The following is a 94,382-nucleotide window of genomic DNA, read 5'->3' as shown; positions in this document are numbered from 1 at the left end:
GACGAAGTTGAAGTAACCGAAATCATGGTTGCTGTTGGCGACACTGTTGAAGAAGAGCAATCTATCTTAAACGTTGAAGGCGACAAAGCGGCTATGGAAGTGCCTGCACCGTTTGCAGGTACTGTAAAAGAAATTAAAGTAGCTACTGGCGATACAGTTAAAACGGGTTCTTTAGTATTTGTTTTTGAAGTTGCTGGTTCAAGCGCTCCTGTATCAGATGAACCTAAGCAAGAGTCTGCACCAGCAGCGCAAGCTGAAAGTTCTGCATCAAGTACAAAAGATGTAAACGTACCAGATATTGGCGACGACGAAGTTGAAGTAACCGAAATCATGGTTGCTGTTGGCGACACTGTTGAAGAAGAGCAATCTATCTTAAACGTTGAAGGCGACAAAGCGGCTATGGAAGTACCTGCACCATTTGCAGGTACTGTAAAAGAAATTAAAGTAGCTACTGGCGATAAAGTTAAAACAGGCTCACTTATTTTTGTTTTTGAAGTGACCGGCAGTGCACCAGCAAAAGCATCTGCGCCTGCTGAGCAAAAGCCAGCGGCTGCACCTGCAAAAACCGAGTCGGTACCAGCACAAGCTGCACCTGCGGCTAAAGCTAACAATGAAAGCTTTGAAAACAACAGCGCGTATGCACATGCATCGCCAGTTGTTCGTCGTTTAGCTCGTGAGTTTGGTATTAACTTAGCTAATGTAAAAGGCACGGGTCGTAAAAACCGTGTGGTTAAAGAAGACGTGCAAAACTATGTTAAAAACTTAGTTAAGCAAGTTGAGTCTGGTCAGGTTTCAGCATCAGCAGGTAACGCCGGTGGTAGTGAGCTGGGCTTAATTCCTTGGCCTAAAGTAGATTTTGCTAAGTTTGGCGAAATTGAAGAGAAAAAATTATCTCGCATCCAAAAGTTATCGGGTAAAAACTTACACCGTAACTGGGTACAAATCCCACATGTTACACAGTTTGACGAAGCGGATATCACAAGTCTTGAAGCGTTCCGTAAAGAACAGAACGTGTTAAGCGAGAAGAAGAAGCTGGGCGTTAAAATTACACCACTTGTGTTTGTGATGAAAGCCGCAGCTAAAGTACTTGCAGAGTTCCCAACGTTTAACTCGTCGCTATCTGAAGATGGCGAAAGCTTGATACTTAAAAAATATATTAATATAGGTGTGGCAGTAGATACGCCTAATGGCTTAGTTGTTCCTGTGTTTAAAGACGTGGACAAAAAAGGCATTATTGAGTTATCTCGCGAGCTAATGGACGTGTCTAAAAAAGCGCGTGAAGGCAAGTTAACTGCATCAGACATGCAAGGCGGCTGTTTTACTATTTCAAGCCTTGGTGGAATTGGCGGTACGGCATTTACGCCGATTGTTAACGCACCAGAGGTAGCTATTTTAGGTGTATCTAAATCTGAGATTAAGCCTAAGTGGAACGGTAAAGAGTTTGAGCCTAAGTTAATGGTTCCGTTATCTATGTCGTACGATCACCGAGTGATTGATGGCGCACTAGCAGCACGTTGTACAGCAACACTTGCAAGCTACATGAGCGATATACGTCAATTAGTGATGTAACACCAATTTTATTAAAAAGGCGATCATTCTAGCGAATTAAATAGCACGTTAACGGCGTCAGAAGTTACTCATATAGGAAAAACTATACAGCGTAATTTCTACCTTGTTATAGCACTATTTTCTTGTCGCGATAATTGCTGGCTAATTTAATTCAATTGATGTTTGTAAGAAAAACAAAATCAAATCCCAGCCAGTTGTTTTTAGCTGGGATTTTTACTATATGCAATGATACAATCTTTGCACTATTTGTGAATTGCTCTGATTTTCTGCCCATGCAGAAACATGGCAGTTAAATTTTAGGGCAGTGTCCCGTTCAAACAATTAAGGTAATAGCATGAGCAACGAATTAAAAACTCAAGTTGTTGTACTAGGCGGTGGCCCGGGTGGTTACTCTGCAGCTTTCCGTGCTGCTGACTTGGGCTTAGAAGTTACACTAGTAGAATCTCGTGAAACATTAGGTGGTGTATGTCTTAATGTTGGTTGTATTCCTTCAAAAGCACTTTTACACGTAGCTAAAGTAATTGATGACGCAGCTGAAATGTCATCTCATGGTGTTACTTTTGGCGCACCACAAATTGACTTAGACAAAATCCGCTCTTGGAAAGAGTCTGTTGTTGGTCAGCTTACGGGCGGCTTAGACGGCATGGCTAAAATGCGTAAAGTTAAAGTTGTACCAGGTTATGGTAAATTTACAGGTAGCAACACGTTAGCTGTTGAAGGTGCTGACGGCACAACAACTATTACATTCGACAATGCGATTATTGCCGCAGGTTCAAAACCAGTTAACTTACCATTTATCCCAGAAGATGATCGTGTAATTGACTCAACTGGCGCATTAGAGCTTAAAGATATACCTGAAAAACTACTTGTTTTAGGTGGTGGTATTATCGGTCTTGAAATGGGTACTGTTTACCGCGCGTTAGGTTCTGCTATTGATGTTGTAGAATTTGCTGATCAATTAGTTCCTGCAGCTGATAAAGACATCATCAAAATTTACCAAAAATACGTAAGCGATAAATTTAACGTTATGCTTTCAACTAAGGTTGTGGGTGTTGAAGCGAAAGATGATGGTTTATACGTTACATTTGAAGGCAAAAACGCGCCAGCTGAGCCAGTACGTTACGATAAAGTGCTTGTTGCTGTAGGTCGTACGCCTAACGGTAACTTACTTGATGCTGAAAAAGCAGGCGTAAATGTAGATGAGCGTGGCTTTATTAACGTTGATAAACAGTTGCGTACTAATGTAAGCAACATTTTTGCAATTGGTGACTTAGTTGGCCAACCAATGCTTGCGCATAAAGCGGTTCACGAAGGTCATGTTGCTGCTGAGGTTATCTCTGGTCAGAAGCATTTCTTTGACCCTAAATGTATTCCTTCAATTGCCTACACTGACCCAGAAATTGCATGGGTAGGTGTTACTGAGAAAGAAGCTAAAGAGCAAGGTTTAAGCATTGAAACTGCGGTATTCCCGTGGGCTGCATCAGGCCGTGCAATTGCATCTTCTCGTACTGAAGGTTCTACTAAGCTTATTTTTGATAAAGAAAGCGGTCGTATAATCGGTGGTGCCATGATTGGTATTAACGCGGGCGAAATGCTTGGCGAAATCGGTTTAGGTATTGAAATGGGGGCAGATGGTGAAGATTTAGCGCTTACTATTCATGCTCACCCAACATTGAACGAGTCAATTGGCCTTGCAGCTGAAATTTTTGAAGGTTCAATCACTGATTTACCAAATAAAAAAGCAGTTAAAAAGAAGAAGTAATTTTTTTTAACTAACACCGCTTTTTTAAAACCCAAGCTACGGCTTGGGTTTTTTGTTTTTATAACTGTTAATTTTAAAAATAAGCAAAGCTTGCTTTGATAAAGTGCCATTTTATTTTGAGCTGATAGCTGATAGCTGATAGCTGATAGCTGATAGCTGATAGCTGATAGCTGATAGCTGATAGCTGATATCTATTCATCATGTTTTTAGCTACAATACGCGCCGAACAATTTATAGGTAATTAATCACTGTGACTCACTCATCTCATAATTCAGTACTGGTATTACGCGCTCAGCAAATTAGTGAATCTCGTCGCGAATTTAATGCCCGTGGCGCTAAGTTAGCACGTTGTGAGCAATGCTTAATTGCAAAGCATTACTGTATTTGTGAAGGTGTAGAGAAAGCGCAATGCAATGCTGCAGTGTGTTTATTGATGTACCATAACGAAAGTTTTAAACCTTCGAATACTGGGCGTTTAATTGCCGAGATTATACCTGATAACCATGCTTTTAAATGGGATAGAACTAACCCCGATGATGCGCTAATAGCGCTCATTAATGATGAGCAATATCAGCCAATGGTTATTTTTCCTGCTGAAGATGTAGAAGCGGGGCGGGCAATTACACAAGTAAATATTGAGCCTGGTAAAAGGCCGCTGTTTATCTTTTTGGATGGCACATGGCGTGAAGCGAAAAAAATGATTCGCAAAAGCCCATATCTAGATAACTTGCCCGTATTGTCTATTACAGCTGATAAGTTATCAGACTACCGTTTACGTGTTGCGCCGCATGCGCATCAGTTAGGTACAGCTGAGGTAGGTATTTTAGTGCTAGCACTCGCTGGTGAAATAGAGGCCGCTGAAAAGCTTGAAGATCACTTTATAAAGTTTCGAGATGCGTATCTTATGGGAAAACGAAATAAAGGCAGACCGGAGTCTATTTAATACCGATTGCATTGGCTATGAGTATTAAATTTTAGGCAAAGAAAAGCGCGCTCTATTTCTAGGCGCGCTTGCGGAATCTTCTAATTTTTTGCATCCTGCAATTGAACTTAATCAACTCCAATTTTTACTGTTCCATGTTTATTGCTATATTACTTTTTAGTTCTATGCAATGTAAGCCAATCCGGGCTTGTATCCTTTATTCCTAAACGTCCTGTTGTGGTAAAATCTATTACCAAATCCTTCATTTGCACTTCCTAGTGCTTCCATGTTGTTATCAATCCATTGTGTTGCCTGTTAATGAGGCCTGTCCTTTTTATTCCTTCAACATCCTGTTAAGCAACGTTCCAATGTTACACTCCTTTATGCATCTTCCTGATGCTGTCCTTTTATTAACAATCCATTGCGATGCTCATCCTGAGCCTGTCCTAACTCCGTGTTGTCATTTATAACCAGTCACTGGTTTATCGAGTAATTAATCCTTGTCCTTTTACTCGTTAAGCGTCATTGCTTAATTGATGGGTTAAGTATAGGTGAATGGCTTAACTAAAGTAGGACAAAAACACGATACAGTTTATGTATTATTATTGTTAAATGCTATAAAGGTTAACTTTATCAATGGTTTAAATTGTTTTTGGTAGGTTTTTAATCGGCGTTTTACTTATAAGCTGGCACACCCGTGAGATATCTCTTACAAGGTATTTCTGTTTTGGACGTTTTTTTAGTATTTATGGCTATTTAGGGTGTGCACTTTTTAACTGTTCACGGTAGAATTATTGATAATAATTACTATTTAGGTGGAATAATGAAGAAAACACTCGCTATCGCTTTAGGGTTTATCGCATCGGCGCCAGCCTTTGCAAATGATGTTGTTAATATTTACTCTTTTCGCCAACCTTTTTTAATACAACCTATTTTAGACGATTTTACAAAGCAAACCGGTATTAAAACAAATGTTGTGTTTGCTAAAAAAGGATTAATTGAGCGTGTAAAACGTGAAGGTAAACATAGTAAAGCCGATTTAGTTTTAACGTCTAATTTTAGTGCACTTATTCAATTGGAAGATTTAAATTTAACTCAAACAATTAATAGCACTCACGTTGATAGTAACGTACCTTCTGCCTTTCGTGATGGTGATGGACAATGGGTCGCGTTAACAAAACGCGTGCGAAATGTATATTCATCAAAAGATCGTTTGGGCGCATTACCAAAACTAACTTACGAAGAACTGGCTGATCCAAAATATAAAGGGCAAATTTGCACTCGTTCAGGTAAACATCCGTATAACTTAGGGTTGGTTGCTTCAATGATTGCGCATCACGGTGAAGCGCAAACTAAAACATGGCTTGAAGGCGTTAAGGCTAATTTAGCACGTAAACCACAAGGCAATGACCGTGCTCAAGTTAAAGCCGTTAAAGAGGGGCTATGTAATCTTGCGTTAGGCAATAGTTACTATTTAGGTAAAATGTTGCAAGACGAAGAACAAAAAACATGGGCAGAGGCAGTGCACATTAATTTCCCTAATCAAATTGATCGTGGTTCACATATCAATGTATCGGGGGCTGTTATTACTAAATATGCTAAAAACCCTGAAAATGCCTTGAAACTCATAGAGTATATGACCGACAATAAAGCGCAAAATATGTATGCATCGCTTAATATGGAATACCCAGTTAAGCCTGGTGTTCAATTATCCAGTTTGGTTGCATCTTGGGGCAGCTTTAAAGAAGATAGCTTGCCACTTGATGAGATCAGTAAATATCGTCCGTTAGCGCTTAAGTTAATTGATGAGGTGAAGTTCGATCTTTAATGACTTATAAATTTAAGCTGTCTAAATGGCAGCTATTCGCGTGGTCGACAGGCTTGGTTTTGTCGGCCCCGTTGTTCTTCCTCTTATTTGAATCGCTACAAGGCAACTCCGAGGTTTTTACTCACCTTTGGGATACGGTGCTTTGGGATTACATTGCTAATACTGTACTACTTATTTTAGGGGTGTGTGTACTCAGTAGTGTTATCGCTTTGCCACTTGGTTGGCTAACCGCTTACTGTAACTTCCCAGGTAAAAAACACTTTGAATGGGCGCTCATGCTGCCTCTTGCCATGCCTACTTACATTATTGCCTACGTGTATACCGATTTACTAGATTATGCTGGGCCCGTGCAAATTACTCTAAGGGAGTGGTTTGGCTGGCAGTCACCCAGTGATTACTGGTTTTTTGATATTCGCACTTTGCCTGGTGCAATAGTCATGATTGCTTTGGTACTTTACCCCTATTTATTTTTAATTTTTAAAACAGCTTTGAGAGAGCAGTCTTTTAAATTGGTACAGGCAAGCCAATTAATGGGACTTTCTCCTACCAAAAGTTTTTTTAAAGTGAGCCTTGTATTGTCTCGAGGCTCTATTGTTGCGGCCCTTGCGCTGATCAGTATGGAAACAATGGCTGACTTTGCAACCGTTAGTTATTTCGCTGTTAGCACGCTAACAACGGCGGTTTACGACACATGGTTTGGGTATTACTCATTGACTGCCGCTGCAAAAATATCAGGTGTTATGTTGTTATTGCTATTTTTAGCGCTTATGGCAGAGCGCTTTAGTCGTCGTAATCAAGCCGTGTTTGAGCGTCAATCGGGTGTAAATAGCGAGGCACTTTATATTTTAAAGGGTAAGTCGGCTTGGTTAGCGACTGCATTTTGTAGTGTGGTTTTACTTGTGTCTTTTGTGATCCCCATTGCGGTACTACTTAATTACGCGATTACCTATTTTGAAAAAGCGTGGAATGCTGAGTTTTTCAATTATGCATGGCAAAGCCTAAAAGTGGCAGGTGTTGTAAGTCTAATAACAATTGCATTGGGTGTATTTGTTGTTTTTTATCAACGCATAGCATCACACTCGTACCCACTTATTCCTGGGCGACTAGCGAGTACAGGTTATGCGCTACCTGGTACTGTGCTTGCCATTGCTGTGTTATTACCTCTTACCGTGTTAGAAAATGGCATTAATGCAGCATTAGAGTCATACAATTTAGACATAGGTCTACTGCTAACAGGCAGTGTGCTTACTATAGTGATTGCTTATGTCGTTCGGTTTTATGCGATTGCTCACGGTGCAATAGAATCGAGTTTTGTGCGTATTAGTCCATCGCTTGATATGGCAAGCCAGTCTATGGGTAAAAGCCAAGGCCAAACCTTGCGCTTAGTCCATCTACCTTTATTAAGACGAGGCTTACTGACCGCTGCGTTATTAGTGTTTATTGAATGCATGAAAGAGCTGCCCGCAGCTTTACTCCTAAGGCCATTTAATTTTGAAAGCCTAGCAACACATGTTTTCCAGTATGTAAGTGATGAGCAGTTAGAGCTGGCTTCTATATCTGCTTTGTTTATTGTTATTGTTGGATTTATCCCTTTGTATTTTATTAATCGTTCTATGGAGCAACACAGTTAAATGAGTAGTTTAATTTTGCAAGGTGTAAGCTATCACTATAACGGTACAAAGGTGATCGAAGACTTAGATTTAACGGTGGGTAAAGACGAGATTGTGTGTTTACTTGGTGCAAGTGGCTGCGGCAAAACCACCACACTAAAAGCCATTGCAGGTTTAGTTGAGGCTAAGCAAGGAAGTGTATTTATTGATGGTAAACTTGTCAGTGATGAATCAACATTTATTGCACCAGAGCACCGAAATATAGGTATGATGTTTCAAGATTACGCGTTGTTTCCTCATTTAAGCGTAGCAAATAACATTGCGTTTGGGTTGGGTAAAATGAGCCAATCCGAAAAACAACAACGTGTAGATGAAATGCTTCAGTTAGTGCATTTGTCAGGCTGTGCCGATAGGTTTCCTCACCAGCTTTCTGGTGGGCAGCAGCAACGTGTTGCAATTGCCCGTGCATTGGCTTATAAACCAAGTTTACTACTTCTTGACGAGCCCTTTTCTAATATAGATACTCAAGTTAGGTTTGAGTTAATTGCTGATATTCGCCGCATTATTAAGGCGCAACAAGTTTCAGCGGTATTTGTTACCCATTCCAAAGAAGAGGCGTTTGCTTTTTCAGACACGCTTGCCATTATGCATCGTGGAAAAGTTGCCCAACAAGGCACGCCAGAGCAGCTTTTTGCTGCGCCTAGGTCAAAGGTGGTTGCAGAGTTTCTTGGTCAAGGCATATACTTACCCGCACAAGCATTAACGGCAACTGAATATAAAACACCTTTTGGTACTGTTGAGTCTGATACGCAAGCAAGCCACAATTCATGTAGTGGTGAGTTATATGTGCGACCTCATCAAATTGAACTGGTGAAAGAGTGTCAAAGTGACAAACTCAGTAAACGGGCTACAATATTAAGTCGTCGCTTTATTGGTTCTGCTCATATTTATAAAGTTGTCATAGCCGAGCAAACGCTTGAAGTTGCAGCGCAATATGGCCAATCATTTGAAATCAATGAGCAGGTTATAATAAAAATAAAACCCCACACAGTGAACTTTTTTGAATCGTAATCAAATGTTATTTACTGTGTTTATATCTGTAAAACTGAGGAATAACAATGGCGCAAGCGCAATCTGGGATTTGTGCTGAAGCAAACCTACATGGTTTGCATTTATTTTTTAATGTGTTTGATGGTCAAGACGAATCATTGCGCGCTAAACTAAAGCAAGTAAGCGCTATTGAAGAAGAGTTTAACGATCAGTTTTCAGAGTCAATGTTGTCATGTGTTGTTGCCATTGGTGCCCAATATTGGCCTCATATCCTTCCTGAATATATTCCTAGTGAGCTGCAAAGCTTTCCCAATATAAATCATTCAGATCACCAAATGAGTGTCCAACCGTGTGACTTGTTTGTGCAGGTGCGTTCCGATAGAGAAGATGTAAATCACTTATTTGCACTGCAAGTTTTAAAGCTTTTTGCACCTGATGTAGAGCTGGTGGAGCAAATTCGTAACTTTCGCTTTTTAGATGGCCGAGACTTTAACGGCTTTATTTATGGTGGCGATATGCCACATGGTAGAAAAAAACGAGCAACCGCGTTAATTAATAAACCAGGGTGTTTTGAAGATCAGGGAAGTTATATTCATGTTCAACGCTACAAACACGACTTAACTGTTTGGCAGCATTTATCGCTCAGTGAACAAGAACAAATAATGGGCCGTACACGCCTAGATAACACGTTAATAACCCCTGCGTTAAATACGAGCCATGCCACGCGCAGTGAATTAAAAGATGAAGAAGGGCAACCCCTTTTGTTGAATCAAAGTATGCCTTATGGTGATGTTTATGAACAAGGGATGTTATGCATAAGCTGCGCAAGCACTGGGACTGCATTTGAGGCTGTATTGAATAGCCGTTTAGGTGAGGGGGAGTGTTACGACCACTGGCTTGATTTTACTCAAGCCGATATGGGGTCAGCTTTTTTTGCCCCCTCAGTTGGGTTTTTAAAGCAAATTTAAACCGTATCAAACAAAATACGTACACGTTCAAGTGTTACGTCTATTTCAGAAATTTTTGCTGGAGCAATAAATATAGTATCGTCTCCGGCAATAGTACCGAGTACACCATCGGCCTTTCCTAACGAGTCAAGTAAGCGGGCAATAAGCTGCGCAGCACCTGGGCTTGTGCGAATAATGATCATCATTTCATTATGCATAATATCAATTACTAACTGGCGTAATGGGCTTTTAGCTGTAGGCACTCCCATTTCAGCGGGGAGGCAGTAAACCATTTCTTGCTTAGCATTACGGGTACGCACAGCGCCAAACTTACTTAACATGCGTGACACTTTACTCTGGCTTATATTATCAAAGCCTTGCTCTTTGAGAGCATCAACTATTTCGCCCTGAGAGCCAAAGTTTTCTTCTTTTAAAAGAGACTTAAACGCTTTTACCAATGCTTCTTGTTTATCTTGAGGTTGCATAGTCTTTATTCATTATTGTTATTTATGCTGTAAATACTACACAAAAATGAATAATTATGCAGCAGTTGTTTAGTCAACTTGACAGTTTGATGCGATAAACCACCAAAGTTTACAACTATGGTCGAAAATATCGCAAAATAGGCCCGATAAATTTGTTTTTAGGCGCTAATTTCATTATCTTAAGGGCCACAAGTATTTCCTACCTCAAATGACGGAGAATTCCAATGAAAGTTGCTGTATTAGGTGCTGCAGGCGGTATCGGTCAAGCATTGTCTTTACTATTAAAAACAGGCTTACCGGCTGGTTCTGAATTATCACTTTACGATGTTGCACCAGTTGTACCAGGTGTTGCTGTTGACCTATCACACATCCCAACTGATGTTAAAGTAGCAGGTTTTGGCGCAGACGATTTAAACAAAGCGCTTGAAGGTGCTGACATTGTTTTAATCCCAGCGGGTATGCCACGTAAACCAGGTATGGATCGTGCAGATTTATTTAATGTAAATGCCGGTATCATCAAAACACTAGCTGAAGGCATTGTTGCTAGCTGTCCTAAAGCACTTGTGGGTATTATTACTAACCCAGTAAACGGCACCGTACCTATTGTTGCTGAAGTGTTTAAAAAAGCAGGCACATACGATGCAAGCCGTGTATTTGGTATTACTACGCTTGACGTCATTCGTTCAGAAGCATTTGTTGCTGAACTTAAAGGTGTAGACGTTGCTACAGTTAAAGTACCTGTAATTGGTGGTCACTCTGGCACAACTATTCTTCCTCTTCTTTCTCAAGTTGAAGGTGTTACTTTCACTGAAGACGAAGTTGCTGCGCTTACTCCACGTATCCAAAATGCAGGTACTGAAGTAGTAAATGCTAAAGCCGGTGGTGGTTCAGCTACATTATCAATGGGTGCTGCTGCAGCACGTTTTTGTATGTCTTTAGTTAAAGGCCTACAAGGTGAAGAAGTTGTAGACTACGCATATGTTGCTGTTGAAGATGGTGATGCAGAGTATTTTGCACACCCAGTACGCTTAGGTAAAAACGGCGTTGAAGAAATTCTTTCTTACGGCGAACTTAGCGCTTTTGAAGAAAAAGCGAAAAACGACATGCTTGAGACTCTGAAAAAAGACATCAAAGAAGGTGTTGATTTCATGGCGTAATAGCCAAATTGAGCATTAAAAAAGCCTGCATTTGCAGGCTTTTTTGTTGATCTAAATTTATTTACATCGAGCCACTAAATATTAATGGTCACGGTCCACTGCTATGCGGGCTAAGCTGACTAATGCGTGTTTGTAATCAGATTCAGGTAAAAAGTTTAGGCAAGCAATTGCTTTATCAGCTTCTAATTCGGCTTTTTTCATTGTGAACTCTAAAGCATTGGTATGCTTTAACGCATCTAATATAGCCTCTAAATTGTCCATTCCGTTACTGTGCTCAATGGCGTCTCGGATAAGCTGTTTTTGCTCACTGTTACCATGTTGCATCGCATATATGAGCGGTAGGGTAGGTTTTCCCTCGGCTAAATCATCACCAATATTTTTACCTAGCTGGTCTGCATCGGCATTATAATCCAGCACATCGTCAACAAGTTGAAATGCCGTGCCTAGGTGCATGCCATACAAGTTTAACGCATTGAGAGTGGCTTCATCATTGTCGGTAATAATGGCTGCAAGCCCAGTTGCAGCTTCAAACAACTTAGCTGTTTTAGAGTAAATAACTTGCATATAGCTGGCTTCGGTTGTGTCTGGATCGTTGCAATTCATAAGTTGCAGCACTTCACCTTCAGCAATAATATTGGTTGCATCAGCAAGTATTTGCATAATTTGCATTTTGCCCAAACCGACCATCAACTGAAATGAGCGCGTGTAGATAAAGTCGCCAACTAATACGCTTGCAGCATTACCAAATTCAGCGTTAGCTGTAGGCGTGCCTCGGCGCAAATTTGACTCGTCAACAACGTCGTCGTGTAATAAGGTCGCGGTGTGAATAAACTCAACAATGGTCGCAAGCGTAATGTGGTCTTTACCTGTATATCCTAGCGCTTTGGCTGCTAGAATAGCTAACATAGGGCGAACGCGTTTGCCGCCGCTGTTAACTATGTATAAACCAAGTTGGTTTACTAACGCCACATCTGAGCGCATTTGCGCATGTATAAGTTGATTGACGTCATTCATATCGCTTTCTATTAACGCCTGGATAGCTTTTATATCCATTGATCTCCGAGCCAATTTTTATGTGTGAACGGCGCAGATTGTACAACAAAAAACGCACTAGCTCGATATTTTGTGACGATTGATTTAAAAAACCCACTTAAAGTGCTTAATAAGTGCTTAATTTAATAACAAGTCTGTTTAATTATTGGGCAGTAAAAGTGATTTTTGAGTTTGTAGAATGAACTGCACAGGTTGCATTTTGCTCAGTAGGATTATTTTTACAAAGAGTTAAAAAGCGCTTGGCAAAAGGCTTAATTAATATAAAATAGAGAAAATATTGAATTGCTCTCAAAGCAGCTACTTTTTATTCATTTTAATTACAAAATAGGCTTGCTAGTTATTTCGCGTTAGCGTAAACTTCGCGCCCTATCGAAGAATATTTTAGTTGCACCGATTTGAGGGTGCACAGACGGAGTTAATTATGTACGCGGTTTTCCAAAGTGGTGGTAAACAGCATCGTGTGACTGAAGGTCAAACGATTCGTCTTGAAAAATTAGACGTTGAAACTGGTGCGGCAGTTGAATTTGATTCAGTGCTTTTAGTTGCTGATGGTGAGAAGATCGAGATCGGTGTACCGTTCGTAAACGGTGGTAAGATAACAGCTGAGGTTGTTTCACATGGTCGCGGTGAGAAGATTAAGGTTGTTAAATTTAGACGCCGTAAGCATTCTCGTAAGCAAATGGGCCACCGTCAATGGTTCACAGAAGTTAAAATCACTGGCATTAGCGCTTAATTAGAGGTACTTAGAAATGGCACATAAAAAAGCAGCTGGTAGTACTCGTAACGGTCGCGATTCAGAAAGCAAACGCCTAGGTGTTAAGCGTTTTGGTGGCGAATCAGTTCTAGCGGGTAGCATCATTGTTCGTCAGCGTGGAACACGTTTCCACCCTGGTACAAACGTAGGTATAGGTAAAGACCACACTATCTTCGCAAAAGCAGATGGTAAAGTTCAGTTTGAACAAAAAGGTCCTTTAAACCGTAAATACGTAACTATCGTAACTGAGTAATCAGTCAGGTAGTTAAAAAACCCCGCCTTTGCGGGGTTTTTTGTTTTGAGAAAAAAATATATACCAAAGCCAAGCCTGCAATCGGCTTGGCTTCGGTATATAATGTATAAATTAGCAAGCCAATCCCTAAAGTGAGTAATCATGAAGTTTGTAGATGAAGTAGAAATTCGCGCAGAGGCCGGAGACGGCGGAAGCGGTATCGTGTCTTTCCGACGTGAAAAATATGTCCCAGATGGTGGGCCTGACGGCGGTGACGGTGGAGACGGTGGTAGTGTTTATCTACAGGCTGATGAAAACTTAAATACCCTTATTGATTATCAGTTTGAGCGCTTTCACAGAGCTGAGCGCGGTACAAACGGGCGTAGCCGTAATTGTACAGGAAAAAAAGCAGATGATTTATTTGTAATGGTGCCAGTGGGTACGCGTATTACCGATGTTGATACGCAAGAAGGGCTTGGGGATTTGACTCAACATGGTCAACGAATTTTGGTTGCAAAAGGTGGTTTCCACGGCTTGGGGAATGCACGTTTTAAATCAAGTACTAACCGAGCGCCTCGTCAAAAAACATTAGGTACCCCCGGTGAAGTACGTAACTTAAAACTAGAGCTACTACTATTAGCCGATGTGGGCTTATTAGGTTTACCAAATGCAGGTAAATCAACGTTTATCCGCAGCGTGTCAGCAGCAAGGCCAAAAGTAGCCGATTACCCATTTACAACACTTATTCCTAATTTAGGTGTGGTGCGCCCTGAAGCTAACAAGTCATTTGTAATAGCTGATATACCAGGGTTAATTGAAGGTGCATCTGATGGTGCTGGTTTAGGTATTCGTTTCTTAAAGCATTTAGAGCGCTGTCGTGTGTTATTGCACATCATTGACGTAATGCCTGTGGATGGATCAAATCCAGTCGATAATGCGTTTGCAATTATAAACGAACTGCATCAATACAGTCCTAAGCTTGCAGAAAAGCCGCGTTGGTTAGTATTTAATAAAATAGACTTATTGCCTGAAGATGAAGCACAAGCATTATGCGATGCGATTGCACAAGAGCTAGGTGAGTCTGAAAATATCTATAAAATTTCAGCTATTAACAAGCTGCATACTCAACCGCTTATACACGACATTATGACATTGCTTGACAGCATGCCTAAAGAGAAGTTTGAGCAAGTTGAAGATGAAGAAATAGAATTTAAATGGGATACCTACCATCAAAAAGCCACCAAAGGCGACGATGATGATTGGGATGACTGGGATGAAGATGATTACGATGTAGAAGTAGTTTACGAACGTTAATTTTCATTAAATATAAAAAGGAGCAGTGGCTCTTTTTTTGTTTTTTAATAGTAAAGTATTAGGTGTTTAATGTGATTATTTCAATGATTGCCGCCATGGCAAATAACCGTGTTATTGGTCTTGATAATAAAATGCCGTGGCATTTACCTGCAGATCTCCAACATTTTAAAGCCGTTACTACAGGCAAGCCTGTGATCATGGGCCGTAAAACTTTTGAGTCTATTGGCCGTCCTTTACCTGGTAGACGCAATATTATTATAACGCGCAACAATGAATATAAGGCCGAGGGTATTGAAACGGTAACAAGCCCAGAGGCCGCGCTGAGCTTGGTTTGTGATGTTGATGAAGTGATGATTATTGGTGGTGGAAATGTTTATCAGCAGTTTTTAACACAAGCTGAGCGCTTATATTTAACCTTTATTGACCTCGATGTTGAAGGCGATACACAGTTCCCTGATTACCAAGCTATTGCAAATTGGGAAGTGAAAGAAGAGCAATCTAAACAGCCAGACGAAAAAAATAAACATAGTTATACATTCGTAACTTTATATAAATACTGCTAACATTATTGCGTAAGGTTAACTAGGTTGGTACAATATTAACCAGTTAATGTAGGAATAAAGTACCAAACAAGGGTCAACAATGTTTAAATTATCAAAGTTAGTTGTTATTGCTGCTATTGCTGCAGGTTCACTTTCGTACACAGCTCCTGTAAAGGCTGATGATCAACTAGCAATATCTATTTGCGAGTATATCGCAGCAGATGATAAAAACCGTTTACGTAGCAAGTTAAAAAGCTCTCGTGTAAAAATTCGTAACATATATGATTCTATTCAATGTAACGGTAATAACTTATTGCGTCATGCTGTTGCCAGCAATGCAGTAAATGCAGGTGAGTATATTGTTAAAAACTTATCTAAAAGTTCATTGTCAGACGGTGCCGACATAGCCTGGGCTGAAGGCAATCACGCAGGTTCTGCGCTTATTCCTGTAATTAAAGACCGTGCTGGTTTGTAATTATTAGTAATTTAAAAAAAGCCGCGATTATCGCGGCTTTTTTGTTGCTGGAAAAATAATTGACTATTTAGAGGCCGATATTACTGAGTAATATCGGCCTCTATCTGTCTGAGTACTCTGATCAGCTTTTATCATGTTTATTTATGAATGTCTCAGTTCACTCACTTATAAATGCTTCACCTTCAATCATCCATTTAGCTGCAGGCTGACCTTTTAGGTAATGATCGAAGTACTGCATCATACGGACTGAAAAATCGACCTGATTAGGAAACTTTTTCAAGTGATGTGGTTCGCCTTCGTACTGTAAAAAGGTCGCATCTTTGCCTGCACGACGAAGTGCTAAATAATACTGTACGCCTTCGTGCCAAGGCACCGCATCGTCTTTGTCACCAAACATAATTAAGATTGGCGTATTTACTTTATCAGCAAAAAATACGGGTGAGTTTTCAATATACAACTCTGGCGCCTCAAATAAGTTTTTACCTATGCGGCTTTGCCCTGTTTCGTACTGAAACTGGCGAGCAAGGCCTGACTTTAAGCGTATGCCACTGTATGCGCTGGTCATGTTAGATACCGGCGCGCCTGATACAACCGCTTTAAACATATCTGTTTGGGTGATCATAAATGCACTTTGGTACCCGGCCCATGAGTGACCTTGCAAGCCAATTTTGTTTGGATCGGCAATACCTAGATCTATTAACTTTTGGGTAGCGTTGATCATGGTTTGCGTTGACGATTTGCCCGGGTGACCTATTTCAAAACGAATATCGGGTAAAAAGATGGCGTAGCCATTTGATGTAAACATTGGGAAATTAGGGCGATGATTTAACTCCATTTTAGGAAAATCAAACATACGCTGGCTCATGTAACGATAAAAATAAACGACAACAGGCACTTTATCGCCTTTTTTGTAACCGTCAGGTTTTATTAAAACACCTTGCAAGTCTTCACCATCAAAGCCTTTGTAGCTAATCAGTTCAGGTTTTTCACCCCAAGCAAAATTTGCGGTTTGAGGGTTCAAATCAGTTACTTTTTGTGTGCTTAAAAAGCTTAAGTCGGTTTGATATAAATCTGGGAACTGATGATAAGTCTGTTCTGTAAATAGGTATTTATCTGCTTTCTTGGCTTTTTTAACAATATCAAAACGTTTATCACCACTGAGTACTTTAGTGATGGTCGTGTTTTCTAAATCAAGCTTAGCCACTTCGCTTTGCTTTGTTTGAAGGTTAACAGCAGTAACTAGCAGTGTTTCATCTTGTTTAAAGCCTACCTGGTTTCTATCAAGCTTAATGACGCGATACTGTGTATTAGTCTGCTTTCCATTTGTTAAGCGTTTAGCTTGCTTGGTGTTTACATTAAACGCCCAAATATCATATTTGCTATAAGCAAGTACTTGGCTGCTATCGCTCATCCAGCCTGCAAAACCATAGCCTGGTTGATCTGATGGGTAATCGTGTTTGTCGTCGGCAAAGATTGCTTTTAGGGCTTGTGTAACCGGAGTAACCTTATTGTTAGCTAATTCTTTTAGTTGTATTTGGTTGTCGGCAAAGTAAGCCGCAAATAAGCCATTAGGAGAAAGAGAAGGTCTAAAAGGGCTGTTAGTCACAATAGGAGTTTGCTTGCCTGTATTGATGTTTACGGCGTAGTAATCTGCAAAAAAGCCGCCATACATTATTTTTTCTAAATAGGGAGTGTTTGACGAGCCCAGCAAGGAAGTATCGCGCTCTGTATTAAGAGCAACACTCGGCATTGCAGGGGTACTCAGTTGAACTACTTCTTGTGAATTTACATGATATACGGCTTCGTAGTGACGGTGCTTATTAACCGCGTTCCATTGTTGTTTCTCGCGTGGTTTTATCTCTGGGTCTTTGTTATGCCAAATATCCAAGCCTTTTTGCTCGCGAATGGTCTCAATGTCATAGAGTGAGGTTTCATCTACGAATTCTTTTGCTTTTACTTTCGCTGCAAGTTTTGGTCGGTTTTCAAAGTATAAGCGTTTGCCGTTTTCTGACCAGCTTAGTTTTGCAGTTTTGCCTATAGTCCACTCTTTGTTTGAAGATTCAATAGTTAAAAGTGTTTCGTTTTTCCATAATTGTAGTGAGTGGTTTCGTCGGCGAGTATCTTCGTTTACATAATTACCCAATGTAAATGCCACGGTTGTTTCGATTGGGTGCCACGCTATTTTATTCGCAACAACACCGGGTTCATCAATTAGCACTTCACTTTTAAAAGATGTTAGTGAGATTAGCTTTATTTGGTTGTCGTTACCATCAGGGTAACTTTGGCTTAGCAAAAGCTGATCATTAGTAGCACTTATACTGTAACTAAAAACGTTATCAATAGTTTCACTTTGTTGGTTTTTTAAATTAATAATAACGAGCGGGTAAACCTTGTCTTTTTTGTCAGGTGAAATGGCGCTGCTGTCTTCCTCTTCACTCTCATCCTTGGTTTTTTTTTCTTCATTATCAGTTTTATCTGCTTTTATATCTGAGCGATAAGCAAGCCATACCCCATCGTTTGATAATGCGTAGTCTTTTACATTTTCAAAACTTTTTTGCTCACCTGTTTCAGTATTCACTAGCACTAAGTTATTTTTAAGCGTGTTTTTTTTCTTGGTGGTTTCTTTTTCGAGTAATGTGGGTACTTGCGTAAAAGCAACCCAGTTAGCCGCTTTGTTTATAAGCGGCTTTGTACCTCGTTCAACTTCACTTATTAAGCTGTTATTTGTTAAAGAGTATACTTGCCCTGTCGCATTGCCGCGATATGGCGTAGCACTCAAAGATAAAATACGACCATCTTCAGACAGCTGTGTGCCTTTGGCTGATTTGAAGTTAAATACGTCTGTAAATTCTAATGCATCTTTTGCACTAGGCGCGGTGCTGACTAAGCTAGTAATAAATGCGCTACTGAGTAGGGTGAGCTTTGTTTTCATTATTGAGTCTCGTTTTTTAACATTATTTGATTGTAACGAGTTTGGCTAATATTTCGACCAGATAGGATAAAAAGGCAGGTAGCGACGATAAGTAACAGGTATAAACAATAAAACGACCATTTGGTCGTTTTATTTAGATTAAACTTGGCAATTTAAATGAGTTTAAAGCCAGATTTTTTGTAGCTCAGGCCATTGTTTTTCAAACTGAACACTGGGCTTCGTCTTAAAGTCACTGCGAACAAATTGATTCATTTTTCCTTCAACGTAAGCAAGTAAAAAGTTAGCTAGTGTAAGTTCATCACTTTGAAAGTTTTTACCTTCACGAAGTTTTCGTTCTCTGAGGACTTGCTTAAGTTGAGTTTCTAATTTTTCAAAAAAGCTTTGTACGCGTTCACGTAAGCGCTCTTGCTCACCTTGTAGTGCATCACCTGTTAGAATACGAGTAATACCTGGGTTTTTTTCGGCGAACGTTAAAAGCAAGAGTAGAATATTATAAATGCGAGTTTGGCTTTCTTTTTCGTTTTCTAAAATGAGGTTGATGCGCGATAAAAGAGTATCTTCAATAAACTCAATCAAGCCTTCAAACATGCGCGCTTTGCTAGGGAAGTGACGATAAAGTGCCGCTTCAGATACGCCTACCTCTGCAGCTAATTTTGCTGTGGTGATACGCTGGCCCGGGCTTGTTTCTAACATTTGTGCGAGTGCTTGTAGTATTTGCTCTTTGCGATTACTTCTTTTTGTCGCAGGCATGAACATTCCTTTTTTATTAGTTATTTTTAGCTAGCGCTAATCATTTTTTGTTCAAATGAAAGACGTATGTTAATGTTTTATTCAGTTTGTTTCCAGCCTTTTTATAGATGTTTAGCCAGCTGTTCGATCACTTTTAGGGCAATTTCCGTTTTGCTATTTACAGCCAATTCTAACTGTTCATTTTGCCAATATAGGGTAAGCGCGTTTTGGTCAGAATTAAAGCCCAAGCCACTTAGCGATACGTCGTTTGCACAAATCATATCGAGGTTTTTATTGACTAGCTTACCTTTTGCATAGCTTTCTACGTTTTGCGTTTCGGCGGCAAATCCAACAGTGTATGGGCGGTTATGTTTAATATTAGCAACGGCGGCAATAACATCAGGGTTTTTTACCAAGGTGAGTGTTAGTTCGTCGCCTTGTTTTTTCATTTTTTGAGTCGCTACTTCTGCGGCTCTGTAATCTGCAACAGCTGCACAGCCTATAAACGCATCTGACTGTGGTGCATAGATTAGTGCTTCATTTAATAATTGCTCTGCACTTTCTATATTTATCAGGTTTACGCCAGTAGGGGCTTTAATAGTTACAGGGCCTGAAATTAAATTAACGTTAGCACCGAGTAGTAACGCCGCTTCTGCAAGTGCGTAACCCATTTTTCCAGAGCTATGGTTTGATATAAACCTAACAGGATCAAGAGGCTCACGGGTTGGGCCTGCCGTTATAGTAATTGTTTTACCGGTTAAAATTTGAGGAGGTTGCTTTTCAACACACAGCGCTACTAACTCATGTGGTTCAAGCATACGTCCTGCACCTACATCTCCGCAGGCTTGCTCTCCTTTACCCGGGCCCCAAATAAGTACGTTACGTGCTTTTAAGGTGGTTAGGTTTGCTTGCGTTGCTGCATGTGCATACATTTGCTGGTTCATGGCTGGGGCTACGGCAACTTTTGCTGGGGTCGCAAGTAGTAGGGTAGTCAGTAAATCGTCTGCAATACCAGATGCCATTTTAGCAATAATATTACACGTTGCAGGAGCAACTAAAATAAGGTCAGCCCATTTGGCAAACTCAATGTGTCCCATTGCAGCTTCGGCCGCAGGGTCGAGCAATGAATCCGATGCTATTTCGCCGCTAACGGCTTGCATTGTGAGTGGTGTAATAAAATGCTTAGCCGATTCGGTCATAACAACCTTTACTTCACAACCATGGTCTTTTAATCGTCTTACAAGCTCAGCGCATTTATAAGCTGCAATTCCACCGCTAATACCCAATACAATTTTTTTGTTTGTTAACGTCATCATGGTTGTCTATCAATCTTATTAAATATTGCGCCTAAAATAACAAATCTTTTACGGTTCAGCTAAGTTTTTAATTTAAAATTGCAGGCTAAATTTTAATTTTGCATTACATTTATAAGACAGCTTGTTACTCAAGGATGAAAAATGCAATTGACCTCTCTGCCTAATTCTTTGCGCCCGCGTGAAAAGCTCATTGAAAAAGGCGCTAAAGCGCTAAGTGATGCAGAACTTCTCGCCATATTTTTACGTACAGGGCTCCCGGGAATGAATGTGATTGAGTTAGCTCAACACTTACTGAACGAAAATAAAACCTTACATAACTTGTTTAATGCCAGTATGGATGAGTTTTGTTCACAAAAAGGGTTGGGAACGGCAAAGTACGTTCAATTACAAGCGGTGCTTGAATTAAGCCAGCGTTATATGCAGGAGCGCTGCCAACGCGATGCCGTGTTTAACTCCCCCAACTCAGTATATGATTATTTGACGATTCAAATGCGTGGGCTACAGCAGGAAGTGTTTATGGTGCTTTATCTTGATAGCCAAAACCGCTTAGTAAAAGATGAAATTCTTTTTTACGGCACAATTAATGCTGCTAGTGTGTACCCTCGTGAGGTGGTTAAAGCTGCACTGAAAAATAATGCCGCGGCCGTTATTTTTGCCCATAATCACCCAAGTGGGATTGCAGAGCCTAGCCAAGCCGATAAACTTATTACTAATAAATTACAGCAAGCACTGCAATTAGTAGACATAAACGTACTTGACCATATCATTGTGGGAGGTGAAACATGCGTTTCGTTTGCCGAGCGAGGCCTTATTTAACTCTCTTTAATATAGAAATGTGCTAAAAATGAGCGGTTTAATGCATTTTAGCAAATTAGTTTAATTTAAATGCAGTTTTTACTTTCCCTAAGGGCATTCGATCTTTATAATTGGCCGCTATCAAATTTACATATGAGCTGGTTGGATAGATCAGTATTTGATCTTTGCCTGTAAAAGCTGTATAAAGAGCGCCCTTCGATTTATCTAGGGCAGAAATACACGGCCTTAGATTAAATTAAGCTCGAGCGAAGTTATTGGAGATATATAGACATGTCTAAAGTATGTCAAGTTACAGGTAAGCGTCCAGCGGTTGGTAATCACCGTTCACACGCGAGAAACGCGACTAGACGTCGTTTCCTACCTAACCTACAAACACACCGTTTTTGGGTTGAAAGTGAAAAACGTTTTGTAACATTACGCACTACTACTAAAGGTATGCGTATTATTGATAAAAAAGGCATCGACACGGTTCTTACTGAAATCCGTGCTCGCGGCGTTAAAGTTTAAGGATCTGAATCATGCGCGATAAAATCCGTTTAGTTTCAACTGCCGGTACTGGTTTTTTCTACACTACTGACAAAAACAAACGTAACATGCCTGAGAAGATGGAAATCAAAAAGTTTGATCCAAAGATTCGTAAACATGTTGTTTTTAAAGAAGCTAAAATTAAATAATTTTAGTTCTTTTAGAATATAAAAACCCAGCTTAGGCTGGGTTTTTTGTTTTCTGGTGGTGAGTTAGCAATATATTTGAACTAGTACTTATATCAAACCAGCCACAGTACCAATCAATTTAAAAAGCTAAACCTGACGCTAATACCAATCAGCAATAATACTTAATCATTTTGCGGGGCTAAACGTGTCGCTACCTGCGTTAACCCCCTTCATTTAGAATAACTAAATAGCAATTTTTTGCCTAGCTATCAACACGCTTTTCCATCCTCAAAATAGGTCACCTAATTAAGCGAGTAAGCATTAAACCCAAATAAGCTGAAACCTTCTTACTCATAAAAAAGGCCAAACAGTCAGTTTGGCCTTTGCTATCCTAAAGATTATGAATTTACTATTATGGTTGGTATTGTCCGCTAATAGTTAAACCAGAAAAGGTTCTGTAAGCATTTACACTTAAATGCCATGTACCGGCTTGCGGGTTATTGAAGGTACATGTTTCAGCATTACCGTTTTTATATGGACGACAATCGTAGCTAGACGATGTTGGTTGACTACCAAACTTCACAAATAAATCAGCATCCCCCGTGCCACCAGAGCTGGTTACAGTAAATGTAGACATGCCCGCAGGTACATCTAGCGTGTAGTGTTTCCACTGACCAGCACTTGCACTTACATCACTCACAGTACCGCCACCTGCTTCAGGTGTGCCTGAACCGCCACCAGAAGATGCACCTGTAATATTACCGACTAAACTAACACCTGAATAAGCAGAGTAACCACGAAGCATTACATGGTATGTGCCTGCTGTTGGATTATCGATAGAACACTCTTCGCTGTTGCCGCCTTTGTAAGGACGACAGTCGTAGCTTGATGTCGTTGGTTGGCTTCCAGCACGAACGTATAGATCGGCATCACCTGTGCCACCGCTCATTGTAAACGTAACATTCGTTGCTCCGCTTGGTACGGTCATTGTGTAAAAGTCTTGTGCGTTAGCACCACCGCTTAACCCTGTTTTAGCTTCGCCATCAACAAGTTCACTATCACCTGTTGTAGGTGGTGTTGTGCCGCCACTTGCTGCGGCAACAGCAGCTGCTGCATCAACAATACCTGTACCACAGTTGTTACATGTTGCAGGGAATGAGCGTGTAGACGATTTTAAAATACTCTCTATTTCATCAGGTGTAGCATTTGGCTTTGCTTGCTTGATAAGTGCAGCTACACCCGCTACGTGCGGAGCCGCCATAGATGTACCTTGAGAGAATGAGTAGCTATCAGTCGATGGAGAAGACGATCCTGAGTTATACGTAGACAGAACACCTTCAGAGTCGTTAGCGAAGCTTTGCGCGCCACCTGGTGCTGCAACATCAATATTGCTACCGTAGTTTGAGTAATAAGCACGGCCACCATTTCGGCCAACAGATGCCACATTAACTACACCACTACAGTTACCTGGGTTGTAGTTAGCTGAGTTATCGTTGTCGTTACCTGCTGCAATAACAACAACAGCGCCATTGCTGCGAGCTGTATTGATTGCATTTTGTGTTGTAGAACTACAAGAGCCGCTGCCACCTAAGCTCATGTTAATAACATCAGCTGGATTAGGGTTTCCAGGGATGCCCGATACGTTACCGCCAGATGCCCAAATAATGCCGTCAGCAATATCAGATGTTAAACCACCACATTTACCAAGTACACGCACTGGAACTACTTTCGCATCATAAGCAACACCGGCTACGCCTTCACCATTATTTGTAACGGCCGCAACAGTACCTGCAACGTGAGTACCATGCCAGCTAGAACCTTGCGCACCATTATTACCACATTCACCGGCTGCTACTGCATCGCCCGGATCACGTGCATCGCTATCACGTCCGCCGCCATCATTAGCAACTGACAGGTTAGAAATCATATCGTAGCCTGGCAAAATATTAGCGTTTAAATCGGCATGAGGGCGGTAACCTGTATCAAGAACAGCCACTACTACACCACTACCTGTTGCGGTGTCCCAAGCCGTTGGTAAGTTTAGACCGCCAGCTTGCTCATAGTAGTGCCACTGGTCGCCATAGCGCGGATCGTTAGGTGTCGCAAAAGGTTTTAACATTTGGTCAACTTCAATGTACTCAACGTTGCCTGAATCAACCATTTCTTGCATAAACTCTTGCGCTTCTGCTGCGCTAAGCTTTTTATCAGCTCGCATAACGTGGTGGTTATTGAGTGCCATTGCGCGAATGTATTTTGCTTTAACCTTTCCTTTTTTAGAAGCAAAGTTTTTAACAAAGTTTTTTGCACGCGCTTTCATGTTTACAGGGCTTTCATCTGCAGTTGAATAACTCAGTGCGTCAAAATTGTTATTTTTATATTTAATGATGAATTGCGTTTCAAAGCCACTTTGATTTTGAAGTTTAGCCGTTGTATCTGCCACTGAAGGGCCAATTGCTTGTGCTGGGTTAGCCATGCTTGATGCAGTAGCAAAAAGCGTACTAATGGTAAGTGCTAATGCACACTTATTAAATGTCTTACTTGTTGTCATAATTTTCCCTAGATTTTTTATTAGTTATATCGTGATGGATTGTCACAATGCAGGTACAAAGGTAAATTATGTGTTAACAAAATTAAAATACTAAATCATTATGTCCCTATTTCATTTAGTTATAACGAGGGTTTTAAAGGGGTTTGTCATTGTTTTGTATTTGTCATACAAAACAAAAATGAGATAAAAGCATTGCTTTTTGATTTGTATTTTTAATACTTCTAAAAAGTAAAAAGTATATTTATTGTGTTATTTGTAATAATTAATTCTGTACATTGCTGGCGATTAAATTTTGCTATAATCGAGCAAATTGTTAAGTGAGATGAATAAATGACCCAGGTAGATGTAATTGTAATTGGCGCGGGCGCGGCAGGATTAATGTGTGCGGCGCAAGCCGGATATCGAGGCCGACATGTTACAGTGCTAGACATGGGTAAAAAGCCGGGTCGTAAAATTTTAATCAGTGGTGGCGGGCGCTGTAATTTTACAAACGAAAACGCCGCACCAGAAAACTATTTATGCGGTAATCCACATTTTGTTAAATCATGTTTGAGCCGTTACACACAACATGACTTTATTGAGCTGGTGGACCGCCACGGTTTGGCATACCATCATAAAACGTTAGGCCAGCTGTTTTGCGATAATAGTGCTCAAGATATTGTTAATATACTTCTTACCGAATGCGAGTGGGCGGGTGTAAACATAGCCTTGCGTAGTGAAGTGATTAATGTTCAAAAAACAGAGTCGGGTTACAGCGTTACTACAGAGCAAGAGACTTTGCATTGTGAGTCGTTAGTGGTTGCATCGGGTGGGCTTACTATGCCCAAATTAGGTGCTACACCGATTGGTTATAAAATTGCTGAGCAATTTGGGCTTAACGTATTACCTACTATGGCGGCGCTTGTGCCATTTACCCTTCATCAGCACGACAAAGAGCGCTTTGAAGGGCTATCGGGTATGAGTATTCCGTGCGAAGTCACAAGCGAAGACGGCACCACATTTAAAGAAAATATATTATTTACGCACCGTGGCTTATCTGGTCCTGCAATATTACAAATAAGCTCTTTTTGGCGTGCAGGGCAAGCTGTTACCATTAACCTACTTCCAGAGATAGGTTTAAAACAGCAGCTTGCAGATTGGCGAGAAACGCAATCGCAAAAATCATTAAAAAATAGCCTAGCAACAATACTACCTAAACGTTTTATTGAAATATTACATGAAAGCGCTGCAATACCTGATTGTAATATTAATCAGCTTACTCATAGTCAAATTGACGAGCTTGCTAATTATATCCACGCGTGGCAAATAAAACCTAATGGAACTGAAGGGTATAGGACGGCTGAAGTCACCCTTGGTGGTATAAATACAGATGAACTAAGCTCTAAAACGTTTGAAGCCAAAAAATCAAAAGGCTTGTATTTTATAGGGGAAGTTACCGATGTAACTGGTTGGCTTGGTGGGTATAACTTTCAGTACGCTTGGAGTTGTGGCTTTGCAGCGGGGCAATACGCGTAGTTATTTTATTCATTGTTAAATACAGCGCACTCATATTACACTTACTACTTATGTGGTTAATATGAGTGTTCTGATGTTAAAGCATGTTTTAATTGTTTTTTTGCTTTTTTATATAAGCCAGGGTGTAAAGGCTTCTGAAAATTTAAGTGATCATGAAGTGTTTTGTATGCAATCAGACCAAGACTGCTTAACCTACATTAAATCTCGCCTTTTAAATGCGCAAAAGAACTCCTCTAATTGGTATAAATTGAAAACATACGAATTTGACTATTATTTTGATTATCAAGAATTCGATAACCTTCATAGCGCATTAAGCCCCTTTGTTGACCAAGAAGAATTACCTGGTGCATTTAAAATACAAGTTTATTTTTATTATGCTAAATCACTTAATTACTTAGGTAATAAACAACAAGCAAAAGCCTATGCGGCAAAAGCATTTGCTCAACTTGATGAAATTTATAATGTATTTGGTGATCCTTTAAGGCTTGTAGAGCTGGCTAATTTACAGCACATATTTGGTGATAAAAAAAAGGCTCTTCGTGTATTGCTCGATGCTGAGCAGCGCTATGCAAAAAGTAATGATGTTATTTTTCACTTTGAGTTACACATTAATAAAGGGCATATTTTTTATAACTGGCAACAGTACCCTCAAGCGATAGAAAGTAACTTAAAAGCCTATAACGCTATAAAAAATACAGAGCATGATGCAAAAACGGCAATAGCATTAGGTAATTTAGCGTTTTCTTATTTTAAACATAATGACTTTAATAACGCTGTAAAATATTTCAAAACTGCGTTCAATTACATCGAACCGGATAGCATTTACCACGCAACCTACAGTTTACGTTTAGCGCAATCATATTGGGAGCTGGGTAATAAAACGCAAGCAACTTTGTGGTTAAATAAAATAGATATAGATAATGTCGAACTCTCAAAAAGCCATGCAAAAGTTTATGATGAACTAAAAAGTAAAATCTAAAACTGGTTTGTTCAATCTAGTGTTCGATTTTGGTAATTAAATCTCATTGATAGCAAGGCAAAAATTTAGTAAAAATAATTGTCCTAAATTAGGCGTTTTAAATATTATTTGAGTTATATTTTTCCTCGACTTGATTAAGGCTTACTGCGGGATTGTAGTTTGTGCTTTAAGTTTAAAAATAAAAAAGCCGATACTGCATATGCAATATCGGCTTTTTAGTGTTATTTATTAAAGCTATTAGGCTTTAGCAAACGCATCTTGTAGTGGTGGTACTACTTGCTTTTTACGGCTTAATACACCGTCTAACCATACTTTATCATTTTCTGGTTTTACGCCGTAAGCCTGCTCAACTAGGTTTGCATCGTCAGATACAATCAGCATTTGTGAACCTTCTTTCATGATATCGGTAAGCAGTAAAAATACAGAGTGGCGGTTGCCTTCTGCTTTTAACTTAGCAATATCAGCTTCAAGGTCAGCTTTAATATCGTCAAATACAGCAAGGTCGATTACTTCTAGTTGGCCAATGCCTACTAGGTTACCGTTCATGTTGAAATCTTTAAAGTCACGCATAACTAAGTCACGTGCAGGTGTATCTTCTACTGCAGACTTAACGCGGAACATATCCATGCCTAGTTCTTTAAAGTCTTCAATACCCGCAATTTCAGCAAGTGCTTCAACACATTTAATATCGGCAGTGGTACAGGTAGGTGATTTAAATATTACGGTGTCGCTTAAAATTGCACACATCATAATACCAGCGATGTCTTTAGGGATTTCTACGCTGTAAAAATCGTACATCATTTTAATAATGGTGTTTGAACAACCTACAGGGCGAATCCAACATTCAAGCGGAGTAGATGATGTTAAGTCACCTAATTTATGGTGATCTACCACGCCAACAACACGGGCTTGGTCGATATCATCAGGGGCTTGTGTTTTTTCTGTGTGATCCACAATATACACATCTTCGCCAGCGTAGCTTAGTTTAAGCTCCGGGGCTTCGAAGCCAAATTTACCAAGGATAAATTGAGTTTCTGGTGAAACATCACCAAGACGAGTTGGTATTGCCGGCTCATCAATTTGGTTTTTTAAATAAGCCAGTGCAATTGCACCACAAATAGAATCTGAATCTGGGATTTTATGGCCCACTACATACATAGACATTGACGGAACTCCTTTAAATTTGTCGATATTCTAACAAAGTCTGTGCTCTTTAACATATAGACAGTGCAATTAAGTTTTAGTTACACTTTAAAATATTGAATTTACTAGGTGTATAACTATGCGACTGGGCCGTAAAGGGTGGAACAACGTTATAATCTTCTCGATGTTGATTATGATTTTCTTTTTAAATGGCTGGCATAAGCAGTTTTTAAGTGCTGAAAAAGAGCCTACATTGCAAGCTGTATTACCTGCACAAAGCTTTGTTTTAACACTCAGTTTTGTTGATCAAAAAATTGAGCGTATTGGTACTAGTTGGCGTACAACTGCGATAAAGAAAGACGCACCTGTTTTTTGGTCTGCATCTGAACTTCAATTACAAGAGCTTGTTAACCTTTGGCAAGGTATTCAGCTTTTGGTGGTTAATGAATCGGTGGTGTTTAACCCCAATGCGCCTTTGTTTGTTGCCACATTTGAACTAGCTGGAGAAAGTTTGCCTTGGGTATATTTACTTTACAAAGGAAATAAGCAGTATTACTTGCTAGAAAAAAGTACTCAGCGTGTATTTGCACTTGATATAAATGCGGCAAAGCAGCTGTTTCCTAGTTATGATTTTTCACTAAGTGAGCCTAATTAATGCCTGAATTACCAGAGGTAGAAGTGAGCCGTATGGGGATCACTCCCCATATAAAAAACCAAGTTGTCACTAAGGTTAATATTTATAATGCCAGTATGCGCTGGCCTGTACCTGATGATGTTTACCAGCTAGAAGGGTTAACGGTTACTAGTATTGAGCGCCGTGCAAAATATTTATTACTGCATTGTGAGCTTGGTAGCACTATTTTACATTTAGGTATGTCGGGCAACTTACGGGTTGTAGATAAAAGCGAGCCTTTAAAAAAGCACGACCATGTAGAATTTGTATTTGGTAATAATAAGGCACTGCGCTTAAACGATCCACGCCGCTTTGGCTGCTGCTTGTGGCAAGAGCCAGATCAAGTACATAAGTTGCTTTCAAAGCTTGGGCCAGAGCCACTTACGGATGATTTTTTTGCAAAGCGGGTGTACGAACAGTCGCGCAATAAAAAAGTACCGGTTAAACAGTTTATTATGGATAACGCTGTGGTTGTTGGTGTAGGAAATATTTACGCTAATGAGTCATTGTTTAAAGCAGGGATACATCCAAAACGCGAAGCTGGGAAGGTTTCTCTTAAACGCTATCAAGCACTTATTCCGATAATAAAAGACACGTTAGCGGCCGCTATTACCCAAGGTGGTACAACCCTTAAAGATTTTGCACAAAGTGATGGTAAGCCAGGCTATTTTGCACAAGAGTTATTAGTGTATGGGCGAAAAGGAAAGCCCTGTTTAACGTGTGATAATGAGTTAGAAGAAATAAGGCTGGGGCAGCGTAGTACCGTTTTTTGTTCACATTGCCAAAAGTAACTACCTTTACTTTTTTAATGCTACAAAGAAAACCCCGTTAACACAGTGTGCTAACGGGGTTTTTAATATATTCAAAGCGTTTTATACTTTAAATTCGTCTACCGATAAACGCAGCTCTTCGGCTAGTTTTGCAACTTCAGAACTTGAGATGTTAGTTTGACTTGCGCCTTCAGCTGTTTGTTCTGCAATAGCAACAATAGACTCTAAACGTTCGCTAATTTCTTCAGCCACTTGTTGTTGTTCAAGTGCTGCTGTTGATATTTCTTCACTCACGTCATGGGCTTGTGATACCGCAAAGGTAATTGAATCAAGCGCGGTACTTGCTAGGTCAGTTTGCTCCACACACGATACCGCACGTTGCTTACCTTTAGTCATTGCTGTTACAGCCGCTTCTGCGCCCGTTTGTAGCGATTCAATCATTGATTGGATCTCTTGGGTCGATTCTTGCGTTTTACTTGCCAGTGAGCGTACTTCGTCTGCTACAACGGCAAAGCCTCGGCCGTATTCACCTGCACGGGCGGCTTCGATTGCGGCGTTAAGCGCGAGTAAGTTAGTTTGATCTGCAATACCACGAATAACATCAAGTATGCTGCCAATCGATGCGCTATCTTGATGAAGCTTATTAATAACTTGTGAAGCGTCATCGACTTCGCGCGCAAGTTGCTCGATAGTTGCTTTGTTATTGTTTGAAATACCTTTAACACGTTCAGCTTCTTTATCTGCGTTTTTAATTTCGCTTAATGCTTGCTGTGCACTATTACTTACTGTTTGCGATGTGCTGCTCATTTCAGTCGTTGCTGTTGCTGCTTGCTGCACTTGTGCCTGCTGATTGCTAATAGCTTGGCTTGATTCAGCAGTAATGGCTGAGGTTTCTTCTGATGCAGCTGCTAATTGAGTAGAACGAGAAATAATACCTTTAATTAAGCTGCGTAAGCTGTCTATTAAGGTATTACAGCTTTTTGATAGCTCGCCAAATTCGTCTTTAGCGCTGTCATCTAAGCGTTGAGTCATATCACCACTGGCTACAATATCTAAAATTCTGTTTACTTCGGCAAGTGGTTTTGTAATACGGCTTACGGTTATATATGCAATGGCGATGGCAAGTAAAGTTGCGATAACCATGCCAACCCACGTCCATAAATTTGCTGAGTCTACGTCATTACGAACGCCTTTTTGCAGCTCAAAAGCAACATTACTTGCTTGCGAAACTAACTCGTCAATTTGATTAAGCGCTATTTTTGTTGCGGCTTCTGAATCGGCTAGCTCTTTTTCAGTGAGCGCAATTGAATCAATTAAACGTTTTTTATTCGCGGCTAAACTGTTATTACCTTTTACGTTACTCTCAAGTGCTTCAACATGCTCTTTGAGGTCATTAAACAAGTCGCTATGGCTTTGCTCAATAGCCGGTTTAATTAGCGCAACAGTGCGTGTTACTTCTTCAAGGTAATAGGTTTGCTCGCTTTTAACGATATCTAATGTGGTTAACGTTTTTACTGTTAACATATCGGTACTGTTGGTAACCACCGACATAAAGTTATTTTCTAAATTATTTGCAGCTTGAAAAGCGCGAGGGTGGTCTTGTTCAAACCCCTCTATATCTATTATGTCTAAAACGACTGAGTTAGCGTCTTCAGCACTAAGCTCAATGGCTTCAATTTGTGCAGAGAGTGTTTTATTTAGCGCCAGTTGTTTATTTTTATCTTCGAGTAAGTTTTCGACAATACTTAAAAAGTTTTCATAGGTTTGCTCAACACTTTGGCTGCTTTTGCTTAGTTCAGGATCGTTTTTAACAACGCTCTGAAGCTGTGCATGGAGCTCGTTGAATGATTTTTTTTGTTCGAATACTCTTTTTTTAATGGGTTCAAGTTCACTTGCCGATGAAGTATAAAAACTTGCTTGTGCTGCTTTACTCATTAATATGAATTCAGCTTGTAGCTCTGAACTTTTGTTTAATGCAGGTAATGATAGCTGGTTCACCTGCTGAGTAGAACGGTCTATATTAGCTATTTTAATTAACGAATTGCCGCCAATAATTAAAAGTAATAGCGTGATAAATATAAAACCACCCCAAATACGTTGGCTCACTGTTAGATTCATATGGATTTCCACTCAAAGATACTTTAATTAAAACTTATCGGCTTTTATTCGGATAAGTTAAGTAATTAAAATCAATTACTTTAATTAATTTTAACTATTAGTTTATAAATCTAACAGATGTATTGGAATTTTTCAGGTTATTTAGGTAAAAAGAGTCACTTTTCTATAAATAGATTTTTTGTTTTAAGTTCCATTAACGTCATCCCGTTACCCCATACACAGCCAGTGTCTAAGGCATGAACATGGTTAACCCCTGTTTTACCCTCAAGAGATGCCCAGTGACCAAAAACAATATCATTCTTAAGTATGGCAATGTTAGGGTGCATAAACCAAGGTGTTAACGAATTACTATCTGCTATTGCGCCTTTTGCATTAAGGTCAAGCATATTATTGCGGGTTAGAAAACGCATTCGGGTAAAGTAATTGACTATGTATCTAAATTTTTCATAGTCATTAAGTGTTGTTGACCACGCTTTAGGATGAGGAGAGTACATATGCTCAAAAAAGTTTTTTGCATTCCCTGATTGATAACAACTTTGAGCAAACTGTGCGTGTTGCAATGCCTCTTCAATTGACCAATCAGGATTAAGTCCTGCGTGTGAAATAAAGCAATTATGTGTTTCTAAATATAAAGCGAGTGGTTGGGTTTGTAAAAAAGAGATGTAACGTTTAAGCAAGTTGCTTTTAAATATAGGGGCTAATTTATCTTTTGGGTTAGTCGGCTTATTTAAAAAGTGGCAAGCAATCATGTGTAAGTCATGATTACCCAGTGTGATGGTCATGCTATCTTGATGTTGATAGATGAAATCAATGCAAGCAAGTGAGTCTGGCCCACGGGCAACAATGTCACCAACTAAATATAGGTGATCTTTACTTGGGTTAAATTCAACCCGTTGTAATAAGGTGCTAAATTCTTTAAAGCACCCTTGTAAATCACCTATTGCATAATCGGCCATGTAGCGTTTTTGCTAATGCAAAATATTAGGGCAAGCTAAACGAAACACATTGATAGGTGCTTCAAACTCTGCACCAAACTCGTTGCGTAGCGTGTAGTGGCCTTGCATTGTACCTACTGGAGTGTCTAGGATAGCACCACTGGTGTATTTGTAACTTTCACCTGGGCCAATTGTTGGGGTTTCGCCAACAACGCCTTCGCCTTCAACTTCAACTTCTTTGCCGTTTGCGTCTGTAATTAACCAATAACGGTGCAATAGCTTAGCACTGCATAAGCTATGATTTTTTATTGTTACAGAGTAAGCAAATACGTACTTTTCGATTTCAGGTTGAGATTGACCTTCAACATAAAATGTTTCTACAGACACCTTTACAGGTGACCCAATATTACTGCTCTTTGTCATAAATCCAGTTAGCTATATCGATAAATTGTTGTAGAGACAAGCTTTCAGCACGTAATGTAGCATCAATACCTATGCTTGCCATTTCATCGGCTGTTAGTAAGTTGCCAAGACTGTTTCGTAATGTTTTACGACGTTGATTAAACGCTTCTAAACAGACTGTGTTGAGTATTTTTACGCTTTTGGCTGTACGTTGCTCTGGCTTTTTAGGAATTAAGCGAATAACTGCAGAGTCAACCTTAGGGGCAGGCTTAAAGCACTCTGGTGGCACTTCAATTACAGGCATTGCATTACAGTAGTACTGAGTCATTACACTTAAACGACCAAACGTTTTACTACCAGGGCCTGCAACCATGCGTTTTACAACTTCCTTTTGAAGCATAAAGTGCATGTGCTCAATGTTATCGGCAAACTCAAAAAGATGAAATAACAATGGCGTAGAGATGTTATAAGGTAAGTTACCAAACACTTTTAACTTTTTGTCATCTTTAACTAAGCTTGCAAAGTCGTATTTCATTGCATCGCCTTGATTTACTGTTAATTTTGGCCCTAAAAAAGGGTGTTCAATTAAGCGTTTTGCAAGGTCTTTATCTAGCTCTACAACCGTTAGGTGTCCGCTAAGTTCAGCTACAGGCTCGGTGATTGCACCTAGGCCTGGGCCTATTTCTACTAAATTATCTTCTGGTTTAGGATCGATTGCTGAAACTATTTTATCGATGATCATTTCATTGAATAAAAAGTTTTGTCCAAAACGTTTTCGGGCGCGGTGTCCTAAATGTACTTTATCGGTCATTGATTCTGTGCTTTTTCATGGGCGAGCTTGATTGCTTCGCGGATCGCTAATTCAAAACTTCCAACATCAGCGGTGCCTGTACCAGCTAAATCTAGCGCTGTACCGTGGTCAACTGAAGTGCGAATAAAAGGTAAACCCAACGTGATATTCACCGATTTACCAAATCCTTTGTATTTTAGCACAGGTAAACCCTGATCGTGATACATAGCAAGTACGGCATCGGCTTCAGAAAGGTATTTATCTTGAAATAATGTATCGGCAGGTAGTGGGCCAATTAAATTCATACCCTGGCTTCTTAAAATATCAAGGGTAGGGGTAATTGTATCTATTTCTTCACGACCTAAGTGACCATCTTCACCTGCGTGTGGGTTTAGCCCACAGACTAATATACGCGGCTTTTCAATACCAAACTTGGTACGTAAGTCGTGATCTAAAATAGTGGCAACCTTGGTCAGGCGGTCTTCGGTGATTGCACGAGAAACATAAGCCAGTGGAATATGTGTTGTCACAAGCGCAACACGAAGTCCTTCAGTGGCTAATAACATGACAACATCTGCTGTGTTTGACTGCTGTGCAAAATACTCAGTATGGCCACTGAACGAAATACCGGCTTTATTAATAATGCCTTTATGAACAGGGCCTGTAACTACAGCATCGAATGTGCCATCCATGTTTTTTTCGCTTGCGATACGCAAGGTGTCTAACACGTATTGGCCATTAGCATCGTTAAGTACGCCTAGCTCTACATCATCACCTAAATTGACTTGATGAATATACACACAGCCTTCAGGTGTTGCTTTAGCGGGAGCGTTTTCATCAAACTCAATTAGGTTGATAGGTAAACCTAACAGCTTTGCTCGTTCTTTTAATAGTTTGGCATCAGCAAGCACAACAAGTTGTGCGTCCCATGCTTGCTGAGCAAGCGTAATAAGCAAATCTGGACCAATACCGGCAGGTTCCCCTGGTGTAATTGCTACTCTTAAGGTCATATTTATTCGTCTGTAGGGAAAATTTCAACATGGGCTTGTTCGCGCATTTCTTGCTGCCAGTTGAAGCTTTCTTCTTTAAATTTACGGTTAAATAGCATGCCATGTGCGCGGTTACGTTTAGCTAACTCAGTTTTATCAGCAACACGTTTGTCGAGTAGTTGTACTATATGCCAACCAAACTGGGTTCTAAATGGCTCACTAATCTCGTCTTGCTTGAGCGATAGTAATGTATCTCTAAACGCAGGAACGTAGGTTGTTGGATCAGTCCAGTCGTATTCGCCGCCTTTAAGTGCAGAGCCTGGATCTTCTGAATATTCTTTCGCGAGTTCGCCAAAATCAGCGTTGCCTGCACGCAAGTCTTTAGCAAAACCAGCAAGCATGTTACGTGCTTTTTCTTCGCTTAAAATTATCGAAGGTTCAATAAGTATATGGCGCGAGCGAACCTCAGTTGTTTCTACCACTTGTAGGCCACGCACATCTTGGACTTTAATAATATGAAAACCAGCACCTGAGCGAAGCGGTCCTACAATAGCGTCTTTCTTTTTGCTCTTTACAGCTTCAGCGAAAAGAGAAGGCATTTCGTTTATACCCATCCAACCTAATTGGCCTCCTTCAAGTGCTTTTGAGCCGCTTGATGATGAGATTGCAATGCGTTTAAATTCTTGGCCATCGTTAAGTAATTCAATAACTTTATCAGCACGTGTTTTAGCCGCTGAAATTTCTTCTGCTGTTGCTTCGTTAGGAATATCAATCAGGATGTGGCCAATGTCATACTCTTCAGCACTTTGACCTTGGCTAGCCATAATTTTTAATAAATTATCGACTTCTTGCTCACTGATATAAATACGTCGATCAACATTTGCGCGAGTAACCTGTTGTGTTGTGATCTCTTTACGTATTTCTTCACGGTATGCTTGAAAGCTATCGCCTGATGCTTCAACTGTGCGTCGTAAATCGCTAATTGTGCCGCCTTGCTCTTTTGCTATGTTAGCGAGCGTTTGATCTAATTGGCTATCAGAAATTTGTAACCCCATGCGCTCTGCCATTTGCATCATTAGTGCTTGGCTAACTAAACGCTCCATAGCTTGCACACGTAAAGTTTCGTCTTTAGGTAATTGCTGACCTTGTTCTTTTGCTTGTTTTTTTACACGATCAACAATGGAGTTTACTTCGCTTTGTAAAATAACACCTTGGTTTACAACGCCAACAACTTTGTCTATTTCTACTGGTTCAGCAAATGCACCTTGGCACAGACTGATACTTAAAACGGTTGATACTAATAATTTTTTTAAAGTCATGTTCTATTTACTACTCTTGCTAATAGTATGTTTGTGATACTAGTTATTAAGAAAATACGGTCTACGATAGCCAAAAATACCTTGTTGTAATAGTTTTTGTGCATCATAGCGGCTTTTACTACCCAGTCCTTTTAGTACAAAATTAAAACTAATACCTGAATCAAAGGTGGCTTGTTCTGTACCTATTGACTGATTTAAATCAGTTTCGATCTGGCGGTGACCAGTAATCTGGAACGCCCAACAGCATGATTCATACTGTAATCCACTTAATATTTCGACGCTTCGGTTGTTTTCAAGGTCACGGTGGTAGCTTGCAATAAACTGCCATTCATCACTTATTGGAATACTTGTGAATACACCTGTTTGCTCGATTGTATTTCCTGAGACATCATTTGCATAGCGATGGTTCAATTGCACTAGCTGATTATTATCACCTTTGTAATCTAACGTGGCATTTGATTGGATCATCTGTTTGCTGTCAGTGTTGTATTGTATCCCCGCAGAGAAATACCAACGACGGTGCCAATGTAACATGGTTTGCGCTGCAAATAATGCATTGTAATTTGTATCTGAATTTAAATTTTGCTCGGTTGGCTTGGCATCATCAGATAAATAAAATATTTGTCCGGCACTAAAGTTAAAAATTTCTTCTTGTTTTTTATCAAATAAACGCGTTGTTGCACCCAGCGTAAACTGATTTGCAGCGGCTATTCGATCAACGCCAGAAAAACGCGTATCTCTAAATAAGCCGTAATAGTCGTCTTGTAATTTGGTTGTATCGTATAAACCAATATCAGACTGATCCTTGTTAGGTGTATATAAATACTGAATTTGTGGCTCTAACGTTTGAATACCATCTTCTACAAGGTAGGAAGTATCGCGCTCAAAATTAAGCTGAGAATATAAACGTACTTTTGGCAAAGTACGCGATACGCTTTGCTTAAACTGTGTGCCAGATAGGTCACCTTGTTGGTCGTAGTTTGTTTGTAATAAGCTAACTTCAGATAAAAATGACCATGCGTATTGATCGTAATCAAACCGCGCTTTTGGCTCAATATGAACTCGTGTTGCTTGATCTATGATTGCTGAGCTATTGGTAAAATGGCTCAACTCGCCAGACACGCTAAAATCAAAATGCTCAAATTTCCAAGGTGCTGTTTGTGTAAAGCTAATTTGTGGGATCGCTGTGTACGACTCTAAGTGGTCACCCAGCACCTCAAAGTTTTGTACTTTTATATCGGTCCGCCATGTGTCACCTAAATGGGTCAGTACGCCGGTACGATAAAGTTGAGTGTCAGTTTTACTCGCATAACTTGATTCTAAATCAGTAATGTAGTTATCGTCGCTTACATTGGTAACGTCTACACTTGCTCGCCAGTTTTCATTAAAGTAACTTTTTTGCTGCCAATGGAACATGTAGCGCTCATCAAGCGCTGGTTCTGAGTCATCTTTGTTTAGATATTCTATTCCTATTAGGCCTTCATGTTGCTTGGTTAAGTATCTAAACTCGGTTTGTAACTGTAAACCTTTGTTAGCCATATAACGAGGCGTGATAGTGGCATCTAAGTTAGGTGCAATATTCCAATAGTAAGGAGTAATGGTTTCTAAACCATACTTGTCTGAGCTTGAAATACTAGGCGTGAGTAATCCCGACTTACGGCGCTCGTCTAATGGAAAAGTAAAATAAGGTAAATATAAAACAGGGGTATCTAAAATTCGCAGTATGGCATTGTGAGTTTCGCCCCAGCCTTGTTCGCGAGATAAGTTAATCTCGTCGGCTTCAATTTCCCAAGCTGGCGTTTCTCCCGGACAAGCAGTAAAGCTTGCATTCATCAGTACTAAGCCAGAATCGTTTATAGTGAGCTTTTCAGCACCACCTTTGCCTTGTTGTTCTGTAAGCTTGTAATCAGCACCTAGTAAGCTTATTTCTGAATTATTTAAATCGGCATTTAAACCAGAGCTATTTACGTTACTTACAGCATCGCGATATACAATTGGGCCAGTGGCATTAAGTAAACCACGTTGCTTGTCTATCAATGCAGTTTGTGCGGACAAACTCATATTAACGGTGTTAATATCAACATTGCCGCTAAATTCGGCACTTTGAGTACCAAGGAGTTCTACATCATCAGCTTTAATGTCAACATTACCAAGCTTAATGCCAGGTAGCGGTTGCCAAGCTCTGGTTTGCATTGAAGTGCCACAAAGTTTGTGTGTCAGTTCAGTTTCGGCAAGCGATGGTGCGCTAACTACGCTTAGCATCAAAATGCCCCAGGTTTTGCTCATTTATTGACCCTAATGCTGTGTGTATAAATATAATTTACACATAATAAAGGAAAATAATGGCAAATACAGTAATTGACCTAATTAACTTAGTTAAAAATAGATATCTTATAAAATGACACGCTTTGATAATTTACAACAGTTCATAATGGCCCACTTTGGCAAACAGCCAGATACACTTGAGGCCATAACCGGAGATGCAAGCTTTAGGCGTTATTTTCGCTTAACAATTAATAATCAGCACTTTATTGTAATGGACTCCGATCCACTAAAGGTCAATAACGCACCGTACTTATTTTTGAACCAAGTTTTTACCGACCAAGGCTTTTTGTTACCGCATATTATTAAAAGTGATGAACAACAAGGGTTTTTTATTTTAACTGATTTAGGCAGCACACACTTAGCCGACATGCTTAATGATGCAAATAGAACCGGTTACTACACACAGTTAATAAGTTTATCAGCCAAGTGGGCAAAAACGCCTGAAGCCTCAGATATGTTGGCCTATGGTAAAGACTTTATAGCGCTTGAATTATCGATATTTAGCCAATGGTTAGTAAAAGATTTTATTGCTGAAAACGTTGATAAAAATCAGCTTAAAATGTGGGAGTCGAGCTGCGATCTACTCACTAAAGCCATGCTTGAACAGCCCACAGTAACAGTGCATCGCGACTATCATAGCCGTAATATTATGCACAGCAATTCGCAGTGGGCGATAATAGATTACCAAGACACCGTGCGCGGGCCGCTTTGTTACGATTTAGTTTCGTTATTACGCGATTGCTATTTTAAGCTACCTGATGATGAGCTCGCTCAACTATTAGTATTTGGTTATAACGAATTTAAACGTCAAGGCTTAGTCGCTAACACGTCGTTTGAGCAATTTAAAGTTTGGTTTGACTTAACCGGTTTACAGCGTCATTTAAAAGCCGCTGGTATATTTTGCCGGCTGTATTTACGTGATGGTAAAACAGGTTATTTAGCTAATATTTTGCCCACCCTTGAGTATATTACAGAAATTGCTGCACGTTACCCTGAGCTCAATGCGCTCGGTGATTGGGTTAAAAATACAATAGCGCCAAAAGTGATTAAAAAATTAGAGCAGGTAAGCTTATGAAAGCCATGATTCTAGCTGCAGGACGTGGGCAGCGTATGATGCCGCTCACTCACGCTATGCCTAAGCCTATGCTTAAAGTGCAAAATAAACCATTAATAGAGCACCATGTTAATAATTTGAAGGCCGCAGGTATTACCGACATAGTGATAAATCTTGCATGGCAAGGTGATAAAATTAAAGCGTACTTCAAAGATGGTAGTCAATTTGGTGTAAGTATTGTGTATAGCCAAGAGGTTGAAGGCGGCCTTGAAACCGCAGGGGGAATTATTCAAGCACTTCCCTTATTAGGTGAATCGTTTATTGTGATTAATGGCGATGTATTTACCGATTACGATGTAAGCTCACTTATGCAATTGCATTTGCAGCCAGGAGAGGCGCATTTGGTGCTTATTGAAAATCCACCTCATAATCCTGATGGCGATTTTGCATTGAGTCATTTATCGCCTGAGAGTCCAAAGTATACGTTCTCGGGTATTAGCCGTTATCAGGCTGATTTTTTTAATGGTTTAGAGCCAGGCATTCTTCCACTTGGGCCGTTACTACGAGAAAAACTAAGCAAACACTTAGTGTCAACAGAGCTTTATATTGGTAGTTGGGACGACATAGGCACACCAGCGCGTTTAACGGCATTAAATGAGCGCTTGGCGCAGGCCGACACATAATTAATAGGAGTAGCAGTTTACATGTGGGGAAAAATACTCGGATTTTGTTTTGGCTTTATGTTTGGCAAAATTTTTGGTGCTATTTTAGGTCTATATCTAGGGCATTTATTTGATAAAAGTTTAAAAAATAATTTTGATAAAGCAGGTGGCTTTTCAAGTTTATTTAATGGTGACGATGTTCATCAACGCCAAGCGTTATTTTTTTCCAGCTGCTTTGCAGTGATGGGCCATATTGCAAAGTCTAACGGCCGAGTAAGCGAAGTACATATAAAAGCCGCCAGCTTATTTATGGATGAAATGGGCTTAAAAGGCGAAGAGCGCCGCGAAGCTCAGCATGCGTTTCAGGCGGGTAAGCAAAGTGACTTTTCATTAAAAGAAACCGTTCATGATTTTAAAGAACGTTTTGCTAAGCGTCATGATTTACTGCAATTATTTTTAGAAATACAAATTCAAATGGCGTTTTCTGATGGCATTTTGGCTGAGCAAGAAAAGCAATTACTGAGTGAAGTAAGTAAACAGCTAGGCATTTCTAAAACTCATTTTGCGTTTGTGCTTAAACGCTATCAAGCTGAGTTTAATTTTAGAAAACAGCAACAGCGTTATCAACAGCAGCAAGGGCAAAGTAGCAGTTATAAAGAAGGTTCAGGCCATCATGTGCCACCTAATAACAACATGAATCGTACTCAAGCGCTTGGGCTTTTAGGGCTTAACGAAGGAGCAACAGAGCGAGAAGTAAAAGTAGCTTACCGTAAGTTAATGGCGCAACACCACCCAGATAAATTAGTATCGCAAGGTTTACCAAAGCATATGATGGAATTAGCCGTTAAAAAAAGCCAAGATATTCAAGCGGCCTATGAATATTTAAAAAAGGCGGCGTAAAAAGCCGTCTATTTCTTTTGTTAGCCGAGCATGTTGTTGCGGCTGATCACGAAGCCCAAATAATTGGCGCTGGCGGTAGTCGAATTTAGCGTTTCGGTTAACCCAGCGCTGGCGATTCTTTAGGTTAATTAAAATATCGCGATTGTCGCCGGCGTAATAAATATCTAAAAGGGCAGGCGTAACAAGAGACGTTGTTTGGTTTAGGCTTTTATTGCGTTTTGCATTGGGTAAATAGCTACTTAAACTAATAAACGCATCCACGCGTTCTTGCGGAAAATCTGCATAATATTCAGTCAATACCCCTGCACTGGTGCCTTGGGCAATAATAACAATATTGCTAGGCTCTTCCATCGCTGTTTGGTAAAGGGCTTTGTAGCGCGCCAGTAAATTTAATTTGTAGTTGTCGAGTACTTCATCACTGACGGCTTCAATAGCATCCACATGGTGAGGCGCTTCATTTTTACTTGAAACATTAGGCTGCTCTGATTCACTGTTGGCTTGACTCTCTGTTTCAGTGGCAGTGCTTGGTGCTGTTTCTGCGGCCGTCTCTGCTATTTTACTCGCTTGCCAATCAATATCAGGGGTGGTCATCGCATAGGTGGTGTAGCCTAAATTGTTAAGCTCCTTGCGTAAGTAACTCATTCCTGAATTATTGGTAGGGGTTGATTGCCAGTCGGGGATCAGTAATACAGTCCCTCTAAAATCAGCACTCATGTATTCACTGTGCAAACTTAAAAACTCAGTTTCACCTGCCAATAAGGTTTTCACTTCATCGCTGGGTAGAAGGCGTTTAATATCGCTATTTTCAACACTCGAAAAAGAAGGCGGAGCAATATGTTCAGCGGCAGTTGCAGGCATTACTAAAATGGCCACGCAGCTATATGCCATGTAACACAAAGTCTTTTTAATTAATTGCAAAAACACCATAACACGCTCAGCTAGTGGTCATTAGTTAGGTATCGGCATGTTTAACTAAAAGTTTAACCCTTTGCTAAGTAATTGAGCCCGTTAAAACTCGGGTTCTGCTTCGAAGGTCATTATTTGCTCGGTGACTGGGTGTTTTAGTTGCAACATTTGTGCGTGAAGTTGTAAACGCGGAGCGGCTGCAAGCGCCTCTGTGTGGGCATAGAGTCTGTCACCTAGAATAGGATGGCCAAGGCTTAGCATATGTACACGTAATTGATGTGAACGACCAGTAATAGGAGTGAGCTCTACGCGAGTGGCGCTTTCTTCTCGTTCAAGTATTTTATAGTGAGTGAGCGATGGCTTACCATTTTCATGATCCACCATTTGCTTTGGGCGATTAGGCCAGTCGCAAATAAGTGGCAAGTCAACAGAACCATTGTCTTGTTCAAGTTGCCCAAATACGCGAGCAATATACCGCTTAGCAGTTTCACGTTCTTGAAACTGCATGCTTAAATGCCTATGGGCAGCTTTATTCATAGCAAGGCAAAGTATGCCGGAAGTTGCCATATCAAGGCGGTGAACAATTCGTGCGGTTGGAAACACGCGATTCACTCGGTTAATTAAGCTGTCGGCATGTTTAGGATCTTTACCAGGTACGGTCAATAATTCGCTGGGTTTATTAACAATGAGCAAGTCGTCGTCTTGAAAAAGTATGGTTAAATACGGGTTCATTGGGGGATTGTAATTAACTAACACGGCCGACCTTAATGATTTTGAAGGGCACTATTTTAGGGGAGCAAGGGCAAAGGCTCAAGGAAAACATTGATAGTCTGTACAAAGGCTTCTAATTTATATGCATTTTTTGAATATAAAAAAGCGCGGTATAAATACCGCGCTTTATTAAGCTGTCATTTTTACTAACGACTGACAGCTATAAACTTAAAGCTCAAAAACCCCTAGTGAGAAACAACTATTAAGCGAATTGCATCTAGTTGTAACTGCGCTTTTTCAATGTGCGTAGTCAACTCGCTGCGCTGCTTATCAAAGAAAGTAATTTCTTCTTGGCGAATATTCGGGTTAATTTGTTTAAGGGCTTCTAAACGAGATTGTTCTTCAATTAGCGTGCTTTGCATTTTAGCTAGCGACGCTGCACGAATAACATCGAGTTTTTCTTGTGCCATGTCTTTTGCAGTCGTGATCATTGGGTGAATTGCGCTTTGCAATGCACCTGCCAGTTTACTTGCTGTTTGACGACCGACGGCTGAAAGCTGTTGGTTAAACCCGTCAAATGCGACGTTTTCGCCTAAGTTATTGCTGGCTTTATCAAGTAATATACGAATAGGCGTAGGGGGTAAAAAGCGGCCCACTTGCAATACTTTAGGCGCCATTGCTTCGGCAACAAATATCAACTCAACAAAAAAAGTGCCCGCGGGAAGTTTTTTGTTTTTAAGTAAGGCTACCGATGCGCTACCAAAGTCATCGTCACAAATCATGTCCATTGTGCCTTGTACCATTGGGTGATCCCAACTAATAAAGTGTACATCTTCTTGTGAAAGTGCGGTATCGCGGTCAAATGTAACTGTCATTCCATCATCTTTAAGCGATGGGAATGACGCGTTTAACATGTGTTCAGTAGGCTTTAAAATAATGGTGTTCTCGCCTTTATCCTCTTGGCTTACACCAAAAGTGTCGAACACGTTGATCATGTAACTTGGCAGTTCAAACTGGTTATCGAGTTTTTCTATGTCAGTAACCAGAGAGTCAGCAGCACCTTGGCCAGAAGAATGCAGCTCTAATAAACGATCTCGCCCGCTTTCCATTTTTTTACGTAGCACAGCATTTTGCTGAGCAACTTGTTCAAGCAGTGGATCTAGCTCGTCTTCATCACAGTTATGCGCTGAAATGTATTCAAGTAAATCGTCGCGAAACTCTTTATACAATAATTGCCCTGTAGTTGATGTTGTTTCAAACGCATCAAGGCCTTCGTTGTACCAACGCAGTAATACTTCTTGCGCTGTGTTTTCAAAGTACGGTACGTGAATATTCACATCTTGCGTTTGCCCAATGCGGTCCAAACGGCCAATACGTTGCTCAAGTAAATCAGGGTTTAGCGGTAAATCAAACAACACTAAATGATGCGAAAACTGGAAGTTACGACCTTCAGAGCCAATTTCTGAACACAATAGTATTTGTGCGTTGTCGTATTCGTCGGCAAAAAATGCTGCTGCGCGGTCACGCTCTATAATTGACATACCTTCGTGGAAAACCGAGGCTTTAATTGCTTCGCGTTCACGCAGTATTTGCTCAAGGCTAATGGCGGTTTCGGCTTTTGCACAAATAAGTAAAACTTTTTCATGTTTTAGTGTTTTAAGCGTGTCGATTAACCAATCTACACGTGGGTCAAATAATCCCCAGCTTGCGCTTTCGCCTTCAAACTCTTGAAATATTTTTTCAGGGAAAAGAGCGCGATGTGCACTTAGTTCTGCATTTTGAATACCGCTCATGCTACCAAGTACAGACATGGCCGTTTTGTACTGTTTTGGCAATGCCATAGGGTAAGCATGTAATTTGCGGCTTGGGTAGCCATCAATGCCACTGCGGCTGTTTCTGAATAATATACGGCCAGTACCGTGACGATCGAGCAACATATTAAGTATTTCTTTACGCGCTGGTAAATCGCCTTGCTGCGCTTTTTCAAGAATAACGGTAATGTCGGTTTCTTTTAATAGCTCAATAAGCGTTGCTTTTGCATTATCGTCAAGAGCTTGATCTTGTAATAACTGGTTTGCCGCTTGCGCTACGTCTTTGTAATTTGCTTCTTCTTCTTTAAATACGTCATAGTCGTAAAAGCGGTCTGGGTCGAGTAATTGTAAGCGCGCAAAGTGACTGCTATGGCCTAGCTGATCTGGTGTTGCAGTAAGTAAAATAAGGCCAGGGATATCTTGGCTAAGCTCAGCCATGCGTTGATATTCAGTGCTTGGTTTACCGTTATTAATGCTTAAGTGGTGTGCTTCATCAACAACTAATAGATCCCAATCAGCCAATGTGGCTTGTTCAAACCAGCGTTTTTTCTTGGTTAAAAACTCAAGGCTTGTAAGCACAAGCTGCTCTGTATCAAATACGTTTGGTGAATCGGCAAAGGCTTCGTCGCAACGCTCTTCATCAAAAATAGAAAAACGTAAGTTAAAGCGGCGTAGCATTTCGACTAACCATTGGTGCTGCAGGTTTTCAGGTACAACAATAAGTACGCGGCTTGCGCGGCCACTAATAATTTGCTGATGCAGTATCATGCCTGCTTCAATCGTTTTACCAAGGCCTACTTCATCAGATAAAAGTACGCGTGGTGCGAAACGTTTACCTACTTCTTGGGCAATATAAAGCTGGTGGGGTATAAGATTAGCACGCTGACCAATTAACCCTTTAATAGGCGATTGTTCACGTTCAAATTTATGTTGCCATGTTTGGTAACGCAGTGTGTAACGATCAAAACGATCTACTTGGCCGGCAAATAAACGGTCTTGTGGCTTATTAAACTTTATAAAATGATCTAAAAAAGTTTCTTTTAACTTTGCTTCTTCGCCATTATCAACACGGGTGCCCACGTAACAAAGTAGTTCACCCTGAATTTCAATAGACTCTACTTCTAATTCCCATTCTTCAACGCTTTTGATCACATCGCCTGGATTAAATGCCACACGGGTAACCGGTGCTTCTGCTGTAGAGTAAACACGGTTTTCGCCACTGGCTGGAAATAATATGCTGACCTGTCGGCCTTCAATGGCAACAACCGTGCCTAATCCTAAATCTGACTCTGTATCACTGATCCAACGCTGACCTAAGGAAAAATTCATGTATGTCTCGTCTATGATGAAAAAGGCGGCTATGTTACCTGTAAGCTAACACCACTGCAAGGCGCTATTTAGCTCACTTTTAATTAATTTTATGAGTGTTAATTATAAAGAATAAAACCGCCATTTTTTAACCTATTAAAAAGGTAAATAAAAACTAAATTCAGGTTGTAATAAAACGGACTTTTATGGCAAATAGACTAAACTTTCAATATGCCTTGGCAATTAAGTATTGCAGGTTTTGATTTTTGCCCGTTTTACTTAGTTATTTTGGTATAGCATAAAAATCATAAAACGTAAGGAAAGTGCTATGGAAAAAGCTTCGAACCTTGAAAGTAAAATGTATGTGCTAGACACCAACGTACTCCTCCACGAGCCCCTCGCTTATTTGTCTTTTCAAGAACATAACGTGGTTATCCCAATGACTGTTTTAGAAGAGCTGGATCACATAAAGGATAGAAAACACGATGTAAGCCGCGATGCCCGCGTTGCAATTCGTGGTTTAGATGAGGTACTTAAAAACGCAACCCCTGAACAAATGCTACAAGGCGTTGCTTTGCCAAGTAATAAAAAGGCTAAATCGAGTTCTGCCGGTACGCTCATTATTGTTAATGACCATTTATTTGCAGACTCAATTTCGGGGTTGCCGGGCAATGAAAACGATCATCGGATTATTAATTGTGCGGTATATTTACAAAAGCAGCATAGCGATTCAAAAGTGATATTGGTTACCAAAGACATAAACATGCGTTTAAAAGCAAAAGGCGCAGGACTTAAATATGTAGAGGATTACCGAACTGATCAGCTTATTGATGATATTAGCTTGCTCACTAGCGGTTATAAAAAAATAGAAGGTGATTTTTGGGGACATGTAGGGCAGTGCAACACAGAGCAACATGGGCGAGATACGTTTCATCATGTGCCTAAAAATCTAATACCCGATGTATTTTGTAATGAGTATTTACTTGATGAGGGTAATCACTTTGCGGCTAGGGTAAAGTCGTTTGATGATGAACACATTACTATAAAAGATATTAGTGTTGAGCGGTTAATGCATCATCATGCATGGGGCGTTAAGCCCAAAAATATTTATCAAGGTATGGCGCTGGATGCATTACTTGATACTAGCATTGAATTGGTAATATTAACTGGACCTGCAGGGTGTGGAAAAACATTACTAGCGCTTGCTTGTGCGCTTGAATTGGTTATTGAAAAAGGTATTTACGATAAAGTTATTGTAACTCGAAACACGCCTGAAATTGCAGAATCTATTGGTTTTTTACCTGGCACGGAAGAGGAAAAAATGGCGCCGTGGCTTGCCGCTATTACCGACACGCTTGAGGTACTGCATAAAGGCGACGAGAACCCAATATCTAGCCGAAATTACATTATGGAAAAGGCTAATGTACAGTTTAAGTCGGTTAATTTTATGCGTGGCCGCAGTATTCAAAATGCGGTTGTTATTTTACAACCCCGAATTGAAAATAATTTAAAGTTTTTACCTCTTTGTTTTTCATGGCCTATAGGAAAAGTAAAAAGAATTTTCAAAAAAATTGATTTCTTTAACTACTCTAAGCAGTCCCATAATTGCAAACTTTTACTAAATATTCGAAATTTACGAGAAGAGTACTACACACAGTCTCGCAACAATTTAACTATTTTGGAGGCTGCGTAATGAAAAGCTCTATTGATAATCGAAATCCTCGTGTACTTGATACATCAGCATTGGTCCATGATCCTAAATCGCTTCTTTCCTATCGTGATGATGTATACATTTGTTTAACCGTGTTGGAAGAATTGGACAATCTTAAAGAGAGAACTAATAAATCTGTAAGTGCAGATGCACGGATGTGTATAAGAATGTTGGAAGACATCATAAATGGACATACAGCCGAGGAAATGGAACTAGGTATTCCTTTACCATCTACCGAAACCGCCCAGAGAGGAAAGCTTTTCATCGGAATTGACACTCAATTGGATATGGCTAGGGAGTTAAAGCACGGGATAGGAAGTGACGCTGATAACAGAATAATTAATTATGCTTTATATCTTCAAAAAGAACTCGATAAAGATGTAACAATTGTTAGTCGTGATATTAATATGCGGTTGAAAGCTCGAACAGTTGGAGTTAGGGCTGAGGACGTTGCCGTAGATAATCAAATATCAGATATTGATCTTTTATACACAGGTGTACAAGCTTTTGAAGGAGATCTTTTTAATCGAATTAAATCAGACAAAGACTTCAAGGTTTCAGGAGAAGTTTATACATTCCCAGTAAGCTTATTTAACGATGAAGTTCAGCCAAACATGTATTGGTACGATGAAACTGGACACATTGGGCGAATTTCAGAAGTTACAGATACTGAGGTATACACAAAGTTATTGCCTCGTAAGCACGAAAAAGTATGGGGTATTTTGCCTAAAAACCAGAGACAGGCGGTGGCTTTAAGCCAATTAACAGACCCTTATTATGACTTAAATATCATACTTGGCCCAGCAGGCTCCGGGAAAACTTTTTTAGCCGTTGCGGCAGCGTTACATCAAGTATTAGAGTTGAAAAAATATAAGAAAATAGTAGTTGTTAGGTCTCGGGACTTCATGGACGACGATCCCGGCTTTTTACCTGGTGATTTAACCGAAAAATCAATGCCACTATTAGCAGGTATCACAGATGCACTTATATCAATGCATTCAGGTGATAACAATGAAGGTAATATTAGTGCAACTGTTGAGCATGTCATAGAGCGTGCCAATATAGAGTTTACCTCTATGGCTTATTTTCGAGGCAGGTCTATTGATGATGCTGTTTTAATTATAGATGAAGCACAAAATATGACCCGTGCTCAAATTAAAGGAATGCTTAGTCGCGGTGGAAAAAATTGTCGAACGATTGTACTTGGTAATCTAGCGCAAATAGATGATAAATTTGTAACAGCAGCTTCTTCTGGTGCAAGTGCGGCTGTTAATGTTTATAGGAATTATGAAAAAGGCTCGGTGCTCATATTTGATGAAGTCGAGCGCAGTAGCTTGGCTGAATTCACTGAAAAGAATATGTAGAAGTCAAAATTCAATTCAAATCATTTAAAATATTGCCATAATAGCCACTGCTTTTAGTAGTGGTTTTTTTATTTTTTAAAGAGGGCACTACTCACTATAGCGGACAAAATGGGTTTAATTTGACTCCAAAGCTAAGTGTCCTGCCAAGCATATCTAGTAGCAATATTTTTCGTATCAGAAAATATTCTTAAGCATATATTTGAGTGCTCACAATGCATTCTCAATAAAATCAACATAAGCGAATGGCCTAACCCAAAAAAAACATGAGGCTGGCTCCAAAGCTATAGGGTAGTCGCAAGCATCTTTATGACTTAACAGATTCTTTTTAATTTCGTGATAGAACAGGGGTAATCTAACATGCTCATCATCTACCACTAAATACTCTAAAGTTAGCTTTTGCAATCCAAAATTAATGATAAATCTCTGTTTTTCATTTGTATTTTTTACCAAGAAGTTCACTTCAGGCGAAGCTACAACACTTTTAATTGAAATAGTAGGACAGAGCGGAAAGCCGAATACAGTATATTCTTCACCCTCAATTTGAAATGGAATGGGTAGTAAATCTGGATTATTGTTACCTATATCTGTTAAAAAATCCGTACAGTTTAAGAGCCAGTCGAGATGACATTCTGTATTTTTACAAGAAGTGTACTCGGCGCGATTAACTTTAGTTTTTGCATTATTACTCAAAGAATAAGCTGATAACTCATCTAATTTAGATTTGGTGGCCATCAATCTAAATGGGGTGTTATTCACTCGAATATCTGAAAATAAAACAAAGTGGTTATTTGACTGTGTCTTAAAATATGGCTCCCAGCTTAATTTTAACTCATCAACTTTAATAATATACTTTGATTCGTCATCAAGCCCAAAGAGTTTGTATAAAAGTGAAATAAGTTGAGTTCGTGTTATGTTTATAGTCACTAACTTTTCTAATCGAAGAGCCATTTTTTCTATATTTTGGTGTAGTGCGTGTACTAAGTTATAGCCATCAACTTCACAAATGAGTAAATATTTAAGTTTGTCATTCTCTAATAAACGATAAAGCCCTTTCTTTTCTCCATCACTTTTAACGGAAGAACATAAATCATCAAAATTGATACTTTCATAAATTGCTTTTGCTAGTAGGTCTTTGCCAAAGTATGCAGGCAAATTAAGGTACTTTTCTAAAAATGTGGCTTGAAGATTTAATTTATAGACTAATTGAGTTGTTGTGAGCATTTGTTGTATCCAACTTTTCGATCAAAACACTAGCCTACCAAACGCCGGTTTCAATCTTATAGATAAACAAATTTTCGGATGCTCCGCTTTGCCGTTATTCATTGTTAATTTCAATAAATTGGTAGGCACAGGCTGTCCGTTCAGCCTGTTTACAATCTAAAGGATAAGAAACGATCTGTAAAGAGTGAGGGTAATACCCATTTCTGTAATTTATACAAATGTTATTTTATTTTTCTCATGAAATCAGAAGGTTCAATACCAAAAGCTTTAATTATTATATCTTCTATTTTTCCATCCACATAGTTGGTGTTCAATGTATTGTTAAGGTTACGCACAATATTGTTCATATGGGCATCAAGTAATTTGTACAAGAAAATATCAGAATTTGGCTGAAGTGAAGCCAATAGCAATAATTGGTTATCAAATAGGTCAGAATTTAGTGAATCTCTCAAGTGAACCCAATCATCACATTGGTAGACACACATAGCTAAATGAGATTGAGCTTGTCTCAATGGAACATTAGTATTTTTAGAGAGACGTTTTGCTTGACGTTTAATGTTCGAAAGAAGTTCGTCGTTTGATAGCGACATTATTTCACCAATAGAAATACTTCAACACAAAGCCCACGCACTTTATATCGAGTATATTTATTGGAAAAACTTAGTTTGATAATTCAGGGTAAACTATTTGGCTCGCCAGTGGGAGCTGGCCTCCCTGCGAGGCCATAGCTTTAAAAAGTTAAGCTATGGCTATTATTACATATTTTTATAAATAATGAATAAAGTAATACGTTAAACAATGTTCAGCAGAGTTAAATTTCGACTTCAATATTTAAGACTCCAATATTTAGTTGCTCATATTTGATCTAAAAGTTTCGATGAATAAAATAGGACTTTATCTTATAGGCAGCTAAGAGCGATAAGCTGACAGTCAAAAATTATGATGTATGAAATCGAGATTTGACATTTACTTCCATGAAGGAGAGCTGAGATTGTGTTATTTTGCTAGATGTCCATATAAAGGAAATGTTAAATGCTAAAGCACCTAAAAGTAAAAGTAGGTCGAATTTATATAAATTACTTCTTTTGGCCCGCTCTTTGGCTTTCAATACCAACTCTTTTGTACGGTTCATTTATAATTTTATCAGCAAAAGGAGAGTCGAGTAGTATTTTAGCAAACTTTGGAAGCTTCTCTGGTGGAATGGCTACAGTTGTAGCAGCTCTTGTTGCTGTAAGAGAGTTTATATTATTTAGGCATAACCAAGGCGTTAAAGAGTTTAGAGAGTTTTTTAGTAAACAGGTGCAATCTTTGCCTAATTTTGTGCTAGAGATGACCGATGAGGCTTATTTGCTATTTGCCAAGTTAGATCGTAAGGCTAAAGATGATTTGAAAAGGCCTGAAGTAATCCATGAAATCCAAGAGCTTGAGAATAAATTAAAGCTGTTTGAAGAAGACGTTTCTTCACGATATCATCAGCTAAGAGCAGAGGCTGATGATATTTTTTCTATGAGTACATACTTAGAAATATTAATAGGCACTAAAACTAAACGTTTGCTTAGTATTTTAGAAGAGTTAAAAGGCGCAATTCATAATTACGAGTTGAGAGCTGATTTTTATATCAATACAGCCTCAAAAATGAGGAGTTCAGAAATAAAGTGTGATTACGAAGTTAATAATAAAAACGAGTTTATATCGCATTACTCTGGCTTGGATTACAAACGAAAAGGATCACTATTTCATAGGATGCCAAAACTTCTAGGAGCTAAACGTGATTCAATTATAGGAGAAGTTTTTAAAATATATGAAGAGTTAGAAAAGTTAAAAATAACTTAAATTTACAATCCTAAAAGAAACTACTTCTGAATAAACCACATGATTGAGAAGAGTTAAGCTCGCATAAAATATATAGATGGCAATGGCTTACACTATTTGCTATTAATACAAGTTCATTAAATAAGGATGTTTTCGTGCTAGAATATGGAAAGTATCCTTTGATAAAGTTGTTATACGTTTTGAGGGAACAATGAGAGAATTTGAATTAGAGCAAGTTTTAACAGACACAATAAAGAGAACTCCTGTTGGAGAAGACGTAACAATTAATTTTAGCGGTGAAGCGAATATAATTGATGTTGAAATGAAATTCTCAGGTGGGTGGGTTATCACTCAAACAATAGTTCCTGGAAAACCCTTTGTTTTTACTAAAGGCAATGATGATTTTTTGCAAAGTATAAATATCACAATTAACCCGTTTGATGGGCTAAAAAACGTATAACAAGTCCGTCAAACAAAGGACACAAAACAGCAGGCTGTGCTCCTTTGTCGCAAATTTTAGCCTGCTATCTTATGCCGTTTACGGCAAGCGATAGGCATTCACGATGGTTCGCGAAAACACTTATATCAAAATTAAACCTAAAGAAGTTCCAGAACCAGAATCATTTGATGAAAAAGAAGTTTACGCGTTTTTTGGTTTGGCTTCATATGCGGCACAATGTTTAGAAAAAGCCTTGGTGAATTTAGCTTTTACATACACTCTCACTGGTAAAAATATAGTGTCTCAAGAAGAATGGGATGCTCTTTTTGAAGGCATAAATAAAAATACATTTGGTCGCTTGTTGGGGATGGTAAAAAAGAGCTTAGTACCTCTGATGAGGTGTTAGTGGAATTGAAACAAGCTTTAGATAAAAGGAATTGGTTAGCTCATGACTATTTTTTTGATTCAATTGGTCAATTTCATACTAAGTTAGGGCGTATGAAAATGATTAAAGAATTAACTGAATTGATAAAGCTATTCAATAAATGGGACCAGTTTATTGAAGGTGTCTACTTACACATCTGGCAACAGCATGGTTTAACAGAAGAGGCTGTTTCAAGGGAAATAGAAAAGCTCAAGGCGGAAAGTGCCTAAAAAAAGTTTCAACAGAGGACGCAAAAAGCTTGGTCCAAGTGCCTGTTAAGCGGGTGTTACGAACGTCTGCAATTGGCACAAAGCGGAATATTTTGAGCTAAAGTTTATTTACTAAAAGCGAGACGTTCATTTATTAGATTTTACATATTAGATGAATGTTCTGGTCTAATTCCATTCAATACTTGGTTTATCTAACCTAGCTCAATCACAATCTATGATTGGAATATCTGACCAACGGGTTGTGTAATGGGGCGATAAAAAAGCTCGTTTCATGCTCCATGATTTTGTGAGCTTTTCACTTCCTAAAGATAAAGTGCCAACACCATAACGTTTATTTATAGCATCTAAGCACGCCATTACTTCTGGGTTATCTTTACTCACAGAAAACATATCTGCTTGTTGAAATAACTCACTTTCTAATTCTATTGCGCCAATACCGCAGCGATAAAAGCGCGTGTTAGCCTTATAAATATCATCAATAACATCTGAAACAGCACTGGCTATAACACTGGTATCTGATGTAGGTATAGGAAAATCATAGAGCAATGATTTCTTATAATACAGGTCTTCGTGTGGCGAGCTTGCAGCGAATATAACAAGTCGTTTTGCTAATGATTGTTGCTTTCTTAGTTTACGACCTACAATTGCTGCGTGTGTTACGAGGGCTGATTTTAATGTATTTAATTCACTTACTCTTTCCCCGAAACTTCTCGTTGAGTAGATTTCTTTTTTATTCTGTTTTACTTCATCCCAACTTAAGCAGGCGATGCCGTTAAGCTCACTTACGGTCCTCTCAACAACAACGCTAAACATGCGTCGCATTTCTTTAGGGTTTTGATTCGCTAAATCCCATGCACTTTTAATTCCCATCACCTTGAGTTTTCTACCGAGTCGAGAGCCAATACCCCAGACATCGGTAACATCCATACGCATCAGGACTTCCTGGCGTGAGATATCATCGTGAATAACAGCAACCCCGTTATAACCAGAGAGTTTTTTTGCCGCATGGTTGGCTGCTTTAGCTAACGTAGGCGTAATGCCAAAGCCTACACCAACAGGCAATCCTGTCTCACGCCATACAGCTCGTCGTATTGTGTGTCCGTAGTCAGCCCAGTCATCAATGATTTTAGAAAAACCAGTAAAACGTAAAAATGACTCATCAATACTATAAACATAATGGTCATCACAAAAACGATTAATGACCGTCATCATTCTCTCACTCAAATCAGCGTAGAGTTCATAATTTGAAGAGCGCACGACGACATTATGCTGCTCTAAATAGGGTCTAATTTTGAAGTAAGGTTCAAATTTCGGGATATTAAGCTTTCTAGCAATAGGGCATATTGCACAAATACACCCATCGTTATTTGTTAGAACAACAACGGGTTTAAAGCGAATGGATGGGTCAAATACCTTCTCCGCACTGGCATAAAATGCCACTGCATCTACGAGGGCAAACATCGATTCACTTCAGCTTTATTTCTGTGTAGGCGGATGCTCGCAGTAACGACACCCTCGAGCTTAAAGTCATCATCATTAGAAATATAAACAGACTTATAATCTTTAGAGGCAGAGATAAGTAAGCGCTTCGACTTATCTATGATTTTACAAACAAACGAACCGTTATAACTAGCAACAATAATATCGCCGGTACTTACATCCTCAGCTCTATCAATGACTAGTAAGTCACCATCGAATATTCCTACTTCTTGCATGGATTGCCCAGAAGCGATACCAATAAAAGTGGCATTCGGGTGTTTGATGATTAGCTCATCAATTGAAATACCGAGCTCTACATATTCTGCGGCAGGAGATTCAAAGCCGGTAATGCCAGCTTCTATAAAAATTGGAATAACGAACATACACACCTCAAGCACTGTTTATATATACAGTGTAATTTAAGGTTCAAATTATGCCAAGGTTCTTTTTGTGAGACGATAGTTTAATTAGAGCTGATATAAGCATGTTTTAGACTTAAAGATGAAAAACCCATTTAATAACAATTAGTAAAATCAACATCGGTTTGTTAAAATTTCATAAAGGAATTATGAGCTTACTCAAAGCTTATTTTAATTATGGAATAATTTACTGATGACTTTATTTAAAAACACTATTGTATCTTTTCTGATACTTAGCTTTATTACTGGTTGTTCAGCCTCTAGACACGCCATCATTGCCGGTGACTCTGAATTAACAGATGCTCAAGTGTGTCGAAATTACCTTGATGATAAAGATATCCTCGCTAAAAGTTACACCGCCGAAAATACTGATGAAGCGAACTATATCTACGCGCTTAACAGAGAAGTTAAATATAGAGCACTCACTCAATACAAATGTGAGATATTAGCTGCACAAGACAGAAAAGAAATCGCTCAAGGCGTTGTTGCTGCTGTCGTTGCGGTAGGTGTCGTCGTTTTAGCTGTTGCTGCGGCAGGAGCTGGCGGGTCAAATAACTATTCTTCTGGTTATGCATGGGACCAGTTTTATGATGGTAACTACAACTTAGTCTGGCGCTGTCGAGATAAGTCTACGGGCCAATTTGCATATAACAGCGCTTGCTCTGGGCAGTATCAAAATGACAATACATGGACTGGGAAGTAGCTTTCTCATTAAATTTTAAAAGCATAATATCTGTGCTCTACAATTAAAATTGTCAGTCACCACATATGAGAACTAGCTTATTAACTCATTTATTACATGTGACATATTTAAACTGAAATAGGTACCAAGAATCATAATGAAAGCATCCATAATTACACTGTTAGCAACACTAATCTTCTCTGCACCCTCTTCAGCAAATCAAGAAATCGACTCATTTAGCAAAGCGAAACGACTTCTAGAAAAGCAGGTTTATAACAACCACCGCATTACACTTTATTGTGGTGCGACATTTGACGTTAATAAAAAAGTAACCGCACCGAAGGGCTTTTCTACAACAAAGTACGTCAAACGAGCTAAAAAAATTGAATGGGAACATGTTGTTCCAGCAGAAAACTTTGGTCGTACTTTTAGCGAATGGCGAGATGGACATAAGCAGTGTGTGAATAGTAAGGGGAAGTCATTTAAAGGGCGACGATGTGCAGAGAAAGTAAATACGGAATACCGTTTTATGCAAGCTGATATGTTCAACCTTTATCCGGCCATTGGCGCTGTGAATGCGCTAAGAAGTAATCATAACTTTACCATGCTTCCAGCGGCTAAAAGCGATTTCGGGCGTTGTGTGATGAAAATAGACGACAGAAAAGCTGAGCCACCTGAAATGGCTAGAGGGCAAATTGCACGTACTTATCTGTATATGGAGAACACTTATAAACGATACAGCATGAGTAAAGCACAGCGCCAACTAATGAATGCGTGGGATAGAATGTATCCTGTTGATGCTTGGGAGTGCACTAGAGCTGAGAAGATTTCAAAGCTACAAAAGAACCAAAATAATGTAGTTAAAAGTCGTTGTGAGACTAAAGGTCTCTAACTATGTTGTCCTATAGTGGATTGGACTTCCTAACTATCATTAGATGTAGTAGCTCATATCCGATCCTACAGTTTAAAAGAACGGGTTTAGACTTCGCCTGACAGGCGGTTTTGAGCGATAAGCGGTCAGTCAAGTGAGTCGTCATTAATTAGGAAAGAATAAGAGGATACTTTCCTCTTTTCTACATGACGAAATAACCCATCCTAAGCATAATATATATAGCTAGCAATAACTTATGCTTTTTGCTATTAATAGAAGACCATAAAATAAGGACGTTTTCGCGCTAAAATGGGGAAAGTGTCCTCTGATAAAGTTTTTACATGCCAAGGAGATATCGTGGCTTTTACTAAAAAATTAGAATTTGGAAATTACACTCTAAAATTTGGTGAAGATAAGGTTCTGCTAGATCTTTTTAATGAAGTTGTGATGCCTTCGTTTCATGAGATGAAATACATTAGAAGCCTGAAGGAAAAAGGCGAGTATTTCTTCTTAGATACAAAGCTAATTAAACTTGATGAAAATCCAGAAGCCCCTGTGCTTGGCATTTCTGGAAAGATTGTTAAAAATACTAAGCTCAAGCGTGATCAGATATTTCGTGAGGATGGAGGGTTAATTGAGGATAAAGTTGAGCTTGAAACAGCCCCAAGCTCGACTTTCTTGCTAATTCTCAATACGCATAGGTTGATTCTTTGTAAAGAAGTTCCAGGTGCTCCAACTATTTCAAACTTTCAAAGTACTAGCCAATACTGCTTAAAACAACAACACAACAAATTCATAGAAGATGAGTTTGAAGAAGCAAAAAAAAGGAAGGAAGAAAACCCAAAAGTTGAACGAGTAACGAAAAAATCTTTAGTAAACAGGCACCCTTACCCAATCCTTCGTATCACGCCATTGTCAGACAAAGAGTCTTTAAAAGATTTTGTTACTCGTTTAAAGCATATAGATAAGGTTTCTATTAAGTTGCTTCCAACTAATAGAGAAGAAATTGATAATGATGATTTTTGGTCTGACTTTGGCCGACGCCGAGAAGAAATGAATAGTAAGGCTGCAAAAGTTGAATTCTCTAACCCCAAAGAGGGTTTGGAAGGAGATAAGGTTTATGAACAAGCTAGCGCAGCATCTGGATTAGGTAACTCTGAAGTAAAGCTTAAAGGCTATGACGAGCAGGGCGATACAATCAACGGCAGTAATGATGACTTTAGTTTAACAGTTGAGCTTGAGGATTTGCCGCGCGATGCTGAACGAGCTGCGACAGTCAAGTATGGACAATTCAAGCATCTAGTTGCCGAAAATGTTATTAAATTACCTGTTTTAGCCGATGAAGTTATTGCTAAAGTGGTTAGCATATTCCGTGGGTTATAAAATGAGCTATTCGTTTGAAGATAAAGATTTAACTAGCGAAAAGTCACTGTGGGATGTATATAAACTTTCTCGCAGAATACTCCCAAATAAATTTCAGGTTATCTTTTTACTTTTGATAATGCTGGCTCTTGGATTCAATGCATTTGTATTAGTTGATGATAAGGCTGTTATTCTGGGAGACGTTAGGAAATGGTCAGAATTCGGTTTTAACTTTAGTATAACTACGTTAGGTTTTTTAATTGCGGGGTTTACTATTTTTGCGACATTATCCAAGCCAAAAATGATGCTGGCTATGATGGAGCACACCAACAGAGAGACTGGTCTTCCAACTTTGAAATATAACTTCTTTACTTTTATGAAGGTCTTCATTGCTTATATTGCAATATCTATATTCTACTTACTGGTTATGATTCTTGGTCAAGCAGATGGTTTCATATCAAATGTGGTGACCTTGCTCCCAAATGAAGATTGCGTAAAGAGCATTCTTATAAAGACTGCTTATACATTAATCGGGAGTAGCTTCGTGTATTTATTACTTCTTCTTAAGTCATTTGTGTTCAATATTTATGCAATAGTAATGAACTTTTTAAGATGGGAATATCATGAAGGTTAAGTATGTAACAAGCCAACAAGAGGGGAGAATCTGTGAGTAGTCAAGAAGTTGAAAACGATTCATGGAAAGTGATGTATAGGAACGGAACAATAATTATCGTTTCTGGTTTCATAGCGTCAATTATAATTCTGGCTGCCGGCTGGAATGGCTGGCTAAACTATTTCAATGATAAACCTAAAGTATGGTTTCAAAGAAGTGGTTCGTTAATGACTGTAATATTATTAGTTGCGGATTACTACGTATATAAGCTGCTTAGTGATATTGATGAGTCAAATATGATGCCTAATTTTGCGATGAGAACCAAAGATGCGTATAGAAAGTACGTTAAACTCTTTCCTTACTTCGCGGTATTGCTTACTGTTTTAGCTACATTTATATGGGGCTATGGAGACATTGTATTCGTGGAAATCGGTCGATTCTAACAAAGCCATGCACTGCGAGCGATTTTTCGTTACTTCTTTTGTGCTATTCGCTCCGCGAGCACAAAATCATTCAGTACAAATCGCCACGTGATGTCTAGTGAAAGGACGTACTATGTCTCAAGAAACAGAGGTCTCACCAACAAGGTTTTGCTTAATATTTTCAAGCATAGGCTTAGCATTTATTTTGTTTTCATTTATTCCAGTTTTCATGGATCTGGAAGATAACAATCCTTCTTGGATTATTTTTTCAGTTGGTATCTTAGCCTGTATATTCAGCGCTATTGTTTTCTTTTCCTCCAAAAAAGATTACTCAGTTCAAGAAATTGAACACTTACAAAAGTCATATGATTCATTCTGGAGAAAATGGTATGTCAGAGCTATAAACTCAGCTTTCATGACAGCCGTTGCTTTCTTTAGCTTTCAAACTTGGCTGCAAGGTGCAAATGCTTCTGGTGTTTTTCTTTTAATGGTCAATCCAATATTTCCGCCAATTATTGCAGTATTGTCTTTATTTAATGCTTGGGAGGTTTCTTTAGCAATTATTGTATTCGGTATGGTGTATCTTACGTTCATTGGGCTTTCGGCAATATCCGTTTCTGCTGCAATTATCGTAGGTTCCATTATTATTGCTTTTGGCATTTACAAAACAAGAGCTTAACAAGTGGCAGCAACCGACCGTCTGTTCCTGGCACAGAGCTGCCCTTCGTCTCTAACTTGTTTCTGTCCATTGACGAGTTATAACTTAAGTTTCGCTCTTGGCTTTTGGCTCACACTCGATATTCATATATGCTTCCAGATTATAAGCCTAATTCACATTTGAATATTTTGATTAACTGTAAGCTATCCGTCGTTTTTTTAAGAAGGGTACAAACAAAGCAATCAAAATGATTTCATCATATTGATTGCTCCTTTTTTCTATTTCGGCTAATGTACTGTGATTAAAACTTGGTTTTATTAGAGTATGAAGCTAAAAAATTTGACTCATTCACAACGCGAGCGCCTTGCTTTTATTGACTTTAGCCTTGAGTTTTTTGGTCAAATAGCAAGAGCCGACCTTATCCAAAAATTTAAAACTGGTTTAGCGTCATGTACGCGCGACTTAGCGCTATATAAAGAATTAGCACCAGGCAATGCTGTGCTGATGCACGAGAATAAGCGCTATATTCGCTCAGAGGGCTTCAGAGCCGTTTTTAATCATAACCCTGAATTTGTGCTTAATACATTAGCAAAAGGCTTTGGTGATGGCTTCTCGGTGCCACAAGAACGCTCTGAGGTATGTTTTGATGCAATTCGATTAGTTCACCCTAAGCCGAACGTTGTTTCGGCTATCGTAAGAGCAATCTATACACACTCTGCAATTAAGTGCCAGTATGAGTCGCTAACCAGTGGCACAACTCAACGAGAGCTAGTACCTCATGCCATTGTTAATAATGGGCACCGCTGGCATGTGCGCGCTTACGATCGAAAAAGCGGTGAGTTTAGAGACTTTGTCTGCACACGATTTGAGCGCGTCGAATTAATTACAGAAACACCAAAAAATAATGAATTAGCTGATAGAGACACAGCATGGAATACCTTATGTGAATTGCAATTAGTACCACACCCAAAGCTAATGCATAGCAGAGCAATTGAAATGGATTATGGCATGATTGATGGTGTGCTTAAACTAGAAGTCAGAGCAGCATTAGCAGAGTATTTACTCCGGCAGTGGAATGTTGATTGCACTTATGAGGCAACATTAACTAGTGGTGAGCACCAATTACATTTAAAAAATAAAAATAGCTTGGTTGATTTAATCGACTTTTCTATAGCGCCAGGCCAATGACATATTGCAATATACGGCTTAAAACCATTGCCGCTTATGCACTTGAAAGCGTTGACTGATACAAATCAGACTGAACAAATTAATAACAAGGACTTAAAAAATATGACCACAACCAACCAAATCAATCAGGACGATATCAATAAAGCGGTGTGGAACGCCTGCGACACCTTTCGCGGTGTGATCAGTGCCGATACCTATAAAGACTTCATCCTCACCATGCTGTTCTTAAAGTACATCTCTGATGTATACAAAGATGAATACAACAAACTCATTACTCAGTATGGTGATAACCCAGACTTAATTCATGCCATGATGTCGAAGCAGCGTTTTGTATTACCTGAGGGCGCGAGCTTTTGGGACTTATACGAAAAACGCTATGAAGCAGGTAATGGTGAGCGAATCGACAAAGCCTTACACGCCATTGAAGAAGCCAACGGCAGTAAGCTTAAAAACGTATTCCAAGACATCAGCTTTAATACTGACCGATTAGGCCAAGAAAAGCAAAAGAACGACTTACTTCGTCACTTGCTCGAAGATTTTGGTAAAGACATTTTAGATTTAAGCTCAGAGCGTGTGGGCAGTTTAGACATCATCGGTAACGCCTATGAATACCTGATTAAACACTTTGCCGCTGGCAGTGGCGCGACCGCTGGTGAATATTATACCCCACCCGAAGTTTCGACTCTTTTAGCAACGGTTTTAGAGCCTGTTGAAAACGATCAAATATGTGACCCATGTACAGGCAGTGGCTCACTGCTATTAAAATGTGGTGCTATGGTACGTAAAAACTCTGGCTCAAAAAAGTACGCCTTATTTGGGCAAGAAGCGATTGGCTCTACTTGGGCATTAGCAAAAATGAACATGTTCCTACACGGTGAAGATAACCACCGTATTGAATGGGGCGACACCATTCGTAACCCACTACTAAAAGAGAAAGACGGCACCGGCTTACTGCACTTTGATGTAGTAACGGCAAATCCGCCATTTTCATTAGATAAGTGGGGCCATGATGATGCCAGTAGCGACCCTTACGGGCGTTTCCGCCGTGGTGTACCGCCGAAAACCAAAGGCGACTATGCGTTTATCAGCCATATGATTGAAACCCTTAAGCCTGAGAGCGGAAGAATGGGTGTGGTTGTGCCGCATGGTGTGTTATTTAGAGCATCAAGCGAAGGCAAAATTCGTCAACAACTGATTGAAGAAAACCTGTTAGACACCGTTATTGGCCTGCCAGAAAAGTTGTTCTTTGGTACAGGCATTCCAGCCGCCATTTTAATATTTAAAAAGCACAAAACCGATAATAACGTGTTGTTTATTGATGCCAGCCGTGAGTTTAAATCAGGCAAAAATCAAAACCAGCTAACGCCAGACAACATTCAAAAAGTAATCGACACCTACAAGGCTCGTGAAAGCGTTGATAAATATGCCTACCTTGCCAGTTTTGATGAAATCAAAGAGAACGACTTTAACCTCAACATCCCTCGTTATGTTGATACCTTTGAAGAAGAAGCGGAGATTGATTTAGTAGCAGTACGCACTGAACGTGTACAGCTTAAAAATGAGCTGCAAACCCTTGAAGCAGAAATGGAAGGCTACCTAAAGGAGTTGGGTTATGGTGCCTAGTGGATGGAAGCAAACAACGTTAGATAAGGTTTTAACCATAGGTGGTGGTAAAGACTATAAACATTTAGAAAAAGGCTCTATACCAGTGTATGGCTCTGGCGGTTATATGCTAAGTGTCTCTGATTATTTATATGATGGTGAGAGTGTTTGCATAGGTCGAAAAGGTACTATCGATAAGCCGATGTTTTTGAAGGGTAAGTTTTGGACTGTTGATACATTATTTTACACTCATAGTTTTAAAGATTCCGTTCCATATTTTATTTACCAGTTTTTCCAGACTGTTCCTTGGCGTAGTTTGAGTGAGGCTAGTGGTGTACCTAGTTTATCGAAATCGGTTATTAACAAAGTAAAAATTAATCTCCCCCCACTCCTTGAACAACGCAAAATCGTTATTATCCTAGCCACTTGGGACAAAGCGATTAGCACCACCGATCGCCTAATCGACAACAGCAAACAGCAGAAAAAAGCCCTGATGCAACAACTGCTCACTGGCAAAAAACGGCTACTTGATGATTCAGGTAAAATGTTTGAAAGTGAGTGGGAAGAGGTTCTATTAGGAAACATAGTGGATAGACCAATATGCTACGGTGTGCTTAAGCCGGGTGACCATAAAGAAAGAGGCATTCCGTTATTGCGTATTCAAGATCTTAAGTCGTCCAGCCTTGATATTGAAAATATGTTTAAAATAACAGACGACTTACACCAAGAGTTTAAGAGAACGATTCTCAGAACTGGAGATTTGGTTATATCTATTGTGGGTACGCTTGGTAAAGTGCTTAAAATACCCAAACAACTTAATGGTGCAAACATTACCCGCGCTTTCGCAGTAATTGGAGTATCAACTCAAGATACAGACTTTATTAAACATTATTTATCGTCTGATTATATTCAAGAATGGCTTTTAAATACCGCCACAGGGAATGCACAAAAAGTGCTAAATGTTGCTGCTATTAAGAAGCTTAAGATAAAAGTTCCATCTTTGAAGGAACAGCAGAAAATTGCATCTGTTTTAACTAGTTCCAACAAAGAAATCGAATTACTAGAACAACAGCTTGCTGATTTAAAACAAGAAAAGAAAGCGCTAATGCAGCAATTATTAACTGGAAAACGCAGAGTTAAATTGGATGACAAGGAGGTCGCATGATTTCACAGAAACGACCTCGCACCATTCAAATATTTTTGCCTACGGGCGACCCTGCGGGTATTCGCATTGCCGAGCAAACCACGTCGATTATTCGCTTAATTGAAGTGCCGCGTAGTGATATTGCTGAATTTGTAAAAATGCCAGAAGCCAAACAAGTTGGGCTTTATTTCTTAGTTTCTGGCGATAGCAAAGACGAGCTATATATTGGTCAGTCGGGCGATGTGGGTAGCCGATTGATGCAGCATTACAAAGACGAAAAGAAAGATTGGGAGCGTGCACTCGTATTGGTGTCGCTCACTAATAACTTAACCCAAACCCATGTGTTGTATTTAGAATCACTGTCGATAGAAAAAGCAAAGCATTGCCAGCGTTATGAATTGCTTAATGGTAATGGTGGGCAAAAGCCACATACACCTATTCCGCTTAAAGCCGATTGTGATGAAATTCATGAAATTGGTAGCTTGTTGTTAGCCACCCTCGGCTACCCAATTTTTGAACCACTGACAGAAACGTCGCCTAACAAAGTAGAGCAGGTATTTTCCTGTAGCCGTACAGGTGTTGATGCTAAGGGCATTTATACCAACGAAGGCATGGTGGTATTAAAAGGCTCATCAGCTCCTATGACCACGAAGCGTAAAACAGAACAACGGTTTTATGATAAGCGTGACCAGTTACTCGCTAAAGGGGTAATCGCAGAGCAAGGTGGTCGTTTTGTATTTCAACGTGATTATTTATTCCCTACACCAAGCGGTGCTTCGATGTTTTTGCTATTAGCCAGTTCTAATGGTTGGGTAGACTGGAAAACTGAGCTAGGCATTACACTCCATGATCATCAAGGTCGTACACTAGAATCAGCCAATGAGCAGGCAAGTAATATTAATTAGGCAGTAAAGGATTAAGAATTAATGAATAAAATATTAATGACAGGCCACTTAGGGTTGATTGGCCGTCATTTATCCCCTCTATTACGTCAACTAGGTTATGAAGTAGTTGGTTTTGATATTGCTGATGGAACGGGTGATATTTGTAATACATGGCAGTTAAGCCAAGCACTCAATGAATGCTGTGGCGTAATACATTTAGCGGCTGTTTCGCGCGTTGTATGGGCGCAGAACGATCCTGAAAAGTGCTGGCAAACTAATGCGCTAGCCAGTGAACAACTTCTTAAATTAGCGGTAAACAGTACACATAAACCTTGGGTACTGGTTGCCAGTAGCCGCGAGGTTTATGGCGAGCCAAAAACTTTACCTGTCACAGAAACCCTGCCTTTAGTACCCGTTAATATTTATGGTCGCTCTAAGCTTTATATGGAAGATGCCGCCTTAAGCGCACGAAGTGCAGGTATTAATACCGCCATTGTGAGGTTAGCGAATGTGTATGGCTGCACGCTTGATCATAAAGATAGAGTATTACCTGCATTTAGCAAAAACGCTGCCTTAGGCGTTGATTTACGGGTTGATGGCTTTGATCATTTATTTGATTTTACTCATGTAGATGACACCGTAGCAGGTTTAGTAAAAGCTATAACATTGCTGAGTGAAGATGAAAAACAATTGCCACCCATTCATTTATTACCTGGGCATGGCACAACCTTAAAACAAGCGGCACAAATGGCTATTAAGGCCGCAAATAGCTCATCGACTATTGTTGAGGCTGCGCCTCGTGCTTACGATGTGGCTCGCTTTATTGGCGACCCGTCTCGCGCTAAGTCGCTACTGGGTTGGCACGCGAGTGTTTTGCCTGAACAAGGGATTGCAAGGTTAGTTGACGCATATAATAAAAAATTAAAATTAGGAGCGCATTCGTGAAAATATTAAAAGTAATACATGGCTACCCTATGTTGTATAACGCGGGTTCGGAAGTTTATTCTCAAACTATTTGTCATGGATTGGTTAAAAAAGGGCATGAGGTTCGTGTATTTACCCGTGAAGAAGATGCATTTAGACCAGATGGCGACATAAGAATTAGCCAAGATGCTGACGTGCCTGAAATTGCATTACACCTTGTTAATAACCCACGCCACAGAGATAGATATCGCTTAGCGATCATTGACCAAAAATTTGCCGAGTTATTAGATGAGTATTGCCCTGATATTGTACATATTGGTCATTTGAATCATTTATCAACCTCTTTGGTGTTTGAAGCCAAAAAACGCAATATTCCTGTTGTTTATACGTTGCACGATTACTGGTTAATGTGCCCTCGTGGGCAGTTTATGCAAATGCACTCTGCTGACGATAATCTGTGGGCTGCATGTGATGGGCAAGAAAATAAAAAATGTGCCACACAATGTTATGCCCGTTACTTTTCGGGTGATAAAGAAGAGTTAGACCAAGACATTGCTTATTGGGAAAACTGGGTTGAACGCAGAATGCGCCACGTAAAAGAGGTTGTTGAGCATGTTGACTTGTTTATTTCTCCTGCAAAATATTTAAAAAACCGATACGAAAAAGACTTTGGTTTACCCACCGATAAAAGCATTTACTTAGACTACGGCTTTGATCGTTCTCGTATGTTAGGCCGTGTTCGTAATGAAGGTGAGCCTTTTACCTTTGGGTACATCGGTACGCATATTCCGGCTAAGGGTATTCACCAGTTAATTGAGGCATTTGGCAAAATAAAAGGCGATGCTATTTTACGTATTTGGGGCCGCGATAGAGGACAAGATTCACGTGCATTGCGTGCCATTGCAGCCACGTTGCCACTTGCAAAACAAAACAGTATTCAGTGGATGCCAGAGTATAAAAACCAACACATTGCTGTTGATGTATTTAGCAAAACCGATGCGATTGTAACGCCTTCGGTTTGGGTTGAGAATTCTCCGCTTGTGATACATGAAGCGCAACAGTCTAGAGTACCTGTGATTACCGCTAACGATGGCGGTATGGGTGAGTACGTTATAGATGGTGTAAACGGCCTGACCTATGAGCATAGAAATGTAGATGCACTAGCAGAAAAAATGCAGGTGTTTGTTGATGACCCACAGTATGCAAGACAACTTGGTGAAAAGGGTTACGCATTTAGTGACGATGGCGAAATTCCATGTATAGACCAGCATATTATTGATTTAGAGGCTTGCTACAAGGAGTTAATGCAGTGAGGGAAACTGATTTTTGGCGCATTACCTTAGACACTAACCCTGACACCTGTAATTTAAACTGTGTTATGTGTGAGGATCATTCGCCTTATTCTGATAGCCCTAAATTGCGTAAGCAGCAAGGACGATTGCGCCCTAATATGGATAGACTGATGCTTGAGCAGGTGATCCGCGATGCGGCGGCAATGGGCATTAAAGAAGTGATCCCCTCAACAATGGGAGAACCATTACTATACCCTCATTTTGATGTGTTTTTAGATTTATGCCATGAGTTGGGTTTATCGTTAAATTTAACCACTAATGGCACCTTCCCAAGCCCCGACAAACACCACAATGTTGAATACTGGGCTAATCGTATTGTGCCTATTGGTAGTGATGTGAAAATTTCCTGGAATGGGGCTAACGAAGCCACTCACAGTAACATTATGCTTGGTGCTCAATTAAGCGAACATATTGAAAATGCAAAACGCTTTATTGCCGTTAGGGATAGCTGGGCCGAGCGTCATTATTGTTCAATAACAATGCAGTTAACCTTCTTACGCAGCAACTTAGAGGAAATTCCTCAAATGGTTGACCTTGCTATTGCTCTGGGGTTTGACCGCATAAAGGGTCACCAGTTATGGGCGCACTTTGATGAAATAGCGACTGAAAATTTACGTAACGATATTGTATTTGCAGAGCGTTGGAATCAAATAGTTAAGTATTGCCATGAGCGTGTAGAATTACATAATAAAACCGCAATCAGACCTTTTAAGCTAGATAATTTTTCTGAGCTACACATAGATAATTTAGACGATATAGCACCGAATGGCAGCTGCCCATTTTTAGGTAAAGAGATTTGGATTGATCCATCGGGTCGTTTTAATGTGTGTTGTGCGCCTGATCAAGAGCGTAAATCATTAGGGGAATTTGGCTCGGTTGCCGAGTCGTCACTCTCAGAATTAGCACAGAGTGGGCAGTATGTTGAGTTGATGAATACATATCAAGATCACCCTTTGTGTAAGCAGTGCACTATGAGGCGCGTGTAATGAGTATATTAGCTAAACTCTCTGTTTCGGATGATGGTAGATACCATACTTTTGCTAATGGCTCCCCAGCTTACTCTGCACGCTTTGATGAAGTTTTATCATTTCATGACATAGACAACGCCTACCAAGTTGCACCCGTTTGTTTAAATAGCCAAGCGTGGCACATAAACGAAACAGGTGAAGCAATTTACCCGCACAAATTTAATCGTACTTTTGGTTTTTACTGTGGCTTAGCCGCTGTGGTAGAAAACGACGATTGGTTTCATATATTGCCAAATGGCTTTGCAGTTTATGCACAGCGCTATGCGTTTGTTGGTAATTATCAACAAAATATTGCTGTTGTATGTGATAAGGACGGTTTTTACTTTCATATTGATAAATTAGGCCAGCCTCTTTACGAAAATAAGTGGCTGTACTGTGGCGATTTTAGAGAAGGAATTGCCGTTGCTCAGGCTGAAAATGGCCTGAGTACGCACATTGACAAGCAAGGTCAGTATATTCATTCATACTGGTTTTTAGACTTGGATGTTTTTCATAAGGGGTTTGCAAGAGCAAAAAGTGATGATGGCTGGCATCACATTGATAAAAGCGGCAAATCTATTTACGCACAGCGCTACGCAAGTGTTGAACCGTTTTATAATGGGTTTTCGCGTGTTGAAACGCATTTTGGCGCACTGCAAATAATTAACGAACAAGGCGATGTGGTTAGAGAGCTTAGAGCTGCAAATAACGATGACTTTGGAGCTTTATCTGCTGATATGGTTGGTTACTGGCGAACTTTTACTATTGCGGCCGCCGCTGATTTAAAAGTATTTGACTACTTACCTAACAACACAGCTCAATTAGCCATACAAACAAACACATTAGAAAAACGGTTAACTCGCCTGCTTAATGCCCTAGGTGAGTTGGGGTTGGTAAAATGTGAACAAAACATTTGGCATGTATTACCCAAAGGGGCTTTTTTAAATACAAGCCATGCTATATCGCTTGCCAGCGCTGCGATAGAGTATCGTGGTGAGTTAATGCAAAGATGGCATAACCTCACGCAATTAATGCAAGAAGACATTAAAACTGATGACATTTTTAAACAAGTGAGTTTGTCAGAGGAGCATACTCAAAGGCATCACAAAATGCTGCGTAGCTACGCATTAAAAGACTATGAAGAACTTGTTTGTTATTTAGATATTGAAAAAGGCGATGTTGTTTTTGATGCTGCGGGAGGCAATGGTTTATTAGCACAGCTTGTTCTTGATAAGTTCCCCTCTTCAAATGTGATTTTGGGTGACCTTGAAGGTGTTGTTGATTCTAGCGACTTTAGTAATAAGATAGCCTTTGACCTTTTTAAAACATGGCCCACTAAAGTAGACAAAATAATATTGGCGCGTGTGCTTCATGACTGGAATGATACCGATGCTTTGCAAATTCTTTTAAATGCAGCGGACACATTACAAAATAATGGTGCGATTTATGTGTTTGAAATGTTACTTGATGAGTACAGTTTTGGTGGCTCTCTCTGCGATTTACATTTACTTACAGTGACAGGTGGACAAGAGAGGACGCAAGGCCAATTTGAAGCGCTATTTAAAAAAGCAGGGCTTTGCATTGATTCGGTTATTAAGAAAGGTGGCTTAGTAACTGTAATGAAGTTAATACGGACATAAATAAATGAAAAGAATACTCATTGTAAGACATGCTGCTCGGCCCGATATTTTACCTAACACTGTGGGTAATGATGTAATGCTGACTGATGAAGGTATTGAGCAGAGTAAATTATTTGCTTCGCTAATAAACGATCAAGTATTGAGTATTAGAACCAGCCCTATTGGCCGATGTGTTCAAACAGCCGAACTAATAGCTCAGGCCACTCATTTTAAACTTGATGATATAGAGCAGTGCCGCTTATTAGGTGACCCTGGTTTTATTATTAAAGATGGTGACTTAGCTTGGCAACATTGGCTGAAAAAAGGTCATGAAGCCGTAAATTTACATTTGCTTTCGGGTACTGAATCATGGGATGGTTTTTATGACTTAAACGATTCGGTAGCACGTATTTTTAGTGATATTAAAGAGCTGTTAAGTAACTCAGCAGATGGAGTGCATTTATGGGTTACTCACGACACCATATTAGCCACCTTAGCGGCTCGTATTGGAGACAAGCGATTAACGCTTCAAGATTGGCCTAACTTTTTGGGTTACTTGGAAATAACGTTAAGTGATGACCAAATACATGTAAGTTATTCGCAAAAACCTAACTTAGTAGGCGATGCAAATTAAGGATGATTAGGCACAATGACAACCATTAAGTTTCAAGAAGAATTTAGCGCAAAAATTCCTGCGCTCACGTTGCTGACTAACTTAGGCTATACGTTTATTCCACCGAGTGAGTGTGAAGCTCTTCGCGGGAACACGTTAGCAGGTAATAAAAAAAGCACCCATCAGGTGGTGTTGTTACCTGTAATGCGTGCCTTTTTAGCCAAGCAGACATTTTCGTTTGCAGGTAACCAGCATACATTATCAGAAGCGGCCATTGATAAGGTAATGCATGAGCTGAACCCTGCCATGAACCTAGGGCTAAAAGCCGCTAACGAGAAAATTTATGATGCGCTAATGTATGGCGTGAGTGTGACTGAATTTATTGATGGTAAAAAGGCATCTCCTACTATTAAGCTGATTGATTGGCATAATATTGATAACAATGTCTTTCATTGTACCGAAGAGTTAGTAGTACAAAATGCCGAGGGTACGGGCAACCGCAGACCTGACATTGTGTGCTTTGTAAATGGTTTGCCATTAGTGGTGATTGAGGCAAAACGCCCCGACTCTAACAGAGAAGGTAAATCGACCAATGCTGAGGCAATTTCTCAGAATATTCGTAACCAAAAGCAAGATGAAATTCCTCATTTATATGCCTACAGCCAGTTATTGTTAGCCATAAACGGGCATGAGGGCTTGTATGCAACATGCGGCACCCCTGAGAAGTTTTGGGCAAAGTGGAAAGAAGAGCATATACCGGAAGCTGAGTTTGTAAGGCTTAAAAACCATGCGCTGCGTGATAAGCAATTAAATGCACTGTTTAATCATCGCCCTGCAAAAGATAAAGATGATTACCTTTCACTTGTTGCTGCGGGTGAGCTGACGGTAACCGACCAAGACAGGCTGATTGTAAGTTTATTACGCCCTGAGCGCCTACTGGATATGACCCGCCTGTTTACTTTATTTGATAAAAAAGCAGGCAAGATTGTAGCTCGATACCAGCAGGTGTTTGGCATTAAAGCGCTAATAGAGCGTATTAATACGTTTGATGAGAAGGGTGCGCGCGAAGGCGGCGTTATTTGGCATACTACGGGCAGTGGTAAGTCGTTTACTATGGTGTTTTTATCTAAGGCGCTTATATGGCTTGAAGAGCTAGCGCAGTGCCGCGTAATTATTGTGACTGACCGCGTTGATTTAGAAGACCAGCTAAGCCGTACGTTTGCTTCTGGTGGTGTACTCACCGACCGCGATAAAAAAGATGCTATGGCGACCACAGGTAAGCGTTTGGCTGAGCAAATTGGTCAAGGTAACGAACGGGTTATTTTCTCGATCATTAATAAGTTTGGCTCTGCCATAAAACACAAAGACTGCTACAACGACAGCCCTAATATAATTGTGTTAGTGGATGAAGGCCACCGCAGCCAAAACGGTGAAAATAATATCCGTATGCAGCAGACGCTACCTAAAGCGGCTTTTATCGCCTTTACAGGTACGCCGCTATTAAAAGATGATAAAACTGAGAACAAGTTCGGTAAAATCATTCACTCTTACACTATGCAGCAAGCGGTTGAAGATAAAACCGTGACCCCATTGCTCTATGAGGAACGTATTCCTGAGCTAAACGTTAACGACAAAGCGATTGATGCATGGTTTGATCGCAGTACCAGTAAGCTGAGCGACAAACAAAAAACTGATTTAAAAAGAAAGTTTTCGCAAAAAGGTCAGATTTATCAAACTGCCGATCGCATTATGTTAATTGCCTACGATATTGCCGACCATTTTCAAAACTTTAAGCATCAAGGTTTAAAGGGCCAACTAGCCTGTGACTCTAAAGCCTCTGCAATACGCTACAAAGAGGCATTAGATAAAATTGGCAGCGTTACATCAGTTGTGGCAATGTCGGCTCCTGACACACGTGAGGGGCATGATGTTGTTGATCAAGAAAGCAAAGACATTGTGCAAAACTGGTGGAAGACCAATGTTGATAAGCTGGATGAAAAAGCCTACACCAAAGCCATTATTGAAGACTTTGGCAGAGATGACGGCCCTGACATTATGATAGTGGTTGATAAACTGTTAACGGGCTTCGACGAGCCAAAGAACACCGTACTGTATATTGATAAACCCCTTAAAGAGCACAACCTGATTCAAGCCATTGCTCGCGTAAACCGTTTGCATAGCAAAAAGCAGTTTGGCTACTTGATTGACTACCGAGGCATATTAAAAGAGCTTGATACCACAATAGAGAAGTACCAAGACCTAGCGGAGCGTACTCAAGGCGGCTTTGATATAGACGACCTAAAAGGGTTGTATAACAGCATGGACACCGAGTATAAAAAGCTGCCAGGATTACACAGTGATTTATGGTCGATATTTGACGGGGTTAAAAACAAACAAGATGGCCCTGCTTTACGCCAAGCATTAGCGCCAAAAGTGTATGAGGTTGGTGGTAAGCTTACCGACACTAATCTTAAAAAGCGTGATGACTTTTACTCAATACTCACGGCATTTTCAAACTGTATGAAAGTAGCGCTACAGTCAGCCACCTACTTTGAAGATAAGTCGTTCGACAACAAACGTGACTTGTACAAACGTGACTTAAAAGCCTTTGTAGATTTACGTAAACAAGTACGTGAAGATGCCGACGAAACTATTAATTATGATGAATACGCTGAAGATATTCGAAGCTTGCTTGATAAACACATAGCGGGTATTGAAGTAAAAGAACCTGATGGTGCATATTTAGTTGGTAACTTGGGCAAAGACGTTAAGCCACAGGATATGAATGATGACGAGGCTCGTAACCAAACAGATAAAATCACTGGCCGTATTACCAAGATGATTGAGCAAGACTTAGCAGATGATCCTTATGCGCAGGAATATTTTTCTAAGATGCTTAAAAAGGCCATTGAAGATGCCAAAGCCATGTTTGATGCACCAGTAAAGCAGTACATTCTTTTTGCTGATTTTGAGCAAGAAGTGAAAGACCGCAAAATGGCTGATGTTCCCAATGACTTTATGGATGACGCAGGCAAGTTAAACAAACATGCCCAAGCCTATTTTGGCCTGTTCAAACATTTATTCGATAGTGAGCTTTTAACTGAAAAGGCACTGGATAACGAGAAGCTAGTAGTGCTTGCTTTTAATATTGACGCCGTCGTGAATGACGCGGTTGCTGAGTATTCCATTAACCCTGCGGAAATTGAAAACGCTATTCACATGAAGTTATTACCCATACTGTTTACTGAGCTTGGCCTTGATAACGCACAAAAGCTGATTGAAGAAGTGTTAAAGATAACCCGATTAGGTATAGCTAGAGGCTAATGTAAGTGACGCAAAAAACGGTAGCCGCTGCTATTCATTCTGAAAAAAGCAGCGCAACAACCAACGAACAGGGTGTTTTTACTTATGGTAACGACACCATTCGCTATGACGTTATTCGTAAACCAAAGCCTAGTGATACAGCTAAAAAAATAGCACGTAAGGTCGTTATAAAAGTTCACCCTGATCAACGTGTTGTTGCAAGCGTGCCTCATGATGCAAGCGAAGATGCTATTGTTGATGCCATGCACAAGCGTGCAAGGTGGATATGGCAAAGCATTAATGACTTTGCAAAGCAAAAGGACACAGTATTGCATAAGCGTTATGTAAGTGGTGAAACCCAATTTTATTTGGGAAAGCGCTATGTACTCAAGGTAATTGTTGATGCTGAACAAGTGCCCAGTGTAAAGCTCAGCCGAGGTAAATTAAACGTCACGATAAAACATGAAGCCAGTAAAGATATTGATGATCGGGTGGTCAAAATTAAACCACTTATCGATAAATGGTATCAGCATAAAGCAAAAGCCATTTTTCATGAGCGACTAGCCGAACTGCTGCCTAAAACTACATGGGTAACAGGCATTCCCTCTTTTCGTGTAATGGCAATGAAAAAGCAATGGGGTAGCTGCTCAACTAAAGGTAACTTGATGCTCAATCCTCACCTTATTAAAGCCCCAAAGGAATGCATTGACTATGTGATCCTTCATGAGCTTTGCCACATTGCAGAACACAACCATAGCGAACGCTTCTGGCGCTTATTAACGCAAGTGATGCCTAATTGGAAAGAAGTAAAAGCCAAATTAGATGATATGGCGGAGGTGTATTTGAATGAGTAAAGCACTTCTTAGTGATTTGACTAATAAGTGTTAAAGCTATTACTAATCACTACCGTGTACTAGCCCAGACTAGATCTGACAGTTACTTGTTTTTAAGTCTATGGCTATTAGTTTAGATTTGAGCTACTCCCTAAATATACTTATTCTTTAACGGTTTTATTAGATACTAACTCTATAATTTCCCCAGTAGATTTATTTACTCTAATTTCCTTATGTTGCCCGGAGTGCTTAATTTGATTTTGTAAGTCAGCATTAACGAGCCTTAGTTTATCTATTTCTGCGTACATTTCATGTAATAATACCAATAACTCTTCAAGTTTATCGTCGTTTACTTTAGGGTTTGTGTTATTTTTTTTCTTTTCTTTAGTTAACTTTTTTTTTAGTTCAGCAATCTGAGTTCTGAGTTGTTTTATTAATTCATCTTTGTTTTTTTCTTCCCAATGTAGTTGAGCTATTTCAATAGCTTCTCGTAAATTAACCCATTTTTCTTCTGCTTTTGATAGATTTGCGATATTTCTTTTGGCCCTAGTTGCTACTGCATTCTTGGTTATTTTACTGCCGTCAGATTTCATTTCATAAAAAGCACACTTAATATCGTCGTATGCATTGCTCATGCCTGTGTTCCTTCATTTTTATCTGACTTCGCTTCATCTAAAACATAGTCAGCGGCTGTTATATTGTTTTTCCAGTTAATGGCAAATAGCTCATATTCATCTTGTTGTTCTTTAGGTAGACTTGAATATGTTGCTAATTTTTGCGATGCCTCTTTTTTAATTATTTGCCAGTTAATTTTGTGGCGTTTACTAATAATTTTACTGCCGCAATAAACGCAGCCATTAGGTATGCCAGCGCCTTTTATTTTACATGCTTCTCCTGCCGTACAATACCCAGTAGGCAAGCCGCGAATGCTTTGAATATTTTTCACAAAGAATTTTTTTAGCTCTTCGATTGAACTGAAGTGGATTTGTTTGATTAAATTGGAATGTCTACTTTGACTATCAGTAATACCTATTATTAGATCTTTTGAAGTTTTATTAATTTGTTCACCAGCGCCACCTTTTAATGATTGCGACTCGGCCTGGTCAATTAATTCTTCAGCAATACGTTCAATTAAAATTTCACTAAACTCTTCTGTAGTTTTAATTAAACTCATCGAGGCTAAAAATGCTCTTCGAGTATAAACAAATGTCATCAGACTAGATAAATGTTTAAATTGATATCTAATATCATCAAGCTCACCTAACTTATTGGCTATAACAAAGTAGGCTAATGTATGCCTAAACATATGAGCAGTCAGCCTCAGCTGATCCCCAGGTTCGTAAGGGATGCCTCTGTTTTTACCTCGAACTCCTTTGTAGTTAGACTCAAGGCGTTCAAGCTCTGCGATGTCTTCACTATCTAGAGTTAAATCAAAAAGTTCAGCGTTCTCTTTATTTTTAACCTCGAATTTTGTGAATCTTCCTGAATTACTAAAACTAACACTACAGCTGCTGGGTGAAACACCGAAGAGACGGTTATTTTTCAATCCTTCTTCCAAGTTGTGTGCTTGTCGGTTTCCAATGTTGGCTCTGTAAGATGACAGAACAGCTTGTGCCCTCTCTTGCATACCAATCACATATTTCTCAAGTAATTTAATAGATTCGTATACTTCAGCGTTTGAGAACCATTCCATTTCAACTTTACTGTTATCTGTTTTGGTCATTGTTGCCGTTAAGTAATAAATACCATCCTTGTAGCTGGCACACCCAAGCTTACATGTCAGTACTTCGTTATATCGCATTCCTGTATAGGCTAAGATGTTTAAATATGTAGCTAACTTTAAATCAGCTAAGCTCTCAGATAGTTGAATGAATTCCTCTCTGTTTGCCATGTTTCTGACGTGTTTTTCAATTAACTCGAATGTGTCATTTTCTGGAGGGGGTTCAAGGGTACCATTCATTAAACTGCCAATTAAATCTGAGTTTAATTCGAGCCATCGATCAATTTTTCTTTGAGACTTTTCAACTACTTTAGAAGTAAATTTTAAAACCCTTTTCATTACCTTAGTCGGGATGACTGGGTGCGAGTAAGTTATAGAGCTCGGATGATAAAGTTTATTTAAGTCTTCAATAAGGTCAAGAAAAACACTGCATACTTTGGGGCCAAATAATTTGTAGCTTCGTTGCACATTAAATAATTTAGTAAATGAGTGAGTTTGCTTGTAAATAGTAATCTTGGCGATTTCGTAAAGGTAATCTTTAATTAAGTTTCTAATAACTAAATCAGGTTTAAATTCCAACTCATGGAAAGAGGAGTAACCTCTCTTCCTTATAAAGCCCGCGATCAAGTTTAAATAAGTTATATCATTCTGGAGCGTAGATATTTTGAAAGGCTTACCACCAACAACGTCACCATGTGTTAATTTAAGTAATGCATAGATACGAAGTTGATATGCTAGCTCATCTTCACCGCTAAAAGTTACATTCCTTTGCACTTCTTCATAGCTATACCAAGTATTATCACCAAATTGAACGCTTCTATTTTGTTCAATGTACAATGCTTGATTTTCCCACAACTTAATGTTGTTAAGACAGTTTGAATCATCAACTTTAAAATCTTCTAATACCTGATTTAAAGGCTTTATTGTGATTAGCCCTTGATGTGACTTTACTATCGCTTGATCTAGTAATGTTGTTTTGGTGATTTCTTTGATCATAGCAAACCTGTATCTTTCCAGTGTGGGTGAATACCTTCAGCTTTTAATAATTCTTTTCCATCAATTACTGCTTGAAAGTCGAGTTTAGCAATATCATCTAATATACTGTTAATTCGATGTTTAAGTTGCTTTATGTTTTCTAGTTGCTCTGTAACACCATCAAATGTTGCAGCGGAACTTTCCATATCAGCAACAACAAAGTCTCGATATGATAGCAGTTTCCAGACATGCTCTTTATCGGCAATACAACGATAAAACGCGCACCATAAGCATGCATTAAAATCTGCACATGCTTGTTCATTAGCATCTCGCTGGCTTAATAACTTTCTGTTTTTTGACTCAAAAGCTCTTACTACTGATTTTTCTTTTGAATCAGTACATACACCATTAGGAACTTTTTTACCGTTATCCGGTGGCGTCATCAAAATAATTACGTTATCCGTAACATCGCGAACAAAATAATCAGCCATCGTTTTTGTTGCTCTGTTTATTGTTTTTGCAACATCTTTGTCATCTTGCATCAGGTAATGACGTAAGAAAGTTGCATATGAGTGTTGGCTAGCTTTTTGATACCACTTGAATTCTTTGGCTACTTTTCTATAAATGTAGTTAAGGCCTGTTTTTCTAATCTTGTTTACACTAAACATAACTTCACAACCAAGATCAGCTAAAATTTTATTTATAGTTTGCTTAAAACGACCTGCTGATAATACTAGGACCTCTTTGTTGCCTAGATTGTCTGTTTGTGGGTAAACAAAAATTCTTTTTGATAAATTGCTGGCAGAGGGTTGATAAGAAGCTGTTAGTTCAATAGCTGACTTTATATCAAAAAAAACTGATGCAACTATTTCGTCGGCTAAGATACCTTCTTTTTCAATATTCTCAGCGTTTACCTCAAATTTATGCCATTGCGTTTGATAATCAGCCCTGCGTTTAAATAGACGAATAGCAGGTGTTTTATTTGAATGTAATGGGGTATTTAAGAAAAGTAGGTCAGTGGTATTTAGCTCTAACGTAGGAGTGAGATTCCAACCAGTCTTTAACATGACTTTTGCAGCATAAAGAGCAATTTTTTCTTTAACTGTAAGAAATTTTTCAGAAGAAAGTCCTATTTCAATAAAGTACGCTAATTTAACTACGTCCTGATACGAGTATAGCCTATTTTGATTTTGAGAAAGCTGGGCTTGGTGTTGCTCTCTTAACTCAGTGCTAACGGGAAAGCTAATTATTGTATCTAAACCATAGAAAGTTAGTAATTTATCAATTGCACTCTGGTATTGCTTTGCTGTAACTATTGATAAATCATTACGCTTTGACTTTAATTGAATGGCTTCTCTTATAGCTTTTAAAATTTCAAAGTTATTTTCTACAAATGCGTGAACTCCATTCTGTGCAATGAGTTCCATTTGTTTGCCTGTTAGTGATGATACATTATTTTTTAAAGCGTTAGCCATATCAAGAATATAGCCTTTTAGCGTAATAATACCTATGCTCTCACCATCAATTCGCTTCGTAAAGACGTCATGATACTCGGCTAAGTTTTGATAATACTTATTGGTATTATTGTAGATCCATTCTAACCTTTGATACTGTGTAGTATCACTTTCCTTTAAGTAGTAGGCTAATGAGTATGGCAGTAAACTATACAAGATGATTTTCTTGCCAGTAATGAAATGGTAAAGACTTAACGCGGCGTTTAGTATCATTAAATATTGGTACTTATGTTTAATACTTGCGTCTTGATAAAGTTTATAAAGAAATTTAAATATTTTTTTGTCATTGGCAGCAAGACCAGATATACCGTATTTGCTTAGTAAAACAACTGTTGGGCGAGTAATATCACCACCGTTATGTAGCCACTTCAGAAATGATAAAGACGTACTTTTAACTTGAGCCTTCTTAGGGGTAGGGGCGTTTGCTAACTGGTTTTTTAAAAAAGCATCTATTTCCTCGCCAAATATTGGCGATATACTTCGAGCGTAGCTAGAAATTTCTGCTTCTGTTTTAAGATAATTGATTTTTGCAGCACCCCATACATCTGGATGTAAGTATTTTAGAAAAGGGCCAAGGTGGTTATTGCTTATAAGTGGTGAAATAAATGCCTTATCTCGTAACGTTGTTAATAATGGCTGTTTGGCTTGTTTGGTCTTACTAAAACTATCGTGTTGGCAAAGACCTATAATAGCAGAGGATGTTCTAAGGATGTTGTCTCGAATCGATAAGTTTTTAATACTTGCTTCCAGTAATGAAAGGTGGTCTAAATATCTTTGAAGCAACACTCGAATCTCTTTTAGCTGATGAAATTCAAGCTTGTGTAACTTTACTAAATCAATTGAAATTGATTCATTAGTTAATCTAAAGGGAGCGCTAATTTTGTTATTGTTAAGATGAAACTTAACGATGTTCTCTAAGGCTTCTTCGACCCTCGTAGCATAAGCTGGCAGCTTTACATTAATAAGCTCGTTGACACAAAAGTATTCTATTTCTTGCCAAATCTCAAAATCTAATAAAGCGTCGAAACCTTCAGATGTAATTGCAGAGGCTGTATTCGTATTTACTCTCTCTAGTGCTAAAGGTAATAAGTGTAGTAAAGTTATACAAGAGTTGCGCAAACGACTCATTGAAATAGCAGCATGATCATCTTTACTAATATTATTTTCCTTGTCGTATGCTCTATTAAATAAAACGTCTAACTGTTTGGCTATAGTTGAAGAGTAAGGTACAAAACGAGCGGGAATACGGTTTGACCTACGCTTTTTGTCTAATTTAAGCTCTGGCATTTGTACTCTCACTCATTAATAATTTATCAACATCCCCATATATATCTTGTACCCACTCTGACATTGCACCATATGCATCTACACCGACACTTTTGGCAAAATCGATGTATCTTTTTGTAGTTTTGAAACTCTCATGACTCATTAAGGTCATTAGTATTTGCCGAATTGAACTTTCTGACTCATTTTTTTCAATTAAATATTTTGCAATGTAAGTTGCGAAAGTAGCACGTAAATCATGAAATGTACGCGTTAGTACTTCTAATCCACGCTTCTTTTGTTCTTTTCTAATAATAGAAATGGTATTTCCGGGAGTTTCTTCACTAATTCGTTCTCCTGAGCTATTCATAAACAAAGGAAGTGGTTGTTCATCATTGTTCATACGATAACTCGTTTCATGTTTAGTACGCTGCCTCATATTTTCAGATGATAAAGTGTGAAGGTATAAAAGTTTCATTAAGGATCGTGCAATAGTAAGTCTTACTGGCTTATGGCCTTTGCGAACTATGGTTAGTTTAGGAATGTGATTTTTGTGTTCTTCTTTGTCTGGATCAAAAATATCCTTCTGATCAATTGCAGAAATTTCGAAAGAACGAAGTCCACCCAGTAGTGCACACTGTAAATATATCTTGTAAGAACGCTTTTGAGCAGTAGTAGTCTGTAATAGTTGTGTGAGTTCTTTTGAAGAATATGGTTGCAGTACTTTGTCAGGTGAGTCTTCCTTTTGTTTTATTGTGTTAGGTATACTTAAGTTACTGACCCATTTCCATAACCCTCCAGAACGTGTTGAGCTGGTAGGTAATTGAAACAGCGCGCTCTGGCCATTTTTGGCTTTAGACGTTATGCGGACTTGCTTGTATTCCAAGGAGAAGGGAAGGCTGTCTATAGAACCGCGCTTATGACTCCAAATGTAAAATGTTTTAACAGCCCTTATTCTCTCTTGTGCAGTATTGAAACTTAGGCGTTTAGCTTTGTCCTTAGTTGTTACTCTATCGCACAAATGTTTGTGATAGCGCCAAACAGGTAACCGTGAAATATCATCGTCTACTGACTGCCTAGAAAGTGGTGCGGCAATAACCTCAAAATAAGATGCACCATCTTTAATGAGCCAGTCCAGAAACGCTTTTAAATGCTTAGCTATACCACGAACAGTTTTTACGTCTAACCGCTTGCCTGGTTGACTAGCGTAATAAGCGTCGCTAAAAGCTTCACTTCCCCTTTGATTTTTCTTGAGACTGAAGTGGCCTTCAAAACGGTGGCTCAAGAACAAGTTCATTTCTTGGCATTCGGTAATACGATCAGGATGATATAGCAGAGGGAAGCTTAGTTCTTTTTTGTTATGGCGATATGAATGAGCTCTGATGCCATCTACAATCTGAATAGGTTCTCCTGCTTTATCCAGATGAAAATACATTCCTTTTCCAAAATTGACAGGTTTATTAATAATTTTAGATTTTGTTGTAGTTGATGCAATCATGCTTATTCACCTCTGGGTAAATCTTATTTGTAAAAACTTTTTTATTCAAGGTTCTTATAGGTATGATAGTATGGTATCAGTTCGGGGGTGATTTTAGATGAAAGCCAAAATTTAACAGCGTCTCAACTTAAAACAATTATTACTCGGTGCGGTGAAGGAACTAAGCTCATTTGTACTGGTAATTTGGCACAAATAGACAGTAATTACTTAACCCCAGTCACATCAGGTTTAACCTATATTGTGGAGCGTTTTAAAAACTTTGAAGGCAGCGCAACTATAAACCTCAATGGTGTTGTACGAAGTCGATTAGCTTCATTTGCGGAAGAGAATTTATAACTTGCGCTTAACTATTTGGCTCGATAGTCTAATGATTGATTTTCGGGCCAAATAGCAGATTCACGTGAATTTTTTACCTCTCAAACATTACTACCGCTCTTTAATTATTGCCCTGTTGGTGCCTTTAATCGTTGCATTTTTACTGTGTTTACATATTTATAATATTAAGCTTGAGCGCACCGTTGAAAAACGTGAAGCCGATTTTTTAAATGTATCGGCTCAGATAAACCATGGTATGCAGTCAATTAACGATTTAATGGCTAGCATGCTGGATTTATACGCGCAGCCCACTTTTAGCAAACCAAGCAGCAAGCTACTTGAAGGCATTAATCAATACGATGGGTATTATTATCGGCACTTTACCGTCCAAGGAACAGAAATTGTAGGAAAAGGAGACTTTGACCTTTCACCAGACTCGCTTTTAAAGTGGCAACAGCTTGTGAAACTAGGGTCATCATTTAATACTACGTTAGCACTTATGCAATCACTTACTGCGGTTGCCTATGTTGATGAAAGTGGTGCTGCATTTGTATCAAGACGAAATAAAAGCAAAAGCCTGTTACTAACAGAGATTCTTGAAGGGCGTTTTAAGCCCGATTTTAAAAACAATCTACTCTCTTCTAGCCCTATAGTTAACATAGATGGTAAGGCTTATTATTCAATTGGACGCCAGCGAGAATTAGGCTCAAATGACTACATTATTGTTATTTATGATGTGGTAGTTATGTCTGCGTGGTTAAAAAAAATAACACCAAGCCAAGGTGAATATATATTTATTAATCGTTTTGATGAGGTTATTGCCAGTACACAAAGCCCTGTAGCTCAGGGATTAACATTAAACGAACATTGGCCTGAAGTGTCAACCACAGGTGAAAAGTTAACAGTATTAACCAGCAGTACCAATTTCTTTATGCAGCCCAAAGCTAACTTGCCTATTCATGCTGCATTTTATGAGCCTAAATCAAACTTAGTAAATACAATTAGGTATGAAGTTTTACTTGAATTTGTATTTTTAACACTGTTTTTAAGTTTAATGTTTAGTGTGTTTTTTTGGTTAAGCCAGCGTATATTTTTGAAACCTATGACGCATTTAATGCACTACCTAGAGCAAAGCGATACCGACGCTACAGTGCAATCTAATTATCAAATCCCCATTAATTGGCAACCCTGGTTTACTAAAATTAAGCACGTATTTGCTAAAAATCAACAGCTGGTGGAGTCGTTGCAGGAAGTAAACCGAGAGTTAGACGAAAAGCTTAAACTTCAATCAGAAAAACTAACGCGAAGTTATCAAGCTAAAGAGCGGCACTTAGCATTACTTAATACAATGTTAAATAGTGTTCCTGATTTTATATATTTTAAAAATATTGATGGATCATTTTTAGGATGTAACAAGGCGTTTGAAGCCTATATTGGGCGCGGTCAAAGTGCGTTAGTGGGAAGGCGTATACAAGATATAACCACAGAGCATGAACAAATAAGTGTTTTAGAAAAGCAAGTGTTACAAAATAGAAGTAATGTTCAGCAGCGTGTTGATAATGAGGATAAGTCCTATCAATTAACGATTGCGCCTTTTTATAATGAACATCAGCACTTACTTGGCACAATGGGAATTGGTAGAGACATAACTGAGCAGCAGCAAACGTTACACGCGCTTAAAGCTTCTGAGTCTAAATTTAGAAGCGCTATTGAGTTTGCAGCTAATAGTGTTGTGCTGTTATCACTAGATCAAACAATTTTGCAAGTTAACAAAGCAGCACGAAAACTGTTTATTGAACACAATGTATTGGTAGGAGAACAGCTTAAGTCGCTGTTTGACGACAGTCAGTGGCTGGAAATTAAAACAACGTTAGCGCAATTGCTTGATGATAAGAAAGAGGTCTACCATTTAACACTAGCACGAGGAAAGCTGACGAGTTGGTTACAACTTAGCGTATCGCTTGTGTGGGATGAAAAGCGTGAACCTTCATATTACGTTATCCACTTACAAGACGTGAGTGCACTAACTAAAGCGAAGCATAATGCTGAGCGTGCAACCCTTGCCAAAAGTCGCTTTATAGCGAATTTAAGTCATGAGATTCGTACCCCATTGAATGCTGTTTTAGGTTTGCTCGATATGCTAATAGAGCAGGGGCTGACAAACAGACAATTACAGCAAACAGATCAAGCCAAGCAAGCAGCAGAAAGCTTATTGCTTATGCTTAACCGTATGCTTGATTTTGCCAGAGTAGAAAGTGCGCAAGCTGAGTTAAAACTCAGCCCATTTAGTGTGGTTGAATTAGTTGATATATGCGATAGCTTAACCGGACCTTTGTGTGAGCAAAAAGGTGTAGAGTTTATTATTGACGTTGACCCTTTAATTTCCCCTAATTTAGTGTGTGACAGCATCAGGTTGCAACAAGTATTGGGTAATTTATTAACGAATGCTGTTAAATTTACTCATAAAGGCTCAATAACTTTAAAAATGGAGCTAATCGATGGCAACAACCAAGAGCAAGAAATTTGCTTTAGCGTAATAGATACAGGTAGCGGAATAGGTAAAGACGATCAACTGCGTTTATTTGATGCATTTACACAAGGCGATGAATCATCAACCAGAATTCACCAAGGGGTAGGGCTTGGGCTCGCTATTGTTAAGCATGCGGTTTCTCTTATGGGGGGAGAAATAGCCCTAAACAGTGAAAAAGGCCTTGGTTGTGAGTTTTACTTCAGTATTAGTTTACAGGTAGATGATACAAAAAATCAGCTATTGCCTGTTGATGCTTTGGCTATTATATCCCAGCGAAGCCGAGCTTTAAAACGCGCGGTAGACGCCTATTCAGAATTAACCAGTATTGACTTGGATGAAGCGTTGAATTACCCAATTAAACTCTCGGGGTGTACACAGCTCATTGTTGATGAGGCGGATTTACCTGAGCTATTAAATGTCAAAGCAATACATGACTCACTTACTTCACAAGCAGTATCGGTGATTATTATTAATCATCAGCTGACCTTTAGTTCATCTATGAGTGAAGGCTTATTAGCGCAGCATGTTAAAGCATCTGGACTAGGGCAGCGATTATTTGATTTGAGCAGTAGTGCTGCATTAAAGCACATAGCCAGTGATGTAAATATAGATGCGGCTAAACCAAACAAAGAAGTATCGGGTTTATTGGTCTTGGCAATTGACGATAATCAACTAAACCTAGAAATTATAAGTAGTGTTCTAAAAAAGGCTAATGTAAATGTTGTAACTTCAACTAATGCCTCTGACGGTATGGAGCTACTGCAGATTTTGAAACCTGATCTTATATTAATGGATGTACAAATGCCGCATATAGATGGTTGCCAAGCTACGGCATTGATTCGTCAACAGTTTGACGATAAGCAGTTACCTATATTTGCACTAACAGCACATTGTGAACCTGCTGATGTAGCGCGTTCGCTAAAATGCGGTATGAATAAACATTTAACTAAGCCTGTTGTAGCAAAGGTACTGCTTGATGCGATTGCTGATACACAACTTCCAGCTAAAACAATGTTTTTTGATAGAGCGTTTGCCTTAGCTCAGTTTAGTGCTGATGAGGCCTTACTGAACAATATGGTGGATAAATTTGCCAACCTTTGCGAAGCTCAATTACAACAAATTGACGAATGTACCGCTAAAGGTGACTTGGTACGTTTAGTGCATAGTATCAAAGGAGTATCAGGTAATTTGGGCTTTAAACGGTTATCGTCTTGTGCACTGCAATGCGAGCAAAACCTCAAAGCAACGAATGATCCTGAAGATGAAATATTAAAAGAGCTTATTATGCAGTTGAAACAAGTTATTGTATTTATTAGAGGTCTGGAGGCAGTTGATGTCAAATAAAGCCAAAGTGCTTGTAGTTGACGACGATCCTCTTAACAGGCTAGTGCTTGAGAAAACGTTAGGTGAAGAGCATGAGGTGTTGTTAGCTAAAAGTGCAGAGGAGGCGCTTGCTTTTGTAAGAACGACACATGTAGATTTGATTTTACTTGATATTGTAATGCCCGTTATGAACGGCTTTGAACTTATTGTTAAGTTAAAAGAAAACCCTATTACCCAGGCTATTCCAGTTATTTTTATTTCTGCTAACCAAGAGCATGCTGATGAATCAAAAGGGTTAGAGCTCGGCGCGATGGACTATATTACTAAGCCATTCAGTGCTTCTATAGTAAGAGTACGAGTACGAAATCAATTATTGATAAAACAAAAAAATGATTTACTTGAAATGTTAGCGTCCATTGATGGATTAACTGAAATACCCAATCGACGCTACCTTGATGAAAATTTGTCTCGAGAATGGCGAAGAAGCAAACGAGGTGGCTCGGGGCTATCTGTACTTTTAATAGATATAGATTATTTTAAGCGATACAACGATACATACGGCCACAGAGCCGGTGATGAATGTTTAAAAAAGGTTGCTCAATCTCTTTTATCACAATGTAAACGTGGTAGTGACTTTATTGCCCGCTACGGTGGAGAAGAGTTTGCTGCTATTTTACCTGATGTATCGAAAAAGGACGCAATTGCGTTTGCAAATAAACTCAAAAACGCAGTAAACGAACTAAATATAGAGCACAAAACATCTTTAAATGCACAGTGCATAACTATCAGTATTGGTGTTGCAACCATGGAAGGTGGCCGCTCAACCTCAGAGCATTCATTATTAGAAGAGGCTGATTTAGGGTTGTATGAAGCAAAAGAGGCAGGCCGTAATAGAGTGGTCGCTCACTAATATTAAAAAAGCGCCAGTAACGTACTAGCGCTTTTTGTGTTTTAGTGGCTAACCATATTTAATGCGCTATCACCAATACCGATTAGTTTATCGTTTTTAAATATCAGTGGCGTACACTCATCTTTAGTCATTTTCCCATCTGAATGAATACTATGAGTCGCATAGAATAAGACTTGATAAACATCATCCCCTTTTTTTAATAACTCGGTAAAGTTAGGGGTTTTAAGCGTTGTTAATACCGACTGATAACTACTATCCATTTTTAGCTCTGAGATAGCTTCGCGATTATTTTTATGTTTTGTTTGCCAGCTCGTTGAGTCATTACCTGCCCAGTGCGTTTCTGCTTCGCCATCAGAAACGGCAATAACACAACCCGTTAAAAATGGAGTAATAAGTGCAGCTGCTAGTAGAGATTTATTCATTTTTATATGTACCTTAATCGTTTTTGCTTAATTATTAATGATAGTAAGGCAAAGTATACGCCAAGTTTAAATTTTATTTATAATCAGTTGCTTATGGTTTTTTGGTTGTTTTTTAATTTTAAAAAATAAAAAAATTAGCAAAAAAAACCATTTTTTAGTTTATTTAACCTAAGCGCTGATTAAGTTATTTACTATTCAGAGCTCAGGTTACTTGGCTAAGACAAGTTCTAAACTAAGCGGCTACGAGATTCTCCTTGCTTGAACGCTTTTATATTTAAACTTACTTCTTTAACTAATCGTACGATTGACTCAGTGCTTGCCCACGCAATATGGGGTGTGAGTAATAGGTTGTCCCCTTTATAATTGGCTAGCGGATTTGAATGTTCTGCGGGCTCTTTCGTTAATACATCGACCCCTGCGCCAGCAATAATGTTTTGCTCAAGTGCCGTTGTTAAATCGGCCTCATTAATTATACCGCCACGTGCTGTGTTAATAATAAGGCAGTTGGGCTTCATCATATTAAATTCGTTGAGCGTGATTAGGTCTCGGGTATCGTCTGTTAGTGGGCAATGAACACTAATTATATCGGCTGTTTTAATAGCTTCATCAAAAGGCGTTCGGCCATCACGACATGCTGCGCCTTTGCGCTCAGACATAACTACATTAGCACCAAATGCGTCAGCTACTTTTGCAACGGCTTGCCCTAGCGTGCCGCCGCCGATAATGGTGAGTGTTTTACCTTGTAAATCATTAAAGCTGTAATCAAGACGACAAAACATCTCACTTTTTTGCCATGCTCCTTGTTGGCAATCAGCTTGATAACGATGAGTATTTCCAAGTAGGTTTGTTATTAAAGAAAAGGTGTGTTGAACAACTGAAGGTGTAGAGTAACCAGCAACATTTGTCACTGCGATGCCAAGCTCTTTAGCGGCTTCTAAATCGACATTATTAGTGCCCGTGGCGCTTACACATATTAGTTTTAGATTTTTTAGCCGGCTAACTGTTTCGCGATTTAACACCACTTTATTAGTAATTAAAACGTCAGCTTCTTTGCTGTGCTCAATAACTTGCTCTGGACTGGTAAGGTCATAGGTCGTAAGGCTTCCCAACTGCTCTATGCAGGCAAGAGATGTATTTGCTAATGTGGCGTTATCGAGAACGGTAATTTTCATGATGTATCCTAATTAAGTAAAATAATTTTAATACTTGACCTTGGTGTGTACTCTAAGGTTTATAGTTGGCATCAGTTGAGAATACACTCATTGGAGAAACAAATGAAAATAGGTGAGTTTGCAAATCAGTTAGGTGTCTCAACAGATACCCTAAGATACTATGAAAAACATAATTTGTTAACGCCATTAACTCGAACAGAAGCCGGTTATCGTGATTATGGTGAGGCATCACTGAAGCAAATGAAGTTTATTTTACGTGCTAAAAATGTTGGTTTTAGCTTGTTAGAGATCAAAGAGTTACTGCAAATAAAATTTAAAAAGCACCAGCATTCGTGCCATGAAGTGAAAGATTTAACGATACAAAAGCGTGATCTAGTTGCAGAGCGCATTGCTGAGCTAACACGTTTTCATCAATCGCTATCGGTACTTGCTGATAAGTGCTGTGGCGGACAAGAGCCCGCTGATAACTGTTCAATATTAACAACCTTGGAGGACATCGATGGACTTACTTAATAATTTTTGGCAGTTGTTTTTAGTATCTGCCCCTTGGTTAATGCTGGGTTTGTTGATTGCTGGGTTATTAAATGTGTATTTACCGGCCAATTTTTTAAATAAACATTTGGGTAAAGAAGGCTTTTTGACCACAGTGAAAGCGGCTTTAATTGGAGCACCGATGCCGTTGTGTTCATGTGGTGTTATACCTGCTGCAATAGGCTTAAGACGCGCAGGAGCTTCAAAAAGTGCGACTACAGCGTTTTTAGTATCGACGCCTGAAACGGGGGTTGATTCTGTGTCTGTGTCGTATGCGTTATTAGGTCCGTTTATGGCTATTATTCGTCCCATAGCTGCGATTTGCAGTGCTATTGTTGCAGGTGTGTTAGTGGGGCGAGATACTGATAGGCAGCAGACAAAGCCAACGGCAGATGCGCAAACAAAAATCAGTTGCTGTGCGTCTAAAACGGCGGAGCTAGAAGTCAAAACCAGTTGCTGTGATAAACCAAACAAGGCATTGCAAAGTCAATCGCAGAAGATACGACGAGCGATAAGTTTTAGCTGCAATAAACTACTATCAGATACCATGGTCTGGTTAATGATTGGTTTATTCTTTGCCGCATTGGTACAAACTTATGTTCCAGAATCATTTTTAACACATTGGGGCAGTGGGATTCTGGCTATGCTGGTGGTGATTTTGATCAGTATACCCATGTATATTTGTGCCACTGCATCTACGCCTATTGCTGCAGGCTTGTTATTGAGTGGAGTATCGCCGGGAGCGGTGTTAGTGTTTATGCTCGCAGGGCCGGCAACAAATATTGCTACGTTAGGTGTGGTTGCTAATGAGCTTGGTAAGCGTGCTGTATTCGCCTATCTCACAGGGGTTATTGGGGTTGCGTTGATTTTTGGTTTTTTAACGGATTATTTAGTAATGGAGTTTGGTTTCGTTGTTTCCCCCCTACTAGGTGAAGAGCATCAAGTATTACCCCATTGGCTAAGCTTTGTTTGTGGTGTAATTTTAATCGCACTTATTCTGCGTTTGCTTGTCATAGCACTACAGGCAAAGCGAAAGGTAACTGGTAAGAGCATTTCTTAATTTATTGTTATATAAGTACTTTTAAGCTTGCTTATTAGTGTGTATTAAATTGCAATAGTCTGACTTAGTTCGCATTTTAGTTTGCCTGAGTTATACTCGAACCAATAATGCAAACGGCACGTATTTTACGTGCCGTTTTTTAACTTTATAGATGCAGTAATGAGTGAATTAGAAGACAAGTACGCAGACATAAGACCTTACAACGACGATGAGGTTAACGCATCGCTAGCGCGTTTAATGAGTGATGATGCATTTATAGATGTCATTGCTAAGTATAACTTACCGCGCTTTCTATCAGCAGTGCCATTTATTGCCCGCCCATTGGTAAGAAGCCAACTACGCAAAAAGTGGGGAAAAGTAACAAACGTTGAAGATGTTCAAAATGAAGTTGCTAAATATTTAGATAAACTTATAAAACGCACAACCTCAAAAGTTACCTTTTCAGGTTTAGACAAGCTAGATCCTAACCAAGCTTACTTATTTGTTTCTAACCACCGCGATATAGTGCTTGATCCTGCACTTGTAAACTGGGGGCTATATCAACATAAAATGAAAACGGTGCGTATTGCAATTGGTGACAACTTACTGCAAATACCTTACATAACAGAACTAATGCGTTTAAATAAAAGCTTTATTGTTAAACGCTCTGCTAAAGCACCTAAAGAAATGTTAAAAGCGCTTACTCAATTATCATCGTATATTTATGACTCTTTAATGGGTGGCCACTCTATCTGGATTGCACAAAAAGAAGGTCGAGCAAAAGACGGGTTCGATCAAACCGATCCGGCACTATTAAAAATGCTACAACTCAATGGCCGAAAACAAAAAAAAGAATTTGGTGAATATATTAAAGAGTTGAAAGTAGTCCCCGTGTCTATTTCTTATCAATACGAACCTTGTGCTATAGCAAAAGCTAAAGAGCTTTATCATAAGCAACAACATGGTGAATATATCAAGTCGGCGGGTGAAGATATTTTAAGTATTGTTGAGGGCTTTAGTACGGCAAAAGGTCATGTTCACCTTGCTTTTGGACTACCTATTGAATCTCAATGTGATAGCGCTGAAGAGTTAGCCACTACAATTGATCAACAAATAGTGGATTCGTTTTACTTACACCCAGGCAATTACATTGCAGGTGGCTGTAAAGAATCGGTAATTAACTCTCCAGATACAGCAACATTTGAACAACGAATGTCACAAGTGCCTGAAGAGCTTAAGCCACTTGTATTAGCGATGTACGCCAAACCATTTCATCGCAAAGCACAAATAAATACGAGACCCTAACTTTATTAGCGTTAAATAAATTGTGTATAAAGTAGCAATAATATTGCTACTTTTTTTTTGTTTAAAAATAACGCTATACTAAATACAAGACCATAATTGAGCGGCGAATACGATGCAACAAATTGAAATATTTGATATTCCAAGTCCTTGTAAAAGTATTTGCTTAGTTAACAATAGGGGGTACTGCAAAGGATGCTACCGCAGCCGTGATGAACGGTTTATGTGGAATTCGCTCACTAACGCGCAAAAAAAGAAAGTCATCAGTTTGTGCCAACAGCGTTATAAGCGTTATTTACTCAAAAAACAGCAAGCACACGGTGGTGATAGCGCAATATATCAGCAGGGCTTTGATTTTTAATCATACATATTATATTTGGCTTTGAGCGCATAAACGGTGCCATTATTGTGAAGTTTATTTAAGGCTGTTTTTAACCCGTCAATTAAGTGCGCATGTCGTTTATTTAAGTAGTGGTAAACAGGCGTTACACGTAACACTTCTTTTTGATAGCAAAGACCATGTTGATTTATTGGCTGGTTGTCTGATGCAAAATCAAGTAACAATATGCCTTTCACTTTTCCTTGGGTAAGTAAGTTTAGCTGTGTGCTTAAATTTTTTACTTCAATAACGTTGCCATCAAAATGCGTATTTTTTATATATTGAGCTTGTATTGGGCAATTAGCTAAAATAGCAATATTATCAAGCCGCTCTAATATGCTTTGTTGGCAATTTTTATAAAGCAGCAACTTAAATTTAAATAATTCGAAGTCTACGCGCAGTAGATTTGGAAAATCAATTTCTATGCTGCTGTCTCGGCCAAGTTGTCCATCAAGCACCCCATTATTGGCAGCTCGTAATGCATTTTGGGGGCTAAAATCGATAAGGTGAATATCGTAGCCTATTTCTTTATAGGCAAGACTAAGGAGCTCTAATACATAATTTGCCTGCGGGACGTTATCGGGGCGATTAAATGTCAGCGTATTTTGGTTGCTATAACTGGCTGCGCTAAATATTAAACTAATTAATAGAAACAACATACTACAGCGTCTTTGCATTATCATTTCCAATTACAGCTGAGATAAATAAATAAGACGCGTATAATAGCAATATGCTTGGTTTTTGCCCAGCAATTCAAGGGCCGTTCTTGAAACTGTAACAATTCAAATAATGAGGAAAACCTGTGAGTTTTAACTTGTGTTTATTACCGCGTGAAGAAAAATATCAAATACAGCTCGATTACGAGGCTTCATTTTGGGCCTATCAAATTAAACGCAATAAAAAAACGCGTGAGCAAGTTTATAACACAATCCATAGTCGCCCCGTTGCGGAGCAAATGGTGTTAAAGCAAAAGTTTGAGCAATATTTAGCATTAATGCTTAGTTAAAAATGTATACCACCCAATTATTAGACACAGTAAAAACACCCTTGGTGAATAAATTTTACAAAGTCCATGGAGTTAGCGGGCGTGCTAATAAGCAAGATCAAGTGTGGGTTATTTATTTAGGCACACACATAGTGGCCGCTTGTAGGCTACAAAATAAAACCACATTTTTGTTTTTATCTACGGTTTATGTTGCGCCAGAACATCGTTCAAAAGGGGTGGCAAAACAATTAATAACCGATCTTTTAACGCATCAGCACATGCATGTTTATACCTTTGCATTTAAAAACATTGCCGATTTATACCGCAGTATTGGTTTTAACCAAGTGTTAACATATACTCCTGAAATACACGTACTTTTTGATATGTATAAGCACCGAAACATTGTCGCACTAGAGTACCCATAAAATAAAAAACGATATGGAATGACCATGAGTAAGGGCGTTAATTGGATTTTAAGTTGCTTAGTAGTTTTAATAACTATTTTTAGTTACCAGGCTGGTGCACAAGTAAAGCGTTTATCTCCTAGTGAAGGTTTATCTCAAAGTTACGTTAACACCATACTAATCGATAATAATGGTTATTTATGGCTTTCTACCGAAGGTGGTTTAAATCGTTATGATGGCTATCAAGTAACGCCTATTAATGGCCCTAATGGTGAGCTTGAAGAAGCAATAATTGATCGTATATACCAAGACTTAGATGGATATATATGGATTGCCTCATTACTTGAGGGGCTTTTTAGATACGACCCGACTACTGACACTTACAAGCAGTTTTTAGATCCCCCCAGTAATGAAGAACAAATTTTTAATCAATCAGTTTTTAGTATGGTGGCTGCAGACTCAGATTCCTTGTGGATTGGGCGAGGCCGAGACTTTGCAAGACTTGATGTACAAACTGGGGTTATTGAGTCTATTTTTGAGCTACCCAGTGAATTTAAAAACACCTTAGTAAGAAGTTTATTTCATTACAATGGCTATATTTTTATAGCGACCACTCATGGCGCCTATGTTTATGATATTGCAAATAATTTAACCCGTCCACTGCAGCATTTAAAGGGCGAAGCTGATCATATTTATCAAAACAACGTGAAGTCGTTTGCGTTGGGAGAAAATGGCCAGTTATTAGTGGGGGCCGTAAAGGGGATGTATCAGGTTGATATTAGCGATTTGCCAAGCATGTTTGAGCGTCCTGATATTGCCTTTAAAAATAAGGTATTACTGGCCGACCTTAATGTGTGGAAGATAGATTACAACCAAGGTGAAATAGATCTAGCTACAGATAAAGGGCTATTTAAATTTGATTTAAATACCGGTGAATTGATAAAAAACACACGAATTACACAGAGTAAGTATACCCTAGCCGATACCAGTATTATTGATATGGCTAAAGATAAGACAGGGGGGGTATGGGTTGCTACAAAAAGTGATGGTGCTTTTTATCTATCTAAAGATACATACCATTTTAATAATGTTGATGGCAGTTTATTAGGAGGAGACGGTTTATCCCACCATTCGATATGGGGAATAACCGAGTTTAACGAAAAGCTTTGGCTTGCGACAAATAATGGATTAACTGAAGTTGATTTAAAAACGAATACCAGCAAGGTTTACTTAAAAGATTACAAGGCTGACCTATACACCAGCGATTTTAGTATTTGGCAAATAATGCCATATAACAATAAGCTCTGGCTGAATACAAACCGAGGTTTACTCATTTTTGACCCAAATACTTATCAAGTGAGTGAGCCAAAAACAAAAAATAAAGCAAACCAAGATCACATAACTGGCTGGGTACATGGCGTTACTCTAATGCCTAACGGCGATTTATACTTTATGCATCGTGATCACGGTGCATTTGTTTACAACATAGATAGTCAAATTGTCACTCGATTGGGGGGCGAATTGGCACAGTTTAACCCGTTTTTAGCGCATGGATTTTTACCTCCTTTACCAAATAAACCCGATTGGCCGCTGTTTTTTAATGCGGGTATTTTATATCAATTAAATCCGACTAACTTAGCGTTAAAGATGATCTATAAAGTACCTAAGCAGCATGAGAATGTTGCGATAAGTGTGCTTTCATACGTGATAGATAATAATGATGTTTTATGGATCTCATTGTCTAACTTTGGCTTGATAGGTATTGACTCATCAACCTACGAGCACGTGCATACTATTGATCTAGATAAAAACAAACTAGGGACATTACTTTATAGCATGGTGCTTGACGATGATGGCATGATTTGGATGAGCAGTCATAAAGGGATATGGCGTTTAAATCCTGTAACACGCCATTTTCAG

The 94,382-nt window shown here is 39.2% G+C and carries 83 protein-coding genes and 1 pseudogene (1 of these 84 only partly in view); 56 read left to right on the top strand and 28 right to left on the bottom strand.

The window, feature by feature from the left end:
• From aceF to KZZ04_RS07990, 7 genes are all read left to right on the top strand, one after another.
• Positions 1-1,569: pyruvate dehydrogenase complex dihydrolipoyllysine-residue acetyltransferase (aceF, locus tag KZZ04_RS08020; RefSeq protein ID WP_219422339.1), on the top strand; the 1,569-nt coding region annotated here is incomplete at its 5' end.
• Between the two features lie 334 nt (positions 1,570-1,903).
• Entirely contained in the window at positions 1,904-3,331 is a 1,428-nt protein-coding gene (lpdA, locus tag KZZ04_RS08015; RefSeq protein ID WP_039038017.1) for a dihydrolipoyl dehydrogenase, read from the top strand.
• A 250-nt stretch (positions 3,332-3,581) separates the two neighbouring features.
• Positions 3,582-4,274: a tRNA-uridine aminocarboxypropyltransferase gene (locus KZZ04_RS08010; protein WP_058404505.1), complete on the top strand. Its 693-nt coding sequence runs from the start codon at positions 3,582-3,584 to the stop codon at positions 4,272-4,274.
• 802 nt (positions 4,275-5,076) lie between these two features.
• The gene (locus KZZ04_RS08005; protein ID WP_058404504.1) at positions 5,077-6,081 is read left to right on the top strand and encodes a Fe(3+) ABC transporter substrate-binding protein; all 1,005 of its coding nucleotides are present in this window, start codon (positions 5,077-5,079) and stop codon (positions 6,079-6,081) included.
• On the top strand, positions 6,081-7,712 hold the full coding sequence (locus KZZ04_RS08000) for an iron ABC transporter permease (protein WP_058404503.1): 1,632 nt from the start codon (positions 6,081-6,083) through the stop codon (positions 7,710-7,712). The genes KZZ04_RS08005 and KZZ04_RS08000 overlap by 1 nt, the downstream gene beginning before the upstream one ends.
• Positions 7,713-8,762, top strand: a complete 1,050-nt coding sequence (locus KZZ04_RS07995) for an ABC transporter ATP-binding protein (protein WP_058404502.1) — start codon at positions 7,713-7,715, stop codon at positions 8,760-8,762.
• 47 nt (positions 8,763-8,809) lie between these two features.
• Positions 8,810-9,709, top strand: a complete 900-nt coding sequence (locus tag KZZ04_RS07990; protein WP_058404501.1) for a Dyp-type peroxidase — start codon at positions 8,810-8,812, stop codon at positions 9,707-9,709.
• Here the strand turns inward: KZZ04_RS07990 and argR are convergent.
• Entirely contained in the window at positions 9,706-10,173 is a 468-nt protein-coding gene (argR, locus tag KZZ04_RS07985; RefSeq protein WP_006794541.1) for a transcriptional regulator ArgR, read from the bottom strand. The genes KZZ04_RS07990 and argR overlap by 4 nt on opposite strands.
• Before the next feature lie 224 nt (positions 10,174-10,397).
• On the opposite strand from argR, the gene mdh reads away from it, so the two are divergent.
• Positions 10,398-11,330, top strand: coding sequence for a malate dehydrogenase (mdh, locus tag KZZ04_RS07980; protein WP_058404500.1), 933 nt, complete (start codon positions 10,398-10,400; stop codon positions 11,328-11,330).
• Positions 11,331-11,411: 81 nt separating this feature from the next.
• On the opposite strand, the gene ispB is transcribed toward mdh, so the two are convergent.
• Positions 11,412-12,383: an octaprenyl diphosphate synthase gene (ispB, locus tag KZZ04_RS07975; protein WP_058404499.1), complete on the bottom strand. Its 972-nt coding sequence runs from the start codon at positions 12,381-12,383 to the stop codon at positions 11,412-11,414.
• Between the two features lie 421 nt (positions 12,384-12,804).
• On the opposite strand from ispB, the gene rplU reads away from it, so the two are divergent.
• The 5 genes from rplU to KZZ04_RS07950 all read left to right on the top strand — a co-directional run bounded on the left by rplU (position 12,805) and on the right by KZZ04_RS07950 (position 15,700).
• Complete coding sequence (rplU, locus tag KZZ04_RS07970) at positions 12,805-13,116, top strand: 50S ribosomal protein L21 (protein ID WP_006794538.1); 312 nt, start codon at positions 12,805-12,807, stop codon at positions 13,114-13,116.
• Positions 13,117-13,132: 16 nt separating this feature from the next.
• Positions 13,133-13,390 carry a 50S ribosomal protein L27 gene (gene rpmA, locus KZZ04_RS07965; RefSeq protein ID WP_002957747.1) on the top strand — a complete coding sequence of 86 codons (258 nt, stop codon included), beginning with the start codon at positions 13,133-13,135 and terminating at the stop codon, positions 13,388-13,390.
• Positions 13,391-13,531: 141 nt separating this feature from the next.
• Entirely contained in the window at positions 13,532-14,683 is a 1,152-nt protein-coding gene (cgtA, locus tag KZZ04_RS07960) for an Obg family GTPase CgtA (protein WP_058404498.1), read from the top strand.
• A 71-nt stretch (positions 14,684-14,754) separates the two neighbouring features.
• A complete protein-coding gene (gene folA, locus KZZ04_RS07955; RefSeq protein ID WP_219422338.1) occupies positions 14,755-15,246 on the top strand; it encodes a type 3 dihydrofolate reductase in 492 nt (163 codons plus the stop codon).
• A gap of 79 nt (positions 15,247-15,325) precedes the next feature.
• Positions 15,326-15,700, top strand: coding sequence for a DUF3718 domain-containing protein (locus tag KZZ04_RS07950; protein ID WP_219422337.1), 375 nt, complete (start codon positions 15,326-15,328; stop codon positions 15,698-15,700).
• A 157-nt stretch (positions 15,701-15,857) separates the two neighbouring features.
• Here KZZ04_RS07950 and KZZ04_RS07945 read toward each other — a convergent pair whose 3' ends face one another.
• From KZZ04_RS07945 to coaBC, 3 genes are all read right to left on the bottom strand, one after another.
• The gene (locus tag KZZ04_RS07945; protein WP_219422336.1) at positions 15,858-18,632 is read right to left on the bottom strand and encodes a prolyl oligopeptidase family serine peptidase; all 2,775 of its coding nucleotides are present in this window, start codon (positions 18,630-18,632) and stop codon (positions 15,858-15,860) included.
• A gap of 162 nt (positions 18,633-18,794) precedes the next feature.
• Positions 18,795-19,382, bottom strand: coding sequence for a nucleoid occlusion factor SlmA (gene slmA, locus KZZ04_RS07940; protein WP_058404494.1), 588 nt, complete (start codon positions 19,380-19,382; stop codon positions 18,795-18,797).
• Positions 19,383-19,483: 101 nt separating this feature from the next.
• Complete coding sequence (gene coaBC / locus KZZ04_RS07935) at positions 19,484-20,677, bottom strand: bifunctional phosphopantothenoylcysteine decarboxylase/phosphopantothenate--cysteine ligase CoaBC (protein WP_138529148.1); 1,194 nt, start codon at positions 20,675-20,677, stop codon at positions 19,484-19,486.
• A 141-nt stretch (positions 20,678-20,818) separates the two neighbouring features.
• Between coaBC and radC the strand changes: the two genes are divergently transcribed.
• The 3 genes from radC (at position 20,819) to rpmG (ending at position 22,167) form a co-directional block, all read left to right on the top strand.
• Positions 20,819-21,493: a DNA repair protein RadC gene (gene radC, locus KZZ04_RS07930; protein ID WP_058404492.1), complete on the top strand. Its 675-nt coding sequence runs from the start codon at positions 20,819-20,821 to the stop codon at positions 21,491-21,493.
• Between the two features lie 270 nt (positions 21,494-21,763).
• Entirely contained in the window at positions 21,764-22,000 is a 237-nt protein-coding gene (gene rpmB / locus KZZ04_RS07925) for a 50S ribosomal protein L28 (RefSeq protein WP_004335549.1), read from the top strand.
• Between the two features lie 11 nt (positions 22,001-22,011).
• On the top strand, positions 22,012-22,167 hold the full coding sequence (gene rpmG, locus KZZ04_RS07920) for a 50S ribosomal protein L33 (RefSeq protein ID WP_058404491.1): 156 nt from the start codon (positions 22,012-22,014) through the stop codon (positions 22,165-22,167).
• A 391-nt stretch (positions 22,168-22,558) separates the two neighbouring features.
• Here rpmG and KZZ04_RS07915 read toward each other — a convergent pair whose 3' ends face one another.
• Entirely contained in the window at positions 22,559-24,694 is a 2,136-nt protein-coding gene (locus KZZ04_RS07915) for a S8 family peptidase (protein WP_138529144.1), read from the bottom strand.
• A 330-nt stretch (positions 24,695-25,024) separates the two neighbouring features.
• On the opposite strand from KZZ04_RS07915, the gene KZZ04_RS07910 reads away from it, so the two are divergent.
• Together KZZ04_RS07910 and KZZ04_RS07905 are read left to right on the top strand one after the other, a co-directional pair.
• Positions 25,025-26,209, top strand: coding sequence for an NAD(P)/FAD-dependent oxidoreductase (locus KZZ04_RS07910; protein WP_219422335.1), 1,185 nt, complete (start codon positions 25,025-25,027; stop codon positions 26,207-26,209).
• Positions 26,210-26,375: 166 nt separating this feature from the next.
• Positions 26,376-27,188 (top strand): M48 family metallopeptidase, encoded by an 813-nt coding sequence (locus KZZ04_RS07905; protein ID WP_235591518.1) that lies wholly within the window; start codon positions 26,376-26,378, stop codon positions 27,186-27,188.
• A gap of 237 nt (positions 27,189-27,425) precedes the next feature.
• On the opposite strand, the gene KZZ04_RS07900 is transcribed toward KZZ04_RS07905, so the two are convergent.
• Positions 27,426-28,352: a manganese-dependent inorganic pyrophosphatase gene (locus KZZ04_RS07900; RefSeq protein ID WP_219422334.1), complete on the bottom strand. Its 927-nt coding sequence runs from the start codon at positions 28,350-28,352 to the stop codon at positions 27,426-27,428.
• 118 nt (positions 28,353-28,470) lie between these two features.
• Between KZZ04_RS07900 and KZZ04_RS07895 the strand changes: the two genes are divergently transcribed.
• Complete coding sequence (locus tag KZZ04_RS07895) at positions 28,471-28,986, top strand: hypothetical protein (RefSeq protein ID WP_058405760.1); 516 nt, start codon at positions 28,471-28,473, stop codon at positions 28,984-28,986.
• A complete protein-coding gene (gene mutM, locus KZZ04_RS07890) occupies positions 28,986-29,795 on the top strand; it encodes a bifunctional DNA-formamidopyrimidine glycosylase/DNA-(apurinic or apyrimidinic site) lyase (protein ID WP_058405761.1) in 810 nt (269 codons plus the stop codon). Before KZZ04_RS07895 ends, mutM begins: the two co-directional genes overlap by 1 nt.
• A gap of 81 nt (positions 29,796-29,876) precedes the next feature.
• Here the strand turns inward: mutM and KZZ04_RS07885 are convergent, their stop codons facing one another.
• From KZZ04_RS07885 to lptD, 7 genes are all read right to left on the bottom strand, one after another.
• Positions 29,877-31,892, bottom strand: a complete 2,016-nt coding sequence (locus KZZ04_RS07885) for a methyl-accepting chemotaxis protein (protein ID WP_058405762.1) — start codon at positions 31,890-31,892, stop codon at positions 29,877-29,879.
• Positions 31,893-32,047: 155 nt separating this feature from the next.
• Positions 32,048-32,848 carry a symmetrical bis(5'-nucleosyl)-tetraphosphatase gene (locus KZZ04_RS07880; RefSeq protein WP_219422333.1) on the bottom strand — a complete coding sequence of 267 codons (801 nt, stop codon included), beginning with the start codon at positions 32,846-32,848 and terminating at the stop codon, positions 32,048-32,050.
• 12 nt (positions 32,849-32,860) lie between these two features.
• Positions 32,861-33,250, bottom strand: a complete 390-nt coding sequence (gene apaG / locus KZZ04_RS07875) for a Co2+/Mg2+ efflux protein ApaG (protein ID WP_006793227.1) — start codon at positions 33,248-33,250, stop codon at positions 32,861-32,863.
• Entirely contained in the window at positions 33,234-34,040 is an 807-nt protein-coding gene (gene rsmA / locus KZZ04_RS07870; RefSeq protein ID WP_058405764.1) for a 16S rRNA (adenine(1518)-N(6)/adenine(1519)-N(6))-dimethyltransferase RsmA, read from the bottom strand. Before rsmA ends, apaG begins: the two co-directional genes overlap by 17 nt.
• Entirely contained in the window at positions 34,037-35,029 is a 993-nt protein-coding gene (gene pdxA, locus KZZ04_RS07865; protein ID WP_058405765.1) for a 4-hydroxythreonine-4-phosphate dehydrogenase PdxA, read from the bottom strand. Before pdxA ends, rsmA begins: the two co-directional genes overlap by 4 nt.
• 2 nt (positions 35,030-35,031) lie before the next feature.
• Positions 35,032-36,327, bottom strand: coding sequence for a peptidylprolyl isomerase SurA (surA, locus tag KZZ04_RS07860; RefSeq protein ID WP_058405766.1), 1,296 nt, complete (start codon positions 36,325-36,327; stop codon positions 35,032-35,034).
• Positions 36,328-36,366: 39 nt separating this feature from the next.
• On the bottom strand, positions 36,367-38,613 hold the full coding sequence (lptD, locus tag KZZ04_RS07855; protein ID WP_058405767.1) for an LPS assembly protein LptD: 2,247 nt from the start codon (positions 38,611-38,613) through the stop codon (positions 36,367-36,369).
• A gap of 112 nt (positions 38,614-38,725) precedes the next feature.
• Between lptD and KZZ04_RS07850 the strand changes: the two genes are divergently transcribed.
• The 3 genes from KZZ04_RS07850 to djlA are packed head-to-tail and all read left to right on the top strand — an operon-like array spanning position 38,726 to position 41,268.
• Positions 38,726-39,727 carry an aminoglycoside phosphotransferase family protein gene (locus tag KZZ04_RS07850; protein WP_219422332.1) on the top strand — a complete coding sequence of 334 codons (1,002 nt, stop codon included), beginning with the start codon at positions 38,726-38,728 and terminating at the stop codon, positions 39,725-39,727.
• Entirely contained in the window at positions 39,724-40,389 is a 666-nt protein-coding gene (murU, locus tag KZZ04_RS07845) for an N-acetylmuramate alpha-1-phosphate uridylyltransferase MurU (protein WP_058405769.1), read from the top strand. Before KZZ04_RS07850 ends, murU begins: the two co-directional genes overlap by 4 nt.
• A 21-nt stretch (positions 40,390-40,410) precedes the next feature.
• Positions 40,411-41,268, top strand: coding sequence for a co-chaperone DjlA (gene djlA, locus KZZ04_RS07840; protein ID WP_058405770.1), 858 nt, complete (start codon positions 40,411-40,413; stop codon positions 41,266-41,268).
• On the opposite strand, the gene KZZ04_RS07835 is transcribed toward djlA, so the two are convergent.
• The 3 genes from KZZ04_RS07835 to rapA all read right to left on the bottom strand — a co-directional run bounded on the left by KZZ04_RS07835 (position 41,251) and on the right by rapA (position 46,025).
• Complete coding sequence (locus KZZ04_RS07835) at positions 41,251-42,156, bottom strand: DUF3530 family protein (RefSeq protein WP_152995692.1); 906 nt, start codon at positions 42,154-42,156, stop codon at positions 41,251-41,253. The genes djlA and KZZ04_RS07835 overlap by 18 nt on opposite strands.
• A gap of 120 nt (positions 42,157-42,276) precedes the next feature.
• The gene (rluA, locus tag KZZ04_RS07830) at positions 42,277-42,930 is read right to left on the bottom strand and encodes a bifunctional tRNA pseudouridine(32) synthase/23S rRNA pseudouridine(746) synthase RluA (RefSeq protein ID WP_058405772.1); all 654 of its coding nucleotides are present in this window, start codon (positions 42,928-42,930) and stop codon (positions 42,277-42,279) included.
• Between the two features lie 200 nt (positions 42,931-43,130).
• On the bottom strand, positions 43,131-46,025 hold the full coding sequence (gene rapA / locus KZZ04_RS07825) for an RNA polymerase-associated protein RapA (RefSeq protein ID WP_058405773.1): 2,895 nt from the start codon (positions 46,023-46,025) through the stop codon (positions 43,131-43,133).
• Between the two features lie 307 nt (positions 46,026-46,332).
• On the opposite strand from rapA, the gene KZZ04_RS07820 reads away from it, so the two are divergent.
• Positions 46,333-47,697: a PhoH family protein gene (locus KZZ04_RS07820; RefSeq protein WP_219422331.1), complete on the top strand. Its 1,365-nt coding sequence runs from the start codon at positions 46,333-46,335 to the stop codon at positions 47,695-47,697.
• Entirely contained in the window at positions 47,697-49,079 is a 1,383-nt protein-coding gene (locus tag KZZ04_RS07815) for a PhoH family protein (RefSeq protein ID WP_064664165.1), read from the top strand. Before KZZ04_RS07820 ends, KZZ04_RS07815 begins: the two co-directional genes overlap by 1 nt.
• Positions 49,080-49,286: 207 nt before the next feature.
• Here the strand turns inward: KZZ04_RS07815 and KZZ04_RS07810 are convergent, their stop codons facing one another.
• Together KZZ04_RS07810 and KZZ04_RS07805 are read right to left on the bottom strand one after the other, a co-directional pair.
• Entirely contained in the window at positions 49,287-50,300 is a 1,014-nt protein-coding gene (locus KZZ04_RS07810; RefSeq protein WP_219422330.1) for a hypothetical protein, read from the bottom strand.
• A gap of 221 nt (positions 50,301-50,521) precedes the next feature.
• On the bottom strand, positions 50,522-50,890 hold the full coding sequence (locus KZZ04_RS07805; RefSeq protein WP_219422329.1) for a hypothetical protein: 369 nt from the start codon (positions 50,888-50,890) through the stop codon (positions 50,522-50,524).
• A 442-nt stretch (positions 50,891-51,332) separates the two neighbouring features.
• On the opposite strand from KZZ04_RS07805, the gene KZZ04_RS07800 reads away from it, so the two are divergent.
• The 4 genes from KZZ04_RS07800 to KZZ04_RS07785 all read left to right on the top strand — a co-directional run bounded on the left by KZZ04_RS07800 (position 51,333) and on the right by KZZ04_RS07785 (position 53,205).
• Positions 51,333-52,133 (top strand): hypothetical protein, encoded by an 801-nt coding sequence (locus KZZ04_RS07800; protein WP_219422328.1) that lies wholly within the window; start codon positions 51,333-51,335, stop codon positions 52,131-52,133.
• 190 nt (positions 52,134-52,323) lie between these two features.
• Positions 52,324-52,572: a hypothetical protein gene (locus tag KZZ04_RS07795; protein ID WP_219422327.1), complete on the top strand. Its 249-nt coding sequence runs from the start codon at positions 52,324-52,326 to the stop codon at positions 52,570-52,572.
• Between the two features lie 103 nt (positions 52,573-52,675).
• Positions 52,676-52,957, top strand: coding sequence for a hypothetical protein (locus KZZ04_RS07790; protein ID WP_219422326.1), 282 nt, complete (start codon positions 52,676-52,678; stop codon positions 52,955-52,957).
• Positions 52,957-53,205 carry a hypothetical protein gene (locus KZZ04_RS07785; RefSeq protein ID WP_219422325.1) on the top strand — a complete coding sequence of 83 codons (249 nt, stop codon included), beginning with the start codon at positions 52,957-52,959 and terminating at the stop codon, positions 53,203-53,205. The genes KZZ04_RS07790 and KZZ04_RS07785 overlap by 1 nt, the downstream gene beginning before the upstream one ends.
• A 201-nt stretch (positions 53,206-53,406) precedes the next feature.
• Here KZZ04_RS07785 and KZZ04_RS07780 read toward each other — a convergent pair whose 3' ends face one another.
• The gene (locus KZZ04_RS07780) at positions 53,407-54,666 is read right to left on the bottom strand and encodes a Y-family DNA polymerase (RefSeq protein ID WP_055014641.1); all 1,260 of its coding nucleotides are present in this window, start codon (positions 54,664-54,666) and stop codon (positions 53,407-53,409) included.
• Entirely contained in the window at positions 54,651-55,067 is a 417-nt protein-coding gene (locus KZZ04_RS07775) for a LexA family transcriptional regulator (RefSeq protein WP_007583926.1), read from the bottom strand. Before KZZ04_RS07775 ends, KZZ04_RS07780 begins: the two co-directional genes overlap by 16 nt.
• A 229-nt stretch (positions 55,068-55,296) precedes the next feature.
• On the opposite strand from KZZ04_RS07775, the gene KZZ04_RS07770 reads away from it, so the two are divergent.
• The 17 genes from KZZ04_RS07770 to KZZ04_RS07690 all read left to right on the top strand — a co-directional run bounded on the left by KZZ04_RS07770 (position 55,297) and on the right by KZZ04_RS07690 (position 74,201).
• A complete protein-coding gene (locus KZZ04_RS07770; RefSeq protein WP_055014640.1) occupies positions 55,297-55,806 on the top strand; it encodes a hypothetical protein in 510 nt (169 codons plus the stop codon).
• 136 nt (positions 55,807-55,942) lie between these two features.
• Positions 55,943-56,677: an endonuclease gene (locus tag KZZ04_RS07765; protein WP_055014639.1), complete on the top strand. Its 735-nt coding sequence runs from the start codon at positions 55,943-55,945 to the stop codon at positions 56,675-56,677.
• Positions 56,678-57,013: 336 nt separating this feature from the next.
• Positions 57,014-58,039 carry a hypothetical protein gene (locus KZZ04_RS07760; RefSeq protein ID WP_368735887.1) on the top strand — a complete coding sequence of 342 codons (1,026 nt, stop codon included), beginning with the start codon at positions 57,014-57,016 and terminating at the stop codon, positions 58,037-58,039.
• Position 58,040: 1 nt separating this feature from the next.
• Positions 58,041-58,652 (top strand): hypothetical protein, encoded by a 612-nt coding sequence (locus KZZ04_RS07755; RefSeq protein WP_219422324.1) that lies wholly within the window; start codon positions 58,041-58,043, stop codon positions 58,650-58,652.
• Between the two features lie 32 nt (positions 58,653-58,684).
• Positions 58,685-59,074, top strand: a complete 390-nt coding sequence (locus KZZ04_RS07750) for a hypothetical protein (protein ID WP_219422323.1) — start codon at positions 58,685-58,687, stop codon at positions 59,072-59,074.
• A gap of 112 nt (positions 59,075-59,186) precedes the next feature.
• The gene (locus KZZ04_RS07745) at positions 59,187-59,732 is read left to right on the top strand and encodes a hypothetical protein (protein ID WP_219422322.1); all 546 of its coding nucleotides are present in this window, start codon (positions 59,187-59,189) and stop codon (positions 59,730-59,732) included.
• Between the two features lie 303 nt (positions 59,733-60,035).
• On the top strand, positions 60,036-60,899 hold the full coding sequence (locus tag KZZ04_RS07740) for a WYL domain-containing protein (RefSeq protein WP_219422321.1): 864 nt from the start codon (positions 60,036-60,038) through the stop codon (positions 60,897-60,899).
• A gap of 102 nt (positions 60,900-61,001) precedes the next feature.
• Positions 61,002-62,522 carry a type I restriction-modification system subunit M gene (locus KZZ04_RS07735; RefSeq protein WP_219422320.1) on the top strand — a complete coding sequence of 507 codons (1,521 nt, stop codon included), beginning with the start codon at positions 61,002-61,004 and terminating at the stop codon, positions 62,520-62,522.
• A complete protein-coding gene (locus KZZ04_RS07730; RefSeq protein WP_219422319.1) occupies positions 62,512-63,666 on the top strand; it encodes a restriction endonuclease subunit S in 1,155 nt (384 codons plus the stop codon). Before KZZ04_RS07735 ends, KZZ04_RS07730 begins: the two co-directional genes overlap by 11 nt.
• Positions 63,663-64,550, top strand: coding sequence for a GIY-YIG nuclease family protein (locus KZZ04_RS07725; RefSeq protein ID WP_219422318.1), 888 nt, complete (start codon positions 63,663-63,665; stop codon positions 64,548-64,550). The genes KZZ04_RS07730 and KZZ04_RS07725 overlap by 4 nt, the downstream gene beginning before the upstream one ends.
• Before the next feature lie 21 nt (positions 64,551-64,571).
• Positions 64,572-65,474, top strand: a complete 903-nt coding sequence (locus KZZ04_RS07720) for an NAD(P)-dependent oxidoreductase (protein ID WP_219422317.1) — start codon at positions 64,572-64,574, stop codon at positions 65,472-65,474.
• Complete coding sequence (locus tag KZZ04_RS07715) at positions 65,471-66,766, top strand: glycosyltransferase (protein WP_219422316.1); 1,296 nt, start codon at positions 65,471-65,473, stop codon at positions 66,764-66,766. The genes KZZ04_RS07720 and KZZ04_RS07715 overlap by 4 nt, the downstream gene beginning before the upstream one ends.
• Complete coding sequence (locus tag KZZ04_RS07710) at positions 66,763-67,791, top strand: radical SAM/SPASM domain-containing protein (RefSeq protein WP_219422315.1); 1,029 nt, start codon at positions 66,763-66,765, stop codon at positions 67,789-67,791. Before KZZ04_RS07715 ends, KZZ04_RS07710 begins: the two co-directional genes overlap by 4 nt.
• Positions 67,791-69,452: a methyltransferase gene (locus KZZ04_RS07705; RefSeq protein WP_219422314.1), complete on the top strand. Its 1,662-nt coding sequence runs from the start codon at positions 67,791-67,793 to the stop codon at positions 69,450-69,452. Before KZZ04_RS07710 ends, KZZ04_RS07705 begins: the two co-directional genes overlap by 1 nt.
• Positions 69,453-69,456: 4 nt before the next feature.
• Entirely contained in the window at positions 69,457-70,065 is a 609-nt protein-coding gene (locus tag KZZ04_RS07700) for a histidine phosphatase family protein (protein WP_219422313.1), read from the top strand.
• A gap of 15 nt (positions 70,066-70,080) precedes the next feature.
• Positions 70,081-73,368, top strand: a complete 3,288-nt coding sequence (locus KZZ04_RS07695) for a type I restriction endonuclease subunit R (RefSeq protein WP_219422312.1) — start codon at positions 70,081-70,083, stop codon at positions 73,366-73,368.
• A gap of 5 nt (positions 73,369-73,373) precedes the next feature.
• Positions 73,374-74,201: a SprT family zinc-dependent metalloprotease gene (locus tag KZZ04_RS07690; protein WP_219422311.1), complete on the top strand. Its 828-nt coding sequence runs from the start codon at positions 73,374-73,376 to the stop codon at positions 74,199-74,201.
• 140 nt (positions 74,202-74,341) lie between these two features.
• Here the strand turns inward: KZZ04_RS07690 and KZZ04_RS07685 are convergent, their stop codons facing one another.
• The 4 genes from KZZ04_RS07685 to KZZ04_RS07670 are packed head-to-tail and all read right to left on the bottom strand — an operon-like array spanning position 74,342 to position 81,150.
• Positions 74,342-74,815: a hypothetical protein gene (locus KZZ04_RS07685; protein ID WP_219422310.1), complete on the bottom strand. Its 474-nt coding sequence runs from the start codon at positions 74,813-74,815 to the stop codon at positions 74,342-74,344.
• Positions 74,812-76,896, bottom strand: a complete 2,085-nt coding sequence (locus KZZ04_RS07680) for a tyrosine-type recombinase/integrase (RefSeq protein WP_219422309.1) — start codon at positions 76,894-76,896, stop codon at positions 74,812-74,814. Before KZZ04_RS07680 ends, KZZ04_RS07685 begins: the two co-directional genes overlap by 4 nt.
• Positions 76,893-79,676, bottom strand: a complete 2,784-nt coding sequence (locus KZZ04_RS07675; protein WP_219422308.1) for a hypothetical protein — start codon at positions 79,674-79,676, stop codon at positions 76,893-76,895. Before KZZ04_RS07675 ends, KZZ04_RS07680 begins: the two co-directional genes overlap by 4 nt.
• Positions 79,663-81,150 (bottom strand): site-specific integrase, encoded by a 1,488-nt coding sequence (locus KZZ04_RS07670; RefSeq protein ID WP_029774389.1) that lies wholly within the window; start codon positions 81,148-81,150, stop codon positions 79,663-79,665. The genes KZZ04_RS07675 and KZZ04_RS07670 overlap by 14 nt, the downstream gene beginning before the upstream one ends.
• 90 nt (positions 81,151-81,240) lie before the next feature.
• Between KZZ04_RS07670 and KZZ04_RS07665 the strand changes: the two are divergent.
• From KZZ04_RS07665 to KZZ04_RS07655, 3 genes and pseudogenes are all read left to right on the top strand, one after another.
• Positions 81,241-81,486: pseudogene (locus tag KZZ04_RS07665) on the top strand (PhoH family protein); the annotation flags it as partial.
• A gap of 64 nt (positions 81,487-81,550) precedes the next feature.
• Positions 81,551-85,339: an ATP-binding protein gene (locus KZZ04_RS07660; RefSeq protein ID WP_058405810.1), complete on the top strand. Its 3,789-nt coding sequence runs from the start codon at positions 81,551-81,553 to the stop codon at positions 85,337-85,339.
• Entirely contained in the window at positions 85,329-86,228 is a 900-nt protein-coding gene (locus KZZ04_RS07655; RefSeq protein ID WP_058405811.1) for a diguanylate cyclase, read from the top strand. Before KZZ04_RS07660 ends, KZZ04_RS07655 begins: the two co-directional genes overlap by 11 nt.
• Before the next feature lie 41 nt (positions 86,229-86,269).
• Here KZZ04_RS07655 and KZZ04_RS07650 read toward each other — a convergent pair whose 3' ends face one another.
• On the bottom strand, positions 86,270-86,650 hold the full coding sequence (locus KZZ04_RS07650; RefSeq protein ID WP_058405812.1) for a DUF3192 domain-containing protein: 381 nt from the start codon (positions 86,648-86,650) through the stop codon (positions 86,270-86,272).
• A 227-nt stretch (positions 86,651-86,877) separates the two neighbouring features.
• The gene (locus KZZ04_RS07645; RefSeq protein WP_058405813.1) at positions 86,878-87,822 is read right to left on the bottom strand and encodes a D-2-hydroxyacid dehydrogenase; all 945 of its coding nucleotides are present in this window, start codon (positions 87,820-87,822) and stop codon (positions 86,878-86,880) included.
• Positions 87,823-87,924: 102 nt separating this feature from the next.
• Between KZZ04_RS07645 and zntR the strand changes: the two genes are divergently transcribed.
• The 4 genes from zntR (at position 87,925) to KZZ04_RS07625 (ending at position 91,055) form a co-directional block, all read left to right on the top strand.
• Positions 87,925-88,335 carry a Zn(2+)-responsive transcriptional regulator gene (zntR, locus tag KZZ04_RS07640; RefSeq protein WP_058405814.1) on the top strand — a complete coding sequence of 137 codons (411 nt, stop codon included), beginning with the start codon at positions 87,925-87,927 and terminating at the stop codon, positions 88,333-88,335.
• On the top strand, positions 88,322-89,413 hold the full coding sequence (locus KZZ04_RS07635; RefSeq protein ID WP_058405815.1) for an SO_0444 family Cu/Zn efflux transporter: 1,092 nt from the start codon (positions 88,322-88,324) through the stop codon (positions 89,411-89,413). Before zntR ends, KZZ04_RS07635 begins: the two co-directional genes overlap by 14 nt.
• 159 nt (positions 89,414-89,572) lie before the next feature.
• The gene (locus KZZ04_RS07630) at positions 89,573-90,697 is read left to right on the top strand and encodes a 1-acyl-sn-glycerol-3-phosphate acyltransferase (RefSeq protein ID WP_058405892.1); all 1,125 of its coding nucleotides are present in this window, start codon (positions 89,573-89,575) and stop codon (positions 90,695-90,697) included.
• A 112-nt stretch (positions 90,698-90,809) separates the two neighbouring features.
• Positions 90,810-91,055, top strand: coding sequence for a DUF1289 domain-containing protein (locus KZZ04_RS07625; protein ID WP_058405816.1), 246 nt, complete (start codon positions 90,810-90,812; stop codon positions 91,053-91,055).
• Here KZZ04_RS07625 and KZZ04_RS07620 read toward each other — a convergent pair.
• Entirely contained in the window at positions 91,052-91,750 is a 699-nt protein-coding gene (locus KZZ04_RS07620) for a hypothetical protein (RefSeq protein WP_058405817.1), read from the bottom strand. The genes KZZ04_RS07625 and KZZ04_RS07620 overlap by 4 nt on opposite strands.
• Positions 91,751-91,875: 125 nt before the next feature.
• Between KZZ04_RS07620 and KZZ04_RS07615 the strand changes: the two genes are divergently transcribed.
• The 3 genes in view from KZZ04_RS07615 to KZZ04_RS07605 are tightly spaced (at most 24 nt apart) and all read left to right on the top strand, a layout consistent with a single transcriptional unit that may run on beyond the window.
• Positions 91,876-92,079, top strand: coding sequence for a DUF3283 family protein (locus KZZ04_RS07615; protein WP_024596204.1), 204 nt, complete (start codon positions 91,876-91,878; stop codon positions 92,077-92,079).
• Positions 92,080-92,081: 2 nt separating this feature from the next.
• Complete coding sequence (locus KZZ04_RS07610; RefSeq protein WP_058405818.1) at positions 92,082-92,483, top strand: GNAT family N-acetyltransferase; 402 nt, start codon at positions 92,082-92,084, stop codon at positions 92,481-92,483.
• Positions 92,484-92,507: 24 nt separating this feature from the next.
• Positions 92,508-94,382 carry the 5' portion of an EAL domain-containing protein gene (locus KZZ04_RS07605; RefSeq protein WP_219422307.1) on the top strand. 2,634 nt of this gene lie beyond the right edge of the window, so the window shows 1,875 of its 4,509 coding nt (coding positions 1-1,875); its start codon is at positions 92,508-92,510; its stop codon lies off the right edge, out of view.

Source organism: Pseudoalteromonas sp. CR1 (assembly GCF_019392235.1).
Classification (GTDB): Bacteria; Pseudomonadota; Gammaproteobacteria; order Enterobacterales; family Alteromonadaceae; genus Pseudoalteromonas.
The sequence above is the reverse complement of the archived record's forward strand: the minus strand, read 5'-3'. Positions and strand labels throughout refer to the sequence as shown.

What these genes read in the sequence shown, in the direction of transcription:
- lpdA (WP_039038017.1), top strand. Translation starts at nt 1,904, where the DNA reads ATGAGCAACGAATTAAAAACTCAAGTTGTTGTACTAGGCGGTGGCCCG.
- KZZ04_RS08005 (WP_058404504.1), top strand. Translation starts at nt 5,077, where the DNA reads ATGAAGAAAACACTCGCTATCGCTTTAGGGTTTATCGCATCGGCGCCA.
- KZZ04_RS08000 (WP_058404503.1), top strand. Translation starts at nt 6,081, where the DNA reads ATGACTTATAAATTTAAGCTGTCTAAATGGCAGCTATTCGCGTGGTCG.
- KZZ04_RS07995 (WP_058404502.1), top strand. Translation starts at nt 7,713, where the DNA reads ATGAGTAGTTTAATTTTGCAAGGTGTAAGCTATCACTATAACGGTACA.
- KZZ04_RS07990 (WP_058404501.1), top strand. Translation starts at nt 8,810, where the DNA reads ATGGCGCAAGCGCAATCTGGGATTTGTGCTGAAGCAAACCTACATGGT.
- argR (WP_006794541.1), bottom strand. Translation starts at nt 10,173, where the DNA reads ATGCAACCTCAAGATAAACAAGAAGCATTGGTAAAAGCGTTTAAGTCT.
- mdh (WP_058404500.1), top strand. Translation starts at nt 10,398, where the DNA reads ATGAAAGTTGCTGTATTAGGTGCTGCAGGCGGTATCGGTCAAGCATTG.
- ispB (WP_058404499.1), bottom strand. Translation starts at nt 12,383, where the DNA reads ATGGATATAAAAGCTATCCAGGCGTTAATAGAAAGCGATATGAATGAC.
- rplU (WP_006794538.1), top strand. Translation starts at nt 12,805, where the DNA reads ATGTACGCGGTTTTCCAAAGTGGTGGTAAACAGCATCGTGTGACTGAA.
- rpmA (WP_002957747.1), top strand. Translation starts at nt 13,133, where the DNA reads ATGGCACATAAAAAAGCAGCTGGTAGTACTCGTAACGGTCGCGATTCA.
- cgtA (WP_058404498.1), top strand. Translation starts at nt 13,532, where the DNA reads ATGAAGTTTGTAGATGAAGTAGAAATTCGCGCAGAGGCCGGAGACGGC.
- KZZ04_RS07950 (WP_219422337.1), top strand. Translation starts at nt 15,326, where the DNA reads ATGTTTAAATTATCAAAGTTAGTTGTTATTGCTGCTATTGCTGCAGGT.
- KZZ04_RS07945 (WP_219422336.1), bottom strand. Translation starts at nt 18,632, where the DNA reads ATGAAAACAAAGCTCACCCTACTCAGTAGCGCATTTATTACTAGCTTA.
- slmA (WP_058404494.1), bottom strand. Translation starts at nt 19,382, where the DNA reads ATGCCTGCGACAAAAAGAAGTAATCGCAAAGAGCAAATACTACAAGCA.
- coaBC (WP_138529148.1), bottom strand. Translation starts at nt 20,677, where the DNA reads ATGATGACGTTAACAAACAAAAAAATTGTATTGGGTATTAGCGGTGGA.
- radC (WP_058404492.1), top strand. Translation starts at nt 20,819, where the DNA reads ATGCAATTGACCTCTCTGCCTAATTCTTTGCGCCCGCGTGAAAAGCTC.
- rpmB (WP_004335549.1), top strand. Translation starts at nt 21,764, where the DNA reads ATGTCTAAAGTATGTCAAGTTACAGGTAAGCGTCCAGCGGTTGGTAAT.
- rpmG (WP_058404491.1), top strand. Translation starts at nt 22,012, where the DNA reads ATGCGCGATAAAATCCGTTTAGTTTCAACTGCCGGTACTGGTTTTTTC.
- KZZ04_RS07915 (WP_138529144.1), bottom strand. Translation starts at nt 24,694, where the DNA reads ATGACAACAAGTAAGACATTTAATAAGTGTGCATTAGCACTTACCATT.
- KZZ04_RS07910 (WP_219422335.1), top strand. Translation starts at nt 25,025, where the DNA reads ATGACCCAGGTAGATGTAATTGTAATTGGCGCGGGCGCGGCAGGATTA.
- KZZ04_RS07905 (WP_235591518.1), top strand. Translation starts at nt 26,376, where the DNA reads ATGCAATCAGACCAAGACTGCTTAACCTACATTAAATCTCGCCTTTTA.
- KZZ04_RS07900 (WP_219422334.1), bottom strand. Translation starts at nt 28,352, where the DNA reads ATGTCTATGTATGTAGTGGGCCATAAAATCCCAGATTCAGATTCTATT.
- KZZ04_RS07895 (WP_058405760.1), top strand. Translation starts at nt 28,471, where the DNA reads ATGCGACTGGGCCGTAAAGGGTGGAACAACGTTATAATCTTCTCGATG.
- mutM (WP_058405761.1), top strand. Translation starts at nt 28,986, where the DNA reads ATGCCTGAATTACCAGAGGTAGAAGTGAGCCGTATGGGGATCACTCCC.
- KZZ04_RS07885 (WP_058405762.1), bottom strand. Translation starts at nt 31,892, where the DNA reads ATGAATCTAACAGTGAGCCAACGTATTTGGGGTGGTTTTATATTTATC.
- KZZ04_RS07880 (WP_219422333.1), bottom strand. Translation starts at nt 32,848, where the DNA reads ATGGCCGATTATGCAATAGGTGATTTACAAGGGTGCTTTAAAGAATTT.
- apaG (WP_006793227.1), bottom strand. Translation starts at nt 33,250, where the DNA reads ATGACAAAGAGCAGTAATATTGGGTCACCTGTAAAGGTGTCTGTAGAA.
- rsmA (WP_058405764.1), bottom strand. Translation starts at nt 34,040, where the DNA reads ATGACCGATAAAGTACATTTAGGACACCGCGCCCGAAAACGTTTTGGA.
- pdxA (WP_058405765.1), bottom strand. Translation starts at nt 35,029, where the DNA reads ATGACCTTAAGAGTAGCAATTACACCAGGGGAACCTGCCGGTATTGGT.
- surA (WP_058405766.1), bottom strand. Translation starts at nt 36,327, where the DNA reads ATGACTTTAAAAAAATTATTAGTATCAACCGTTTTAAGTATCAGTCTG.
- lptD (WP_058405767.1), bottom strand. Translation starts at nt 38,613, where the DNA reads ATGAGCAAAACCTGGGGCATTTTGATGCTAAGCGTAGTTAGCGCACCA.
- KZZ04_RS07850 (WP_219422332.1), top strand. Translation starts at nt 38,726, where the DNA reads ATGACACGCTTTGATAATTTACAACAGTTCATAATGGCCCACTTTGGC.
- murU (WP_058405769.1), top strand. Translation starts at nt 39,724, where the DNA reads ATGAAAGCCATGATTCTAGCTGCAGGACGTGGGCAGCGTATGATGCCG.
- djlA (WP_058405770.1), top strand. Translation starts at nt 40,411, where the DNA reads ATGTGGGGAAAAATACTCGGATTTTGTTTTGGCTTTATGTTTGGCAAA.
- KZZ04_RS07835 (WP_152995692.1), bottom strand. Translation starts at nt 42,156, where the DNA reads ATGGCATATAGCTGCGTGGCCATTTTAGTAATGCCTGCAACTGCCGCT.
- rapA (WP_058405773.1), bottom strand. Translation starts at nt 46,025, where the DNA reads ATGAATTTTTCCTTAGGTCAGCGTTGGATCAGTGATACAGAGTCAGAT.
- KZZ04_RS07820 (WP_219422331.1), top strand. Translation starts at nt 46,333, where the DNA reads ATGGAAAAAGCTTCGAACCTTGAAAGTAAAATGTATGTGCTAGACACC.
- KZZ04_RS07815 (WP_064664165.1), top strand. Translation starts at nt 47,697, where the DNA reads ATGAAAAGCTCTATTGATAATCGAAATCCTCGTGTACTTGATACATCA.
- KZZ04_RS07810 (WP_219422330.1), bottom strand. Translation starts at nt 50,300, where the DNA reads ATGCTCACAACAACTCAATTAGTCTATAAATTAAATCTTCAAGCCACA.
- KZZ04_RS07805 (WP_219422329.1), bottom strand. Translation starts at nt 50,890, where the DNA reads ATGTCGCTATCAAACGACGAACTTCTTTCGAACATTAAACGTCAAGCA.
- KZZ04_RS07800 (WP_219422328.1), top strand. Translation starts at nt 51,333, where the DNA reads ATGCTAAAGCACCTAAAAGTAAAAGTAGGTCGAATTTATATAAATTAC.
- KZZ04_RS07795 (WP_219422327.1), top strand. Translation starts at nt 52,324, where the DNA reads ATGAGAGAATTTGAATTAGAGCAAGTTTTAACAGACACAATAAAGAGA.
- KZZ04_RS07790 (WP_219422326.1), top strand. Translation starts at nt 52,676, where the DNA reads ATGGTTCGCGAAAACACTTATATCAAAATTAAACCTAAAGAAGTTCCA.
- KZZ04_RS07780 (WP_055014641.1), bottom strand. Translation starts at nt 54,666, where the DNA reads ATGTTTGCCCTCGTAGATGCAGTGGCATTTTATGCCAGTGCGGAGAAG.
- KZZ04_RS07775 (WP_007583926.1), bottom strand. Translation starts at nt 55,067, where the DNA reads ATGTTCGTTATTCCAATTTTTATAGAAGCTGGCATTACCGGCTTTGAA.
- KZZ04_RS07770 (WP_055014640.1), top strand. Translation starts at nt 55,297, where the DNA reads ATGACTTTATTTAAAAACACTATTGTATCTTTTCTGATACTTAGCTTT.
- KZZ04_RS07765 (WP_055014639.1), top strand. Translation starts at nt 55,943, where the DNA reads ATGAAAGCATCCATAATTACACTGTTAGCAACACTAATCTTCTCTGCA.
- KZZ04_RS07755 (WP_219422324.1), top strand. Translation starts at nt 58,041, where the DNA reads ATGAGCTATTCGTTTGAAGATAAAGATTTAACTAGCGAAAAGTCACTG.
- KZZ04_RS07745 (WP_219422322.1), top strand. Translation starts at nt 59,187, where the DNA reads ATGTCTCAAGAAACAGAGGTCTCACCAACAAGGTTTTGCTTAATATTT.
- KZZ04_RS07740 (WP_219422321.1), top strand. Translation starts at nt 60,036, where the DNA reads ATGAAGCTAAAAAATTTGACTCATTCACAACGCGAGCGCCTTGCTTTT.
- KZZ04_RS07735 (WP_219422320.1), top strand. Translation starts at nt 61,002, where the DNA reads ATGACCACAACCAACCAAATCAATCAGGACGATATCAATAAAGCGGTG.
- KZZ04_RS07730 (WP_219422319.1), top strand. Translation starts at nt 62,512, where the DNA reads ATGGTGCCTAGTGGATGGAAGCAAACAACGTTAGATAAGGTTTTAACC.
- KZZ04_RS07725 (WP_219422318.1), top strand. Translation starts at nt 63,663, where the DNA reads ATGATTTCACAGAAACGACCTCGCACCATTCAAATATTTTTGCCTACG.
- KZZ04_RS07720 (WP_219422317.1), top strand. Translation starts at nt 64,572, where the DNA reads ATGAATAAAATATTAATGACAGGCCACTTAGGGTTGATTGGCCGTCAT.
- KZZ04_RS07705 (WP_219422314.1), top strand. Translation starts at nt 67,791, where the DNA reads ATGAGTATATTAGCTAAACTCTCTGTTTCGGATGATGGTAGATACCAT.
- KZZ04_RS07700 (WP_219422313.1), top strand. Translation starts at nt 69,457, where the DNA reads ATGAAAAGAATACTCATTGTAAGACATGCTGCTCGGCCCGATATTTTA.
- KZZ04_RS07695 (WP_219422312.1), top strand. Translation starts at nt 70,081, where the DNA reads ATGACAACCATTAAGTTTCAAGAAGAATTTAGCGCAAAAATTCCTGCG.
- KZZ04_RS07685 (WP_219422310.1), bottom strand. Translation starts at nt 74,815, where the DNA reads ATGAGCAATGCATACGACGATATTAAGTGTGCTTTTTATGAAATGAAA.
- KZZ04_RS07680 (WP_219422309.1), bottom strand. Translation starts at nt 76,896, where the DNA reads ATGATCAAAGAAATCACCAAAACAACATTACTAGATCAAGCGATAGTA.
- KZZ04_RS07675 (WP_219422308.1), bottom strand. Translation starts at nt 79,676, where the DNA reads ATGCCAGAGCTTAAATTAGACAAAAAGCGTAGGTCAAACCGTATTCCC.
- KZZ04_RS07670 (WP_029774389.1), bottom strand. Translation starts at nt 81,150, where the DNA reads ATGATTGCATCAACTACAACAAAATCTAAAATTATTAATAAACCTGTC.
- KZZ04_RS07655 (WP_058405811.1), top strand. Translation starts at nt 85,329, where the DNA reads ATGTCAAATAAAGCCAAAGTGCTTGTAGTTGACGACGATCCTCTTAAC.
- KZZ04_RS07650 (WP_058405812.1), bottom strand. Translation starts at nt 86,650, where the DNA reads ATGAATAAATCTCTACTAGCAGCTGCACTTATTACTCCATTTTTAACG.
- KZZ04_RS07645 (WP_058405813.1), bottom strand. Translation starts at nt 87,822, where the DNA reads ATGAAAATTACCGTTCTCGATAACGCCACATTAGCAAATACATCTCTT.
- zntR (WP_058405814.1), top strand. Translation starts at nt 87,925, where the DNA reads ATGAAAATAGGTGAGTTTGCAAATCAGTTAGGTGTCTCAACAGATACC.
- KZZ04_RS07635 (WP_058405815.1), top strand. Translation starts at nt 88,322, where the DNA reads ATGGACTTACTTAATAATTTTTGGCAGTTGTTTTTAGTATCTGCCCCT.
- KZZ04_RS07630 (WP_058405892.1), top strand. Translation starts at nt 89,573, where the DNA reads ATGAGTGAATTAGAAGACAAGTACGCAGACATAAGACCTTACAACGAC.
- KZZ04_RS07625 (WP_058405816.1), top strand. Translation starts at nt 90,810, where the DNA reads ATGCAACAAATTGAAATATTTGATATTCCAAGTCCTTGTAAAAGTATT.
- KZZ04_RS07620 (WP_058405817.1), bottom strand. Translation starts at nt 91,750, where the DNA reads ATGCAAAGACGCTGTAGTATGTTGTTTCTATTAATTAGTTTAATATTT.
- KZZ04_RS07610 (WP_058405818.1), top strand. Translation starts at nt 92,082, where the DNA reads ATGTATACCACCCAATTATTAGACACAGTAAAAACACCCTTGGTGAAT.